The organism is Streptomyces sp. NPDC048420 (genome assembly GCF_040651535.1).
In the GTDB taxonomy this organism is placed as follows: Bacteria; Actinomycetota; Actinomycetes; order Streptomycetales; family Streptomycetaceae; genus Streptomyces.
The window spans coordinates 113,484-226,442 of record NZ_JBEZKG010000010.1 but is presented as its reverse complement, the minus strand read 5'-3'; the positions used below and the strand labels follow the sequence as shown (position 1 = coordinate 226,442).

At 70.3% G+C, this 112,959-nt stretch carries 105 protein-coding genes, 4 pseudogenes and 1 riboswitch (2 of these 110 running past the window's edge); of the genes and pseudogenes, 76 read left to right on the top strand and 33 right to left on the bottom strand.

Going from position 1 to position 112,959, the window contains the following annotated elements; all coding sequences use genetic code 11:
* The 11 genes from lepB (AB0D34_RS20300) to AB0D34_RS20250 all read left to right on the top strand — a co-directional run.
* A protein-coding gene (gene lepB / locus AB0D34_RS20300; protein ID WP_362663244.1) for a signal peptidase I crosses the window boundary here: on the top strand, positions 1–66 show its 3' portion. It extends 630 nt beyond the left edge of the window; 66 of the gene's 696 nt are visible here — the last part of the coding sequence; its start codon lies beyond the left edge, outside the window; it ends in the stop codon at positions 64–66.
* Positions 59–1,153, top strand: a complete 1,095-nt coding sequence (gene lepB, locus AB0D34_RS20295; RefSeq protein ID WP_362663242.1) for a signal peptidase I — start codon at positions 59–61, stop codon at positions 1,151–1,153. Before lepB (AB0D34_RS20300) ends, lepB (AB0D34_RS20295) begins: the two co-directional genes overlap by 8 nt.
* Entirely contained in the window at positions 1,041–2,009 is a 969-nt protein-coding gene (lepB, locus tag AB0D34_RS20290) for a signal peptidase I (protein WP_362663240.1), read from the top strand. Before lepB (AB0D34_RS20295) ends, lepB (AB0D34_RS20290) begins: the two co-directional genes overlap by 113 nt.
* 114 nt (positions 2,010–2,123) lie before the next feature.
* Positions 2,124–2,897, top strand: coding sequence for a signal peptidase I (lepB, locus tag AB0D34_RS20285; RefSeq protein ID WP_362663238.1), 774 nt, complete (start codon positions 2,124–2,126; stop codon positions 2,895–2,897).
* A gap of 127 nt (positions 2,898–3,024) precedes the next feature.
* Positions 3,025–3,528: an NUDIX hydrolase gene (locus tag AB0D34_RS20280; protein ID WP_362663512.1), complete on the top strand. Its 504-nt coding sequence runs from the start codon at positions 3,025–3,027 to the stop codon at positions 3,526–3,528.
* A 56-nt stretch (positions 3,529–3,584) separates the two neighbouring features.
* Positions 3,585–3,893 (top strand): DUF2469 domain-containing protein, encoded by a 309-nt coding sequence (locus AB0D34_RS20275; RefSeq protein WP_003965949.1) that lies wholly within the window; start codon positions 3,585–3,587, stop codon positions 3,891–3,893.
* 101 nt (positions 3,894–3,994) lie between these two features.
* Entirely contained in the window at positions 3,995–4,357 is a 363-nt protein-coding gene (locus AB0D34_RS20270) for a YraN family protein (RefSeq protein WP_362663236.1), read from the top strand.
* 1 nt (position 4,358) lies between these two features.
* Positions 4,359–5,984, top strand: coding sequence for a YifB family Mg chelatase-like AAA ATPase (locus AB0D34_RS20265; RefSeq protein ID WP_362663234.1), 1,626 nt, complete (start codon positions 4,359–4,361; stop codon positions 5,982–5,984).
* Positions 5,981–7,138: a DNA-processing protein DprA gene (gene dprA / locus AB0D34_RS20260; RefSeq protein WP_362663232.1), complete on the top strand. Its 1,158-nt coding sequence runs from the start codon at positions 5,981–5,983 to the stop codon at positions 7,136–7,138. Before AB0D34_RS20265 ends, dprA begins: the two co-directional genes overlap by 4 nt.
* A 243-nt stretch (positions 7,139–7,381) precedes the next feature.
* Positions 7,382–8,227, top strand: coding sequence for an RNA polymerase sigma factor WhiG (gene whiG / locus AB0D34_RS20255; protein WP_362663230.1), 846 nt, complete (start codon positions 7,382–7,384; stop codon positions 8,225–8,227).
* Between the two features lie 105 nt (positions 8,228–8,332).
* A complete protein-coding gene (locus AB0D34_RS20250) occupies positions 8,333–8,890 on the top strand; it encodes a helix-turn-helix domain-containing protein (RefSeq protein ID WP_362663510.1) in 558 nt (185 codons plus the stop codon).
* 86 nt (positions 8,891–8,976) lie between these two features.
* Here AB0D34_RS20250 and AB0D34_RS20245 read toward each other — a convergent pair whose 3' ends face one another.
* A complete protein-coding gene (locus tag AB0D34_RS20245; RefSeq protein ID WP_362663228.1) occupies positions 8,977–9,540 on the bottom strand; it encodes a M23 family metallopeptidase in 564 nt (187 codons plus the stop codon).
* Positions 9,541–9,812: 272 nt separating this feature from the next.
* Here AB0D34_RS20245 and rpsB point away from each other — a divergent pair, with 272 nt between their 5' ends.
* From rpsB to AB0D34_RS20220, 5 genes are all read left to right on the top strand, one after another.
* Positions 9,813–10,727, top strand: coding sequence for a 30S ribosomal protein S2 (gene rpsB / locus AB0D34_RS20240; protein WP_362663227.1), 915 nt, complete (start codon positions 9,813–9,815; stop codon positions 10,725–10,727).
* 158 nt (positions 10,728–10,885) lie between these two features.
* Positions 10,886–11,722: a translation elongation factor Ts gene (gene tsf, locus AB0D34_RS20235; protein WP_362663225.1), complete on the top strand. Its 837-nt coding sequence runs from the start codon at positions 10,886–10,888 to the stop codon at positions 11,720–11,722.
* Positions 11,723–11,907: 185 nt separating this feature from the next.
* Complete coding sequence (gene pyrH, locus AB0D34_RS20230; protein WP_362663223.1) at positions 11,908–12,666, top strand: UMP kinase; 759 nt, start codon at positions 11,908–11,910, stop codon at positions 12,664–12,666.
* Between the two features lie 146 nt (positions 12,667–12,812).
* On the top strand, positions 12,813–13,370 hold the full coding sequence (gene frr, locus AB0D34_RS20225; protein ID WP_057616820.1) for a ribosome recycling factor: 558 nt from the start codon (positions 12,813–12,815) through the stop codon (positions 13,368–13,370).
* Positions 13,370–14,524 carry a phosphatidate cytidylyltransferase gene (locus AB0D34_RS20220; protein WP_362663221.1) on the top strand — a complete coding sequence of 385 codons (1,155 nt, stop codon included), beginning with the start codon at positions 13,370–13,372 and terminating at the stop codon, positions 14,522–14,524. Before frr ends, AB0D34_RS20220 begins: the two co-directional genes overlap by 1 nt.
* A 144-nt stretch (positions 14,525–14,668) precedes the next feature.
* Here the strand turns inward: AB0D34_RS20220 and AB0D34_RS20215 are convergent, their stop codons facing one another.
* Positions 14,669–15,877: a glycosyltransferase family A protein gene (locus AB0D34_RS20215; protein ID WP_362663219.1), complete on the bottom strand. Its 1,209-nt coding sequence runs from the start codon at positions 15,875–15,877 to the stop codon at positions 14,669–14,671.
* A 197-nt stretch (positions 15,878–16,074) separates the two neighbouring features.
* Here AB0D34_RS20215 and rlmN point away from each other — a divergent pair, with 197 nt between their 5' ends.
* The 5 genes from rlmN (at position 16,075) to AB0D34_RS20190 (ending at position 21,858) form a co-directional block, all read left to right on the top strand.
* On the top strand, positions 16,075–17,181 hold the full coding sequence (rlmN, locus tag AB0D34_RS20210; protein WP_362663217.1) for a 23S rRNA (adenine(2503)-C(2))-methyltransferase RlmN: 1,107 nt from the start codon (positions 16,075–16,077) through the stop codon (positions 17,179–17,181).
* Between the two features lie 19 nt (positions 17,182–17,200).
* A riboswitch (TPP riboswitch) is annotated at positions 17,201–17,308 on the top strand.
* Complete coding sequence (locus AB0D34_RS20205; protein ID WP_362663215.1) at positions 17,305–18,381, top strand: thiamine ABC transporter substrate-binding protein; 1,077 nt, start codon at positions 17,305–17,307, stop codon at positions 18,379–18,381. (Overlaps the previous riboswitch by 4 nt.)
* Before the next feature lie 38 nt (positions 18,382–18,419).
* Positions 18,420–20,021, top strand: coding sequence for an iron ABC transporter permease (locus AB0D34_RS20200; protein WP_362663213.1), 1,602 nt, complete (start codon positions 18,420–18,422; stop codon positions 20,019–20,021).
* Positions 20,022–21,044 carry an ABC transporter ATP-binding protein gene (locus tag AB0D34_RS20195; protein ID WP_362663211.1) on the top strand — a complete coding sequence of 341 codons (1,023 nt, stop codon included), beginning with the start codon at positions 20,022–20,024 and terminating at the stop codon, positions 21,042–21,044. It begins immediately after the preceding gene.
* Positions 21,045–21,069: 25 nt separating this feature from the next.
* The gene (locus AB0D34_RS20190; RefSeq protein WP_362663209.1) at positions 21,070–21,858 is read left to right on the top strand and encodes a maleylpyruvate isomerase family mycothiol-dependent enzyme; all 789 of its coding nucleotides are present in this window, start codon (positions 21,070–21,072) and stop codon (positions 21,856–21,858) included.
* Between the two features lie 46 nt (positions 21,859–21,904).
* On the opposite strand, the gene AB0D34_RS20185 is transcribed toward AB0D34_RS20190, so the two are convergent.
* The 7 genes from AB0D34_RS20185 to AB0D34_RS20155 all read right to left on the bottom strand — a co-directional run bounded on the left by AB0D34_RS20185 (position 21,905) and on the right by AB0D34_RS20155 (position 28,580).
* The gene (locus AB0D34_RS20185) at positions 21,905–22,597 is read right to left on the bottom strand and encodes an LAETG motif-containing sortase-dependent surface protein (RefSeq protein ID WP_362663207.1); all 693 of its coding nucleotides are present in this window, start codon (positions 22,595–22,597) and stop codon (positions 21,905–21,907) included.
* Positions 22,598–22,744: 147 nt separating this feature from the next.
* The gene (locus tag AB0D34_RS20180; RefSeq protein WP_362663205.1) at positions 22,745–23,866 is read right to left on the bottom strand and encodes an LOG family protein; all 1,122 of its coding nucleotides are present in this window, start codon (positions 23,864–23,866) and stop codon (positions 22,745–22,747) included.
* 36 nt (positions 23,867–23,902) lie between these two features.
* The gene (locus AB0D34_RS20175; protein WP_362663203.1) at positions 23,903–24,322 is read right to left on the bottom strand and encodes a VOC family protein; all 420 of its coding nucleotides are present in this window, start codon (positions 24,320–24,322) and stop codon (positions 23,903–23,905) included.
* A gap of 86 nt (positions 24,323–24,408) precedes the next feature.
* Positions 24,409–25,740 carry a hypothetical protein gene (locus tag AB0D34_RS20170; RefSeq protein ID WP_362663201.1) on the bottom strand — a complete coding sequence of 444 codons (1,332 nt, stop codon included), beginning with the start codon at positions 25,738–25,740 and terminating at the stop codon, positions 24,409–24,411.
* Positions 25,722–26,462 carry an ATP-binding cassette domain-containing protein gene (locus AB0D34_RS20165; protein WP_362663200.1) on the bottom strand — a complete coding sequence of 247 codons (741 nt, stop codon included), beginning with the start codon at positions 26,460–26,462 and terminating at the stop codon, positions 25,722–25,724. Before AB0D34_RS20165 ends, AB0D34_RS20170 begins: the two co-directional genes overlap by 19 nt.
* 191 nt (positions 26,463–26,653) lie before the next feature.
* Positions 26,654–28,018 (bottom strand): aspartate aminotransferase family protein, encoded by a 1,365-nt coding sequence (locus AB0D34_RS20160; protein WP_362663198.1) that lies wholly within the window; start codon positions 28,016–28,018, stop codon positions 26,654–26,656.
* Between the two features lie 19 nt (positions 28,019–28,037).
* Positions 28,038–28,580: an Lrp/AsnC family transcriptional regulator gene (locus AB0D34_RS20155; RefSeq protein WP_362663196.1), complete on the bottom strand. Its 543-nt coding sequence runs from the start codon at positions 28,578–28,580 to the stop codon at positions 28,038–28,040.
* A gap of 169 nt (positions 28,581–28,749) precedes the next feature.
* Between AB0D34_RS20155 and AB0D34_RS20150 the strand changes: the two genes are divergently transcribed.
* Positions 28,750–30,189, top strand: a complete 1,440-nt coding sequence (locus AB0D34_RS20150; RefSeq protein WP_362663194.1) for a gamma-aminobutyraldehyde dehydrogenase — start codon at positions 28,750–28,752, stop codon at positions 30,187–30,189.
* 160 nt (positions 30,190–30,349) lie between these two features.
* A pseudogene (locus AB0D34_RS20145) lies at positions 30,350–31,258 on the top strand (spermidine/putrescine ABC transporter substrate-binding protein); the annotation flags it as partial.
* Positions 31,259–31,440: 182 nt separating this feature from the next.
* On the opposite strand, the gene AB0D34_RS20140 reads toward AB0D34_RS20145, so the two are convergent.
* The 4 genes from AB0D34_RS20140 to AB0D34_RS20125 all read right to left on the bottom strand — a co-directional run bounded on the left by AB0D34_RS20140 (position 31,441) and on the right by AB0D34_RS20125 (position 35,268).
* Positions 31,441–32,595: an acyl-CoA dehydrogenase family protein gene (locus AB0D34_RS20140; protein WP_362663192.1), complete on the bottom strand. Its 1,155-nt coding sequence runs from the start codon at positions 32,593–32,595 to the stop codon at positions 31,441–31,443.
* 4 nt (positions 32,596–32,599) lie between these two features.
* Positions 32,600–33,754 carry an acetyl-CoA C-acetyltransferase gene (locus AB0D34_RS20135; protein WP_362663190.1) on the bottom strand — a complete coding sequence of 385 codons (1,155 nt, stop codon included), beginning with the start codon at positions 33,752–33,754 and terminating at the stop codon, positions 32,600–32,602.
* 62 nt (positions 33,755–33,816) lie between these two features.
* Complete coding sequence (locus AB0D34_RS20130; RefSeq protein ID WP_362663188.1) at positions 33,817–34,455, bottom strand: TetR/AcrR family transcriptional regulator; 639 nt, start codon at positions 34,453–34,455, stop codon at positions 33,817–33,819.
* A gap of 12 nt (positions 34,456–34,467) precedes the next feature.
* On the bottom strand, positions 34,468–35,268 hold the full coding sequence (locus tag AB0D34_RS20125; protein WP_362663186.1) for an SDR family oxidoreductase: 801 nt from the start codon (positions 35,266–35,268) through the stop codon (positions 34,468–34,470).
* A 122-nt stretch (positions 35,269–35,390) separates the two neighbouring features.
* Between AB0D34_RS20125 and AB0D34_RS20120 the strand changes: the two genes are divergently transcribed.
* From AB0D34_RS20120 to AB0D34_RS20020, 21 genes are all read left to right on the top strand, one after another.
* Positions 35,391–35,843 (top strand): MaoC family dehydratase, encoded by a 453-nt coding sequence (locus AB0D34_RS20120; RefSeq protein WP_362663185.1) that lies wholly within the window; start codon positions 35,391–35,393, stop codon positions 35,841–35,843.
* Complete coding sequence (fabG, locus tag AB0D34_RS20115; protein WP_362663183.1) at positions 35,843–36,592, top strand: 3-oxoacyl-ACP reductase FabG; 750 nt, start codon at positions 35,843–35,845, stop codon at positions 36,590–36,592. Before AB0D34_RS20120 ends, fabG begins: the two co-directional genes overlap by 1 nt.
* Positions 36,589–37,362, top strand: a complete 774-nt coding sequence (locus AB0D34_RS20110; protein ID WP_362663181.1) for an enoyl-CoA hydratase/isomerase family protein — start codon at positions 36,589–36,591, stop codon at positions 37,360–37,362. The genes fabG and AB0D34_RS20110 overlap by 4 nt, the downstream gene beginning before the upstream one ends.
* A 1-nt stretch (position 37,363) precedes the next feature.
* Entirely contained in the window at positions 37,364–38,173 is an 810-nt protein-coding gene (locus tag AB0D34_RS20105) for an enoyl-CoA hydratase-related protein (protein ID WP_362663179.1), read from the top strand.
* Positions 38,174–38,189: 16 nt separating this feature from the next.
* Positions 38,190–38,984 (top strand): enoyl-CoA hydratase-related protein, encoded by a 795-nt coding sequence (locus AB0D34_RS20100; RefSeq protein WP_362663177.1) that lies wholly within the window; start codon positions 38,190–38,192, stop codon positions 38,982–38,984.
* A 2-nt stretch (positions 38,985–38,986) separates the two neighbouring features.
* A complete protein-coding gene (locus tag AB0D34_RS20095) occupies positions 38,987–40,603 on the top strand; it encodes an AMP-binding protein (protein ID WP_362663175.1) in 1,617 nt (538 codons plus the stop codon).
* Between the two features lie 75 nt (positions 40,604–40,678).
* A complete protein-coding gene (locus AB0D34_RS20090; protein WP_362663173.1) occupies positions 40,679–42,382 on the top strand; it encodes an AMP-binding protein in 1,704 nt (567 codons plus the stop codon).
* A complete protein-coding gene (locus AB0D34_RS20085; protein WP_362663171.1) occupies positions 42,379–43,686 on the top strand; it encodes an aromatic ring-hydroxylating dioxygenase subunit alpha in 1,308 nt (435 codons plus the stop codon). Before AB0D34_RS20090 ends, AB0D34_RS20085 begins: the two co-directional genes overlap by 4 nt.
* On the top strand, positions 43,683–44,210 hold the full coding sequence (locus AB0D34_RS20080; protein WP_362663169.1) for an aromatic-ring-hydroxylating dioxygenase subunit beta: 528 nt from the start codon (positions 43,683–43,685) through the stop codon (positions 44,208–44,210). Before AB0D34_RS20085 ends, AB0D34_RS20080 begins: the two co-directional genes overlap by 4 nt.
* 11 nt (positions 44,211–44,221) lie before the next feature.
* Positions 44,222–44,443 carry a hypothetical protein gene (locus AB0D34_RS20075; protein WP_362663167.1) on the top strand — a complete coding sequence of 74 codons (222 nt, stop codon included), beginning with the start codon at positions 44,222–44,224 and terminating at the stop codon, positions 44,441–44,443.
* Positions 44,444–44,454: 11 nt separating this feature from the next.
* Positions 44,455–45,717, top strand: a complete 1,263-nt coding sequence (locus AB0D34_RS20070) for an acetyl-CoA hydrolase/transferase C-terminal domain-containing protein (protein WP_362663165.1) — start codon at positions 44,455–44,457, stop codon at positions 45,715–45,717.
* Positions 45,714–46,931, top strand: coding sequence for an acetyl-CoA C-acetyltransferase (locus AB0D34_RS20065; protein ID WP_362663163.1), 1,218 nt, complete (start codon positions 45,714–45,716; stop codon positions 46,929–46,931). The genes AB0D34_RS20070 and AB0D34_RS20065 overlap by 4 nt, the downstream gene beginning before the upstream one ends.
* Positions 46,932–46,936: 5 nt before the next feature.
* Entirely contained in the window at positions 46,937–48,391 is a 1,455-nt protein-coding gene (locus AB0D34_RS20060; RefSeq protein ID WP_362663161.1) for an OB-fold domain-containing protein, read from the top strand.
* On the top strand, positions 48,388–49,581 hold the full coding sequence (locus tag AB0D34_RS20055; protein ID WP_362663160.1) for an acetyl-CoA acetyltransferase: 1,194 nt from the start codon (positions 48,388–48,390) through the stop codon (positions 49,579–49,581). The genes AB0D34_RS20060 and AB0D34_RS20055 overlap by 4 nt, the downstream gene beginning before the upstream one ends.
* Before the next feature lie 73 nt (positions 49,582–49,654).
* Entirely contained in the window at positions 49,655–50,857 is a 1,203-nt protein-coding gene (locus tag AB0D34_RS20050; RefSeq protein ID WP_362663158.1) for an enoyl-CoA hydratase-related protein, read from the top strand.
* Positions 50,858–50,859: 2 nt separating this feature from the next.
* Positions 50,860–52,026, top strand: a complete 1,167-nt coding sequence (locus tag AB0D34_RS20045) for an acyl-CoA dehydrogenase (protein ID WP_362663156.1) — start codon at positions 50,860–50,862, stop codon at positions 52,024–52,026.
* 31 nt (positions 52,027–52,057) lie between these two features.
* The gene (locus AB0D34_RS20040; protein ID WP_362663154.1) at positions 52,058–52,921 is read left to right on the top strand and encodes an SDR family NAD(P)-dependent oxidoreductase; all 864 of its coding nucleotides are present in this window, start codon (positions 52,058–52,060) and stop codon (positions 52,919–52,921) included.
* Positions 52,922–52,943: 22 nt separating this feature from the next.
* Positions 52,944–54,275: an NAD(P)/FAD-dependent oxidoreductase gene (locus AB0D34_RS20035; protein WP_362663152.1), complete on the top strand. Its 1,332-nt coding sequence runs from the start codon at positions 52,944–52,946 to the stop codon at positions 54,273–54,275.
* Positions 54,275–54,466 (top strand): ferredoxin, encoded by a 192-nt coding sequence (locus AB0D34_RS20030; protein ID WP_359035494.1) that lies wholly within the window; start codon positions 54,275–54,277, stop codon positions 54,464–54,466. Before AB0D34_RS20035 ends, AB0D34_RS20030 begins: the two co-directional genes overlap by 1 nt.
* Positions 54,466–55,701 carry an FAD-dependent oxidoreductase gene (locus AB0D34_RS20025; RefSeq protein WP_362663150.1) on the top strand — a complete coding sequence of 412 codons (1,236 nt, stop codon included), beginning with the start codon at positions 54,466–54,468 and terminating at the stop codon, positions 55,699–55,701. Before AB0D34_RS20030 ends, AB0D34_RS20025 begins: the two co-directional genes overlap by 1 nt.
* A gap of 11 nt (positions 55,702–55,712) precedes the next feature.
* A complete protein-coding gene (locus AB0D34_RS20020) occupies positions 55,713–56,855 on the top strand; it encodes a CaiB/BaiF CoA-transferase family protein (protein WP_362663148.1) in 1,143 nt (380 codons plus the stop codon).
* 81 nt (positions 56,856–56,936) lie between these two features.
* Here AB0D34_RS20020 and AB0D34_RS20015 read toward each other — a convergent pair whose 3' ends face one another.
* Genes AB0D34_RS20015 through AB0D34_RS20005 form a run of 3 tightly spaced genes read right to left on the bottom strand, consistent with a single transcriptional unit; the run spans position 56,937 to position 59,899 of the window.
* Positions 56,937–57,647, bottom strand: coding sequence for a TetR/AcrR family transcriptional regulator (locus tag AB0D34_RS20015; protein WP_362663146.1), 711 nt, complete (start codon positions 57,645–57,647; stop codon positions 56,937–56,939).
* A 7-nt stretch (positions 57,648–57,654) separates the two neighbouring features.
* Positions 57,655–58,704 (bottom strand): LLM class F420-dependent oxidoreductase, encoded by a 1,050-nt coding sequence (locus AB0D34_RS20010; protein WP_362663144.1) that lies wholly within the window; start codon positions 58,702–58,704, stop codon positions 57,655–57,657.
* A 37-nt stretch (positions 58,705–58,741) separates the two neighbouring features.
* Positions 58,742–59,899 carry an acyl-CoA dehydrogenase family protein gene (locus AB0D34_RS20005; protein ID WP_362663142.1) on the bottom strand — a complete coding sequence of 386 codons (1,158 nt, stop codon included), beginning with the start codon at positions 59,897–59,899 and terminating at the stop codon, positions 58,742–58,744.
* A gap of 83 nt (positions 59,900–59,982) precedes the next feature.
* Between AB0D34_RS20005 and AB0D34_RS20000 the strand changes: the two genes are divergently transcribed.
* Together AB0D34_RS20000 and AB0D34_RS19995 are read left to right on the top strand one after the other, a co-directional pair.
* Positions 59,983–60,870 carry a CoA ester lyase gene (locus tag AB0D34_RS20000; protein WP_362663140.1) on the top strand — a complete coding sequence of 296 codons (888 nt, stop codon included), beginning with the start codon at positions 59,983–59,985 and terminating at the stop codon, positions 60,868–60,870.
* A gap of 53 nt (positions 60,871–60,923) precedes the next feature.
* Positions 60,924–61,946: a MaoC family dehydratase gene (locus AB0D34_RS19995; RefSeq protein ID WP_362663138.1), complete on the top strand. Its 1,023-nt coding sequence runs from the start codon at positions 60,924–60,926 to the stop codon at positions 61,944–61,946.
* A gap of 234 nt (positions 61,947–62,180) precedes the next feature.
* Here AB0D34_RS19995 and AB0D34_RS19990 read toward each other — a convergent pair whose 3' ends face one another.
* Positions 62,181–63,218 carry an MBL fold metallo-hydrolase gene (locus tag AB0D34_RS19990; protein ID WP_362663136.1) on the bottom strand — a complete coding sequence of 346 codons (1,038 nt, stop codon included), beginning with the start codon at positions 63,216–63,218 and terminating at the stop codon, positions 62,181–62,183.
* A 127-nt stretch (positions 63,219–63,345) separates the two neighbouring features.
* Positions 63,346–63,906, bottom strand: coding sequence for a TetR/AcrR family transcriptional regulator (locus AB0D34_RS19985; RefSeq protein ID WP_362663134.1), 561 nt, complete (start codon positions 63,904–63,906; stop codon positions 63,346–63,348).
* Positions 63,907–64,149: 243 nt separating this feature from the next.
* Between AB0D34_RS19985 and AB0D34_RS19980 the strand changes: the two genes are divergently transcribed.
* The 8 genes and pseudogenes from AB0D34_RS19980 to AB0D34_RS19945 all read left to right on the top strand — a co-directional run.
* Positions 64,150–64,551 carry an SCP2 sterol-binding domain-containing protein gene (locus AB0D34_RS19980; protein ID WP_362663132.1) on the top strand — a complete coding sequence of 134 codons (402 nt, stop codon included), beginning with the start codon at positions 64,150–64,152 and terminating at the stop codon, positions 64,549–64,551.
* Positions 64,552–64,588: 37 nt separating this feature from the next.
* A complete protein-coding gene (locus AB0D34_RS19975; RefSeq protein ID WP_362663130.1) occupies positions 64,589–65,848 on the top strand; it encodes a cytochrome P450 in 1,260 nt (419 codons plus the stop codon).
* Between the two features lie 20 nt (positions 65,849–65,868).
* Positions 65,869–66,660: a coniferyl-alcohol dehydrogenase gene (locus AB0D34_RS19970; protein WP_362663128.1), complete on the top strand. Its 792-nt coding sequence runs from the start codon at positions 65,869–65,871 to the stop codon at positions 66,658–66,660.
* A 13-nt stretch (positions 66,661–66,673) separates the two neighbouring features.
* On the top strand, positions 66,674–68,074 hold the full coding sequence (locus tag AB0D34_RS19965; protein ID WP_362663126.1) for an aldehyde dehydrogenase family protein: 1,401 nt from the start codon (positions 66,674–66,676) through the stop codon (positions 68,072–68,074).
* A 61-nt stretch (positions 68,075–68,135) separates the two neighbouring features.
* A complete protein-coding gene (locus AB0D34_RS19960) occupies positions 68,136–69,683 on the top strand; it encodes an acyl-CoA synthetase (RefSeq protein ID WP_362663124.1) in 1,548 nt (515 codons plus the stop codon).
* A gap of 102 nt (positions 69,684–69,785) precedes the next feature.
* Positions 69,786–71,000, top strand: coding sequence for an acetyl-CoA C-acetyltransferase (locus tag AB0D34_RS19955; RefSeq protein WP_362663122.1), 1,215 nt, complete (start codon positions 69,786–69,788; stop codon positions 70,998–71,000).
* A gap of 38 nt (positions 71,001–71,038) precedes the next feature.
* Complete coding sequence (locus tag AB0D34_RS19950) at positions 71,039–73,204, top strand: 3-hydroxyacyl-CoA dehydrogenase NAD-binding domain-containing protein (RefSeq protein ID WP_362663120.1); 2,166 nt, start codon at positions 71,039–71,041, stop codon at positions 73,202–73,204.
* Between the two features lie 822 nt (positions 73,205–74,026).
* Positions 74,027–74,249, top strand: a pseudogene (locus AB0D34_RS19945) (IS5/IS1182 family transposase); the annotation flags it as partial.
* Between the two features lie 68 nt (positions 74,250–74,317).
* Here AB0D34_RS19945 and AB0D34_RS19940 read toward each other — a convergent pair.
* The 3 genes and pseudogenes from AB0D34_RS19940 to AB0D34_RS19930 form a co-directional block, all read right to left on the bottom strand.
* Complete coding sequence (locus tag AB0D34_RS19940; RefSeq protein WP_362663508.1) at positions 74,318–75,040, bottom strand: methyltransferase domain-containing protein; 723 nt, start codon at positions 75,038–75,040, stop codon at positions 74,318–74,320.
* Positions 75,041–76,250: 1,210 nt separating this feature from the next.
* Positions 76,251–76,715, bottom strand: a complete 465-nt coding sequence (locus AB0D34_RS19935) for a TetR/AcrR family transcriptional regulator (protein WP_362663119.1) — start codon at positions 76,713–76,715, stop codon at positions 76,251–76,253.
* A gap of 6 nt (positions 76,716–76,721) precedes the next feature.
* A pseudogene (locus AB0D34_RS19930) lies at positions 76,722–76,838 on the bottom strand (helix-turn-helix domain-containing protein); the annotation flags it as partial.
* A 23-nt stretch (positions 76,839–76,861) separates the two neighbouring features.
* Here AB0D34_RS19930 and AB0D34_RS19925 point away from each other — a divergent pair.
* On the top strand, positions 76,862–77,806 hold the full coding sequence (locus AB0D34_RS19925) for an FAD-dependent monooxygenase (RefSeq protein ID WP_362663117.1): 945 nt from the start codon (positions 76,862–76,864) through the stop codon (positions 77,804–77,806).
* 410 nt (positions 77,807–78,216) lie between these two features.
* On the opposite strand, the gene AB0D34_RS19920 is transcribed toward AB0D34_RS19925, so the two are convergent.
* The 4 genes from AB0D34_RS19920 to AB0D34_RS19905 all read right to left on the bottom strand — a co-directional run bounded on the left by AB0D34_RS19920 (position 78,217) and on the right by AB0D34_RS19905 (position 80,020).
* The gene (locus AB0D34_RS19920; RefSeq protein WP_362663116.1) at positions 78,217–79,011 is read right to left on the bottom strand and encodes a maleylpyruvate isomerase family mycothiol-dependent enzyme; all 795 of its coding nucleotides are present in this window, start codon (positions 79,009–79,011) and stop codon (positions 78,217–78,219) included.
* Positions 79,012–79,086: 75 nt separating this feature from the next.
* The gene (locus AB0D34_RS19915) at positions 79,087–79,275 is read right to left on the bottom strand and encodes a hypothetical protein (protein ID WP_362663114.1); all 189 of its coding nucleotides are present in this window, start codon (positions 79,273–79,275) and stop codon (positions 79,087–79,089) included.
* 238 nt (positions 79,276–79,513) lie between these two features.
* Complete coding sequence (locus AB0D34_RS19910) at positions 79,514–79,720, bottom strand: hypothetical protein (RefSeq protein WP_362663112.1); 207 nt, start codon at positions 79,718–79,720, stop codon at positions 79,514–79,516.
* A 90-nt stretch (positions 79,721–79,810) separates the two neighbouring features.
* Positions 79,811–80,020, bottom strand: coding sequence for a hypothetical protein (locus tag AB0D34_RS19905; RefSeq protein WP_362663110.1), 210 nt, complete (start codon positions 80,018–80,020; stop codon positions 79,811–79,813).
* A gap of 125 nt (positions 80,021–80,145) precedes the next feature.
* On the opposite strand from AB0D34_RS19905, the gene AB0D34_RS19900 reads away from it, so the two are divergent.
* The 4 genes from AB0D34_RS19900 to AB0D34_RS19885 all read left to right on the top strand — a co-directional run bounded on the left by AB0D34_RS19900 (position 80,146) and on the right by AB0D34_RS19885 (position 84,140).
* The gene (locus AB0D34_RS19900) at positions 80,146–81,042 is read left to right on the top strand and encodes an alpha/beta hydrolase (protein ID WP_362663108.1); all 897 of its coding nucleotides are present in this window, start codon (positions 80,146–80,148) and stop codon (positions 81,040–81,042) included.
* 73 nt (positions 81,043–81,115) lie between these two features.
* Positions 81,116–82,132, top strand: a complete 1,017-nt coding sequence (locus AB0D34_RS19895; protein ID WP_362663506.1) for an NAD(P)/FAD-dependent oxidoreductase — start codon at positions 81,116–81,118, stop codon at positions 82,130–82,132.
* Between the two features lie 188 nt (positions 82,133–82,320).
* A complete protein-coding gene (locus AB0D34_RS19890; RefSeq protein ID WP_362663106.1) occupies positions 82,321–83,325 on the top strand; it encodes an NAD(P)H-binding protein in 1,005 nt (334 codons plus the stop codon).
* 164 nt (positions 83,326–83,489) lie between these two features.
* The gene (locus tag AB0D34_RS19885; RefSeq protein WP_362663104.1) at positions 83,490–84,140 is read left to right on the top strand and encodes a TetR/AcrR family transcriptional regulator; all 651 of its coding nucleotides are present in this window, start codon (positions 83,490–83,492) and stop codon (positions 84,138–84,140) included.
* Between the two features lie 649 nt (positions 84,141–84,789).
* On the opposite strand, the gene AB0D34_RS19880 is transcribed toward AB0D34_RS19885, so the two are convergent.
* Positions 84,790–85,497: a helix-turn-helix domain-containing protein gene (locus AB0D34_RS19880; RefSeq protein ID WP_362663102.1), complete on the bottom strand. Its 708-nt coding sequence runs from the start codon at positions 85,495–85,497 to the stop codon at positions 84,790–84,792.
* Between the two features lie 134 nt (positions 85,498–85,631).
* On the opposite strand from AB0D34_RS19880, the gene AB0D34_RS19875 reads away from it, so the two are divergent.
* The 4 genes from AB0D34_RS19875 (at position 85,632) to AB0D34_RS19860 (ending at position 89,853) form a co-directional block, all read left to right on the top strand.
* Positions 85,632–87,263, top strand: a complete 1,632-nt coding sequence (locus AB0D34_RS19875) for an MFS transporter (RefSeq protein ID WP_362663100.1) — start codon at positions 85,632–85,634, stop codon at positions 87,261–87,263.
* Positions 87,264–87,973: 710 nt separating this feature from the next.
* Positions 87,974–88,771, top strand: a complete 798-nt coding sequence (locus tag AB0D34_RS19870; RefSeq protein WP_362663099.1) for a maleylpyruvate isomerase family mycothiol-dependent enzyme — start codon at positions 87,974–87,976, stop codon at positions 88,769–88,771.
* Between the two features lie 89 nt (positions 88,772–88,860).
* Positions 88,861–89,283 (top strand): SRPBCC family protein, encoded by a 423-nt coding sequence (locus AB0D34_RS19865; protein ID WP_362663097.1) that lies wholly within the window; start codon positions 88,861–88,863, stop codon positions 89,281–89,283.
* Positions 89,284–89,337: 54 nt separating this feature from the next.
* The gene (locus tag AB0D34_RS19860; RefSeq protein ID WP_362663095.1) at positions 89,338–89,853 is read left to right on the top strand and encodes a hypothetical protein; all 516 of its coding nucleotides are present in this window, start codon (positions 89,338–89,340) and stop codon (positions 89,851–89,853) included.
* On the opposite strand, the gene AB0D34_RS19855 is transcribed toward AB0D34_RS19860, so the two are convergent.
* Positions 89,846–90,979: a serine hydrolase domain-containing protein gene (locus AB0D34_RS19855; protein ID WP_362663093.1), complete on the bottom strand. Its 1,134-nt coding sequence runs from the start codon at positions 90,977–90,979 to the stop codon at positions 89,846–89,848. The genes AB0D34_RS19860 and AB0D34_RS19855 overlap by 8 nt on opposite strands.
* Before the next feature lie 245 nt (positions 90,980–91,224).
* Between AB0D34_RS19855 and AB0D34_RS19850 the strand changes: the two genes are divergently transcribed.
* A complete protein-coding gene (locus AB0D34_RS19850; RefSeq protein WP_362663091.1) occupies positions 91,225–92,895 on the top strand; it encodes a sigma-70 family RNA polymerase sigma factor in 1,671 nt (556 codons plus the stop codon).
* A gap of 43 nt (positions 92,896–92,938) precedes the next feature.
* A complete protein-coding gene (locus tag AB0D34_RS19845) occupies positions 92,939–93,073 on the top strand; it encodes a hypothetical protein (RefSeq protein ID WP_362663090.1) in 135 nt (44 codons plus the stop codon).
* 3 nt (positions 93,074–93,076) lie between these two features.
* Here the strand turns inward: AB0D34_RS19845 and AB0D34_RS19840 are convergent, their stop codons facing one another.
* Together AB0D34_RS19840 and AB0D34_RS19835 are read right to left on the bottom strand one after the other, a co-directional pair.
* Positions 93,077–93,772 (bottom strand): glycerophosphodiester phosphodiesterase, encoded by a 696-nt coding sequence (locus AB0D34_RS19840; RefSeq protein ID WP_362663089.1) that lies wholly within the window; start codon positions 93,770–93,772, stop codon positions 93,077–93,079.
* 49 nt (positions 93,773–93,821) lie between these two features.
* Positions 93,822–94,948: pseudogene (locus AB0D34_RS19835) on the bottom strand (adenosine deaminase).
* 415 nt (positions 94,949–95,363) lie between these two features.
* On the opposite strand from AB0D34_RS19835, the gene AB0D34_RS19830 reads away from it, so the two are divergent.
* Positions 95,364–95,891 carry a DUF4190 domain-containing protein gene (locus tag AB0D34_RS19830; RefSeq protein WP_362663088.1) on the top strand — a complete coding sequence of 176 codons (528 nt, stop codon included), beginning with the start codon at positions 95,364–95,366 and terminating at the stop codon, positions 95,889–95,891.
* Here the strand turns inward: AB0D34_RS19830 and AB0D34_RS19825 are convergent, their stop codons facing one another.
* On the bottom strand, positions 95,892–96,461 hold the full coding sequence (locus AB0D34_RS19825; RefSeq protein ID WP_362663087.1) for an NADAR family protein: 570 nt from the start codon (positions 96,459–96,461) through the stop codon (positions 95,892–95,894). It abuts the gene before it with no gap.
* Positions 96,462–96,672: 211 nt separating this feature from the next.
* Between AB0D34_RS19825 and AB0D34_RS19820 the strand changes: the two genes are divergently transcribed.
* The 7 genes from AB0D34_RS19820 (at position 96,673) to AB0D34_RS19790 (ending at position 104,391) form a co-directional block, all read left to right on the top strand.
* Positions 96,673–98,208 (top strand): gamma-aminobutyraldehyde dehydrogenase, encoded by a 1,536-nt coding sequence (locus tag AB0D34_RS19820; protein WP_362663086.1) that lies wholly within the window; start codon positions 96,673–96,675, stop codon positions 98,206–98,208.
* A 57-nt stretch (positions 98,209–98,265) separates the two neighbouring features.
* Positions 98,266–99,513, top strand: coding sequence for a spermidine/putrescine ABC transporter substrate-binding protein (locus tag AB0D34_RS19815; protein ID WP_362663085.1), 1,248 nt, complete (start codon positions 98,266–98,268; stop codon positions 99,511–99,513).
* A complete protein-coding gene (locus AB0D34_RS19810) occupies positions 99,510–100,676 on the top strand; it encodes an ABC transporter ATP-binding protein (protein WP_362663084.1) in 1,167 nt (388 codons plus the stop codon). The genes AB0D34_RS19815 and AB0D34_RS19810 overlap by 4 nt, the downstream gene beginning before the upstream one ends.
* The gene (locus AB0D34_RS19805; protein WP_362663083.1) at positions 100,676–101,605 is read left to right on the top strand and encodes an ABC transporter permease; all 930 of its coding nucleotides are present in this window, start codon (positions 100,676–100,678) and stop codon (positions 101,603–101,605) included. Before AB0D34_RS19810 ends, AB0D34_RS19805 begins: the two co-directional genes overlap by 1 nt.
* A complete protein-coding gene (locus AB0D34_RS19800) occupies positions 101,606–102,406 on the top strand; it encodes an ABC transporter permease (RefSeq protein ID WP_362663082.1) in 801 nt (266 codons plus the stop codon).
* A 5-nt stretch (positions 102,407–102,411) separates the two neighbouring features.
* On the top strand, positions 102,412–103,815 hold the full coding sequence (locus tag AB0D34_RS19795; protein WP_362663081.1) for an FAD-dependent oxidoreductase: 1,404 nt from the start codon (positions 102,412–102,414) through the stop codon (positions 103,813–103,815).
* 120 nt (positions 103,816–103,935) lie between these two features.
* Entirely contained in the window at positions 103,936–104,391 is a 456-nt protein-coding gene (locus tag AB0D34_RS19790; RefSeq protein WP_362663080.1) for a hypothetical protein, read from the top strand.
* Positions 104,392–104,514: 123 nt separating this feature from the next.
* Here AB0D34_RS19790 and AB0D34_RS19785 read toward each other — a convergent pair whose 3' ends face one another.
* Both AB0D34_RS19785 and gabT read right to left on the bottom strand, forming a co-directional pair.
* Positions 104,515–105,339 (bottom strand): phosphatase PAP2 family protein, encoded by an 825-nt coding sequence (locus tag AB0D34_RS19785; RefSeq protein WP_362663079.1) that lies wholly within the window; start codon positions 105,337–105,339, stop codon positions 104,515–104,517.
* 138 nt (positions 105,340–105,477) lie between these two features.
* The gene (gabT, locus tag AB0D34_RS19780) at positions 105,478–106,812 is read right to left on the bottom strand and encodes a 4-aminobutyrate--2-oxoglutarate transaminase (protein WP_362663078.1); all 1,335 of its coding nucleotides are present in this window, start codon (positions 106,810–106,812) and stop codon (positions 105,478–105,480) included.
* A 253-nt stretch (positions 106,813–107,065) separates the two neighbouring features.
* Here gabT and AB0D34_RS19775 point away from each other — a divergent pair, with 253 nt between their 5' ends.
* The 3 genes from AB0D34_RS19775 (at position 107,066) to AB0D34_RS19765 (ending at position 112,714) form a co-directional block, all read left to right on the top strand.
* Positions 107,066–109,177, top strand: coding sequence for an ATP-binding protein (locus tag AB0D34_RS19775; protein ID WP_362663077.1), 2,112 nt, complete (start codon positions 107,066–107,068; stop codon positions 109,175–109,177).
* A gap of 103 nt (positions 109,178–109,280) precedes the next feature.
* A complete protein-coding gene (locus AB0D34_RS19770) occupies positions 109,281–111,179 on the top strand; it encodes a PucR family transcriptional regulator (protein WP_362663076.1) in 1,899 nt (632 codons plus the stop codon).
* A gap of 89 nt (positions 111,180–111,268) precedes the next feature.
* On the top strand, positions 111,269–112,714 hold the full coding sequence (locus AB0D34_RS19765; RefSeq protein WP_362663075.1) for an aldehyde dehydrogenase family protein: 1,446 nt from the start codon (positions 111,269–111,271) through the stop codon (positions 112,712–112,714).
* Between the two features lie 97 nt (positions 112,715–112,811).
* On the opposite strand, the gene AB0D34_RS19760 is transcribed toward AB0D34_RS19765, so the two are convergent.
* Positions 112,812–112,959, bottom strand: partial view of a glycoside hydrolase family 3 C-terminal domain-containing protein gene (locus AB0D34_RS19760; RefSeq protein WP_362663074.1) — the final stretch only. Its footprint extends 2,717 nt past the window's final position; only the last 148 of its 2,865 coding nucleotides appear in the window; its start codon lies beyond the right edge, outside the window — the gene reads right to left on this strand; the stop codon is at positions 112,812–112,814.

Below are 112,959 nucleotides of genomic sequence, written 5' to 3'. Positions count from 1 at the left end.
ACCACCCGCCTGCAGCGTTCCACCGCCTACGCGCGCGTGCCCGCCGGGGAGGGTGCGCATGGGTAACCGCGGCAAACCACGCGGTGTGCCGAGCGAGGCCGCCGACCAGCTGCTCCCCACCGGTGTCCGCCGCGCCGCCAGTCCCGCCGGCGGCCGTTCGCGCGCGGAGCGGCGCAAGCTGCAGCGCAAGGTCAAGCGGCGCCGGAGGCGCGGCGCGGTCAAGGAGATACCGCTTCTCGTCGGCGTGGCCGTCCTCATAGCCCTCGTCCTGAAGACCTTCCTCGTCCAGGCGTTCGTGATCCCGTCCGGCTCGATGGAGCAGACGATCCGGATCGGCGACCGCGTCCTGGTCGACAAGTTCACCCCGTGGTTCGGCTCCGAGCCGCAGCGCGGGGACGTCGTCGTCTTCAAGGACCCCGGGGGCTGGCTCCAGGACGAGCAGACCACCACGAAGAAGGACGACCCCGTCGTCGTCAAGCAGATCAAGGAAGGGCTCACCTTCATCGGCCTGCTGCCTTCGGACAACGAGAAGGACCTCATCAAGCGGGTCGTCGGAGTCGGCGGCGACCGCGTCAAGTGCTGTGACACGGAGGGACGGGTCACCGTCAACGGCGTCCCCCTGAGCGAGACGGACTACCTGTATCCCGGAAACGCCCCCTCCACCCAGCAGTTCGACATCACCGTCCCCCAGGGGCGGCTGTGGGTGATGGGCGACCACCGCGCCAACTCCGCGGACTCCCGCTCGCACCAGGACACCGACTACGGCGGGACCGTCTCCCTGGACTCGGTGGTGGGCCGGGCCAGGGTCATCGCATGGCCTTTCGGCCACTGGACCATGCTGGACGAACCGAAAACTTACTCTTCCGTTGCCGACTCGGTGTCCGGGGCGACCGCAGCTTCCCAGGCGTCGCTTAGGGTTGCTCAGGACGATCCGAACGAAGCGATCCAACTCCCGAGCCCTGCGGAACTCCCGCTCGTTATGGGAGTGGTGGGCCTGCGCCGTACTTGGGGCAGGCGGCGGCACAGAGTAAGGAGTTGGCGTGGGGGATGTGGCGGTTGGCGCACGATCCGGGCACGACGGCGAGGAGCACCGCGGACGCCCCGTGGAAGCAGCCGACCCGGCCGCGGACAGCGCCGTGACCTCCGGGAGTGACTCCGGGGCGACCGAGGACGGCAGGACGACGGAGGCCAAGGGAGGGGGGTCCGGCGACTCGGCCCCCAGGGTGAAGAAGCAGCGCTCCTTCTGGAAGGAGCTGCCCATCCTGATCGGTATCGCGCTGGTGCTGGCGCTGCTGATCAAGACGTTCCTGGTGCAGGCCTTCTCGATCCCGTCGGACTCGATGCAGAACACCCTCCAGGAGGGCGACCGCGTCCTGGTCGACAAGCTCACCCCGTGGTTCGGCTCCGAGCCCGAGCGCGGCGAGGTCGTCGTCTTCCACGACCCGGACAACTGGCTGGCGGGCGAGCCGACGGCGGACCCGAACGCCGTACAGACGTTCCTCTCCTGGATCGGTCTGATGCCCTCCGCCGAGGAGAAGGACCTCATCAAGCGCGTCATCGGCGTCGGCGGCGACACGGTCTCCTGCGAGGGCACCGGCCCGCTGAAGGTCAACGGCAAGGCGCTGAGCGAGTCGTCGTACGTCTACCCGGGCAACACCCCGTGCAGCCAGGACGACCAGGGTGGCCAGTTCACCGTGAAGGTCCCCAAGGGCTACATCTGGGTGATGGGCGACCACCGGCAGAACTCGCGCGACTCCCGCTACAACCAGTCCGACAAGCACCACGGCATGGTCCCGGTCGACGACGTCGTCGGGCGCGCCATCGTGAAGGCCTGGCCGATCAACCGCTGGGGCACGCTGCCGGAGCCGGACACCTTCAGCCAGGCCGGCATCAACCAGTCGTCGGCGTCCGCGGCCCTCTCCGTCGCGCCGCAGGGGATCGCCCTCGTGGGTGTGGTGCCGGTGGCGCTATGGCGTCGTAGGAAGATCGCCGCCGAGCGGACCCGCTGAGCCTCTCTGGCGGATCGGGCGCCCCGGGCCTGGTGAAAGCTTTGCGGAGCTTGGCCCTCCGGCCGGGCAGGAGGGGCTGACCCGCTCAGGTACCGCCGGGTAGGGTGCGGATCCATGGGTGGCGAGAGCACTACACGTACGGCCCCGCACAGCGGTGGCACCAGCACGGGCCCGGTGGGCAGCCGGACCGGACAGCGACTGTCCGGGCTGGCCGTCGCACTGGGCCTGGTGCTGTTTCTCGGGGGATTCGCCTGGGGAGCGGTGCTGTACCGGCCGTACACCGTGCCCACCGGCTCGATGACGCCCACCATCGACGCGGGTGACCGGGTGCTGGCGGAGCGCGTCGACGGCGACGAGATACGCCGGGGTGATGTCGTCGTGTTCACAGACGAGAGCTGGGTGACCGGCGCCTCGGTGGTCAAGCGGGTCGTCGCGGTCGGCGGGGACACCGTCTCCTGCTGCACGGACGGGAAGCTGACCGTCAACGGCAAGCAGATCGACGAGGGCTATCTCAAGGGCAGCGTGGTCGAGGACAAGTCCATCCCAACCGTGAAGGTGCCCCAAGGGCGCCTGTTCCTGCTCGGCGACGAGCGTCAGGGCTCGCTGGACTCCTCCGTCCACCTCACCGACGCCGCCCAGGGCACCGTCGCGCGCTCGGCCGTGACTGCTCGGGTGGACGCCGTCGTCTGGCCCATGAGGGGCATGCTGGAGCGTCCCACCGGCTTCGAACCGCTCGGCGCGCTCTCCTCGCCGGGCCCGCTGCGCACGATCTTCGTCCTGATCGTCGCCGGCGGGGTGCTAGTCCTGGGCGGTGGCGCGTACGGGCCCGTCGCCAAGCTGTTCAGCAGGCGCTCCCGGGTCCGGACGGAGCCGGTCGGTGCCCGCTGAGGGGCCGACGGGGCACGGGGGCTCGCCCGAGGGCGCCGGGGAGGGGCCGCGCGGGGTGGCCGGGGGTGTGTCCGAGGACGGGTCGCCTGAGGTGACCCGGGATCTGTCCGAGGGCGGGTCCGGAGAGGTGGCCCGGGATTCGTCCGAGGGTGGGCTGCGCAAGGTGGCGCGGGTGGTTCTGCTCGATCCCGAGGACCGCATCCTGCTGCTGCACGGGCATGAGCCGGACGATCCGGCCGACGACTGGTGGTTCACGCCGGGCGGCGGACTGGAGGGCGACGAGACCCGTGAAGAGGCCGCGCTCAGGGAACTCGCCGAGGAGACCGGCATCACCGAGGTGCAGCTCGGGCCGGTGCTGTGGCGGCGGATGTGCTCCTTCCCGTTCGCGGGCCGTCGCTGGGACCAGGACGAGTGGTACTACCTGGCCCGTACGACGCAGACGGCCACCGAGGCGAGAGGCCTCACCGAGCTGGAGCGGCGCAGTGTCGCCGGAGCGCGCTGGTGGACGTGTCAGGAACTGAGCCGGGCACATGAGACGGTGTATCCGACCAGACTCGCCGAGCTGCTGCGCAGGCTGCTCGACGATGGTCCCCCGGCCGGGCCCGTGACCCTGGACACCGAAATCGTCTAGGGGCTGACGGGACTGGCGCACAATGGTGGGATCGCACGGCTGAAGGGGAACATGCCATGAGCGCCGAGGACCTCGAGAAGTACGAGACCGAGATGGAGCTGAAGCTCTACCGGGAGTACCGCGATGTCGTCGGTCTGTTCAAATACGTGATCGAGACCGAGCGGCGCTTCTACCTGACCAACGACTACGAGATGCAGGTGCACTCGGTCCAGGGTGAGGTGTTCTTCGAGGTGTCCATGGCGGATGCGTGGGTGTGGGACATGTATCGGCCGGCTCGCTTCGTGAAGCAGGTCCGGGTGTTGACGTTCAAGGACGTGAACATCGAGGAGTTGAACAAGAGCGATCTGGAGCTGCCGGGTGGGTGACTCCTGCGGGTGACCCGGTTTTCCACAACCGGTGAGTAGTCCACCAAGATCAACTTGGTGGACCGGTGGGCGTGATCGTTGGTGCCGGAGGTGGTGCCGACATGAACGCACGCAGTGCACTCGGCAAGTACGGCGAGAGTCTGGCCGCGAGGCGGCTGACCGAGGCCGGGATGACGGTCCTGGAGCGCAACTGGCGCTGTGGCAGGACCGGCGAGATCGACATCGTGGCGCAGGACGGGGAGGTCCTGGTCGTCTGCGAGGTCAAGACACGGCGGGCGGGTGCCTTCGAGCACCCCATGGCCGCGGTGACCCCCGAGAAGGCGGAGCGGCTGCGGGGCCTCGCCGAACGCTGGATCCACGCTCATGGAGGGGCGCCACCGGGAGGCGTCCGCATCGACCTGGTGGGAGTGGTCCTGCCACAGCGCGGCGCGCCCGTGGTCGAGCATGCGCGGGGGGTGGCCTGAGATGGGGTTCGCTCGTACGTGCTCGGTGGCGCTGGTGGGCGTCGAGGGAGTCGTGGTCGAGGTCCAGGCGGATCTGGAGCCGGGGGTCGCGGCGTTCACGTTGGTGGGGCTGCCCGACAAGAGCCTGACGGAGAGCCGGGACCGGGTTCGGGCGGCCGTCGTGAACTCGGGCGGTGAATGGCCGCAGAAGAAACTCACGGTGGGGCTGAGTCCGGCGTCGGTGCCGAAGGCGGGTTCGGGGTTCGACCTCGCCGTCGCGTGCGCGGTGCTGGGCGCCTCCGAGCGGATCGATCCGCGGGTGCTCGCCGACATCGTGATGATCGGAGAGCTGGGCCTGGACGGACGGGTCCGGCCGGTGCGGGGCATCCTGCCGGCCGTGCTGGCCGCCGCGGACTCGGGCTACGAGCAGGTCGTGGTGCCGGAGTGCGCCGCTGCCGAGGCCTCGCTGGTGCCCGGGGTGTCCGTGCTGGGCGTGCGCAGTCTGCGGCAGCTGATCGCGATCCTCGCGGACGAGCCGGTGCCCCACGAGGAACCGGACGAGCCGGGGCGCCCCGACCCACTGCTGGCCGGGCTGCGGGTGCCGGGCACGGGGGCCGCCACCGGCATGCACAGCGCGGGAGCCGCGCAGCAGGATCACGGACACGATCTGGCCGACGTCGTCGGCCAGATGTCGGCGCGGACGGCTGTCGAGGTCGCGGCGGCCGGTGGTCACCATCTGTTCCTGGAGGGGCCGCCTGGTGCGGGCAAGACGATGCTCGCGGAGCGGCTGCCCGCGGTCCTGCCCCGGCTGGCCCGGGAGGAGTCGCTGGAGGTGACGGCGGTGCACTCGGTGGCGGGCCTGCTGCCGCCCGGCAAGCCCCTGATCGACGTCGCCCCCTACTGCGCCCCGCACCACTCGGCGACCATGCAGGCGCTCGTCGGCGGCGGACCCGGGATCGCCCGCCCCGGGGCCGTCTCGCTCTCACACAGAGGCGTACTTTTTCTGGACGAAACACCCGAATTCAACACCCAGGCTCTCGACGCGCTGCGCCAGCCGCTGGAGGCGGGGCACGTGGTGATCGCGCGCAGTGCGGGCGTCGTACGGTTCCCGGCGAAGTTCCTGATGGTGCTCGCCGCCAATCCCTGCCCCTGCGGCCGCTTCTCGCAGACCGACGACTTCTGCGAGTGTCCGCCCTCGGCGATCCGGCGCTACCAGGCCCGGCTCTCCGGTCCGTTGCTCGACCGGGTCGACCTGCGGGTCCAGGTGGACCGGGTCACACGTGACCAGCTCGCCCAGCGGGATGCCCGGGGCGAGTCGACCCAGGTGGTCGCGGACCGGGTGCGGGCCGCCAGGGAACGGGCGGCGACGCGCTTCGCCGGCACCCCGTGGCGGACCAACAGCGATGTGCCCGGTCGCGAGCTGCGAAGCCGCTGGCATGCCGTGTCCGGGGCGATGGACGGCGCCGAGCGCAATCTGGAGCGGGGCGTGCTGACGGCCCGGGGACTCGACCGTGTCCTGCGTGTCGCCTGGACGGTCGCGGACCTCGTCGGCCATGACCGCCCGGACGCGACGGACGTCGCCCTGGCGCTGCAACTGCGCACCGGGGTGCCACGGGGCGTGCCCATGGCCATCGGGGCGCTGACGTGACCGGCGACGAACCCGACGCCGAACTGCTCGACCGGGTCTTTCTCTCCCGTGTCGTCGAGCCCGGGGACGAGGTTCTGGGGCGGTGGGTTCGGGAGTGGGGTGTGAGGGAGGTGGCCTCGCGGTTGCGGAGCTGTGCGGAGCCGTTGCCCGGAGTGAGTGAGAAGCGGTGGGACGGGCTGCGGGGGCGGGCTCGGGTGGCCGAGCCGGACAGGGATCTCGGTGATGCCCATGAGGCCGGTGCGCGGTTTGTCGGACCCGGGGGTGCCGAGTGGCCGGGGCAGCTCGATGACCTCGGGGACACGCGGCCCCTCGGGCTGTGGGTGCGGGGGCGGGCCAGTCTGCGGATGTGGGCGCTCAGGTCGGTCGCTCTCGTGGGGGCCCGTGCCTGCACCGAGTACGGGGCCCACATGGCCGCCACGCTCGGCACCGGACTTGCCGAGCGAGGGTGGGTCGTCGTGTCCGGTGGGGCGTACGGGGTCGACGGCGCCGCCCATCGCGGTGCCCTCGGCGCCGGCGGCGCCACCGTCGCCGTGCTGGCCTGCGGGGTCGACCGGCCCTACCCGCGCGGCCACACCCAGTTGATCACCAGGATCGCGGAGCAGGGGCTGGTGGTCGGGGAGTTGCCGCCCGGAGATCATCCGACGCCCAGCAGGTTCGTGCTGCGGAACCGGGTGATCGCCGCCCTCACCCGGGGCACCGTGGTCGTAGAGGCCGCCCACCGCAGCGGCTCGCTCGTCACCGCGCGGGCGGCGCAGCGGCTCGGGCGGTACACGATGGGCGTGCCCGGCCCGGCCACCAGCAGTCTGTCCGCCGGAGTGCACGAGCTGCTGCGCGGGGACGCCACGCTGGTCACGGACGCTGCGGAAGTCGTCGAGCTGGTCGGCGACATGGGGGAACTGGCCCCGGACCGGCGCGGACCGGTGCTCCCGCGCGATCTGCTGGAGCCCGCGGCGAGGAGGGTGCTGGCCGCGTTGCCGGGGCGAGGGGAGGCGGGAGTGGGCGAGATCGCCCGGGGTGCGCAGACGACGCCCGACGACGCGATCGCGAGGCTGTACGAACTCCGTTCACTTGGTTACGTCGAACGACACGGCGACGGCTGGAAGTTGACACGCCAGGCGATGATCTCTGTCCGGGGCGGTCGCAGCCCGTGCTGACCCAGCGTGTTCGGCCGTCCGGGGGAACCCCGAAGCCCTTGGGAATTCCCGCAGTTGGCGCATTCTGATGATCACGCGCAGTCGCCGGCGCGGACTGCCCGGAGTGTCAGCGGAACGCATCTGCGCATGAGCCCCGCCATCCTCTTTGCGCACTGCGACTCTTCAGTCACGCTACGCTCACGGGGATTCCGACGCACTTCATGTTCAACGCGTACTTCACGGCAGAACGGCACAAGGCGACGAATGCCCCAGCACACCTCCGGGTCCGACCGGGCGGCGGCGATCCCCTCAGCCGCCCGTGACGGTGGCAGCGTGCGGCCGCCCGCTCCCTCGACGCTCGACGAGCTGTGGCGGTCGTACAAGGCGACGGCAGACGAGCGGCTGCGCGAGCAGCTGATCCTGCACTACTCACCGCTCGTGAAGTACGTCGCCGGGCGGGTGAGCGTCGGCCTGCCGCCCAACGTCGAGCAGGCGGACTTCGTGTCCTCGGGGGTCTTCGGGCTCATCGACGCGATCGAGAAGTTCGACATCGACCGGGAGATCAAGTTCGAGACGTACGCGATCACCCGGATCCGGGGCGCGATGATCGACGAACTGCGGGCGCTGGACTGGATCCCGCGGTCCGTGCGGCAGAAGGCCCGCAACGTGGAAAGGGCGTACGCGACGCTGGAGGCGCGGCTGCGGCGGACGCCCTCGGAGGGTGAGGTGGCCGGCGAGCTGGGGATCGCCGTGGACGAACTCCACGCCGTGTTCAGCCAGTTGTCGCTGGCCAACGTGGTGGCCCTGGAGGAGCTGCTGCATGTCGGCGGTGAGGGCGGGGACCGGCTCAGCCTCATGGACACGCTGGAGGACACCGCCGCGGACAACCCCGTGGAGGTCGCCGAGGACCGGGAGCTCCGGCGGTTCCTGGCGCGGGCCATCAACACGTTGCCCGAGCGGGAGAAGACCGTCGTCACGCTGTACTACTACGAGGGGCTCACGCTCGCCGAGATCGGGCACGTGCTGGGGGTCACCGAGAGCCGGGTCAGCCAGATCCACACCAAGTCCGTGCTGCAGTTGCGGGCGAAGCTGGCCAGTTTCGGTCGCTGACCCGGCCGGACGGCCCCTCGGGCAGAGCCGGTCGGGTGGAGTGACTCCCGTCGCGAGTGGTGCGTCCGTAGAGTGGTTGACGTGCCAAGGATTCGAGCGGCCTCTGTGGCCGAGCACCGGTCGATGCAGCGAGCCGCCCTGCTGGACGCGGCTCGGTCGTTGCTGTCCGAGGGCGGGACGGAGGCGCTGACCTTCCCGGCTCTCGCCGAGCGGACAGGGCTCGCGCGGTCGTCTGTGTACGAGTACTTCCGGTCGCGGGCCGCCGTGGTCGAGGAGCTGTGCGAGGTCGACTTCCCGGTGTGGGCCGCGGAGGTCTCGGCGGCGATGGAGCGGGCGTCGACGGCTGAGGGCAAGGTCGAGGCGTATGTGCGGCAGCAGTTGGCGCTGGTCGGGGATCGGCGGCATCGGGCTGTGGTCGCCATCTCCGCGAGTGAGCTGGATGCGGCGGCTCGGGAGAAGATCCGGGCCGCGCACGGGGGGCTGGTCACGATGATCGTCGAGGCGCTCGGGGAGATGGGGCATGAGCAGCCCCGGCTGGCGGCGATGCTGGTGCAGGGGGTCGTGGATGCGGCTGTGCGGCGGATTGAGCTGGAGGCGGCGGAGGAGCCTTCGGTGATCACCGAGGCTGCCGTGAGTATGGCTTTGCGGGGTGTGCGGGGCTGAGCGTGGGGCGGGGTCGCTCGCCGGCGCTTGCCGGGTGCCGCCTTTCTGTGGGTCGGGAGCCGCCCCAGCGGCACGGCTGCCCGCAGCTACGGCAAAGGGACGTCCAGTACCGGGAGCAGTCTCGATGGGCCCCTGCGCAGTAGCCACGGCGGGAGCAGGGACAGTGGGTCCAGGTAGGTGTCGGCTCTCAGCAAGCCCCAGTGCACGCACGTAGTCGTGCAGTGGGAGCCCGTCGGCTCCACCGTGCCCACCACCTCGCCCGCTTCCACCTCGTCGCCCTTCTTCACCGACGCCGTCACCGGTTCGTAGGTCGTTCGAAGGTCTGTGCCCGTCAGTTCCACGGCCACCACTCCCTTGCCCGCCACCCTGCCCGCGAAGGAGACCCGACCGGCTGCCACCGCCCGTACCGGGGTTCCGGCCGGCGCCGCCAGGTCCACGCCCCGGTGGCCGCGGCCGTACACCGTCGCCGGGGGTTCCCAGCCGCGCAGGACCGCCGGGCGGGTGCCCACCGGCCAGGTGCGGGCCAGGGCCGGTACCGAGGTGTCCGTGGCCGTCGGGGTGAACAGGGACGGCCGGGGTGTGGGCGTCGGTGCCGTCAGGAACAACAGGAACCCCAGCACCAGCCACACACCGCATCGCTTCGCTCGCATGCGGAAACCGTCCCGCACCCGCACCGATCATGGCCGGGACCTGTGGACTACTTCCGGGTTGTGGACAGCGGCGTCACCCGGTGCCTCCCGGGTCCCGTACACTTCTTCTGGCGATCCGGGTCACCGGGTCGACTTCGCACGCCCCGACACCACGCCGCCAAGCGGTCGGTGTCAGCGCCTCTCGGTCCTTTGTGGCAAGGCGCGTCGCGGGCGTCAGGCGCGAGTGCCCACCGGCACCCGCGGTACAACCGAGAACACCAAGGAGAACGGCCATGGCCGTCGTCACGATGCGGGAGCTGCTGGAAAGCGGCGTCCACTTCGGTCACCAGACCCGTCGTTGGAACCCGAAGATGAAGCGCTTCATCTTCACGGAGCGCAACGGCATCTACATCATCGACCTGCTCCAGTCGCTGTCGTACATCGACCGCGCCTACGAGTTCGTCAAGGAGACCGTCGCCCACGGCGGCACGGTCATGTTCGTCGGCACGAAGAAGCAGGCGCAGGAGGCCATCGCCGAGCAGGCCACCCGCGTCGGCATGCCCTACGTCAACCAGCGCTGGCTGGGCGGCATGCTCACCAACTTCTCGACCGTCTACAAGCGTCTGCAGCGCCTCAAGGAGCTCGAGCAGATCGACTTCGAGGACGTCGCCGCGTCGGGTCTGACCAAGAAGGAGCTTCTCGTGCTCTCGCGCGAGAAGGCCAAGCTGGAGAAGACCCTCGGTGGTATCCGCGAGATGTCCAAGGTGCCCAGCGCCGTCTGGATCGTGGACACCAAGAAGGAGCACATCGCGGTCGGCGAGGCCCGGAAGCTCAACATCCCGGTCGTCGCCATCCTCGACACCAACTGCGACCCCGACGAGGTCGACTACAAGATCCCGGGCAACGACGACGCGATCCGCTCCGTCACCCTGCTCACCCGTGTGATCGCCGACGCCGTCGCCGAGGGCCTCATCAGCCGCTCGCGCGTCGCCACCGGTGACAAGGGCGAGAAGGCCGCGGGCGAGCCGCTCGCCGAGTGGGAGCGCGACCTGCTCGAGGGCGGCGAGAAGAAGGCTGAGGAGGCTCCCGCCGAGGCTGCTCCGGCCGCGGAGGCCGCCGAGGCTCCCGCCGCTGAGGCCCCGGCTGCCGAGGCTCCGGCCGCTGAGGCCACCGAGGCCGCTCCGGCCGCGGACGCCGAGCAGGCCTGACCCGTCAGCGTCAGGGGTGACGGCGGGAGCGGGGGCATCAACTCCGCTCCCGCCGTTCACCCGTAGGTCAGCGGAGAGTCGGCGGCCCCGGGCTAGATGGGGGCCGTAGACCCCGTAGATCTTCGATCTTCCAGACTTCGAGAAAGATTCACAGACTCATGGCGAACTACACCGCCGCCGACGTCAAGAAGCTCCGTGAGCTCACGGGCGCCGGCATGATGGACTGCAAGAAGGCGCTGGACGAGGCCGAGGGCGACGTCGAGAAGGCTGTCGAGGCGCTCCGTATCCGAGGCCAGAAGGGCGTCGCCAAGCGTGAGGGCCGCTCCGCCGAGAACGGCGCCGTGGTCTCGATCATCGCCGACGACAACTCCTCCGGTGTCCTGGTCGAGCTGAAGTGCGAGACGGACTTCGTCGCCAAGGGCGAGAAGTTCCAGTCCGTCGCCAACCAGATCGCCGAGCACGTCGCCGCGACCTCCCCGGCCGACCTGGAGGCCCTGCTCGCCTCCGAGATCGAGGCCGGCAAGACCGTCCAGGCGTTCGTGGACGAGGCCAACGCCAACCTCGGCGAGAAGATCGTCCTGGACCGCTTCGCGCAGTTCGCCGACGGCTTCGTGACCGCGTACATGCACCGCACGATGCCCGACCTGCCCCCGCAGATCGGTGTCCTCGTCGAGCTGGACAAGCCGAACGCCGAGGTCGCCCGCGGTGTCGCGCAGCACATCGCCGCCTTCGCGCCGAAGTACCTCTCCAAGGAGGACGTGCCGGCCGAGGTCGTCGAGTCCGAGCGTCGCGTCGCCGAGGAGACCACCCGCGCCGAGGGCAAGCCCGAGGCCGCCCTGCCGAAGATCGTCGAGGGTCGCCTCAACGGCTTCTTCAAGGACGCCACGCTGCTCGGTCAGCCGTACGCGCTCGACAACAAGAAGTCGGTCCAGAAGGTTCTGGACGAGGCCGGTGTCACCCTGAAGCGCTTCACGCGCATCAAGGTCGGCATCTGAGTCCGTACCGCGACACGGTCCCGACCCCGATAGGGTCGGGGGCAGTCCGCGTACGCCGTCACGCACGCGTGCGTGACGGGCAGCAGATCTGACGAGGAGGCCATTGCCGCGCATGGGATGCGAACCAGTTCCCACCGGCAATGGCCTTCTTCGTATGTGTGACACGTGAAAGAAGCGAGAACGCCATGACCACGAAGCCCCAGAAGAGCGACGACGGCAAAGTACGCGGCCGGTTTCTGCTGAAGCTGTCCGGAGAGGCGTTCGCCGGTGGCGGGGGCCTGGGGGTGGACCCCGACGTGGTGCACAAGATCGCCCGTGAGATCGCCGCCGTCGTCCGGGACGGCGCCGAGATCGCCGTCGTCATCGGCGGCGGCAACTTCTTCCGAGGTGCCGAACTCCAGCAGCGCGGCATGGACCGGGCCCGCTCGGACTACATGGGCATGCTCGGCACCGTGATGAACTGCCTCGCCCTCCAGGACTTCCTGGAGAAGGAGGGCATCGACAGCCGGGTGCAGACCGCCATCACCATGGGCCAGGTCGCCGAGCCCTACATCCCGCTGCGCGCCGTGCGCCACCTGGAGAAGGGCCGTGTGGTCATCTTCGGCGCCGGTATGGGCATGCCGTACTTCTCCACCGACACCACCGCCGCGCAGCGCGCCCTGGAGATCGACGCCGAGGCGCTTCTCATGGGGAAGAACGGTGTGGACGGGGTCTACGACTCCGACCCGAAGACCAACCCCGACGCGGTCAAGTTCGACGCCCTCGGATACGGCGAGGTCATCACCCGCGACCTGAAGGTCGCCGACGCCACGGCGGTGACGCTGTGCCGTGACAACAAGCTCCCGATCCTGGTGTTCGAGCTCCTGGCGGAGGGCAATATCGCGCGCGCCGTCAAGGGTGAGAAGATCGGCACGCTTGTGGGTGACCAGGACAGCCGGGACTGAACGCAGATGTCCCCGGTCCCTGACCGGGGGATGGACAATGTCCTGCCGGTCGGGAACCGTGCAGGAAGAAGACGCGACGCAGCCGGCCGCCGCCCCACGCATACGGAACAGCAGCCGGGCCTACTCAAGACACGCAGGAGCAAGTGGTGATCGAAGAGACCCTCCTCGAGGCCGAGGAGAAGATGGAGAAGGCCGTCGTGGTCGCCAAGGAGGACTTCGCCGCGATCCGCACCGGGCGTGCGCACCCGGCGATGTTCAACAAGATCGTGGCCGACTACTACGGCGCGCCGACGCCGATCAACCAGCTGGCTTCGTTCTCCGTGCCGGAGCCGCGCATGGCCGTGGTGACCCCGTTCGACAAGACCGCGCTGCGCAACATCGAACAGGCGATCCGCGACTCCGACCTGGGAGTCAACCCGAGCAACGACGGCAACATCATCCGCGTGGTGTTCCCCGAGCTCACCGAGGAGCGCCGCCGCGACTACATCAAGGTCGCCAAGGCCAAGGCCGAGGACTCGCGCGTGTCCATCCGCTCGGTCCGCCGCAAGGCCAAGGACGCGATCGACAAGCTCGTCAAGGACGGCGAGGTCGGCGAGGACGAGGGCCGCCGTGCGGAGAAGGAGCTCGACGACGCGACGCACAAGTACGTCGCCCAGGTGGACGAGCTCCTGAAGCACAAGGAAGCGGAGCTGCTCGAGGTCTGATGAACGACTCTTCCTGGGCGACTCCGCCACACGCCGGGTACTGGGGGCCGTCCGACCAGGGGCCTGTCCAGGGGGCTGCCCCGGCGGGCCCCGCGTACGATGCGCATGACGCGCAGCACACTCGCCCCATGCCCATCGTGCCCGACGGACCCGCCGTACCCCGATACGGCGACGACCAGGATGACGAACGGGGGGCCGCTCGGCTGAGCGGTCCCTTGCTCCGGGACGATACGTTCCGAGACCAGACCAGCTCGGCGCAGCCCCAGGTGGCGGCGCCGCAGACGCAGAATCCGGAGCCCATGCCCGACGCCTCGCAGCCGGCACCCGCGCCGCAGAAGAAGAGCGCGGGGCGGGACCTGGGTGCGGCCATAGGGGTCGGGGTCGGGCTCGGCGCGGTGATCGTGGCCTCGCTGTTTTTCGTCAAGGCCGTGTTCGTCGGCGTGATAGTGGTCGCCGTCGTCGTGGGTCTGTGGGAGCTGACCGGCAGGCTTCAGGAGCGCAAGGGCATCAAGGCGCCGCTCGTGCCGCTGGCGCTCGGCGGGGCCGCGATGGTCGTCGCCGGGTACGTCCGGGGCGCCGAGGGGGCCTGGGCCGCCATGGCGCTCACGGCGCTCGCGGTCCTCGTCTGGCGGATGACGGAACCGCCGGAGGGCTACCTCAAGGACGTCACGGCAGGTGTCTTCGCCGCGTTCTACGTCCCGTTCCTGGCCACGTTCGTCGCGATGATGCTGACGGCCGAGGACGGGGCGGCCCGGGTCCTCATGTTCCTTCTGCTGACCGTGGTGAGCGACACCGGCGCGTACGCCGTCGGCTGGCGCTTCGGCACCCACAAGCTCGCGCCGCGCATCAGCCCCGGCAAGACCCGTGAGGGCCTGGTCGGAGCGGTGGCGTTCGCGATGGTGGCGGGCGCGCTGTGCATGGAGTTCCTGATCGACGACGGCGAGTGGTGGCAGGGTCTGCTCCTGGGCATCGCGGTCGCGGCCAGTGCGACGCTGGGTGACCTCGGCGAGTCGATGATCAAGCGGGACCTCGGCATCAAGGACATGGGCACACTGCTGCCGGGTCACGGCGGCATCATGGACCGCCTGGACTCGTTGCTGCCGACGGCTCCGGTGGTGTGGCTGCTGCTGGTGCTGTTCGTGGGGTCCGGCTGACGTCGCAAGTGCGGTTTTCCGGCCCCCGTCCTGTTCAGGGCGGGGGCCGCGTCGGTTGCGGACGGGGAGCGGGCTGAACCGGCGGTTCGGTGTGGACCCGCGACGTCCGCCGACGCGGGCGTCTTCGGACATGCCCTGGAGGGATCACCTGCGGGCGCGGATCCGCCGGAGGCGTCTGCGGACCTTCCGCGCCGTCCGCCGGGCGGCCGACGGGCGCGGCTTCGACGAGGGCATGACACGCCGAGTGCCAGACCAGTCCGGTACGGTCACCGCGTACGCGTGATCTGGGATTCTCACCAGCCGGTCACGGAAATGCGGATAGACGAGGTGCAGCCGACCGGTTCGGCCGTGCCGGGCCACTCCCGGCACCGTCTTGGCCCGGACGAATTCCAGGATGTTCTTCAACGGATCCAGCTTGCCCGTGGCGACACAGGTGAGAATCAGCCGCTCGCCGACCTTTATTCGGTCAGAGACGCCTCGGGTCCAGTACGCCGCCATCGGAGCGGCCAGTTCCATTCTGTGCAGCTGCTCGCTTTCCGGCTGTTTCAGCAGAGCCGGGCCGAATTGCTGTAAGAGCCCGACGGTGAAGGGCCTGACCATCAGCTGATCGCGCTTTGCGCCGGGCGGCACGAGTCTCGCGATCAGTTCCATCAGCGCGTGGATCGCGGCGAAGCGGGCCATGTAGTCGCCCCTGCGGGTCGCATGGTTGCCGTCGTCGCGGTTGACCAGGTAGTAGCAGACGTAGTCGGCGACGACGGACACGCCGTTGCCGCGCAGATACGCCTCCATGGTGAAGAGCGCGTCCTCGCCGGTGGTGAGGGTTTCGTCGAACCTGAGTCCCAGCCGCTGGATCAGTTCCCGCCGGAACAGCTTCTGGGCGCTCAGCGTGAAGATGACCATCGACGTGGCGACGTCGGCGTGCTCCAGGGTGCGGCCGAACATCGACCTCGGGACACCGCGGTTGACGCCCTCCATCTTGCCGAGCACCACATCCGTGCCGGCCCGGTCGGCCATCGCGACCAGCCGCTCCAGGGCTTCGTCCCCGAGGTGGTCATCGGCGTCCAGAAAGAACACATAGCGGCCGCGGGCCAGCTCCAGGCCGACATTGCGCGGGCCGCTGGGGCCGCCGGAGTTGGCCTGCCGCACCACCCTGGTGGGCACCTTCGACGCGGCGGCGAATTCCTCCAGGTATTCCCCCGTGCCGTCGCTCGACCCGTCGTCGACGGCGACGATCTCCATTCGGTCGGCGCCCAGTGACTGAGACTCGACCGATTCCAGACAGCGAACGAGATAGGGCATGGCTTGATATGCGCCGACGATTACCGTGACATCGGGCTCAGGTTGGCTATTCATCAAAGACCGAGACAACCGGGTCTGAACATTGGTTGTCTGGAACTTAAGAATCCGGTTATTGTTACCGGTAGGAAACCTTCCGATTGGTTACAGGAGAGGGCCGCGATGAGCTCGCACCCGCTGAGGCGGGCCGTCGCAGCGACCGCCCGTCGCCGCTGTGAGGGTCACTCATTCGGATCTGCGACACTGGTACAGCCATGCCTAAGCCCGGAGAACTCACTTTCGTCGCCCCCCGCGGAGCCAAGAAGCCGCCGCGGCACCTTGCCGATCTCACGCCCGCCGAGCGTAAGGAGGCTGTCGCTGAGATCGGGGAGAAGCCGTTTCGTGCCAAGCAGCTCTCGCAGCACTACTTCGCGCGGTACGCGCACGATCCGGCGGAGTGGACGGACATCCCGGCCGGGGCGCGCGGCAAGCTGCAGGAGGCGCTGCTTCCCGAGCTGATGACCGTCGTACGGCATCTGTCGACCGACCAGGGGACCACGCGCAAGACGCTGTGGCGGCTGTTCGACGGGACGCTCGTCGAGTCGGTGCTCATGCGGTACCCGGACCGGGTGACCATGTGCATCAGCTCGCAGGCGGGCTGTGGCATGAACTGTCCCTTCTGTGCCACCGGCCAGGCGGGGCTGGACAGGAATCTGTCCACCGCCGAGATCGTCCATCAGATCGTCGACGGGATGCGGGCGCTGCGGGACGGGGAGGTGCCGGGCGGGCCCGCGCGGCTCTCCAACATCGTCTTCATGGGGATGGGTGAGCCGCTCGCCAACTACAAGCGGGTCGTCGGCTCCATCCGTGCGCTCACCGATCCCGCTCCTGACGGGCTCGGGCTCTCGCAGCGGGGCATCACCGTGTCGACCGTCGGGCTCGTCCCCGCCATTCACCGGTTCGCCGACGAGGGCTTCAAGTGCCGGCTCGCGATCTCCCTGCACGCCCCCGACGACGAACTGCGCGACACCCTCGTCCCCGTGAACACGCGGTGGAAGGTGCGCGAGGTCCTCGACGCCGGGTTCGACTACGTCGAGAAGAGCGGGCGTCGGCTGTCCATCGAGTACGCCCTCATCCGGGACATCAATGACCAGGCCTGGCGTGGTGACCGACTCGGGCGGCTGCTCCGGGGCAAGCCCGTCCACGTCAACCTCATCCCGCTGAACCCGACCCCCGGCTCCAAGTGGACCGCCTCCCGGCCCGAGGACGAGAAGGCCTTCGTCGAGGCGATCGCCGCCCATGGTGTGCCGGTGACGGTTCGGGACACCCGTGGTCAGGAGATCGACGGGGCCTGCGGCCAGCTCGCGGCCACCGAACGGTAGTCTGAGGGACGTACATCTTCATATCCGACAGGGGAGCGCCACAGCGCTGAGAGTGCGGCCATCGGGCCGCAGACCCTCTGAACCTCGCCCAGGTCATTCTGGGTAGGAAGTTCGGTCATCACCGTGAACAACAAGAAGTTCCTTGCTGCCGTCGTCGGCCTCGGCCTGGTCACGCTGTCCGCGTGCGGGTCGTCGTCCTCCGGCTCGGAAGGTTCCGAAAGCGCCGACAAGACCGTCACGCTCGTCAGCCACGACTCGTGGGCCGTCTCCAAGAGCGTCCTCGCCGACTTCGAGAAGAAGTCCGGTTACAAGGTCAGGGTCCTGGAGGACGGCGACGCCGGGCAGGCTGTCAACAAGGCCATCCTCACCAAGGACAACCCCCAGGGCGACGTCTTCTTCGGCGTCGACAACACCCTGCTGTCCCGCGCGCTCGACAACGGCCTCTTCCAGTCGTACGAGGCGAAGGGCGCCGACCGGATCAGGGCGGGGTACCGGGTCGACGGGGACAAGGTCACGCCCATCGACACCGGTGACATCTGCGTCAACTACGACAAGGCCTGGTTCACGGAGCACAAGGTCCAGCCGCCGACGTCGTACGACGATCTGATCAAGCCCGCGTACAAGAACCTCCTCGTCACCGAGAACGCCTCCACCTCCTCGCCGGGGCTCGGGTTCTTGCTCGGGAGCGCCGCGAAGTACGGCGACGACGGGTGGCAGGGCTACTGGAAGAAGCTCAAGGGCAACGGCGTCAAGGTCGTCGACGGCTGGGAGCAGGCCTACAACGAGGAGTTCTCCGGCTCGGCCGGCGGCAAGAAGGCCAAGGCGGACCGGCCGCTCGTCGTGTCGTACGCCTCCTCGCCGCCCGCCGAGGTGATCTACGCCGATCCGAAGCCGACGACCGCGCCCACCGGGGTCGCCGACGGCACCTGCTTCCGGCAGATCGAGTACGCCGGGCTGCTCAGCAACGCCAAGAACAGCAAGGGCGGCAAGGCGTTCCTGGACTTCCTGCTCACCAAGGAGTTCCAGCAGGACATGCCGCTCAACATGTTCGTCTATCCGGTGGTGCAGGGGGCTTCGGTGCCCGCCGAGTTCACCGAGTACGGCCCGCAGGCCAAGGATCCCGAGACCATGGATCCCGCGAAGATCGCCGAACACCGAGACGACTGGGTCAAGTCGTGGACCTCGCTCGTACTGAAGTAGCCACCCGGCGCAAGGGGAGCGCGGCGCGGCTCGGGCTCATGGCCGTGCCCGTCGCGTTCTTCGCCGTCTTCTTCGCCTATCCCGTCGCCGCGATCGTCAAGCGCGGCCTCGACACCGACGGGACCTGGCAGTTCGGCCGGATCCTCGATGTCCTGACCCAGCCGGACATCCGGCACGTCCTGTGGTTCACCACCTGGCAGGCGCTCGCCTCCACCGCGCTCACGCTGCTGGTCGCGCTCCCCGGTGCGTACGTCTTCGCGCGCTTCGACTTCCCGGGCAAGCAGGTCCTGCGGGCCGTGGTGACCGTTCCCTTCGTGCTGCCGACGGTCGTCGTCGGTACGGCCTTCCTGGCGCTCGTCGGGCGCGGTGGGCTGCTGGACGAGCTGTGGGGCGTACGGCTCGACACCACCGTGTGGGCGATCCTGCTCGCGCACGTCTTCTTCAACTACGCGGTCGTCGTACGCACGGTGGGCGGGCTGTGGGCGCAGCTGGACCCCCGGCAGTCGCAGGCCGCGCGGATGCTGGGCGCGTCCCCGTGGAAGGCCTGGCGCACGGTCACCCTGCCCGCGCTCGCGCCCGCAGTGGCCGCCGCCGCACTGATGGTCTTCCTGTTCACCTTCACCTCCTTCGGTGTCGTCCAGATCCTCGGCGGGCCGACCTTCTCCACCCTCGAAGTGGAGATCTACCGGCAGACCTCCGAGATCTTCGACCTCTCCACGGCCGCCGTGCTGACGCTGATCCAGTTCGTCGCGGTGGGCGCGGTCCTCGCCCTGCACGCGTGGACCGTACGGCGCCGGGAGACCGCGCTGCGGCTCGTGGACGCGTCCGGCACCGCCCGGCGGCCGCGCGGGGCGGGGGAGTGGGGGCTGCTGGCCGGGGTGGTGGCGAGCATCGCCGTACTCCTGCTGCTGCCGCTCGCCGTGCTGGTCCAGCGGTCGCTCGACGCCCCGGACTTCGGCTACTACCGGGCGCTGACCCACAGCGACGGCGGGGTGTTCCTCGTCGCGCCCATCGAGGCGATCGGCAACTCGCTGGAGTACGCCCTCGCCGCGACCGCCCTCGCCGTGGTGATCGGAGGTCTCGCGGCCGCTGCGCTCACACGACGGGACGCGGGGCGGTTCGTACGGGGCTTCGACGCACTGCTGATGCTGCCGCTCGGGGTGTCCGCGGTGACCGTCGGCTTCGGGTTCCTGATCTCCCTCGACGAGCCGCCGCTGGACCTCAGACAGTCCTGGCTGCTGGTGCCGCTCGCGCAGGCGCTGGTCGGGGTGCCGTTCGTCGTGCGGACGATGCTGCCCGTGCTGCGGGCCGTGGACCACCGGCTGCGGGAGGCCGCGGCCGTGCTCGGGGCCTCGCCCTGGCGGGTGTGGCGGGAGGTCGACCTGCCGATGGTGCGGCGGGCGCTGCTGATCGCGGCGGGCTTCGCCTTCGCCGTGTCGCTGGGGGAGTTCGGGGCGACCGTGTTCATCGCACGGCCCGACAACCCGACGCTTCCGGTCGCCGTGGCGCGGCTGCTCGGCCGCGCCGGTGACCTCAACTACGGCCAGGCGATGGCCCTTTCGACCGTCCTGATGGTGGTGTGCGCGGTGGCGCTGCTGGTGCTGGAGCGGCTGCGGACGGATCGGACCGGGGAGTTCTAGATGCTGCTGAGCCTTCAGGACGCGACCGTACGGTTCGGTGGGCGGGCCGTCCTCGACGGGGTCGGGCTCGATGTCGCCGAGCACGAGATCGTGTGCGTGCTCGGGCCGAGCGGGAGCGGCAAGTCGACGCTGCTGCGGGCGGTGGCCGGGCTCCAACCGCTCGATGCCGGGCGGGTGTTGCTGGACGGACGGGACCAGGCCGGGGTGCCCGCGCACAAGCGCGGGGTCGGGCTGATGTTCCAGGACCATCAGCTGTTCCCGCAGCGGGACGTGGGTGCCAACGTGGCCTTCGGGCTGCGGATGCACGGCACCGCGCGGCCCCGACAGGACGCGCGGGTCAGGGAGTTGCTCGACCTCGTCGGGCTTCCGGGTGCCGGGCGGCGGGCCGTCGCCGCGCTCTCCGGGGGTGAGCAGCAGCGGGTCGCCCTGGCGCGGGCCCTCGCGCCACGGCCCCGGCTGCTGATGCTCGACGAGCCGCTCGGGCAGCTGGACCGTTCGCTGCGGGAGCGGTTGGTCGTCGAACTGCGGGAGCTGTTCGGGCGGTTGGGCACCACCGTGCTCGCGGTCACCCACGACCAGGGCGAGGCCTTCGCGCTCGCCGACCGGGTCGTGGTGATGCGGGACGGGCGGATCGCCCAGTCCGGAACACCCCTCGAGGTGTGGCAGCGGCCGGCCGACGAGTTCGTGGCCCGCTTCCTCGGCTTCGAGAACGTCGTCGAGGGGACGGTGACGGGCGCGGCCGCGGAGACGGCGTGGGGGAAGGTCCCGGTGCCCGAGGACGCGCCTCAGGGCCCCCGGACCCTCCTGGTACGCCCTGGCGGAGTACGGCTCGTCGCCGCCGACGAGGGGCTGCGCTGCACGGTCGCCGCGCGGACCTTCAAGGGCACCCATGTCGCCGTACACCTGCAACCCGCCGACGACGGGCCGCGGCTGGAGGCGGCGTGCGCGCTGCGGGACGCGCCGGGGGTGGGGGACGTGGTCGGGGTGGCGTTCGACGCGGACGAAATCGTGGTGCTGGACTGACGGGGTCACACCTACAGTGCGGGGCATGACCCTGCTCTCACATGATCGTTACTGCGACGAGATCGCCCACCAGGTCGGCCTTCTGAGGGCCGTGGTGACCTCCGCGGCCGACCTGTCCGCAACCGTGCCGACCTGCCCCGACTGGTCGCTGGAACAGCTGGTGCGGCACACCGGGGGCGCCCTGCGCTGGGTCGAGCTGATGGTGCGGACCCGGGCCGAGGAGGAGTTCCCCGAGGACCAGGTGCCGTTGGGGGAGGGGCCCGAGGACGTCGGTGAGCTCGACGCGTGGCTCGCGGAGACCGGCGACACGCTCGTCGCCGCGCTGCGGGAGGCCGGGCCGGACGCCAAGGTGTGGTCCTGGTCCGGGATTCCCACCTCGGGCTTCTGGGCCCGCAGGATGGCGCACGAGCTGACGATCCACCGTGCCGACGCCACGCACGCGGCCGGGCAGCCGTACGAGGTGGATCCGGAGATCGCCGCCGACGCGATCGACGAGTGGCTGCAGCTCGTGGAGTTCGCGCAGCGGACCATGCCGGACGACGAGTCGAGGGAACTGCGTGGTCCAGGGCGCAGTATCCATCTGCATGCCACCGACGGGACGCCCGAGTTGAATGCGGAGTGGGTCGTCGAGCTGACCGACGACGTCATCGTCTGGCGGCGTGGGCACGAGAAGGCGACCGTCGCGCTGCGGGGGCCGCTGACCGCAGTGCTGCTCGCCTTCTACCGTCGACTGCCGTTGGACAGCCCGGAGTTGGAAGTCCTCGGCGAGCGGGAGCTGCTGGAGTTCTGGCTGAAGCGGGCGAGCTTCGGGTGACATGAGTGTGGCCCGCCCCCCGAACCGGGGACGGGCCACGACTTGGTCAGCGGGTGCCGGCCCCGCGACGACGCAGGCCGAAGAACACGGCGCCGCCGCCGATGGCGACCAGGGCGATCGCGATCCCGGCGATCAGGCCGGTGTTGGAGTTCGCACCGGTCTCGGCGAGGTTGGAGTCGCCGGCCGCGGGCGACGGGGCGTTGCTCTCGACGGTCGCCGGAGCGGTGGTGCCCTCCGAGGCCGACGGGGTCGGGGCCGGGGACTCCTCAGCAGGGGTGCTGGCGGAGTCCGACGGGGTGGGCGTGGGCGTCGGGGTCGGCGTCTCCTCGGTCTTGCAGGCGGTCGCCGGGGTGGTCAGGTTCGGGGTGATGTCCTTGCCGTGGATGTAGGGCTCGGCGACCACGTGGATGCGGTACTCCGCGTTGGGCTTCCAGTCCTCCTTGAAGGTGATGGTCGTACCCTTCTCGGAACCCTTCACCTTCTGCTCACCGACCGTCTTGGCGTCGGCGCCGTTCTCCTCCAAGTACACGGTGACGGTGGCCTCGACGCCGTAGCTGTCGACATCGGTCACCGTGATGACGCCCTGCGTGCCGTCGCACTTGGCTTCGGCGGAGAAGTCGTTGATGTTGCAGGCAAGCGCGTTGCCGGAGGTGCCGAGCACGATCGCGGTCGATGCGGCGGCGACGCCGAGGAAGCGCGAGACGCGGGCGGTGCGACGGGATATGGGCGTGAATGCCACGTTCGTCCTTCACGTGATGCGCAAATGCGGGGGGTTGAAGAGATGGTGATGTGACATCACCACCCCCAGGAGTCTCACAGGTCTATAAGCGCTGCATAAGCAGTGTCAACGTGTAAGCGCCCTACAAGTGTTGACTTTGCCTGCTTATTAAGGTGTGAGACGTTTCAGCGCCGCAGGAGCCTCCTCGATCCGGTCAACAAGGGCGATTCGGGCCTCCATTGACCGCTCCCGCGCGAGCGCTTGGAGCAGCGGCCAGGCGGGCAACTTCTCCGTCCAGTGGGCACGGTTCACGAGCACCATCGGCGTCGGCTCGCCGCGCGACTCGTAGTAGTTGGGCGTCGCGTTGTCGAAGATCTCCTGTACGGTGCCGGCGGCCCCCGGCAGGAACACCACGCCCGCGTTGGAGCGGGCCAACAGGCCGTCCTCGCGGGTGGCGTTGGCGAAGTACTTGGCGATGTGCGAGGCGAAGGCGTTCGGCGGTTCGTGGCCGTAGAACCAGGTGGGGATGCCGACGGAGGAACCGCCCCGGGGCCAGTGCGTGCGGACCTCGAAGGCGGCGCGCGCCCATTCGGTGACCGAGGGAGTGAACGAGGGTGCCGCGGCGAGGAGTTCGCACGCTTCGTCGAGCATCGCGTCCTCGAAGGGGGCCGCGTAGGCGCCGAGGTTGGCCGCCTCCATGGCGCCCGGGCCGCCGCCGGTGGCCACGGTGAGCCCGGCGCGGGCCAGTTCGCGGCCGAGGCGCGCGGCGCCGGCGTACTCCTCCGTGCCGCGGGCCATCGCGTGGCCGCCCATCACGCCCACGACCCGTGCGCCGCGCAGGAGTTCGTCGAGGGCGTCGGAGACCGCGTCGTCGTGGACGGCGCGCAGCGTCGACGCGTATATGTCGCGGTCGGCCTTGGTGCGCTGGAACCAGGCGTAGGCGAGGGCGTCGGGAGTCTGCTCGTACCCCTTCTCCAGCCCGTCGAGGAGTTCGTCGGGGGAGTAGAGAAGGCCGCGGTACGGGTCGAAGGGGAGGCCGGGCACGGGCGGGAAGACCAGGGCGCCGTCCGTGCGGATCTTCGCCGCCGCGTTCTCCCTCATGGGACAGCCGAGGAAGACTGCGCCCGCGGTGTCGGTGGCGAGCAACTCCCTTGTCCGGTCGGTCAGATCGACGGACTGGACGCGGAATCCGGCGAGGGTGCCACGGGCCGAGACGACCGCGTCGAACTCCTCGACCGTCTCGATCTCACGGTCGTCGTGGTGTGCCGCATGGGCGGGGCTCGTCTGCACCCGCCCATGCTTGCACGCCGGGTTCGGGCCCGTGGGTCAGCCCTGGATCGCTGCCGGGTCCATCCACACGACCTCCCAGCCGTGGCCGTCGAGGTCGTTGAAGGAACGGCCGTACATGAAGCCCTGGTCCTGCACGTCGTCGTTGGCCGTACCGCCCGCGGCGACGGCCTTCTCGACCAGCTCGTCCACCTTCGCGCGGCTCTCGGCGCTCAGACAGAGCAGCACCTGGCTGGTCTTCGTCGCGTCCGCGATCTCCTTCTTGGTGAAGGTCGCGTAGAACGGCTTCGTGAGCAGCATCGCGACGATCGTCTCGCTGATCACGACGGAGGCCGCTTTGTCGTCGCTGAACTGTTCGTTGAGCGTGTAGCCGAGCTCGGTGTAGAACTTCTTCGAGGCGTCGAGGTCGTTCACCGGCAGGTTCACGAAGATCATCTGCTGGTAGGTCGGCGAGGTCATCGGAGTTTCTCCCATCGGGGTGCGTGCTGTTCGGGGGGTAGACCGAGGGCCGGGGCGGAACTCATCGGTGCGGGGAGATTTTTTCTTCAGCCGGTCAGCGGGAGCGCCGCGAGTTCGGCCACCACCAGGGTGAGCGGGCCGAAGAGGGCCATGAGGGCGCCGGCGCGGAGGGCCGCAGCGCTGCGGAGCATGGTCGACGGGGCGCCCAGGCGCAGCAGCGCGGCCGTGGTGTCCGACCTCGCGTGCTTCGCCTCCACGGCCGCCGTCAGCAGCGTGGCGAGGGCGCAGCTCGTCACGAGGAGCAGGCCGAGGGTGGTGAGCGGGCCCACTTCGGGGCCGGTGGGGTCGTACAGGGTGGTCATGGTGTAGGCGCCGGAGGCCACCGCGCACACGATGCCGAGGGGGCGGCCGATCCGGGCGGCTTCCGTCATGAGGACCCGTCCGGCGAGGAGGCGCAGGGCGCCGGGCTGGGCGGACTGGAGGAGACGGCCGCACAGGTGGGTGAGGCCGGGTCCGGCGACGGCCAGTCCCACGGCGGTGAGGAGCCAGCCGACCAGGACGGAGGGGGTGCCCGCGAGGCCACCGGGGAGCGGGGTGGCGGGGGCGGTGCCGTGGCGGTTGGCGTAGGACTCGACCGCCAGGCCCGCCGCGAGCACCGCGATGCCCCACGGAAGGCCCTTGGGGGCTTCCTGGGGTGCAGGGGGGAGAGCGCTGTCCTGACCGAGGTCCGCGGGCTGGTTCTCGTCGGCGGGGGCCGGGGTCTCGTCCTCCGGGGCTGCGGGCTCGCTCGTGCTCCGACGTGCGCGGAAACGGCCGTACGCGCCGAAGGGCTCACTCGCCGTCGTCCTGCCGTACGCCCCGAAGCGGCCGTACGACCGTGCATCCCTCCTCGCCGACGCGGGTCTGTCGTCCCGTGGCCGCAGGACGAGTCCCACCGTGACCGACGCGATCGCCGGGACCAGGCCCAGCAGGGTCAGGGCGGCCGGCAGGGGGAGGGGGGCGTCCGCTGCCAGGAAGTCCGACGCCGCCCCGTCGAAGGGCGTGCCCGTCAGGTCGCCCCGCAGATGGAGGAAGAAGAGCAGCGCCAGCATCGAGCCGAGGGTGCAGGACAGGGCCGTGGTCGTGGCCGTGATTGCCATCAGCCGGGCCGGTCCGAGACCGATCGCGGCGAGCCCCGGCCGGGGACGGGTGCCGGGGTCGCTGCGGGCGACCGCCAGGGCGAAGTGGACCGTCGCCGCCAGGGGGGTCAGGCACCACGCCAGGCGGAGCACGGCGCCCGACGGATCCTCGGGGTGATGGATCGCGTGGCCGAGGGTGCACAGCAGGAGGAAGCCCGTGCCCGCCGAGGCCAGGGCCACCAGGAGGCGACGGAGTTGTACGGCGGGCCGGGCGGCCCAGGTCAGACGGAGAGCGAGCACGCGGGGCGGCCTTCCGGGTCGGCCATCGGGGGCAGGTGCACGGTGTTCACCCGGCGTCCGTCCAGGAGGGTGACCGTGCGGTCCGCCAGGGCTGCGGTGTCGGTGTCGTGTGTCGCCAGGACCACGGTGAAGCCGTGCGAGCGGGCGGCCGTGGTGAGCGTGCGGAGGACGTGGGCGCGGTCCGCACGGTGCAGGGGGGCCGTCGGTTCGTCGGCGAACAGGACGGCCGGGGCCGGGGCCAGAGCGCGGGCGACGCAGACGCGCTGGCGTTCGGACTGGGTCAGCTCGTGCGGGCGTCTGCGGGTCCGGTCGCCGATGTCGAGGCGCTCCAGCCACTCCAGGGCGGCGACCTTGGCGCGGCGCCTGCTGGTGCCGCGCAGCATGAGGGGGAGGGCCGCGTTCTCCCAGGCGTTGAGCTCCGGGACGAGCGCCGGGGCCGGATCGATCCAGCCGAAGCGGTCCCGGCGCAGCCGCTCGCGGGTCATCGGGCCCATGGTGTGCACGGGCACGCTGTTGAACCAGACCTCGCCGCGCTGGGCCGGGGTGAGTCCCGAAAGACATCTGAGCAGTGCGGTCTTGCCGCTGCCGCGCGGGCCGCTCACGGCGAGGATCTCGCCCTCGCGCACGCCCAGGGAGACGCCCTGCAGCGCGGGTGAGCCGTCGCGGTGCGTGAAGTGCAGGGAGCGTGCCCAGAGCACGTCGTTGTCCGGCGGAGCCGCCATGGGCGTACACCTCGTTCTGGTCCGTTGTGCCTTGCCATCCCCCGTGCGGGGGAACGAAAGCAGGGCCGATCGGTTACCAGGCACGCTAAGGAGGCGGGGGCGGGACGCCGTACAGCACACGGCCCGGGGCGCACGCCTGTCACTCGGACGGGTGCGCTCCGGGCCGGATGAACCCGCTGAATCTCAGGAGGCTAGAGCTTGGTCCAGGCCTCGGTGAGGGTCGCGCGCAGGATCTGCTCGATCTCGTCGAAGGTCTCCTGGTTGGAGATCAGCGGCGGGGCGAGCTGGACGACCGGGTCGCCGCGGTCGTCGGCACGGCAGTACAGGCCGTTGTCGAAGAGGGCCTTCGAGAGGAAGCCGTACAGGACGCGCTCGGTCTCCTCGTCGTTGAAGGACTCCTTGGTCGCCTTGTCCTTGACCAGCTCGATGCCGTAGAAGAAGCCGTTGCCGCGGACGTCGCCGACGATCGGCAGGTCGTGGAGCTTCTCCAGGGTGGCGCGGAAGGCGTGCTCGTTTTCGAGGACGTGCTGGTTGAGGTTCTCGCGCTCGAACAGGTCGAGGTTGGCGAGGCCCACCGCGGCCGACACGGGGTGGCCGCCGAAGGTGTAGCCGTGCAGGAAGACGTTGTCCTCCTTGTAGAACGGCTCGGCCAGGCGGTCGGAGATGATGCAGGCGCCGATCGGGGAGTAGCCCGAGGTCATGCCCTTGGCGCAGGTGATCATGTCCGGGACGTAGTCGAACTTGTCGCAGGCGAACATGGTGCCCAGGCGGCCGAAGGCGCAGATGACCTCGTCCGAGACCAGCAGGACGTCGTACTGGTCGCAGATCTCGCGCACGCGCTGGAAGTAGCCGGGCGGGGGCGGGAAGCAGCCGCCCGCGTTCTGCACCGGCTCCAGGAACACGGCCGCCACCGTGTCCGGGCCCTCGAAGAGGATCTGCTGCTCGATCTGGTCGGCGGCCCAGCGGCCGAAGGCCTCGGGGTCGTCGCCGAAGAGCGGGGCGCGGTAGATGTTGGTGTTCGGGACCTTGTGAGCGCCCGGGACCAGCGGCTCGAAGGGGGCCTTGAGACCCGGCAGGCCGGTGATGGACAGGGCGCCCTGCGGGGTGCCGTGGTAGGCGACCGCGCGGGAGATGACCTTGTACTTGGTGGGCTTGCCGACCAGCTTGAAGTACTGCTTGGCGAGCTTCCAGGCGGTCTCGACCGCCTCGCCGCCACCGGTGGTGAAGAAGACCTTGTTCAGATCGCCGGGCGCGTGGTGCGCGAGGCGCTCCGCGAGTTCGACGGCCTTGGGGTGGGCGTAGGACCACACCGGGAAGAACGCCAGCTCCTGCGCCTGCTTGAAGGCGGTCTCGGCGAGTTCCGTGCGGCCGTGGCCGGCCTGGACCACGAACAGGCCCGCGAGACCGTCGAGGTAGCGCCTGCCCTTGTCGTCGTAGATGTAGGTGCCCTCGCCCCGGACGATGGTCGGGACCGGGGAGTTCTCGTACGAGGACATGCGGGTGAAGTGCATCCACAGGTGGTCGTACGCGGTGCGGCTGAGGTCCTTGGAGCTCACGGTTATCGGGTCCTCACGGTTATCGGGTTCCCCACATGTAGGTCTGCTTCTTGAGCTTCAGGTAGACGAAGCTCTCGGTGGAGCGCACTCCGGGGATGGCCCGGATACGGCGGTTGATGACCTCCAACAGGTGGTCGTCGTCCTCGCAGACGATCTCCACCATCAGGTCGAAGGAGCCGGCGGTCATCACCACGTACTCGCACTCGGACATGGCGCTCAGCGCGTCCGCCACGGACTCCACGTCGCCCTCCACGTGAATGCCGACCATCGCCTGGCGCCGGAAGCCCACGGTGAGCGGGTCCGTGACGGCGACGATCTGCATGACGCCCTGGTCGAGCAGCTTCTGGACACGCTGGCGTACGGCCGCCTCGGACAGGCCAACGGCCTTGCCGATCGCGGCGTACGGACGGCGGCCGTCCTCCTGGAGCTGCTCGATGATGGCAAGGGAGACGGCGTCCAGATTCGGGCTGCTGCCGTTCCTGGACTCGCTCCTGGACTCGCTCCTGGACTCGCGGGAGTCCCTGGGGTCTGCGCTTCGACTGGCCACGACGTCACTGTGCACGACGTCTCGACACTTCCGCAAGGCCGAGGCGATGAAATCCGTTGTTCACGCTACCGAGACCTGCGGATTTCGCAGTCTTGGCGTGATCAGGGGTGTTGAAAACGTGGGCTGCCCGATTAGGGTGGGTGTCTCAGTCAGTGGACAGTTCCAACCCCACAGGAGGCCGGCAGTGAGCACCGAGCTGCGTCGTCTGCGTAATTACATCGACGGTGAGTTCCGGGACGCCGCCGATGGACGGACCACGGACGTGGTCAACCCCGCGACCGGTGAGGCGTACGCGACCGCGCCGCTGTCCGGGCAGGCGGACGTGGACGCGGCGATGGCCGCCGCGGCCGCCGCGTTCCCCGGCTGGCGTGACGCCACCCCCGCCGAGCGGCAGAAGCGCCTCCTGAAGATCGCCGACGCGTTCGAGGAGCGGGCCGAGGAGCTCATCGCGGCCGAGGTGGAGAACACCGGAAAGCCGATCGGGCTCACACGGGACGAGGAGATCCCGCCGATGGTCGACCAGATCCGCTTCTTCGCCGGTGCGGCGCGGATGCTGGAGGGGCGCTCGGCCGGTGAGTACATGGAGGGCCTGACCTCGATCGTGCGCCGTGAGCCGGTCGGCGTCTGCGCGCAGGTCGCGCCGTGGAACTACCCGATGATGATGGCCGTGTGGAAGTTCGCGCCGGCGATCGCCGCGGGCAACACCGTGGTGCTGAAGCCGTCGGACACGACCCCGGCGTCGACCGTGCTGATCGCGGAGATCATCGGCGGGATCCTGCCGAAGGGCGTCTTCAACGTCATCACCGGGGACCGGGACACCGGGCGGCTGATGGTCGAGCACCCGACGCCGGCGATGGCGTCGATCACCGGTTCGGTGCGGGCCGGTATGTCGGTCGCCGAGTCCGCGTCCAGGGACCTGAAGCGGGTGCACCTGGAGCTGGGCGGCAAGGCACCGGTCGTCGTCTTCGAGGACACGGACATCGCCAAGGCCGTCGAGGACATCTCCGTCGCCGGCTTCTTCAACGCCGGGCAGGACTGTACGGCCGCCACGCGCGTGCTCGTGCAGTCGTCGATCCACGACGAGTTCGTGGCGGCGCTGGCGAAGGCCGCCGCCGAGACGAAGACCGGCCAGCCGGACGACGAGGACGTGCTGTTCGGTCCGCTCAACAACCCGAACCAGCTGAAGCAGGTGAGCGGGTTCATCGAGCGGCTGCCCGCGCACGCCAAGGTCGAGGCCGGCGGTCATCAGGTCGGTGAGAAGGGGTACTTCTACGCGCCGACCGTGGTGTCCGGGCTGAAGCAGGACGACGAGATCATCCAGAACGAGGTCTTCGGGCCCGTCATCACCGTGCAGTCCTTCTCCGACGAGGAGCAGGCCGTGTCCTGGGCCAACGGCGTCGAGTACGCGCTCGCGTCCTCGGTGTGGACCAAGGACCACGGGCGGGCCATGCGGATGTCGAAGCGGCTGGACTTCGGGTGTGTGTGGATCAACACGCACATTCCGCTGGTCGCGGAGATGCCGCACGGCGGGTTCAAGAAGTCGGGGTACGGCAAGGATCTGTCGGGGTACGGGTTCGAGGACTACACGCGGATCAAGCATGTGATGACTTCGCTGGACGCGTAGGTTCCGCTGCGGGTGCGGATGGTTTTCGGCCGCGGGTGCGTGGGGGCTGGTCGCGCAGTTCCCCGCGCCCCTGGGGGGAGTTGGAGTGCCGGTGTCGAGAGGCGTGTCCGTATCCCGTGCGTCCCTCACAGCGAAGCAGTCCCGGCTGGACCGTAGGACCCTGCTGCGAGCCCTCGGAGGCGGGGCAGTGCTGGGCGGTCTCGCCGGATGCGGTGTGCCCGCCGCGTACGTGGCCGCGAGCGATCGGGCCGTCCCCGATCGCTCCGCCACCGACAAGCGGCTGACCTGGGCGAACTGGCCGCTCTACATCGACACGGACGACGACTCGACGAAGCGGCCGACGCTGGACGCCTTCGAGAAGCGGACCGGGATCTCCGTCGACTACGTCGAGGAGATCAACGACAACGACGAGTTCTTCGGCAAGGTCAGTCCCGCCCTGATGAACCACCAGCAGACCGGCCGCGACCTCATCGTCATCAGCGACTGGATGTGCGCGCGGTTCGAGCGGCTCGGCTGGGTCCAGGAGATGGACCGGGCGAACCAGCCCAACGTCACGAAGTACCTGGACCCGCTGCTGCGTTCGCCCGTCTTCGACCCGGGGCGCGCGTACACCGTGCCGTGGCAGTCGGGGATCACGGGGATCGCGTACAACCACAGGAAGCTGGGCCGCGAGATACGGCACGTGAAGGACCTCTGGGCGAGCGACCTCAAGGGCCGGGTCACCCTGCTCTCCGGCCTCGACGAGGCCTTCGCGCTGCTCATGCAGGGCAACGGCGTCGACATCACGCAGTGGACCGCCGACGACTTCCACGATGTGTGCGACGAGGTCGAGAGGTACGTGAGGAACGGCCAGATCCGTCGCTTCACCGGCAACGACTACACCAAGGACCTCGTCACCGGCGACGTCCTGGCCTGCCAGGCCTACTCCGGAGACGTCATCCAGCTCCAGGCCGACAACCCCGACATCCGCTTCGTCGTCCCCGAGGAGGGCGCGGAACTCTGGTCGGACTCCCTGATGATCCCCGACCGCGCTCTGCACAAGGCCAACGCCGAACGCCTCGTCGACTACCAGGGGCCGTGATCACCTTCCCGTCGGACTACGCCTGAGATGTCCGCGCCGTCCTGGCGGACGCCGACCGACTGGGCCGGCTCCTCCGGGCAGATGCCGACGAGCCGGCCCAACCCCGTCACCGTGAAGAGCCAGCCGTTCGCCGCCGCAGAGGATGCCTGTTGCTCCCCGGCCCCTCCGCGTCACCCGTTGGATGCCAGATCGCGTCCGATGAGCTCCTTCATGATCTCGGTGGTGCCGCCGTAGATCGTCTGGACTCTTGTGTCGACGAATGCGCGGGCGACCGGATACTCCGTCATGTAGCCGTAACCGCCGTGCAGTTGCAGGCAACGGTCGATGACCCGCTTCTGCAGTTCGCTCACGTACCACTTGCCTTTCGCCGCGTCCACGGCGGTCAGTTCACCGGCGTTGTAGGCGTGTACCGAGCGGTCGACGTAGGCCTCGGCGACGTCGATCTCGGTGGCCATCTCGGCGAGTTCGAAGCGGATGTGCTGGAGGTCGCCGATGGGGTGGCCGAAAGCCCGGCGCTCGAAGCAGTAGGCACGGGTCAGATCGAAGACCGCTCGGCTGGTCGCGATGGCCGTGGCCGTCACGCCGAGACGTTCCCGGGGAAGGTGGCTCATGAGCTGCTGGAGGCCGGATCCCACCGGGCCGAGGACGTTGGCGGCCGGTACCCGCACGTCCTCGAAGAACAGTTCGGCCGTGTCCTGGCCGGGCAGTCCGATCTTGTCCAGTTTGCGGCCGCGGGTGAAGCCGGGCATGTCCCGCTCGACCACCAGGAGAGTGAAGCCCCGCGAGCCGCCTTCGGGATCCGTACGCGCCGCGACGATCACCAGATCGGCCATGATGCCACTGGTGATGAAGGTCTTCTGTCCGTTCAGGACCCAGTCGTCGCCGTCGCGGCGGGCCGAGGTGCGGATGCCCCGCAGGTCGCTGCCGGTCCCGGGTTCGGTCATCGCCAGCGCTCCGATGATCTCGCCGGAGGCGAAGCCCGGCAGCCAGCGCCGCCTCTGTTCGTCCGTGGTCAGGTCCAGCAGATAGTGCAGCACCAGGTCGTCCTGGAGGGAGACGGTGAGACCGAAGGAGAGCGTGTGGACGCGGGCGATCTCCTCGCAGACGACCATGCGATAGCGGTAGTCCCCCTCGCCGGCGCCGCCGTGCTCCTCGCCGATCTGCAGGCCGTAGACACCCTGTTGGGCAGCCGCGGCGAACACCTTGCGGTCGATCCACCGGTCGGCCTCCCACCGCTGGTGGTGGGGGACGACCTCACGCGCGAGGAACTCGCGGACGGTCTCCCGGTACTGCTCGTGATCGTCTGTGTACAGGCCCCGTCGCATCAGGTCAGCCGAGCCTCTCGATGATGGTGACGTTGGCCTGACCGCCGCCCTCGCACATGGTCTGCAGACCGTAGCGGCCGCCGGTGTGCTCCAGTTCGTGGAGCAGGGTGGTCATCAGCCGTGTCCCGGTGGCCCCGAGCGGGTGACCGAGGGCGATGGCACCGCCGTTGACGTTGACCCGGGCCGGATCGGCGCCGATGTCGGCCTGCCAGGCGAGCACCACGGAGGCGAACGCCTCGTTGATCTCGACGAGATCGATGTCGTCGATGGTGAGTCCGGACTTCTTGAGGGCGTGCTCCGTGGCAGGGATGGGAGCGGTGAGCATCATCACCGGGTCGGAGCCGCGCACCGACATGTGGTGGATGCGGGCCCGGGGCGTGAGGGAGTGAGTGCGTACGGCGGCCTCCGAGGCGATCAGCATCGCGGAGGAGGCGTCGGAGATCTGGCTGGCCACCGCGGCGGTCAGCCGCCCGCCTGGCGTCAGTGTCGCGAGTCCGGCCATCTTCTCCAGTGTGGTGTCCGGCCGCGGACCCTCGTCCGACACGACCCCTTCGAACGGAATGATCTCCGCGTCGAACCGGCCCTCCCGCTGGGCTGTCAGGGCCCGGTGGTGACTCTCCAGCGCGAACTCCTCCATGACCGCGCGTTCCACGCCCCACTTCTCCGCGATCATCTCCGCGCCGCGGAACTGGGAGATCTCCTGGTCGCCGTAGCGGGCGTGCCAGCCCTTGCAGTCGGTCCACGGATCGGTCGACCCATAGGGCTCGCCGGCGGTGAACCCGGACAGGATGGGGAACTGGCTCATCTTCTGCACACCGCCGGCCACGATGAGGTCGGCCGTGCCGGACATGACGGCCTGCGCGGCGAAGTGGACCGCCTGCTGGGACGAGCCGCACTGCCGGTCGATGGTCGTACCGGGCACCGACTCGGGCAGCCCGGCGGCCAGGGCGCTGGTGCGCGCGATGTCGCCGGCCTGCGAGCCGATCTGGTCGAGGCAGCCGAGAATGACGTCGTCGACGGCGGCAGGGTCGAAGTCGTGGCGTGCGACCAGTGAGCGGATGACGTGGGCGGCGAGATCGGCCGGGTGCGTTCCGGCGAAGCCGCCGCCGCGTTTGCCGACCGGGGTGCGTGCCGCGTCGACGATGTAGGCCTCGGGCATGACGGTCCTCCAGTGTGCTGTGCGAAGGGGTGATGGAAGGGGTGATGAGGGCGGGCCCGGGGTCAGGGCACACCCAGGCCGTGCCGCACCAGGCTCTGCGCGGTGCGGATGACACCGGTCAGCGAACCCTGCCGCGGGTTCCACCACTCCGGCGTCCAGTTGAGGGCTCCCATGACGAGCATGCGCGCCGCTCGCAGGTCGATGTCGTTCCTGATGGCGCCCGCGGCCCTGGCTCTCGCCAGGAGGTCCCGCCACAGGTCGAGGTAGGCGCCGCTGTCCGCCCGCAGGCGGGCGCGGATGTCCTCGGGCAGCTGTCCGCTGTTGCGGCTGACCGCGGTCGCGAAGTCGGACAGGTGCAGCTCGACCTGCAGATGTGCCTCGACGGCGGCACAGATCCGGTCCATCGGGGGAGTGCCGTCGGGCAGCGCGGCCAGCGCGGTCTCGACGTGCTCCCGAAGCCGCAGCTGGCCGACAGCCATCACCTCGGCGATCAGCTCCTCGCGGGACGGGAAGTAGTAGTACACGGCGGGCGGACGCACACCGGCCCGTTCGGCGATGTCGGACAGCCTGGTCGCGGAGTAGCCCTTGAGGCTCAGCGTCCGAGCGGCCGCGGCGAGAATGCGGTCTCGGGTCGCCGCCGCCTTGACGGCCGGGGTTCTCGTGCCGTTTGCGCTGGTGCCGTTTCTGCTGGTGGTGTTCACTGAGCGCGCCTCCTACGGCATCGAGTAGCCGCCGCTGACTGAGAAGACCTGGCCCGTCACCTGCCGGGCTCGGCGTGCCGAGGAGACCCAGACCACGGCGTTCGCGACGTCTTCCGGCGTGGTGAGGCGGCGCAGCGGGATGTTCTTGCGGACTGCCTCGATCTGCCGGTCGTCGAAGACGGCGGACTGGTCGCCCCGGGTCCACAGGCTGCCCGCCCCGATCGCGTCCGGGCTCTGGGGGATGACGAGTCCCGGGCAGACGACGTTCGACCGGATGCCGTCCCGGCCGTGCTCCCGGGCGACCGTGCGGGCGAAGGCGATCACCGCGGCCTTGGTCGCCCCGTACACCCCCTGCCGTATCTCCCCGAAGGCGGCGTCGCTGGAGATGAACACGATGGATCCGTGGCCCTCGGGCCGCATCGCGTCGAGGGCCGCACGGGTGCACTCGACGGAACCGAACAGATTGAGGTCCACCATCCGCCGCCAGCCGTCACGGTCCGCGTCCTGGGCGACGAACCCCGGCAGGCTCAGCCCCGCGTTGTTCACGAGCACGTCGATTCCGCCCCAAGCGGCGACGATGTGTTCGACGGCCGTGGCGCCGGCACCCCCGGCCGTCAGATCGACGACGGCGACCTCCGCCCCGGCCGCTCCCCGCTCCAGCGCTTCGGCACGTGTCTTGGCGGCCTGCTCCGCGTCGATGTCGCAGATCAGTACACGGGCGCCTTCCGCGGCGAAGCCGTGCACGATGCCCCGGCCGATGTTCGAGGCACCACCGGTGACCAACACCCGTGCCCCGCCGAGTTCCAGATCCATCCGCTCGCTCCCTCGTGGTGCGCGGCCCGCTGCCAACAGGTGACCCGCTGCACAACCGTTGACCCGTTGCAATTTATGAATCTAGATTAGATTCAAAATTCTGACCAGCCCCGGAGAGCGACATGAAGATCTTCAACGGACTAGCCGGACTCGCAGCCGCGGCAGGCGTGTCGCTCGGCACCACCGACTGGGTCGAGGTGGACCAGGAGCGCATCGACCAATTCGCCGACGCCACAGGGGACCACCAGTGGATCCATGTGGACGCCGGGCGCGCTGCCCAGGGACCCTTCGGTTCCACCATCGCGCACGGCCTGCTCACGCTGTCCCTGCTGCCGGTGTTCCTGCAGCGGCTCTACCAGGTCGAGGGGGTGAGCATGGCCGTGAACTACGGGCTCGACAAGGTGCGCTTCCCCGCCCCGGTGCCCGTCGGTGCCAAGCTGCGGGCCACCTCGACGATCACCGAGGTCACGCCGCTCGACGGCGCGGTCCAGCTGAAGCTGTCGACGGTCATCGAGATCGAGGGCGGCGCGAAGCCGGCTTGCGTCGTGGACTCCGTCGTACGGTATCTCGGCTGATGGGCGGGCTGGTGGCGGGCCGGTCCGCGATCGTCACGGGCGCCGGCCAGGGGATCGGCCTGGCGATCGCCCGGCTGCTGCACGAGCACGGCGCACGGGTGACCGTGGCCGACGTGGACGCCGGGCGCGCGGAGCGGGCCGCAGCCGACATCGGCGGTGACGACCCGGCTTCCGTACTGGCTCTCGGCTGTGACGTCACGGACGAGACGGCGGTCGCGAACATGGTGGGGCGGGCCGTCGAGCGGTTCGGCGCGTTGGACGTACTGGTGAACAACGCGGGGATCACCCGTGACGCCTCGCTGAGGAAGATGACCGCGGAGGACTTCGACGCCGTGATCGGCGTGCACCTACGGGGGACCTGGCTCGGCGTCCGGGCGGCCGCGGCGGTGATGCGCGAGGCCAGAAGCGGCTCGATCGTGAACATCTCCTCGCTGTCGGGGAAGTCCGGCAACCCCGGCCAGACCAACTACAGCGCGGCCAAGGCGGGGATCGTCGGCATGACGAAGGCGGCGGCCAAGGAACTCGCCCATCACGGGGTGCGGGTCAACGCGGTGCAGCCCGGTCTGATCCGCACCGCCATAACCGAGGCGATGCCGCCGGACGTCTTCGCGGCCCGCGAGGCCGACGTGCCCATGAGGCGGGCGGGACGGCCCGAGGAGGTCGCCGGGGCCGTCCTCTTTCTCGCGAGCGAGCTGTCCAGCTACACGACCGGCGCGGTTGTCGAGGTGGGGGGCGGGCGGTCGATGTGAGTACCCAGGTCGCCCAGGTGGTGCGCACGCGCGTGGAGGGTGCGGTCGGCCACGTCCTGCTGAACCGCCCCGAGGCGATGAACGCGATCACGGTCGAACTCGGCGAACAGTTGGAGCGCGCCCTGACGGAGGTGGCGTCAGCGGCACGGGTCGTCCTGATCCGGGGCGCGGGAGGCAACTTCTGCGCCGGCGGCGACTTCAAGGAGCTGCAGCGGCTGCGGGCCGGCGGACCGGGGGCGATGGCGCCGCTGTTCGACAACTTCGGCCGGGCCTGCGCCCTCATCGCGACCCTGCCGGTCCCCGTGGTGGCCGTCGTCGAGGGGTACGCCATGGCCGGCGGCTTCGAACTGATGCAGTCCTGCGACATCGCTCTGGTGCGCGAGGACGCCCGGATCTCCGACACGCATGCCAACTTCGGCCAGGTACCGGGCGGCGGCAGCACCCAGCGGCTGCCCCGCCTCGTGGGCCGTCAGCGGGCCCTGGCCCACATCCTCACCGGGGACCGCCTGTCCGGCGCGGAGGCCGTGGCCTGGGGGCTGGCGTACCGGTGCCTGCCGGACAACGGGTTCGAGGAGGCGGTCGCCGCGTTCGCCGAACGGCTCGGCGGCATGGACCCCCGGGCACTCGGCACCGCGAAACGCCTGGTGTACGAGGGGCTGCGGCTGCCGCTGGCGGACGGCCTCGCCCTGGAGCGGGCCGCGGTGCTCGACCACCTGGGCGGGGCGGCGGCCGGTGCCGGAATCGAGACCTTCACGGCGAGAGGTGAGTGAGATGACGGACAAACTGATCGACTCCGGGTCGGTGCTCCTGGACCTGGACACGGACGGAGTCGCGCGGCTGCGGCTCAACCGTCCGGAGGCGTCCAACGGCATGGACGTGCCCTTCCTGCGCGCACTGCACGCGGCCGTCATGCGCTGCCACGCCGAGGACAGGGCGCGCGTGGTGCTGATCACCGGAGAGGGCCGCCACTTCTGCGCGGGCGGCGATGTCCACACCTTCGCCGGCCAGGGGGAGAAACTCCCGGAGTACCTGCGGGAGGCCACCTCCTGGCTGCAGATCACCACCTCCGCGCTGCTCCAGCTGCGTGCCCCGGTCGTCGCCGCGGTGCACGGTTTCGCGGCCGGCGGCGGTGGCTTCGGGCTGGTGTGCGCGGCGGACTTCGTCATCGCCGCGGAGTCGGCGCGGTTCATGTCGGGCGCGGTCCGGGTCGGAATGGCCCCGGACGCCGGAGTCTCGGTGACCTTGACCCGGCTCGTGGGTCTGCGCAAGGCCATGGAGATCCTGCTGACCAACCCCACCCTGACCGCCGCCGAGGCGCTGAACGCGGGGCTGCTCACCCGGGTGGTGCCGGACGACCGGCTGCTCGACGAGGCCCTCGCGTTCGCCGGCGGCCTCGCCGAGGGCGCGCCCCTGGCGCTGGCGGCGACCAAGCGGCTGGTGTGGGGCGGGGTGGGCGCCGGCGTCGAGGAGCGACTGGCCGAGGAGGCCCGTACGGTCGCCGAACTGTCGGGCACGACGGATTCCAGGGAGGGGCTGGCGGCGGTCATCGAGCGCAGGCCCCCGGCCTTCACGGGACGGTGACAGGGGATGAGACGCCATGACTGAGCAACGCAGCGGCGAGGACATCGTGCTGGCCGAGGACCACGGCGCCGTCCGGGTACTGACCCTGAACAGGCCCGAGAAGCGCAATGCGATCGACCTCGCGCTGCGGGTGGTGCTCGCGGAGATGCTGGAGTCCGCGATGGCCGACGACACCGTACGGGCGATCGTGCTGACCGGCAGTGGCGGCACCTTCTGTTCGGGCGGGGACATCTCCACGATGCGTCGGCAGAGTCCCGAGGAGACCCGTCCCAGGGCCGAGGCGGCCCAGCGGGTGATCCGGGCCATCTGGGAAGGGCCCACACCGGTGGTGGCGGCCGTCGAGGGTTTCGCGTACGGCGCGGGGGCGGCGCTCGCGCTGGCCTGCGACCGGGTGGTCGCCGCGACCGACGCGTCGTTCAGCACGGCGTTCACCGGCGTCGGCCTCGCCGGTGACATGGGGATCACCGTGTCCCTGCCGGCCAGGACCGGTCCGGCCGCCGCCCGGCAGCTGCTCCTGCTGCCCCGCCCGGTCCAGGGCCCGGAAGCGCTCACCCTCGGCCTCGCCGACGTACTGACCGAGCCCGGGGCCGCGTTGGACCGGGCGCTCGCCGACGCCGAACGCATCGCCGAGGGCCCGCCCCTCGCGCTCTCCGCTCTGCGGGCGATGCTCGGCGTCGGCGCCGGGGGCGATCCGCGCGCGGCACTCGACCACGAGGTCGAGCACCAGGTCCGGCTCTTCGACTCGGCGGACTTCGCCGAAGGCGTCGCCGCTTTCCGCGAACGGCGCCGCCCCGAGTTCAAGGGATGCTGAACATGACAGAACCACTGGTGTCCTCACTGTGGCCGAGGGACGAGAGTGTGCCCCTGGTCGACCACACCGTCGGTTCCCTGCTGGCGGAACGGGCCGTGACCCACGCCGACGCCACGGCCCTGGCAGGTGTCGCGCACGGCGGTGGTGCGGAACGGCGGCTGACCTACGGGCAGCTGTACACCGAGGCCCGGCGGGTGGCCGCTGCCCTGCTGAGGCTGGCCGAGCCGGGGGAGTTCGTCGCCCTGTGGGCGCCGAACGTCGTCGAGTGGCCGATCGTCCAGTACGGCGCGGCGCTGGCGGGAGTGACCCTGGTCGCCCTCAACCCCGTACTGCGGCCCGAGGAACTCGTCCATGCCCTCAACCACTCCGGAGCCGTCGCGCTGCTGCATGCGGACGTGAGCCGCGACTACGACCTCGCGGCCGTCGCCGCGGCCGTCCGGCCCCGGTGCGCCGGGCTGCGGCAGGTGGTCTCGCTCGCCGAACACGACCGGTGGAACGCCGAGCCGCGGGATCTGCCGGACGCGCCTGTCCAGGACCCCGGTGCACCGGTGATGCTCCAGTACACCTCGGGCACCACTGGCCTGCCCAAGGGCGTGCTGCTGAGCCATCGGTCTCTGGTCAACGTCGCGCGACTGAACCTGGAGACGGTTCAGGCCGAGCCGGGCGCGGTGCACGTCAGCCCGCTGCCGATGTTCCACACGGCCGGGTGCGTGGTCGCCACCCTCGGCACCCTGTGGCTGGGAGGCTGCCTCGTACTGGTCGAGCAGTTCCGGCCCGGCCCGGTACTGGAGTCGATGCGCGAGGAACGGGCCTCCCTCCTGTTCTGCGTGCCCGCCATGCTGTCCGCCCTGAACGAGACCGCTCGGGAGACGGGTGGTCCGGCCCCCGCCCTGCGCAAGGTCCTCGTGGGCGGCGCCAATGTGCCCGCACCCCTGATCGAGGCGACTCGGGAACGGTTCGGCGCCCGCGTGCACAACCTGTACGGCCAGACGGAACTGGGCCCCACCCTGACCGCCACCCGGGTCACGGACGACGACAGGGACGTCAGGGACACCGTGGGGCGGCCGCTGCCACAGGTGGAGTGCAAGATCGTCCACCCGGTGACCGGCCAGGTGCAGCCGCTCGGTACGCCGGGTGAGATCTGCGCCCGCGGCTACCAGCAGATGATCGGGTACCTGCACGATCCGGAGGCGACCGCGCGCACGGTCGACGTTGAGGGCTGGGTGCACACCGGTGATCTCGGCGCCATGGACGCGCGCGGGGTGATCACCATCACCGGACGGCTGAAGGACCTGATCATCCGCGGTGGCGAGAACATCGCGCCGGCCGAGATAGAGACCTGCCTGCTGGGGCACGAGGCCGTGCTGGAGGCCGCCGTGGTGGCCCTGCCGGACGAGAGGTGGGGCGAGGCCGTGGCAGCGGTCGTACGTCTTCGAGGACAGGTGTACGACGGCCTGCACGATGCCCTGGTCGAGCACTGCCGCGGCCGCCTGGCCAAGTACAAGGTCCCGCAGTACTGGTACGTCGCCGACGAGATGCCGGTCACTCCGGCCGGCAAGGTGCGCAAGTTCAAGCTCCGTGAGGCCGCCGCCGCGGGGATCCTGCGCCGACTGGGGTGAGCCCCGTGAACCGGTGGTTGCCTATCTCCGCCCTCGTCATTTAATCTAACGTCAATTAGAAAAAGGAGGTGTTTCGTGACCTCGGAAATCGAGCGGCGCCGCGAGCACCTGAGTGCCCGGTTCCCGCGCTGGACCCCACGCACCCTCGACGACTGGCTCGACCACTGCGCCGCGCGGTACGGAGACCGCCCCTTCGTCATCACGGACGAGCGGACCATCGGCTATGCCGAGACGGCCGAGTGGGCCGCCCGCCTCGCGGACGGTCTTGCCGCGCTCGGTGTGCGCCCCGGCGACCGGGTGGGGCTGCTGATGGCGAACTTCCTGGAGTTCGCCCCGCTGAAGTTCGCCGTCGCCCGTACCGGTGCCGTGGCGATCCCGTTCAACTACCTCTACCGCCAGGAGGAACTGGCCTACGTCCTGGCCCAGTCCGAGTGCTCCGTCCTGATCTCCATGACCGCGTTCGGTGACCTCGACTACCAGAGCATGCTTGACGCCGTCGCACCCGGCTGGGACACCGGCGCGGCGACCGCGCTGCCTCACCTGCGGCAGGTCGTCCTGCTGCCCACCGAGGGCACCGAGCCGCGCGACGGCGTGCCGACCGTGGCCTCGCTCGCGGACTTCGGCGACCGCCACCGAGGGGAGTGCCCCGCAGGAGCGGCCCGGCCGGACGAGATCGGGGACCTGCTCTACACCTCCGGCACCACCGGCTCGCCCAAGGGTGTCCTCGTCACCCATGACTCCGTGCTGCGGACCGCCTACGCCTCGGCCTTGACCAGGGCGTTCCAGGACGGCCGAAGGATCCTGTTCTCGCTGCCCTGCTACCACATGTTCGGCTACGTCGAGGGGATGCTCGCCGCGATGACGGTCGGCGGCGCGATCGTCCCGCAGACCGCCTTCGACCCGGTCGCATACCTCGCCGGGATCCAGCGGCACCGCGCCACCGACATCCTCTGCGTGCCCACGATGACCGTGGCCCTGCTGGAACACCCCGCACGCGAGGACCACGACCTCTCCTCGCTCACCGCGCTGCTGTCCGGCGCGGCCCCGGCCCCGGTCTGGCTCTGGAAACGGGTGCGTGCGGAACTCGGCGTGGAGGAGATCACCACGGGATACGGCATGACCGAGTGCGGCGGAGCGATGACGTTCACCCTTCCCGAAGATCCGCTGGCGCGGCACGCCGGCACCGTCGGCAGACCCAAGATGGCCGGCCCGGCCGGACTGTCCGACGGCACGCTCGCCACGTACAAGGTGATCGACCCGCTCACCGGAGAGGATCTTCCTCCCGGAGCCGAGGGCGAACTGGTCTCCCGAGGCCCGACGCACATGCGGGGCTTCTGGAAGAAACCCGAGGAGACCGCGAAGGCCCTGCGGGACGGCTGGGTGCACTCCGGCGACCTGGGCCGGGTGCGGGACGACGGATACCTCGAAGTCACCGGCCGCACAAAGGAGTTGTACAAGAGCGGCGGCGAACTGGTCATGCCCAAGGAGATTGAGGACCTGCTCACCGCCCACCCCGCGATCAGCCAGGTCTACCTGGTGGGCGTGCCCGACGAACGATGGGGCGACGCCGGCTGCGCCTGTGTGGTCCGTGCTCCCGGCGCGGACCTCTCCGCCGCGGATGTCGTCGCGCTGTGCAAGCAGCGGCTCGCACGGTTCAAGGTCCCCAAGCACGTGCTGTTCCTGGACGCCGCCGAACTGCCCACCACCCCCACCGGCAAGGTGCAGAAGTTCCGGCTGGCGCAGTACGCCCAGAAGCGAATCGAGGATGGCGAAGCATGACGGCCACGCTGCCGGAGACGGCACACGAGCAGACGGACAAGCCGGAGACGGCACACCAGCAGACGGACAAGTACGCACGGCTGATCCAGCCGACCAGGGTGCACGGATCGCTCTACACCGATCCGGAGATCTTCGCCGAAGAACTGGAGCGCATCTGGTACCGCACCTGGGTCTACGTCGGGCACGAGAGCGAGGTACGTCGACCGGGCGACTACGTACGCAAGAACATCGGGCCGCAGGACGTCGTCATGACCCGGGACCGCGACGGCGAGGTGCACCTGCTGCTCAACCGCTGCGCCCACCGCGGCAACTTGGTGTGCGACGCGCCGAGCGGCAACTCCAACTCCTTCCGCTGCCCCTACCACGGCTGGACGTACCGCAACAACGGCGACCTGCTGGGCTATCCCTACAACAAGGGCTACGGCGGCAAGGGCAAGCTCGCCCTCGGCCTCGGCCGGCTCCCCAGGGTCGCCTCTTACCAGGGCTTCGTCTTCGGCAGCTTCGCATCCGACGGTCCGACGCTCACCGAACACCTCGGCGCCGCCGCCGGAGAACTGGACCGTCTCGCACGGCTCTCCCCGGAGGGCGAGGTCGAACTCACCGCCGGCTGGCTCAAGCACCGCACGCGCGCCAACTGGAAGCTCCTCGCGGAGAACGAGACGGACGGCTACCACCCGCAGTTCGTGCACGGCTCCATCTTCAGCGTCACCGGCAGCCCGATCGGCGCCCTGTACAGCGACAACTCCACGGCCGTGACCCGCGACCTGGGCGGCGGCCACAGCGAGAACGACCTGCGCCCGGAGTTCCGCCGTTTCGGCGAGCCGATGCGCTGGTTCGGCACCACCGAGGACCGGGTGCCCCAGTACGTGGCGCGCATGAGGGAACTCCACGGCCCCGCCGCCGAGGAGATCCTCGTCGAGGGCTCCCCGCACGTGATGATCTTCCCCAACCTCTTCATCGCCGAGATCCAGCTCTTCGTCATCCAGCCGCTGGCGGCCGGCGAGTGCGTCCAGCACGCCACCGCCATCCAGCTCAGGGGCGCCCCCGAACTCAACCGGCGCATGGTGTCGCAATGCGTCGGCTCGGCCGGGCCGGCCGGGATGCTGCTCGCCGACGACACCGAGATGTACGAGCGCAACCAGCGCGGCGTCGCCCTGCGCGAGCCGGAATGGGTCGACATCCGGCGCGGAGTGGAGCGGGAACGCACCGACGACAACGGATTCCGTATCGGCACCGCGACCGACGAGACGGGCATGCGGGGCTTCTGGTCGCACTACCGGAACCTGATGGAGGCTAAGAAGTGACCGCACCGGCCACCACCGACGACACCGCACTCGACCTGCGCCAGGTGGAGCAGTTCCTGTACCGCGAGGCCCGTTACGCGGACGAGCACGAGTACGACGCGTGGGAGGCGCTGTGGACCGACGACGCCCTTTACTGGGTGCCCGCGGGCGCCCCGGACGGTGACCCCGTACAGCAGATGTCGGTGATCAGCGACAACCGCAGTCGTATCGCCACCCGGCTGGGGCAGCTCAGGACCGGCAAGCGGTACGCCCAGTCACCCCCCTCCCACCTGCGCCGGATCGTCTCCAACGTGGAGATCCTCGACGACGACGAGGACGCCGCCGGTCCGGGCCGGGAGCCCGGAGACCTGACCGTCGGCGCCAACTTCGTGCTGGTCGAGTCCCGCGAGCGCGGCAAGGAGATCTGGGCCGGGCGCACCACGTACCGGCTGCGTCTCGTCGACGGACGGCTGCGGCTGGCGTACAAGAAGGTCGTCCTGGTCGACCACGACCGTGCGCTGCCCACCCTGTCCTTCCTGATCTGAGGGCGGCACCGATGAACGGGAACGAGATCGTGGGCAGCGAGTTCGCCGAGGTCGCGGTGAGCGTGGACACCACCGCCAACGGTCCCCGGCTCCGGCTGGAGGACCGGCGCACCGGGCGGGTCAGACACCTGGACGCGCTCGAACTGGAAGCCCTGGTGTGGCTCCCCGACGGACACCTGTCCAGGCTGCTCGACCCCTCGTCGGACCGCTGGCGCGAAGACGCCGGCAGCTGACGGGCCGGCACATGGATGTCATCGCACCCGACGAACTCGACCTGTCCCGCTACGTCCGGGCGGGCGACACCGTTGCCTGGGGCCAGGCGTGCGCCGAGCCGCTGACCCTGACCGAGCGGCTGATGCGTCAGCGCGCCGGGATCGGGCCCTTCAGATGCTTCCTCGGGATCCCGGCCACCGACACCGTGCGGCCGGACCACGCGGACATGGTCTCCTTCGTCTCCTACACCGGCAGCGGCGGCAACCGGGCCCTGCACCGGGCGGGGAAGCTGGACGTGCTCCCCGTCCCCTATTCCAGCCTCCCCGGTCTGCTCACCACGGGCTCCGTCCGCGCCGACGTGGTGCTTCTCCAGCTCCCTCCGGCGGACGAGCACGGCCGCCACAGCCTGGGGCTGGCCGACGACTACCTGAGCGCGGCCCTGCACACCGCGCGGGTGGTGATCGCGGAGGTCAACGACCAGGTCCCGCAGACCTGTGGCTCCCGCACGCTGGGCGCCGCCGACCTCGACGTCGTGATCCACACGTCCCGCCCGCCCGCCGAGGTCCGGCCCGCCGTATCCGACGGCGTCACCGCACAGGTGGCGGCCCGCGTGGCCGGCCTGGTGGAGGACGGGGCCACGCTCCAGTTCGGCGTCGGCGGGCTTCCGGAGGCCGTGCTCGGGCTGCTGACGGACCGCCGTGACCTGGGCATCCACTCCGGCCTGATCAACGACGCGGCCATGGACCTGATCGAGACGGGAGTGGTGACGGGCGCCCGCAAGACACTCGACCGTGGCCGCTCGGTCGGCGGCCTGCTGATGGGTACCCGGCGGCTGTTCCGCTACGCCCACCGCAACCCCGCGATCCAGCTGCGCGACACCGCCTACACCCACGACCCGCGGACGCTGGCCGCCCAGCACCGGCTGGTCGCCATCAACTCGGCCATCGAGGTGGACCTCAGCGGTCAGGTCAACTCCGAGCTGGTCAGGGGGAGTTACGTCGGTGCGGTCGGCGGTGCCGGCGACTTCCTGCGCGGAGCCGCCCAGTCACCGGGCGGTCTGCCCGTCGTCGCCCTGCCCTCCACCGCCGGTACCGCCAGCCGCATCGTGGCCCGGCTGTCCGGCCCGGTCAGCACCTCCCGCAGCGACGCGGGACTCTTCGTCACCGAGTACGGCGTCGCCGACCTGCGCGGACAGCCGCTGAGCGTACGCCGTGAACGCATGCTCGCCATCGCCCACCCCGACCACCGAGCGGCGCTGGAAGCCGCGCTCGAAGAGCAAGGAGCCCCGGCATGACAGCCCTGCGCCGCGCCGCGATCGTCACACCGCTGCGCACCCCCGTCGGCACCTTCGGCGGCACCCTGCGCCCCGTACCCGCGCACGACCTGGCCGCCACCGTCATCAAGGCCGTGGTCGAGCGCTCCGGTGTCGACCCGCACCGTATCGACGATGTCGTCTTCGCCCAGTCGTACGCCAACTCCGAGGCCCCGTGCATCGGCCGCTGGGCCGCCCTCCGGGCCGGTCTGCCGGTCGAGGTGCCCGGCTTCCAGCTCGACCGGCGCTGCGGCGGCGGACTCCAGGCCGTGGTCACCGCCGCGATGACGGTCCAGACCGGAGCCGCCGACGTGGTCCTGGCGGGCGGCGTGGAGAGCATGAGCAACATCGAGCACTACTCCCCGGACGTCCGCTGGGGCAGCCGCTCCGGCACCGTACAGCTCTACGACCGCCTCGACCGGGGCCGGGAACGCTCGCAGCCGCAGGAGCGGTTCGGCCCGATCAGCGGAATGATCGAGACGGCCGAGAACCTCGCCGAGCGCTACGCCATCACCCGCGAGGAGGCCGACGCGTACGCGGCTCGCAGTCACCGTCGGGCCGCCGAAGCCCAGGACGCCGGACGCTTCGCCGACGAGATCGTGCCGGTCGACCTCCCTCGCCGACGGCCCGGGGACCCCCTGTCGTGCCACCGGGACGAGGGCATTCGCCCCGGCACCACCGAAGAGATCCTCGCCGGACTGCGTCCGTTGACGCCCGGCGGAACCGTCACCGCGGGCAACTCCAGCCAGCAGAACGACGCCGCCGCGGCCTGTCTCGTGGTCGCCGAGGACAAGCTCGGCGAACTCGGCCTGGAACCCATGGGTTTCCTGCGCGGCTGGGCGGCTGCCGGCTGCGAGCCCTCGGTCATGGGCATCGGCCCGGTGCCGGCGGTCGCCAAACTGTTCGCCCGGACCGGGCTGGGCTTCGACGACCTCGACCTCGTCGAGCTGAACGAGGCGTTCGCCTGCCAGGTGCTCGCCGTCGTGAAGGAGTGGGGATTCAAGTACGACGAGGACGACGACCGGCTCAACGTCAACGGCTCCGGCATCTCGCTCGGCCACCCCATCGCCGCCACAGGGGTACGCGTCCTCGCCACCATGCTGCACGAACTGCGGCGCCGCGGCGGCCGGTACGCCCTCGAGACCATGTGCATCGGCGGCGGCCAGGGCATGGCCGCGATCTTCGAGGCGGCGTGACCACCATGACGACCACCATGCCCCGCAGCCCCTACGGCATCGTCTCCTACGCCACCTACCTTCCCCGGCACCGCGTCATGCGCGACGAACTGGGCACCGCCCTCGGCGTCCGGGCGGGCCGCGGTGCACGTGTCGCCGCCTCCTTCGACGAGGACAGCACCACCATGGGCGTCGAGGCCGCCCGCCGTCTGCGGCCCGCCCCGCCCGCACCGGCGTCGCTGTACTTCGCGACCACCTCTCCCGCCTACCTCGACAAGACCAACGCCTGCGCCCTGCACGCCGCACTCGGCCTGCCGGGCGACACCTTCGCGGCGGACCTGGCTGGCTCCGCGCGCTCCGGGATCGCCGCGCTGCGCGCCGCCGGGCTCGACGGCGGTCTCGCCGTACTGTCCGACGTCCGCACCGGGCGCCCCGGCTCGGCCGACGAGCGGGACGGGGGAGACGGCGCGGCGGCCTTCCTCTTCGGCGCGGCGGACGCGGCGGTCGCCGAGATCCTCGCCCACACCTCGGCCACCGCCGAGTTCCTCGACCGCTGGCGCACCCCGGGGAGCCCGTCCGGCGAGCAGTGGGAGGAACGGTTCGGCCTGGGACGCTACCTGCCGCTGATAGAGGACACCGGACAGCGTGCTCTGAAAGCCGCCGGCACCGGACAGCCCGACCACGTGCTGCTCGTCTCGCCGAACGCGGCCGTCCGCAAGCGCGCCCCCAAGGTCTTCCCCGCACGCCTGTCGGCGAGCGGCTCACCCCTCGGGCATTCCGGAGCGGCCGACGCCGGGCTCGCCCTGGCCGACGTCCTCGACCGCGCCGGCGCCGACGAGACCATCCTGCTGCTCTCCGCCGCCGACGGCTGCGACGCCCTCCTGCTGCGGACCACCGACCGCCTCCCTTCGGCCAGGCAGCACGATCCCCTCGCCCGGCAACTCGCCGAGGGCCGGCCCGTCCCGTACCCGACGTATCTGACCTGGCGCGGATGGCTGGAGCGGGAGCCGCCGCGCAGGCCCGAACCGGATCGGCCGGCAGGACCGCCGTCGGCACGCGGGGAGGGGTGGAAGTTCGGGTTCACCGGCAGCCGCTGCGAGAGCTGCGGCTTCGTCCACCTGCCGCCCGCCCGGGTGTGCAAGGACTGCGGCGCGGTGGACGCGATGGCGGCCCTGCCGCTGGCCGGGACGACCGGCACGGTGGCGACGTACACCGTCGACCGGCTCGCCCACACGCCCTCGCCCCCGCTGATCGACGCGGTGGTCGACTTCGACGGCGGCGGGCGCTGCACGCTGGAGATCGCCGACACGGTGGCCGACGAACTCGACGTGGGTGTACGGGTCGAGCCGGTCTTCCGGCGGCTGCACACCGCGGGCGGCGTGCACAACTACTTCTGGAAGGCCCGTACGACGGCCGGTACGACGGCCGGTACGACGGCCTCCGCTGCGGCGGACACGAGTGAGCGGGAGGGCACGGTATGAGCAGCAACGGGATCCGCGACAGGGTCGCGGTGGTCGGCATGGGGTGCACCTCCTTCGGCGAGCACTGGGAGCGTTCGGCGGACGACCTCCTCATCGACGCGACCCAGGAGTGCTTCGCGGGGACACCGGCCCTGGCGGCCGAGGACGTGGACGCCTACTGGCTGGGCACCCTCGGCTCCGGACAGTCCGGCCTCACGCTCAGCCGCCCGCTGGCCCTGGACCACAAGCCCGTCACCCGGGTCGAGAACTACTGCGCCACCGGATCGGAGGCCTTCCGCAACGCCTGCTACGCGGTCGCCTCCGGGGCGTACGACCGGGTGATGGCCGTCGGTGTGGAGAAGCTGAAGGACTCCGGCTTCTCCGGGCTGCTGCGTTCCGACCCGCCGGGCGACGGCACGGCGCCCGAGCTGTCACTGACCGCGCCGGCCGCCTTCTCCCTGCTCGATCCGGCGTACTGCGCACGGTACGGGGTGGATCCGGCCGCGATGCGGGAGGCGATGACGCACGTCGCGTGGAAGAACCACGCCAACGGCGCCCGCAACCCCAAGGCCCAGTTCCGCTCCGTGGTCGCCAAGGAGACGATCGAGCGGGCGCCGCTGGTGGCCGGACGGCTCGGGGTCTTCGACTGCTCCGGGGTCTCCGACGGCGCCGCCTGCGCCCTGATCGTCCGGGCCGAGGACGCCCTGCGCTACACGGACCGGCCTATGTACGTGAAGGGTCTGTCCCTGGTCGCGGGGGCCGTCAGGGGAGCGATGGACCCCGGCTACGACTACACCACCTTCCCGGAGGTGGTCCACGCCGCCGCCGACGCCTACCGGCAGGCGGGCGTCACCGACCCGGGCACGCAGATATCGCTCGCCGAGGTGCACGACTGCTTCACCCCGACCGAGGTGGTGCTGATGGAGGACCTGGGGTTCGCCGAGCGCGGCCAGGCGTGGAAGGACGTCCTGGACGGGGCCTTCGAACTGGACGGCCGGCTGCCCGTGAACCCCGACGGCGGGCTGAAGTCCTTCGGTCATCCCGTCGGGGCCAGCGGCCTGCGGATGCTGTACGAGTGCTGGCTGCAGTTCCGCGGTGAAGCGGGCGAGCGCCAGCTGACGGATCCGCGTCTCGGCCTCACCCACAACCTGGGCGGGCGGCCGGGCGGATGTGTCTCGTTCGTCTCGGTCGTGGGTCCCGACCCGGGGTGACCGGTCCCGCCCGGCGAAGGGGCGTTGACCCGGAGTCGGAATTTTATTTATATTAGATTCGAAACTGGAGGCTGTGAGCGTGCGACACGATGGGAAAGAGGCGGTGGCGGCCGAGCTCTACCGGGCATTGGCCCACGGAGACCGCGAGCGGCTCGACCGGATCCTGCATCCCGGGTTCGAGGGCCGGACCACCGAAGGACTCCCGCTGGGACTGGGCGGGACGTACACCGGAAGCGACGCCATGCGCCGCGGGTTCTGGGGCCGGATCGCCAGGAGCTACGACGCCCGGGCGGAACCCGCCGGTTTCCGCCACCTCGAAGACGGCGACCTCCTGGTCACCGGCCGGTACGTGGGCGAGGCGCGACAAGGCGGCGGCAAGCTCGACGCGGAGTTCTCCCACCTCCTGAGCTTCGAGGGTGAGCGGATCACCGGCCTCGTCCAACTGACGGACAGCGCACGCTGGTCCGAGGCCCTGGGGGCCGGCCGGGCCCTGTCGACCGTGGATTTCCGCGTCACCGACGGACTCGCCGAGCTCCGGCTCGACCGCCCGCACGCCCGCAACGCCCTCGACCAGGCCATGGCCGACGACCTGTACGAGGTCGCCCAGCAACTGGCCGCCGATCCGGACGTGCGGGCGGTACTGATCACGGGCGACGGTCCCGCCTTCACCGTGGGCGGCGACATCACCTACTTCGCGGACAACGCCGACGCCGGGCTGCCGGGCACGTTGCGCAGGATGATCTCGCCGTACCACGAGGCGCTTCGTCTGCTCAGCACGCTCGACGCGCCGATCGTGTGCGCCGCGCACGGCGCGGTCGCGGGCGGCGGGCTGGGGCTGCTGTACTGCGCCGACATCGTGCTGGCCGCCGAGGGCACCAAGTTCGCCTCCGGGTTCACGGCGCTCGGGCTGTCCGGTGACGGTGGCAACTCCTGGTTCCTGCCGAGGCTCGTGGGACCCCGCCGGGCAGCCGAGTTCTACTTCGAACAACGGGTGCTCGACGCTCATGAAGCCGTCGAATGGGGCCTGGCGACACGCGTGCTGCCGGCCGGTGAACTGGCCGAAGAGGCCCTCGCGGTCGCCCGGCGACTGGCCGGCGGTCCCACCCGCGCCCATGGCGAGATCCGCCGGCTGCTGCGCGAAACCTGGTCGGCCACGCTGGCCGAGCAGTTGGCGGCCGAGGGGGACGCGGTCGCCCGCACCGCCCGGACATCGGACGTCTCGGCGGCCGTCGCCGCCTTCATCGACAAGCGCAAGCCCACGTTCCAGGGACGGTAGCGATGACAGCACTGATCACGGACAGCGACGAACATCGGCTGATCCGGGAGAGCACCGCCAAGATCGCCGCCCGCTACGGGCACGCGTACTACAGCGAACGTGCCCGGACGGGCGCGGGCGTGGAGGAGCTGTGGAGCGAACTGGGGGAGGCCGGGCTACTGGGCGTCCACCTTCCCGAGGAGTACGGGGGCGGGGGCGCGGGTCTCGCCGAACTCGTCGTGGTCCTCGAGGAGTTGTCGGCCCATGGCATGCCGCTCCTCAGCAGCGTCATCTCACCCGCCATCTGCGGCTCGATCCTCGCTGCCCACGCCTCGCCGGAGATGAAACGGGCCTGGCTGCCGGACATCGCCACAGGCCGCCGGAGGATGGCGTTCGCCATCACCGAGCCGGACGCCGGATCCAACAGCCATGCCATCACCACCACCGCGCGCTCCGACGGCGAGGGGTGGCGTATCTCGGGCTCCAAGTACTTCATTTCCGCCCTGAACGAGGCGGACGCTGTGCTCGTCGTCACCCGGGACGGCGATCTCGCCCCCTCGGCGTCCGGACGCAGCCCGCTGTCCCTGTTCGTGGTTCCCCTCGACTCGCCCGGCCTGCAGTTCCAGCCCATCGAGACCGAACTGGTCTGCCCGGACAAACAGTTCACCCTGTTCTTCGACGACGTCCGGGTGGCCGGCGACGCCCTCATCGGGGAGCGCGGCAAGGGCCTGCGGCAGGTCTTCGCCGGCCTCAACCCCGAGCGCATCACCGCCTCGGCGCTCAGCAACGGCATCGGCCGCTACGCGGTGGGCAAGGCCCGCGACTACGCCCGCGAACGCACGGTGTGGTCCGCTCCGATCGGAGCTCACCAGGGCATCTCCCACCCCCTCGCCGAAGCGCACATCGGGGTCGAGCTCGCCCGGCTCGCCACCGCCCGCAGCGCGGAGCTGTTCGACGCCGGACAGGACGCCGCGGCAGCGGCCAACATCGCGAAATTCACCGCCGCCGAAGCCTCTCTCAAGGCCCTCGACCAAGCGATCCAGACCCATGGCGGCAACGGCCTGTCCCGCGAGTACGGCCTGGCCGACCTGTGGTTCGTCGCCCGCATGCTGCGCACCGCCCCGGTCAGCCGGGAGATGGTGCTCAACTTCGTGGCCCAGCACAGCCTCGGCCTGCCGAACTCGTACTGATCCCCCCATCCGAGCAACGAGGAGTACCCACATGGCAGGAGTACAGGACCGGGTCGTCGTGGTGACCGGCGCGGGCGGCGGGCTGGGGCGCGAGTACGCGCTGCTGTTGGCCCGGCACGGCGCCCGAGTCGTCGTCAACGACCTCGGTGGCGCGCGGGACGGCACCGGATCGGGCAACGCGATGGCCGACGCAGTCGTCGCCGAGATCCGGGCCGCGGGCGGCCAGGCGGTCGCCAGCTACGACAGCGTGGCCACCGAGGAGGGCGCAACCGGCGTGATCGGCACCGCCCTGCGGGAGTACGGGGCCGTGCACGGCGTGGTCAACAACGCGGGCATCCTGCGGGACGCCTCCTTCGCGAAGATGACGGTGGACCAGTGGGAGGCCGTGCAGCGCGTACACCTCTTCGGCGGGTACCACGTCACCCGCGCCGCCTGGCCGCACTTCCGCGAGCAGGGACACGGCCGGGTGGTCATGGCCACCTCCACCTCCGGGCTGTACGGCAACTTCGGACAGGCCAACTACGGCGCCGCCAAGCTCGGCCTGGTCGGCCTGGTCAACACGCTCGCGGTCGAGGGGCGCAAGTACAACATCCTCGCCAACGCGGTCGCACCGCTGGCCAGGACCCGGATGAGTGAGGACGCCGCCCCCGCCGAGCTCCTGGAGCGGCTGCCGGCCGAGTTCGTGGCACCCGTCGTCGCCCATCTGCTGACCGACGAATGCACCGACACCGGCACGGTGCTGATCGCCGGAGGCGACCGCGTCCAGCGGGTCGCGTACTTCGCCTCCAAGGGGGTGACCTTCGCCGGCACCCCGAGCCTGCAGGACGTCGCCGACCGCTGGTCCGACATCACCGACATGGACGGCTCCGCCGTCGGCACCAATCCGCTGGCCTGAGCCCGCAAAGGAGACAGCCTTCGTGAAATCCTTCGACGCCCTCGTCATCGGCGCCGGCGCGGGCGGCCTGTTCACCGCCGCCCGCCTGACCCACCACGGTTACCGCACCCTCGTGGTGGAACGCCTCGACCGTGTGGGCGGGCGCGCCTCCACCCACGACATCGACGGCTTCAAGGTCAACAACGGGGCCATCGTCATCGAGGTGGGCGGCATCACCGAGCAGACCTTCCAGGAGGTCGGCGCCAAGTTCGACGTCCGCCGGGCCAACCCGCCCATCCTGTACCGCATCGGCGGCAAGGACATCGACGTGACCGGCGGCGGCTGGGGCATGCTGCTGTCCAAGCTCACCCGCCAGGGCGCCAAGCTCCTCGGCGGCCTCGGTGCCGCGCGCGAGGACAGCGGCCTGCCCGACGCCGAACTGTCCACCGCCGACTGGATCCGCCGGTACACCAAGAACGAATCCGTGCACGGTGTCTTCCGCAACATGTGCGGATCGGTCTTCGCGGTGAGTTCCGAGGAACTGCCCGCCCGCGTCTTCCTCACCTACTTCACCCGCAAGAGCGCCTTCAAGAAGTTCGGGTTCTGCCCCGACGGCACCATCGGGATCTGGCGCGCGCTCGCCGACGTGGTCACCGCCGGCGGCGGTGAGGTCTGGCTGGACAGCGAGGTGCGCAGGCTGACGGTGGACGCCGGCCGGGTCACCGGCGCCCTCGTCGCCCGCGACGGCCAGGACACCGAGGTCGCCTGCCGGTTCGCGGTCAGCGACGTCGGGCCGTCCGCCACCGTGGCACTCGCCGGCGAGGAGCACTTCTCCGAGGAGTACCTGACCTCGGTACGGCGCGGCGACCGGCCCTGCGCGATGATCTCGGTCAACTTCGCCAGCCGGGAGCGCCTGGTCGAGGCCCCGGGTCTCCTCAGTTTCGCCAGGACCCGCCGCATGTGCTATGTCGCCAACTTCACCGCGACCTGCCCGGAGATGGCGCCGGAGGGCTGGCACCTCTACGTGGGTACGGCCGTCCCGCAGCCGGCTGTCGGTGACTTCGACGAGGCGGCCGAGACCGAGCTGCTCATGGCCGATCTCCGCGACCAGATCCCAGGTTTCGATCGCGCCCGGATCCTGTCCACCGTCGTCACCCGCGACGGCTGGCCCCCGCAACGTGCCGTGGCGGGCTTCGACCTCCCGAACACCACTCCCGTCCCCAATCTCTGGAACGTCGGCGACGCGGTCAAGGAGTACGCCAACGGCGGCACCACGGCCTGCGCGGAGACCGCGAAGCTCGTCGTCGAACAGATCCTGCGACACCACCCGGTCGGCGTCGCGGCCGAGCCGACCGGAGCCCCGAGGGAGCACTGATGAAGATCATCGTTGACCGTTCCAAGTGCACGGGTCTGGGCATCTGCGAGTCCCTGGCACCCGACGTGTTCGAAGTGAACGACGAGGGCGAACTCGTGCTGAAGACGCAGACCGTCCCTCCGGGGACCCTTTCCGACGTCGAGGAAGCCATCGCGGGCTGCCCGACCGAGGCACTCCGGCTGGAGCCCTGATGGGGACCCGCCGACTGGTCGTCGTCGGCGCGTCCCTGGCCGGGCTCCGGGCTGTCGAGGCCGCACGCAAAGGCGGCTTCGAGGGGCGCATCACCCTCGTCGGGGCCGAGCCGCACCTCCCGTACGACCGGCCCCCGCTCTCCAAGCAGTTCCTCGACGCGAACGGTGCGGACGTGCCACCGCCGACCTTCCGCACCGAGGAGGTGCTCCGCACCGACCTCGGCGCGGAACTCCTGCTCGGCGCCCCCGCCACGTGCCTGGACACCGCGGCCCGCACGGTCGTCGTCGGCGAGCGGCCCATCGGCTACGACGCCCTGGTCATCGCCACCGGCGCGATCGCCCGCCGGCTGCCCGGCACCGAGGGCCTGGCAGGCGTTCACACGCTGCGCACCCTGGACGACGCGACCGCCGTCCGACGTGCCCTCGACGCCGGGGCGCGGACCGTGGTGATCGGCGCCGGTTTCATCGGCGCCGAGACCGCGGCCGCCGCCAGGAAACGCGGGCTGGACGTCGTCGTGGTCGAGGCACAGGCGACGCCGCTGGTACGTGCTGTCGGCCAGGCCATGGGAGGCGCTCTCGCCTCCCTGCACCGGCGCCACGGCACCGATCTGCGGTGCGGGCTGAGCGTCACCGCGCTGGAGGGGGACGGCCGGGTCGAAAGGGTCCGGCTCTCCGACGGGAGCATGCTCGACGCCGACCTGGTCGTCGTCGGCGCCGGCGCGGTACCCGCCACCGACTGGCTGGTGGGTTCCGGCCTGACCCTGGACAACGGCGTGGTCTGCGACGAGACGCTCTTCACCGGAGCCGAAAGCGTGTATGCGGCGGGCGATGTCGCCCGCTGGCACAACCCTGTCTTCGACCGGCCCATGCGCCTGGAGCACTGGACCAGCGCGGCCGAACAGGGGGCCCTCGCCGCCCGCAACGCCCTGAACCCCGGGGCGGCGAAAGGCTACGCGACAGTGCCGTACTTCTGGTCCGACCAGTACGACACCCGTATCCAGTTCGTCGGCGTCCCCGACGCGGAGGAGATCGTCGTGACCGACGGCGACATCGAGCGCGACCACCAGGGCGTCGCCCTGTACCGCGCGGGGGACCGGCTGGTGGGGGCCCTGGCCGTCAACAGGCCCACCGAGATCATGAAATACCGGCGACTCGTCGCCCGGGGCGCCTCGTGGGAGGAAGGGCTCGCGTTCGCCCGGTCGCGGAGCAACTCCCGGCAGACCGCCGACGTATGAGAGGGAAGAAGATGGCAGACGGCCCGCTCGCGGGATGCAGGGTGCTGGAACTCGCGGGCATCGGCCCGGGCCCGTTCGCGGGCATGACCCTGGCGGACCTGGGCGCCGAGGTGGTCCGGGTCGACCGCCCAGGCGGCAGCGGGCTGTTCCCGGGCTTCGAGCACGTGGACGTCCTCAACCGGGGGAAGAAGTCGGTCCTGCTCGACCTGAAGCGACCGGACGCCGTGCGGGCCGTACTGGACATGGCGGCCCGGGCCGACGTCCTCATCGAGGGTTACCGTCCGGGAGTCGCCGAGCGGCTCGGTCTCGGCCCCGACGACTGCCTCGCCAGGAACCCGCGCCTGGTCTACGGCCGTATGACCGGCTGGGGCCAGGACGGGCCGCTGGCCCGACTGGCCGGGCACGACATCGGATACATCGCCCTGACGGGCGCCCTGCACGCCGTCGGCAGCGCCGGCGGCCCGCCGCAGATCCCGCTCAATCTCGTCGGCGACTTCGGTGGCGGCGGGACGTACCTCGTCATCGGAGTCCTGGCCGCCCTGCGTGAGGCCGAGCGCACCGGCCGGGGGCAGGTCGTGGACGCCGCCATCGTGGACGGCACGGCCCATCTGCTCGCCGGCACCCACATGATGCTGGCGACCGGAACGTGGCAGGACGAGCGCGGCGTGAACCTCCTGGACGGCGGAGCGCCGTTCTACGCGGTGTACGAGACCTCCGACGGCCGTCACATGGCGGTCGGCGCCCTGGAACCGAAGTTCTACGCGGAACTGCTCGCCGTTCTCGGACTCGACGAGGACCCCGCAGCCCAGCACGACCGCAGCGGTTGGCCGCGGCTGCGCGAGCGCCTCGCGGCGGCGTTCGCGAGCCGTACCCAGGACGAATGGGCCAAGGCGTTCTCCACGTCGGACGCGTGCGTGGCGCCGGTACTGAGCCTGCGCGAGGCGGCGGACCACCCGCACATCAGGGCCCGCGGCACACTCGTGGAACGCGACGGCGTCCTCCAGCCGGCGCCCGCACCCCGCTTCTCGGCGACGCCCACCGCTCTCGGCCCGCCCCCGCCGGTGCCGGGCCGGCACACCGCCGACGTCCTCGAGTCGTGGGAGGTCGAGGACGCCGAGGGCTTGCTGTCGTCGGGCGCCGCCGTGCAGGCCTGACCATTCGGCACGGTAATTCTCTAATTTACATTAGATTACGTTTTGGGGCGGGGAAGTCCCTGAGGCCCCTGCATGCGCCTCTCAGGCCGTTCGGCCCGCCGACGTGGCCGTCCGCCGGCCCCGGGAACCCCCTGACGGCCGCGTGCCGCCCTGTCCCTGCGTGTTGGGCACTTCCAGGCCGTGCCGCACCAGGGATTTCGCGGTGCGTACCACGACGTCCAGCGAGCCCTGGCGGGGATTCCACCACTCGTTCGCCCAGTTCAGGGCGCCCAGGACCAGCATGCGGGCGGCCCGGGGTTCGAGGTCGGCGCGGAGTTCACCCGCCTTCTGGGCGTCGTGAAGGAGCGTGCGCCAGATGTCTCCGTACTTGCGCTCCTCGGCGAGCTGCCGGGTCCGGATGTCCTCGGGGACCTGGCCCGCGTTGCGGATCGCGGCGGTGGCGAAGTCGGAGATGGCCAGCTGATAGCGCAGGTGTTCCTCCACGGCAGTGTCGATGCGGTCCATGGGGGTGGTGTCCGGCGGGAGCGCTTCGAGCGCCTCCGCCACATGCTCCCGCAGGCGGGCCACGCCGACCCACATGACCTCTTCGATTAGTACTTCCCGGGAGGAGAAGTAGTAGTAGATGGCGGGAGCCTGGATCTCCGCCTGTTCCGCCACGTCGCTCAGCCGTGTTCCGGCGTAACCCTTGCGGCTGAGGACGTGGGCCGCCGCGTCCAGGATGCGTTCGCGTGTGCGCGCCGACTTGGAGTCGGACGGATCGGCCGGCGGCTTACCCGCGGATTTTCTAGGCACGGGTCAACTATAGGTCGTCGACCAGTCGCCGGACGGCCTCCACCGTGCCGGCCGGGTCCGGCCCCACCGGGTCCAGGTTCAGGGTCGTCACGCCGGCCTCCCGGTACGCGTGGATCCGTTCCGCCACCAGACCCGGCGGACCGATCAGCGTGGTCCGGGCCAGCCATTCCCGGGGGACGGCGGCCTCGGCCTCCTTCTTCTTGCCGTCCAGATAGAGGTCCTGGATGAGCTCGGCCTCGGCCTCGAAGCCGTAGCGGCGGGCCAGGTCGTTGTAGAAGTTCTTGTCGCGGGATCCCATACCGCCGATGTACCGGGCGGCCGTCGGCCGTTCCAGGTCGAGCAGGTCGTCGACCGGGAGGTTCTCCCCGACGGCGACCGGGCCGCCGGCGACGATGTCGAGCGGCGGCAGTTCGGGGGAGCGGCGTGCGGTCCCCGCGGCGAGCGCGGGCCCGAAGACCTCCGCCGCCTTGTCCGGCATGAAGAACAACGGAAGCCAGCCGTCCGCCACTTCGGCCGTCGCGGTCACCGAACGCTCCATCAGGGAGGCCCAGTAGACGGGGATGTCGGCGCGGTACGGATGGTTGATCAGCCGCAGCGGCTTGCCGAGCCCGGTCCCGCGGTCGGCGGGCAGGGGCAGTTGGTAGACCCTGCCGTCATGGGTGAGGGGTTCCTGGCGCCGCCACGTCTTCCGGCAGATCTCGATCGTCTCGGTGATCCGCCGCATCGGCCGGTCGAACGGCACTCCGTGGAAGCCTTCGACGACCTGTGGCCCGGAAGCGCCGAGACCGAGGGCGAAACGGCCTCGGGAGAGGCTGTCCGCGGCGGCGGCGCTCATGGCCAGGAGGGCGGGGGTGCGACTGAAGACGTTGACGATGCCGGTGCCGATCCGGATCCGTTCGGTCGTCGCGGCGAGATAGCCGACGAGCGTCATGGCGTCGAAACCGTAGGCCTCGGGGACCCAAACGAGGTCCAGGCCCGCGGACTCCAGGTCGCGCACCAGGCCGGCGGTGGCCACCGGGTCGCCGGTGTATCGGGACAGCAGCATCGAGAGTTTCACGTGGTCCTCCGGTCGGTCGTGGACTGCGGTGGCCGGTTCACGTCAGACCGCCCCTGTCGACCAGCTGGGCGGCGATGACGTTGCGCTGGATCTCGTTGGTGCCCTCGCCGACGATCATCAGGGGGGCGTCTCGGAAGTAGCGCTCGACGTCGTACTCGGTGGAGTAGCCGTACCCCCCGTGGATCCGGACCGCGTCGAGCGCGATCTCCATAGCGGTCTCGGAGGCGAACAGCTTGGCCATGCCCGCCTCCATGTCGCACCGGTCCCCGGAGTCGTGGCGTTCCGCGGCGTACAGCACCAGCTGCCGTGCCGCGACGAGCTTCGTGGCCATGTCGGCGAGACGGTGGCCGACCGCCTGGTGCCGCCAGATCTGCTTGCCGAAGCTCTCGCGCTCTTGGGCGTAACGCAGGGCGTCGTCCAGGGCCGCCTGGCCGACGCCGAGTGCCCGCGCGGCGACCTGGATACGGCCCGTCTCCAGGCCCTTCATCATCTGTGCGAACCCGTGTCCTTCGACGCCGCCCAGGAGCGCGTCACCCGGCGCCCGGTAGCCGTCGAAGGAGAGTTCGCAGCTCTCGACGCCCTTGTAGCCCAGCTTGGGCAGGTCGCGGGAGACGGTGAGACCGGGGCCGTGCTCGACGAGCAGGATGCTGATGCCCTTGTGGCGGGGCGAGGCGTCCGGGTCCGTCTTGCACAGCAGCGCGATGAGTCCGGATCGGCGGGCGTTGCTGATCCACGTCTTGGCGCCGGAGACGACGTAGTCGCCGTCCGGCCGCCGACGGGCGACGGTGCCCATCGCCTGGAGATCGGAGCCGCCGCCCGGCTCGGTGAGCGCCATCGTGGCCCGTACTTCCCCCGTCGCCATCTTCGGCAGGTATCGGTTCTTCTGTTCCTCGGTGCCGAAGGCGAGGAGGAGCTTGGCGACGACCGTGTGGCCGCCCATCGCCCCGGCCAGGCTCATCCAGCCGCGGGCCAGCTGTTCGGTCACGCCGACATAGCAGGACGTGGACACCGGCGCCCCGCCGTAGGACTCCGGGACGGCCAGGCCGTAGATCCCGAGCGACTTCATCTGCTCGATCAGTTTCTCGGGATACTCGTTGGCGTGCTCCAGCTCCCGCACCACGGGCCGCACATCCCGGTCGACGAACTCCCTGACGACATCGACGACGTCCTGTTCCTCCTCGGACAGGGTGGGCATAGAGGTCTCCTCACTCGGCTACCGGACTCGCGTCGCTCGATTATAGTCTAATTTAGATTAGATAATGAGGGAGAGGGGACGAGGTGACCGCGAACATTTCGGCGGGTGCGCTCAGGGCACGTCTGTCGGTACCCGGCTCGGACGAGCACAAGATGGCGAAGGCCCTCGCGTCAGAAGCGGACGAGATCGTGCTCGACCTCGAGGACGCGGTCGCGGCCACGGCCAAGGCGGACGCACGGGAACGCGTCACGGCCTGGCTGGCCCGTGCGCCGGAGGCCGGTCCGCGGATCGCGGTCCGGGTGAACGCGCCCCGGACGCCGTGGTGTCACGAGGACGTCGTCGCGTGTGTGCAGCAGGGCGCGCGGGTGTCCGTGGTGCTGCCCAAGGTCGAGTCGGCCGGTGACCTCGCCTTCGTGGACCGGCTGCTGGCGGGCGCGGAGGCAGCCGCCGGGCGCGTCGATCCGGTCCCGGTACAGGCGCTGATCGAGACGGCGGCGGGACTGGCCAACCTGCGCGAGATCGTGACGGCGACGCCCCGTCTGACCACCCTGATCATCGGCTACGCCGACCTGGCCGCGTCGCTCGGGCGGGCCGCCGACGCGCCGGCGGAGACCTGGCTGCGCACGCAGGACAAGATCCTGACGGCGGCTCGCAGCGCGGGCCTCGCCGCCGTGGACGGTCCGTATCTCGGGGTGGCCGCCGACGAGGAGTTCGCCGGGCAGGTGCGCCGTGCCGCGCGTCTCGGCTTCGACGGCAAATGGGTCATCCATCCCCGTCAGATCGCGCAGGTCAACGAGGCGTTCACACCGTCGTCCGAGGAGGTGGCGAGGGCCCGAACGGTGCTGACCGCCCTGGAGCGGGGGCACGCGCGCGCCGAGGGCGCCGTCGTCCTGGACGGACGGATGGTCGACGAGGCCGTGGCGGTCGCGGCACGCCGGGTGCTCGCCCGGGCGGGAGGGCCGACAGCGTGAGCGCCGTTCCTGAAGGCCGGTCATCGACGGCCGACGAAGAGAGGGGCACGGGAGTGAGTGCGGCGATCCCGAAGGAGACGGCACGTACGGCAGAGGGGCCGTACTTCGACGAACTGGCCGTGGGGCAGGTGTTCGGCGGGGCGCCCGGGGTGACCCTGACCTCCGGTCACGCCGCCACCCACCAGTCGATCGTGGGGGACCGGCTCGCGCTCCCGCTGGACGAGGAGCTGAGCCGCGCCGTGACGGGCCAGGCCCCCCTCGCCCACCCCGCCCTGGTCTGGGACATGGCGATCGGCCAGTCCACGCTGGCCACCCATCATGTGAAGGCCAACCTCTTCTACCGCGGCCTGGTCCTGCGCCGCACCCCGCTCATCGGCGACACGCTGCGCACCTCCACGGAGGTCGTCGCCCTGCGTCGCAACAAGGACCGTCCCGGGCGCCGTCCCACTGGTCTGGCCGCCCTGCGGATCACCACCACCGACCAGCACGATCGCCCGGTACTGGATTTCTGGCGGTGCGCCATGCTGCCCCTGCGGGACCCGGACGCCGGTACCCGCCACGCGGCCGACCTCGACGCCGTGGGTGCCGAACCTGACCACGCGGCGCTCGCCGCGGTGGTGCGGGGATGGCGACTGGACCGGTTCGCTCGGCGCGTGGCCGGGCCCCGGTTCGCCGATCTGGCCGAGGGCATGGTCTGGGAGGTCGGCGGCGGGGACGTCGTGTCGGGCGCTCCCGAGTTGGCCCGGCTCACGCTCAACGTGGCCATGGTGCACCACGACCGGCATGCCGCGGGCGGGCGGCGGCTCGTCTACGGCGGCCACACGATCGGCGTGGCCCTCGCGCAGGCCGCCCGGGCCCTGCCGTCCATCGTCACCGTGGCGGGTTGGCACGGCTGTGACCACCTGGCTCCCGTCCATGAGGGCGACACCCTGTACAGCACCGTGGCCGTGGAGCGCCTGCGGTCGCTGGGCGAACACGGCGGGCTGGCGCACCTGCGCTCGCGGGTCCGCGCGGTCGGCGGCGACGAGCCCGCCCGCTCCGTCCTGGACTGGCGCTGTGCGGTCGTGCTCGCATGAGGGGTGGCGTCCCGCCAGGTGTCCGCCAGGTGGTGTAGCGGATCAAGGTGCCGGAATCCGCAGGTCATCTCCGCATCGGCGCGGCTCGAGACCGCCACACGGCGCTGACGGCAGGTCAGCCGCTGTGTGACCCGGAAGCCGTGTCCCTGCGGTGGCCGAACGCTGGCTTACCGGAACCCGCCGAGCATGGTCGCTCACGCCACGATGCAGGACGCGACCGCATGAGGAGCACCGTCACGCGGCCGACGTGAACCGCCGGACCCCGTCGACGCGTTGCGGGCTGACCGCTCCCAGCTGGGCCAGGACGTCCAGGTGGGCGTCGATCTCCAGCACCGCGGTCATCCGGTGCACCGGCGGGAGTTCGTCGAGCCCGCTCCGGCGACGGGTCCACGGCAGGGCGCGGGCCACCTCGTGGGCCGTGTCCGCGCCGGCCGCGACCTGCCGGAGGACCTCGTCCAGCCGCTCCTCGTGATGCGCGATCAGCTGGTCCACTCGGGTGTGGACGCTCCTGGTCACGGGGCCGTGGGCGGGCAGGAGCAGCGCGTCCGGCAGCTGTCGGGTCAAGCGCAGGGAGGCGAGATAGGACCGCAGCGGGTAGCGCTCGGGCGAGCGTTCGAAGCCCAGCGACGGAGTGATGTGCGGCAGCACGTGGTCACCGGAGAACAGCAGGCCGTCGGTCGGGTCCCCGACCACGACATGCCCCCGCGTGTGGCCGGGCGTGGCCCGTATGTCCAGGCGGCGGTGTGCGAGATCGATCCGCTCGCCGTCCCTCAGCCACTCGTCCGGAGGCCCGAACGGCATGTCCCGGTCGCTCTGTTCGACCGGTACGGCGGCGATCAGGGCCGCCAGTTCGGGGGCGCCGCACTCGCGCAGCAGCTTTACCTGGCGGGGCCATACCCCGTCCTCCAGATCGAAGCCCTCGATCGTGTGGCGCTCTTCCCAGCCGACCCGGACCCGGCTGCCGATCGACTCACGCAACGCCAGGGCCTGGGTGTAGTGGTCCCAGTGGGCGTGGGTCACGATGATCTGCCCGATGTCGTCCAGGCGGTGTCCGAGGCTCTGCACCGCCTCGACCAGTGCCTTCTCGGTGTCGGGCCCGGCCCAGCCCGAGTCGATCAGCACCAGGCCGTCGTCGTCCTCGATCAGATAGACGTTGACCGCCGCCAGCCCGTCCACCGGCAGGGCCAGAGGGATGCGGTGCACGTGGTCCACCACGGGGTGGGCACCGGGTTCGGTCCAGTCGTCGGGTTGTTCGAGCAGTGGGGGCGCCAAGGTGTGCTCCTGCAAGCTGACGGCGGAAGGTTTTTATCTATCGTATATTAAAATTCGCAGGTGGGTCAGGGCGCTCCAGCCGGCCGGGTGGGCAGCGGCGCGCCGGATGCGGGCGGGGCGGGACCAGTCATCGTGGCGCGGTGCGCCGTGCCGCTCCCTTGGTTGCCGTCCTCTTGAGCTCGTGCATCGCCCACGAGAGCGCCTTCGGGTCGCGGAGCGACTCGGCCTGCTCGAAGCCGATCAGAAGGTACATGCCGAGCGAGGCGAGTCGGTCGGCCTCTTCTGTGTCGACCAGAGCGGCGAACGCCTTCCGGACGAAGCTGTGCCGCTCCAGGTCGACGCTCTCCTGGATCCGGTGGACCGCCGGGTCGATCGTGCTCCACGCCCGGATCGCGGCTTCCGCGCCGTGCGGGAGTTCCATGGCCGCGTCGATGAGGACCTGGAGCTGGTCCAGCGGGTCCGGTTCGAGGCGGGCCAGCTCGACGAGCCGGTGGGTGCGCTCCCGGTGCCAGTGGTCCAGCAGCGCCTCCGTGAAGGCACCCCAGTTCGCGAAATGGTGATAGAAGGCGCCTGTCGTCACGCCCATCCGTTCGCACAGGGGGGCGAGCTTGAGTCCGCCGTAGCCCTGTGTGGCGAGGATGGCGAACGCGCAGTCGAAGTAGCGGGCGGCATCCTTGCGTGCGGGCATGCGCGGACTCCTGGTCGGGGGTGTGGGAAGTCATGGTAGGCGCCCCGCGGGCATGAGTTCGGTGCCGGGCTCTAGTCGCCATAAGAAGACTTATGTTACGTTCCCGAAACGCACCCCCTTCGAGACCGCGGCACGTGAGGTGCTGCCCGTCGGGGGCCCGTTTGGGTGTGAAATCTAATCAAACTTATATTTGAATCGCTCATCGGATTCGGGCGATCTTCCTCGCGGACGTCAGGAGGAACCGTGGGATTCAGGGACGCGGACGAGGTCAGGAAGTACATCGGCGGCATCTTCGAGGCGGCGTTCGCCGACGCGGAGATCGGGCCCAGGCTCCGGGACACCGCAATGGTGCTGCAGTTCGCCTTCACCGAGCCGGACACCGTCGTGGAAGTGGACACGACGGCGGGCACCGTCGGGGACGGCACCGGCGGTGCGCCCCCGCAGGCCGTGATGAGAATGGCGGCCGACGTCGGCAACGCCTACTGGCAGGGAAAGGTCAACCTCCCGCTGGCGATGGCCAAGAGCAGGATCAAGGTCGAGGGCAACGTGGCGAGCCTGCTCAAGCTGGCGCCGCTCGGCAAGAAGCTCTTCCCCCTCTATGTCGACAGCCTGCGCGGCGACGGCCGGGACGACCTCGTCCTCTGAGACCGCCCGGGCCAGCCACCCCACCCACGGAGGAAAGATGGCCATCCAGTCCACCGAAACCGCGTCACGGGCGTACGACCCCGTCAGCATCTCCCCGTTGTCCTTCTGGGCCGGCACCTGGGAGGAACGGGAGAAGGCGTTCCGCACGCTCCGCGACGAGCGCCCGGTCAGCTGGCACCCGCCCCTCGAAGGCGCCCTGATGCCCCCGGAGAACGACGGCGTGTGGGCCGTCACCCGGCACGAGCACATCGCCGAGGTCAGCAAGAACCCGGAGATCTACTCCTCGGCCCGCGGAGTGATGGTCGAGGAGATCCCCGAGGACATCCTTGAGGCGGCGTCCTCGTTCCTCGCCATGGACGCTCCACGCCACTTCCAGCTCAGGCGCCTGGTGAGCTCGGCGTTCACGCCCAAGCAGGTCGCGAGGATCCACGACCAGATCAGGCGCCAGGCCACGACGATCGTCGACGACCTCCTGACCACGCGGGAGGGCGACTTCGTCAGCCAGGTATCCAAGCGGCTGCCCATGTGGACCATCTACGAGATGATGGGCCTCCCCGAGGACCAGCGCGAACTGGCCGCCCACCACGCCGACGGCGTGGTCGCCTGGGCGGACGAGGACGTCGCCGCGGGGCGCGAACCGGGCGAGGTGCTCAACGAGGCCCTGGTCACCCTGTTGCAGATCGGCCTGGAACACGCCGAACGCCGCCGGGCGGAGCCGAAGGACGACCTGTGGACCAGCCTGGTCCAGGCCGAGGTGGACGGCCGGCGGCTGACCGACGACGAGATCGCCGCCTTTTTCGTGCTGCTGTCCGTCGCCGGCAACGACACCACCCGCAACACGATCAGTGTGACCGCCCGCGCCCTTCAGGACTTCCCCGACCAGAGGGCACTGCTGCTGGAGGACTTCGGGGGCCGGATCGCCCCGGCCGTCGAGGAGTTCGTCCGGTACGTCACCCCCGTCCAGACCTTCCGCCGTACCGCCACCCGCGACACCGTGCTGGGCGGGCAGGAGATCAGGGAGGGCGACTGGGTCCTGATGATGTACGCGTCCGGGAACCGGGACGAGCGCGTCTTCAAGGACCCGCACCTCCTCGACATACAGAGGCCGGCCAACAACCACTTGGCCTTCGGCGGCGGCGGTCCGCACTACTGCATGGGCAACTTCCTGGCGAAGATGCAGCTCACTGAGATCCTCGACCAGCTGCTGCACCGTGCGCCGACCCTTCGGGTGGGCGAGCCCGTGTACCTCGCCGGCAACTTCGTGCGTGCCGTCAAGAGCATGCCGTACACCCTCTGAGCGCGTTGAGAGGCAGTCAGATGTCGCAGTTCGCGGGAAAGCGTTACCTCGTCACCGGAGCCGCCTCCGGCATCGGTCACGAGGTCGCGGAGAAGCTGGTCGCCGCCGGCGCGGAGGTGTACAGCCTCGACCGTAACCAGCCCACGGCGAAGGTCCATGCCCACATCAAGGTCGATCTCTCCGGCCCCGCCTCCATCGACGAGGCGGTCGGCCGGCTCGACGGCACCTTCGACGGGCTGCTCAACATCGCCGGCATCCCCGGCACGGCTCCGGGCGACACCGTGTTCGCCGTGAACTTCCTGGCCGTACGGCACCTGACGGAGTCGCTGCTGGAGCGGCTGAAGCCGGGCGGCTGTGTCGTGATCGTGTCGTCGACCGCCGGCTTCGGCTGGCAGGAGCGACTCGGGGCCATCAGGGAACTGCTGGCCACCGACACCTTCGAAGAAGGCGCGCGATGGTTCGCCGACCATCCCCAGCAGGGCAACGCCTACAACTTCTCCAAGGAGGCGACGACCGTCTACACGATGGCGATGGCGCTCGCCCTGGGAGAGATGGGCCTGCGTATCAACGCCGTACTGCCGGGACCGGTCGAGACACCCATCCTGGCCGACTTCGAGCAGTCGATGGGCAAGGACCAGCTCGACGGTGTGAAGGCGCTGCTCGGCCGGCACGCCACACCGGACGACATCGCCGACGCCGTGCTGTTCCTGCTGACGGACCAGGCCCGCTGGATCAACGGTCACCCGCTGACCGTCGACGGCGGCATCACCGCCTCGGTCCTCTCCGGCAACGTCCCGGCGCCCCAGGTCTGAGGGGCGGACGGACATGGCCACCTCACCGAGCACCCGGGCCGCCCAGGAGGCGGCCGGACTCGACGCACTGATGGCGACCCTGCGGTCGGTCCACGCCGACGGCCGCACCCGGAGCCTGGAATGGCGCAAGCGGCAACTCGACGGCATCGCACGGCTCGTGGAGGAACGTGAGACGGAGATCGCCGAAGCCCTGGCCATGGACCTCGGGCGCGGCGCCGCCGAGTCCTGGCTGGGCGACATCACCTCCACCCGGGGAGAGGCGCTCTACGCACGCAGGCATCTGCGCTCGTGGATGAAGCGGAAGCGACAGCGCATGCCGCTGAGCCAGCAGCCGGCGTCGGGCTGGGTGCAGTACGAGCCGCTCGGGGTCGTGCTGGTCATCGGGCCCTGGAACTACCCGGTGTACCTGAGCCTGGGCCCGCTGGTCGCTGCGGTCGCCGCGGGCAACTGCGCCGTGCTCAAGCCGTCCGAGCTGGCCCCTGCCACCTCCGCGCTGCTGGCGCGGCTGGTTCCGCGGTACCTGGACCCCGAGGCGGTCAAGGTGGTCGAGGGGGACGCCATGGTGACCCAGGACCTGCTCGCCCTGGGCTTCGACCACGTACTGTTCACCGGCGGAACCGAGATCGGCAAGAAGATCATGGCCGGAGCGGCTCCGACGCTGACCCCGGTGACCCTCGAACTCGGCGGGAAAAGCCCGGCGATCGTCCTGGCCGACGCCGACCTCGACGTCGCCGCGCGCCGTATCGCGTGGGTCAAGCTGATGAACTCGGGACAGACCTGCATCGCACCGGACTACGTGCTCGTGGAGCGTACGGTCCGGGATGCTCTGGTCGACCGCGTCGTCGCGTCCATGAAGGCCTTCCGCGCCGACCAGGATGGCGGGATGCGCATCGTCAACGTGCGCCAGTTCGACCGGATCGCCGGTTACCTCGGCGCCACCGAAGGCTCGGTCGTGACCGGCGGTGGCACCGACCGCGCCGCGCTGACCGTCGAGCCCACGGTCGTCGTGGACCCGGCCCCCGACGAACCCCTCATGACCGAGGAGATCTTCGGACCCGTCCTGCCCGTGCTGACCGTCGACTCGGCCGACGAGGCCATTCGCTTCGTCACCCGTCGCCCGAAGCCGCTGGCCCTGTACGTCTTCACCAGAGGCAGGGCGGCACGCACCCGGCTCGTCGACGAGATCCCCGCCGGCGGCGCCGTCGTCAACCACGTCGCGATGCACTGCCTCGTCCCCTCCCTCCCGTTCGGCGGGGTCGGCGCCAGCGGTATCGGCGCGTACCACGGGGAGTGGGGCTTCCAGCGGCTCAGCCACCGCAAGGCCGTACTGGCCAAGACCTTCAGACCCGACCCCAGCGTGATGTACCCGCCGTACACCGAGAAGGCGCTGAGCATGATGCGCCGGATCCTCTGACCCGCAGCCGGACCGACACCCCAGTGAGGACGCCATGCCCAACCCAGCGCCAGACTCACCCATGTGGTACCCCGGAGCGCACCGTGGGGACAAGGAGACCAAGCCGGCGGTCGTCATGGCGGACACCGGCGAGGTCCTCACCTACGGCGAGCTCGACGACGCCGCCAACAGGATCGCGCGCGTGTTCGGGAGCCTCGGGCTCGCCCCGGGCGACCACGTGGCGATCTGCGCGGAGAACCGTGTCGACTATCTCGAGGTGGTGTGGGGCGCGCACTACGCAGGCCTCTACTACACGCTGATCAGCACCCACCTCACCCCGGACGAGGTGGCTCACATCGTCCGGGACTGCGAGGCCGGCGCCGTGGTCCTCTCCGCGACGACCGCGGCAGTCCACCTCGATGCGGTGCGGGCGGCCGTCCCCGGCGTCGCCGTTCTGACCCTCGACGCAACGCCTTACGACGGAGCCGAGGAACTGTCCGTCCTCATGAGCGGTCGGCCCGCCGAACCGCTCCCCGGCGCGGTCGAGGGCTCCGAAATGCTGTACTCCTCCGGTACGACGGGCAGGCCCAAGGGCATCAGGCCGACCTCGGTCGGCGCCCCGCTCGGCAGCACGCCCCCGATCCCCGCACCTGCCCTGGCCATGTTCCAGGTCGACGAGGACACCGTGTACCTCTCCCCGGCCCCGCTCTACCACGCGGCGCCGGCCAAATGGACCCGCAGCGTCACGGCCGTCGGCGGGACCGTGGTCCTCCTGCGGAAGTTCGACGCCGCCCTGGCCCTGGAGTCGATCGCGAAGCACCACGTCACGCACAGCCAGTGGGTGCCCACCATGTTCACCCGCCTGCTCCGGCTGCCCGAGGAGGTACGGCGCGGGTACGACCCGTCCTCCCACCGCTTCGCCATTCACGCGGCGGCGCCGTGCCCGCCGCAGGTGAAACGGGCCATGGTCGACTGGTGGGGGCCGATCCTCGTCGAGTACTACGGGGGCTCCGAAGGGCATGGCATGACCGTGTGCACCACCCCGGAGTGGCTGGAGCACCCGGGCACCGTCGGCCGGGCGGTGGTCGGCCGGGTGCACATCGTCGGCGCGGATGGAGAGGAGCTCGGCCCCGGCCAGGAGGGTGTCGTCTACTTCTCCGGCGGGCCGCCGTTCGAGTACTACAAGGACCCGGACAAGACCAGGTCGGCACAGCTGCCCGGCGGTCTGGCCACCATGGGCGACATCGGCAGGCTGGATGAGGACGGCTACCTCCATCTCACCGACCGGCTCAGCAACATGATCATCAGCGGCGGGGTGAACATCTACCCGCAGGAGATCGAGAGCCTGCTGGCGAGCCACCCCGACGTCGAGGACGTCGCGGTGATCGGCGTGCCGGACGAGGAGTTCGGCGAACAGGTCAAGGCCGTCGTCACACGGGTGCCGGGCCCCGACTCCGACGAGGTCGTGGCCGCACGGCTCATCGCTCACTGCCGAGACCACGCGGCGCACGTGAAGTGCCCACGCTCGGTGGACTTCCGGGCGGAACTGCCCCGGCACCCCAACGGCAAGCTCCTGAAGCGCCTGCTGAAGGACGAGTACTGGGCGGACCAGGCATCCCGACTGGTCTGAACCGCGCACTTCGTACGGGCCGGAAGCCTCCTGCGGCCACCTGTACCCATGTCTTCTAATCTATCCAAGATTCAAATCTACTGCCGGGAAGGGCCGCCGCCTGTGACCACCGAAGCCATTGTCTACGATGCGATCCGCACGCCGCGAGGCCGCGGCAAGAACACCGGCGCCCTGCACGGCACCAAACCGGTCTCCCTGGTCGTCGGGCTGATCGACGCCCTGCGCAAGCGCAACCCGACCCTGGACCTCGACCGTCTCAGCGACCTCGTCCTCGGCGTCGTCACGCCGGTCGGGGACCAGGGCGCGGACATCGCGCGCACCGCCGCCCTCGTGGCCGGACTGCCGGACACCGTGACCGGCGTCCAGCTGAACCGCTTCTGCGGCTCGGGCCTGGAGGCGGTCAACACGGCGGCGCAGAAGATCCGCTCCGGATGGGACGACCTGTTCCTCGCGGGCGGCGTGGAGTCCATGTCGCGGGTGGTGATGGGCTCGGACGGCGGAGCCCTCGCGGCCGACCCGGCCACCGCCTACGACCTGGGATTCGTGCCGCAGGGCGTCGCCGCCGACCTCCTCGCCACCATGGAGGGCTTCACTCGCGCGGATCTCGACCGGTACGCGGCGGGCTCGCACGAGCGAGCGGCACGCGCCTGGCAGGAGGGTCGGTTCACGGGCTCCGTGATCCCGGTGACCGACCAGAACGGCCTGGTCGTCCTCGACCGCGACGAACACCTGCGGCCCGAGACCACCACGGAGAGCCTGGGCCTGCTGCCGCCCGCCTTCGCCAAGGTGGGCGAGGCGGGCGGGTTCGACGAGGTCGCCCTGCAGAAGTACCACCACGTCGAGTCCGTCGACCACCGGCACACGGCCGGCAACTCCTCCGGCGTCGTGGACGGAGCTGCCCTGCTGCTCCTCGGCTCGGCGCAGGCTGGACATGACCTCGGGCTCACGCCCCGGGCCCGGATCACCGGTGCCGCGACCTCCGGGGCGGATCCCACGATCATGCTGACCGGCCCGATCCCGGCCACCCGCAGGCTGCTCGCCCGCGCCGGGCTGACGGTTGACGACATCGACCTGTTCGAGATGAACGAGGCCTTCGCCTCCGCGGTCCTGAAGTACGCGGGGGACCTGGGCGTGCCCATGGAGAAGCTCAACGTCAACGGCGGCGCCATCGCCCTGGGACACCCCCTCGGCGCTACCGGCGCCATGCTCGTGGGCACCGCCCTCGACGAGCTGGAACGCCGTGGCGCCCGGCGGGCTGTGATCACCCTGTGCGTCGCCGGCGGCATGGGCGTGGCGACCCTCGTCGAACGCGTCTGACGCGGTCCAACACGTCGTAGGGAAGAGGAAGACAAGAGATGAGCGAGCAGGACACCATTCACTGGTCCCGTGACGAGGACGGCGTCGTCGTACTGACCCTGGACGCCCCGGGCCAGTCGGCCAACACCATGAACGCCGCCTACGTCGCGTCCATGGGCCGGGCCGTCGACCGGCTGGAAACGGAGCGCGACACCATCACCGGAGTCGTGATCACCTCCGCCAAGAAGACCTTCTTCGCCGGCGGCGATCTGCACGACATCATGGCGGCGCGCCCCGAGGACGCGCAGTCGGTCCTCGACACCGCCACCCGGGTCAAGGACCAGCTGCGCAGGCTGGAACGGCTGGGCAGGCCCGTGGTCGCCGCCATCAACGGCAGCGCCCTCGGCGGCGGCCTGGAGATCGCCCTGGCCTGTCACCACCGTATTGCCGCGGACACCCCAGGCTGCCGGATCGGCCTGCCCGAAGTCACTCTCGGCCTGCTGCCCGGCGGTGGTGGCATCGTCCGTACGGTCCGCATGCTCGGCGTCCAGGAGGCGCTGCTCAAGGTGCTGCTCCAGGGGCAGAAGCACCGGCCGCAGGCGGCGGTGGCCATCGGCCTGGTGGACGAGGTCGTCGACACGGCCGCGGAACTCCTGCCCCGGGCCAAGGCGTGGCTCCGGGCGAACCCGGAGCCGGTGCAGCCCTGGGACACCAAGGGGCACCGCATCCCGGGCGGCACCCCGTCCACCCCCTCCTTCGCGGCTGTCCTGCCCGCCCTGCCCGCGAATCTGCGCAAGCAGCTCAAGGGCGCGCCCGTCCCCGCACCGCGGGCCATCCTGGCGGCGGCCGTCGAGGGCGCACAGGTGGACTTCGACACCGCACTGCGTATCGAGTCGCGCTACTTCATCGAGCTGGCGACCGGACAGACCGCCAAGAACATGATCCAGGCCTTCTTCTACGACCTTCAGCACATCCAGTCCGGCGGCTCCCGTCCCGAAGGCCACAAGAAGTCGGTCGCACACAAGGTCGGTGTCCTCGGCGCGGGCATGATGGGGGCGGGCATTGCCCACGTCTGCGCCCTGGCCGGACTGGAGGTCGTCCTCAAAGACGTGTCGGCCGAGGCCGCGGAGAAGGGCAGGGACCATTCGGCCGGGCTCCTCGCCAAGGCGGTACAGCGGGGCCGGATGACCCGGGCCGACGCCGACAGCGTCCTGGCAAGGATCACGGCCACCGCACTCCCCTCGGACCTGACCGGCTGCGACGTCGTCATCGAGGCGGTGTTCGAGAGTCAGGAGCTCAAGCACAAGGTGTTCGCCGAGATCGAGGAGATCGTGGCCCCCGACGCGCTGCTCGGCTCCAACACCTCCACCCTGCCGATCACCGGGCTGGCCGAAGGCGTCGAACGCCAGGCCGACTTCATCGGGCTGCACTTCTTCTCGCCGGTCGAGCGGATGCCGTTGCTGGAGATCATCCGGGGCGAGCGGACCAGCGACGCCACGCTGGCCCGTGCGATCGACCTCGCGGGCCAGATCGGCAAGACCCCGATCGTGGTCAACGACAGCCGGGGATTCTTCACCAGCCGGGTGATCGGGGCGTTCGTCAACGAGGCCGTGAGCATGGTGGGGGAGGGGCTGCCGCCCGCCTCCATCGAGCAGGCGGGCGCCCAGGCCGGGTATCCCGCGCCGCCTCTGCAACTGGTGGACGAACTCTCGTTGACCCTCTGGCTCAAGGTCCGGGAGGAGACGATCGAGGCCCTGGAGAAGGAGGGGCGGGACGCGCCCGTCTTCGGCGCGGACGAAGTCGTGCGCCGCATGGTGAGGGACTTCCACCGCGGAGGCAGGACAGCGGGGGCCGGCTTCTACGAATACGCCGAGGGCAGGCGCCTTCGGCTGTGGCCCGGCCTGGCGGAGCACTTCGGCTCCGGCCGGCACCGGATCCCCTTCGAGGACATGCGGGAACGGATGCTGTTCGCCGAGGCGTTGGAGGCTGCGCGGTGCTTCGACGAAGGAGTGATCCTCTCTGAAGCGGACGCCAACATCGGGTCTCTTCTGGGGATCGGTTTCCCGGCCTGGACCGGGGGCGTCGCGCAGTACGTCAAGGGCTACCCGGGAGGCGTGGCGGGCTTCGTGACGCGTGCCAGGGAACTGGCCGACCGCTACGGTGAGCGCTTCCTCCCGACGCCGTCCCTGGTGGCAAGGGCCGACGCGTCCGGCGACCGTGCGTGAAACGACAGCGGAACGGCTTGACTTGAGGCTGCCTGACCCGGCCGCCGTCCTTCGGTCGGCCGGACCGGCCGGAGCGAGGTCGTGAGCCGCGGCTACGTGCTCAGCGGGCGGAGGAGGACGGCGATCACCCGCGGGCGTCGGCGTCGAAGACCGATGCCCGCGGGGCGTCGATCACGTGGTGGAGGACCGCCGGATACGCGTGTGCCGCGTGCCGCCGGAGACGGTGCCGAGGGGCAGCCGACGGGTTCGGTGGTCTGCGGCCCGCCGTGAGGCCGTAGTCGAGGGCGTGACGGACGAGTGTGAGGTGTCGATCTCAGAGAACCCGCCGACCTCGCGGCTCAGCGCCTCCACCTCTGCCAGGGTGGTTGTCGACATGACGGCGCGAGCCAACTCCTTGCGTCCCAACGCCTCCAAGGCATGCTCGGCCCACTTGGCCACGCCTTCACTGCCGAGGACGCGGAACCGATCAGCTCAGTCCTGGAATGGCACCCCTCAGAGGCAACAGGCATGCTCGCGGCAGCCGCCCGAGGATCTTCGTGTGACAGTTCGTCATCGAGTCCGGGTCCTGCGGCCAACAGGCTTACCGTGGCGTTCACTTGGCCGCACGCTGCGAGTGTCAGCGAGTCGACGATCCTGAGCGAGCGGGGCGACCGTGACCAGTCGGCCGGGGTGACCAGGCGGTAATCGTCGTCGGCGATCCGCGCGGACGCCAGGTCGCGTCACTGCTCGTGCGGGTCGGGATCGTCGCCGTCGTACTCGACGACCAGGCGGGGCCCGCCGTGAACTCGCCGAGCTGACCGGCCGTTCGACGGGGCCGGTGACAACCTGACCGTCAAGCCGGTCAGCCGCCCCGAGGACGCCTCTGGCTTCGTCGTGCTGCCCCGCCGCTGGGTCGTCGAGGCCGCTCGCGTGGATGATGCACGCACACCGCCATGCCCGGGACTACGAACGGCTCGTCTGGGTCGTCATCACCCTCATGACCAGGCGTCTCGCACGGAAGAGGGCCACCCCCCCAGCTGGCCAAGGAAACCCACATCGGCCATGAGCGCCTGACAGGCGTGGTCACCGTTCTACGGTCAAGCGGACCCCCGCAGCCCGTGCTCCATCTGCTCTCTAGGCGGAGGCGGCAGCCACGAAGAACGGAATGGCGATGAGGAAGCGGTCGGCCTCGGCGCGTCGGTGCTGTTCGGCGAGCCACGCATCGGCCTGGTCACGGCCGACGGCACCGATCGTGCAGGCCGACTCGGCGAGCCCGGTGAGCAGCGGCAGCATCGCGGGATCGGTGAACACGTTGGTGTGCACCTCGACGGTGACGTCGTTGAAACCGCCGTCCAGGAGCAGGTTGCGGTACTGGCGGGCGGCGCGGGGCGTGCCCAGGAGGTCGGCGCGGGCGTGCACGATCGTGCGGGTGAGTGCCGCATCATCAGAGTCGACCATGATGGCGTCCCAGTCCTGCCCGACCAGGACGATCCTGCCGCCCGGGCAGAGGACGCGCCGCGCTTCCGCCACCGCGCGCCACGGCTCCTGAAGTGCGTGGAAGACCTTGTCGGCACGGTAGCCGCGCACACTCCCGTCGGCGAACGGCAGATCCTCCGCCCCCGCTTCCCGGAACTCGGCCGCCGGCCACCGTTTCCGGGCCTCGGCCAGCATCCACGGATCGGGATCCACGCCCGCCGCGTGGACGCCACGCTCGGCCAGTTCGGCGACGGCCCGCCCGGCACCGCAGCCGACGTCCACCACGGACGAGCCCGGGGCAAGAGACAGCAGTTCGTAGGAGCGGGCCCGCAGCAGTATGGCGCTCGGCATCTGGTCCATCGCGTCGAGGAGGGCCAGCATGGCCTCGGTGCGGCGGTGCTTTTCCACGAAAGGAGTCGTCACAGCCGTGGCCTCCTGCCTTTCCTTGTCCGTCATGGTTCGGTCAGCCCTTTGAGTTCTGGGTGGTCGGAAGGGGGGTAGGTCAGCTGTTCAGGAAGTCCAGGATGTGGTCGGCGACCGCCTTGGGCTGTTCGACATGCGGGAAGTGCCCCGCGCCGGGTATGACGATGCGTTCGAAGCCGTTCGTGAACAGGTCGGCCCATGCCGTCGCTCACCTCCACGGAAAAGCAGTTGTCGTCGGCCCCGTGGAGGTGCAGCGACGGGACGGTGATGGCGCCAGGCGTGCACTCAGTCTGTCCGGTGAGCCCAGGACAGTTGTGTACTGAACAGTCAGAAATCTAGGCGGTTCTGTACTGAGTTGTCAAGTGCGTCGGACGGTGGTGCCAGCGACCACGGCGACTACGGCGGGCGCGTTCGCGTGCCGGGGTCGGCCTTGACCGTGTCCTGCGCCGAGACCCCTCGCGAACAGGCAGGGAAGCCCATTGCCGTCAGCTCGGGCGGACCGTGTGGTCCTGCCCGGTCATGCAGCCCATCGCCTCAATCTCGACGTCGAACACGGGTGTGATGTCCAGCAGCAGGTCGGGGGTGAACCTCGCAGACCTGTGGCTGGCGCGGCTCGAACTGGAACTCCTGGGCGGTGACGAGCGGCCGGTGGCGCGGTGGTGGATGTGGGTCGGGGTGATCCTGCGCGTCAGTGGGGTGGTCGCCTGTGCCTGGTTGTGGTCCCGGGTACGGGGGCGTTCGCCACGTGGGGAGCAGGGTGTCGAGCTGACGCTCGCGCAGGATGGCGACGATCGGGCCGGTCGCCGACTCGTCGGCGCCCAGCGGGAGTACGTACTGCCGCCCGCATCCGTGGGGACGGCGCCCAGCTCTACGAGGGCACCGAGGCGGAGCCCTGGCACGACGTCCTGCAAACGCGGTCCGAGTTGGCGGAGCGGCGGCCGAAGTGCCAGTGTCTGCTTGCGGCGAGGCGTTCGGCGACTGACCGTGCAGTTCAGGCCCGCGACAGCGCGTATGCGGTGGAGCAACTCCACTGGATGCTGGCGCAGTTCTTCGGCCGGCCACCCGGACGACCGCCCGGCGGCGGGTAAGCCTGCGGGCTGTGTCTCCGTGGCGATCGGAGTGGGCCGGCCGCGTCAGATGTCTGTGCAACGAGGCGGCCGTGCCCTTGTCAGTGGTGGCGTGGGCGGGGCAGCAAGGCGAACGCGCTCTCCGCGATCGAGGTGAGGCGGTCGGGGCTGTGGCCGTATGCGCCTACGACGTCGCTGCCGCGGATGACGGTGAGCAGGAGGTAGGCGAGGTCGTCGGGGTCCGCGTCGGGGTCGATGTCGCCGTTGCGCTGCGCCGCTCGCACGCAGTCGGCCACGGCCGTCCGGACCACGGAGAAGCAGTCGTTGGCCAGGCGTCTGACCTCGGGGTCGGAGGTGCCGAGCTCCAGGGCCATTTTGGCGGCGAAGCAGGCTGCTGCCGCCCGGTCATCGGTGGGGGGTACGTCGGGGGTGAGTGGCACTCCGTGGACGGCGCGGAGCAGGTAGGCGTGCAGTCGTTCCAGGGCGCCCTCGTCCGGTCCGGCGAGGGCCTTCGGCGGACCCTGCTCCAGCCGGGTGAAGTAGCCGGTCATGGCCTGCATCAGCACGCCGTGTTTGTCGTCGAACGCGGCGTAGAGGCTGCCGCGGCCCAGGCCGGTGGCGGTGCTGATGTCGTCGACGCTGGTGCTGTTGTAGCCCGAGGTGCGGAACTGCCGCTCGGCGGCATGCAGGACGTGGTCGGGGTCGAAGCTTCGTGGCCGATGTGTTCGGCGGGTCTCGAATGGTGGTGCGGGGCGACATCGAAGAGGCGGCCTTCACCGCCCTGCCCGACGAGGTCGAGATACGGTACTCGACCGTGCCGATCGCGCTGGACCAGGACCTTGACGGGGTGGACGTCGAGATCCGCGACCTGACGACGGAGACGACGACCGTCGAACGGTTCGACCTGGTGGTCGGGGCGGACGGACTGCGCTCGACGGTGCGCCGGCTTGCGTTCGAGCCCGAGCAGAGCCCGATCCGTCGGCTGAACTACATGATCGCCGTGTACAGACTGCCCGAGCCGGTACCCGGCTACCGCCCACAGGACGGGCTGAGCATGACCGAGGCAGGCCGATCGGTGTGGGTGTTCCCGTTCGCCGACATTACGCCGTCGGTGCTGTTCTCGTACCGCACCGACGACGTGGACGCCGAGTTCACCCGGCCGGCCATCGACTCGCTGCGCGCCGCCTACGGCCCCGAGCCCACCGGCTCCACGCTCGGTTGGCTGCTCGACCAGTTCGAGAAGGCCCCGGACCACCTGTTCGACTCCGCCGAGCAGGTCCACCTCGACCACTGGCACCGCGGCCGAGTCGTGCTCGTCGGCGACGCCGCGTGGTCCCTGACCGTTTACTCCGCCATGGGGGCATCCACCGGCCTGGCCGGGGCGGACCTGCTCGGCACCATGCTGGAACGCCACCCGCACGACGTGCCACGAGCGCTGCAGGACTGGGAGGACCACCTGCGCCCGTTCATCGACCACCACCTCGGCAGCGCTGTGAGCCAGCGCAGTTTCTTCACCCCGGGCAACCGCGCCGAGTTGCTGCTTCGGTCCGTGATGATCCGCCTCGGCCGGCTGCCGATCGCCGGCCGGCTGCTCGCCAAGATGATGGCCAACAGGGCGCGGATGAAGAGTCTGGACATCGCCGCCGCTGCAGCGTGAGTGCCGTACGGTACGTCGGGCCCGCCGCGGACGCCGTGATCGCCCGCGAGTTCGTCGAATACGAGCGGGAGTCGCCTTTCGCAGACCGGCCCGCTCCCCCGGCGTCAGGTCCTGCTGGGTCGCACGATGCAGCAGGTGCCGCACTGGCTGCACGCGATCCCGGTCCTGCGGCGGGATCCGGCATGGCTGACCACCCCGCGACCGTCGGCCGAGACGACAAGTCGGGGTCGTGACCCGGTGGTGTGCACGCAGGAAGTGCCTTCCCCCCGCGAGACGACAGAAGCCTTGGACAAGCCCTGTCGTCCCAGGTCAGAAGGCACTTTCGCGGTGCCGCTCATGATCCGGACACGACCCCGGGTGAAACGCGCATGCCACGGCGTGTGCCCGTGGCCGTTGCCTCGCCGCCGGGCTCAGAACCCGGGGAAGACCCTGCGCAGGTCGTCGAGGGTGACGGTGTCGCCGGTGAGGGTCACGGAGGGCGGGGTGTGGGCGGGGGCGTGCCGGCCGGTGACGAGTCGCAGCCACCACTCGGCGGGGGCCGTCAGCACGGCGTCGGCGTTCTCGGGTTCGCCGGTGAGTGCGACCGTCTCGCCGACCGAGAGCCCGAAGGTGCGCTCGGGTGCGGTGGTGTGCACCGCGACGGCGACGGGGCGTTTCTCCAGGGCGTCCGCCTTGCCGAGGAAGCCCAGCATCATGCCGGCCTGGTCGAGGAGTGGCCCGGTCGCGGCGGACGCCAGGGTCGTCGACGGGTCGAAGGCTGCCTCGACGTCCCACGTGTGGTGGGTGAACTCACTGAGCCGGAGCCCCGCCGCGGTCGCGACGTCCACCGGCGCGGGCAGGAAGCCGAGGTCGATCCGGAGGTCGCGGCGGGCCCCCGCGTCGAGGCCCTCGTAGCGTTCGACCAGCGTCTGGTTGGCGGTGACGAAGCCTTCGGCGTGCTCGGCCGGGGTCATCGCGTCCCAGCGGGCCCACACCGACTTGTTGAAGTCGCCGTCGGGGGCACCCGTACCGTCCGTCGCGCCCTCCAGTGTGGCCAGGCCTATTTCGGCGCCGCTGCCCAGATGGCTGAGCACCTGGGAGACGTCCCACTCCGACGCGCCGGACGGGCGGGTGAGATCGGCCGCGGTGAGTCTGTGCACCACGGCGGCGAGGTGGTCGTGCCCGCTGCGCAGGGCGTCGATGATCCGGTCTGTGGCTTCGGTCATGTTCGTTTCCTCAATGAAGGCGATCTGATTCGGTGTTGTCGTCACATGGCTGCCGGTGTTACACGGCGGTCGGTGTCACAGGGCGGTCTGGAACGAGTGCTTGGAGAAGCCGACCGTGTGCCCCTCGACGGTGGTCCGCACCGGCCGGTCGGGGTGCGCGCCGGCGCCCAGGGTGATGAACAGCGGGATGTAGTGGTCGACGGTCGGATGGGCGTACGGCGCACCGGGCGCCCTCGTCCGGAACGCGGCGAGTTCGTCCACCACGCCGCGCGAGGGCGTCGGCGGCCCAGGCGTCGAAGTCGGCGGACCAGCCCGGGACTTGGCCTTCGAGCATCGTACGGGTGATGAGCGGCAGCCTGTGCGTCATAAGGCCGGAGCCGATCACCAGCACGCCCTCCTCGTCAACGGCCTCAGCCGCGCGCCGATGTCGAGGAGCCGGTCGGGATCCTGGGTGGGCATGCTGAGCTGTAGTACGGGATGTCGGCCAGCGGGTTCATGGACATCAGCGGCACCCAGGCCCCGTGGTCGAGTCCTCGGCCGGCGTGCTGGTGGACCGGTTCGCCGTCCGGCATGGTTCCGGCGAGAGGCTGCCGCGGTCCAGGTCGGTGGCGGCGCTGATGTCGTCGACGCTTGTGCCGTTGCAGTCCGGGAACTGCCGCTCGGCGGCATGGAGGACGTGGTCGCGGTCGAAGCTTCGAGGTCTCGCCATACAGCGAAGGTAAAGCCGCCTTGCCGTATTTGACAACTCAGTACAGAACCATCTAGGTTTCTGACTGTCCAGTCCACAACGGTCCTGGGCTCACCGGACAGGCTGCGTGCATGCCTGGCGCGATGGAGAGCAACCCATGCCTTTGAACTCATCCACGCCGCCCGGCGTGGCGACGCCTTCCAGGCCGGCAAGGCCCGGTCCGGTCCGGTCCTCGCCATCCTGGCGACGGCGAGTTTCATCGCCGTACTGGATCTGTACATCACGAACGTAGGGCTGTCCTACATCGGCCGTGGTGTCCACGAGTCCTCGCTGTCGAACCTGAGCTGGGTGCTCAGCGCGTACGCGATCACCTACGCCGCTTACTTGCTACTTGGTCCGGGCTTGCCGGACCAAGATGCCGCGAAGGCGGCTTGGAGGTTGAACTCATGACACGGATGACTCAGGCGGCCGACCGCGTCCGTCATCGGACGGTTCAGGCAGGCGGAGTGGAGGTTCCGATCCTTGAGGCCGGCAGCGGGCCGCTCGTCGTGTGCCTCCACGGGTTTCCCGACCATGCCGCCAGCTGGACAGGGATCCTTGAGCGCCTCGCGCAGGAAGGGTACTGGGCGGTCGCGCCCGCCCAGCGCGGATACTGGCCCGGCGGCGCGGCCCCCGACGGCTCCTACCGCATTACCTCGACCGGCCAGGACGTCCTGACCCTGATCGAAGCGCTCGGGCGTGAGCAGGCGGATCTCGTCGGCCACGACTTCGGAGCCGCGGCGGCGTACGCGGCAGCGACCCTCGACCCGAGGCGTGTCCGCAAGCTGGTCACCATGGCGGCCCCCCATGGCCGTCAAACGATGAACGCCTTGCTCACCGACGGTGACCAGCAGCGACGCAGCTGGTACATGTTCTTCTTCCAGACAGCCCTGGCGGAGGCGGCCATCGAGCTCGACAACTTCGCCTTCATCGACCGGCTCTGGCGGGAATGGTCGCCCGGCTATGAGCTGCCGGACGCGGAGCGCGCCGCGCTCAAGGAAACCCTGGGTGCTCCCGGAGTCCTGACCGAAATCCTGGGCTATTACCGCCAGTTGTTCACGCCGCCGCCCGCGGACCAGGCGGCCCAAGCCCTGGAAGCCCGGGCCTTCGGCGCCATCACCGTCCCGTCGCTCTACCTCCACGGGGCCGACGACAACTGCTTTTCCGTGGAGGTGAGCGACGGCATGGACGACCTGTTCACGAACGGCTTCGAACGCATCGTCATACCCGGCGCGGGGCACTTCCCGCATGTCGAACAGCCCGAGACGGTCGCCGACCACATCCTGGACTTTCTGAACAGCTGACCTATCCCCCTTCCGACCACCCAGAACTTGAAGGGTTGACCGAACCATGACGGACAAGGAAAGGCAGGAAGCCATGGTTGTGGCGACTGCTCCGTACGTGAGCGACGCACTGGCCGAGGGGACCGTCGACGCGGTGGTGATCGGCGGGGGTGCCGCGGGGCTGAACGGTGCACTGATCCTCGCCCGCTCCCGCCGCTCGGTCGTCGTGATCGACGGCGGTTCCCCGCGCAACGCGCCCGCGGAGGCCGTGCACGGCCTCCTCGCCCTGGACGGCACCCCGCCGTCCGAGATCCTTCGATTGGGCCGGGAGCAGGTGCGCCAGTACGGCGGACGCGTCGTGTTCGGCGAGGTGGTTTCGGCCGAGCCTGCCGCCCCGTCGGCGGACGGGGACCTGCGGTTTATCGTCACCCTGGCCGACGGCCGCAGCATCGCCGCTCGCCGCATCCTGGTGGCGACCGGTCTCACGGATGTGCTGCCGGAGGTGCCCGGGCTCGCCGAGCACTGGGGGGACAGTGTGGTGCACTGCCCGTACTGCCACGGCTGGGAGGTGCGCGATGAGCCCATCGGCGTCCTCGCCACCGGACCGGTCTCCATCGAGCACGCGTATCTGTTCCGTCAGCTGACCGAGGACCTGACCTACTTCACCCACGGCACCGACCTGGATGGGGACAGCCGCGCCCGCTTCGCCGCCCGTGGCATCCGCGTCGTCGACACCCCGGTCGCCGAGGTCGTCAACGGCGAGGACGGTGCCCTGGCCGGGGTGCGCCTGGCCGACGGCCAGGTCGTGGCCCGCCGCGTCGTCGCGGTCGCCGCGCAGTTGCAGGCCCGCACTCAGGGCCTGGAAGGTCTGGGCCTGCCGGTGCAGGACCTGCCGAAGGGCCGCGGTTTCGCCTCCGGCCCGGCCGGCGCCACCGAGGTGCCGGGTGTGTGGGTGGCCGGCAACGCCACCGATCTGGTCGCCCAGGTCGGGGCCTCCGCAGCGGCCGGCGTACTGGCCGGCGCCGACATCAACAGGATGCTGGCCATCGCGGACACCGACGCCGCCCTCCAGGAGATCGCCGAGGCAAGCCCCACAGCGGCCACTCGATGATCTCGAAGCCCTGAGATCTTAGGGCTTCACCCGCTCGCCTCACCTTCACCGGTGAGGAAACCGATCCGTTTTCCCGTCTGGAAACTGATCAGTTTCTAGACGGTTCTCAATCGTGCCCACATCCTCGGCTTCCTGAACGGCCGACCCACCCACCCCCCCACCCCCCCCACCAGATGGAGGACACAACAATGACGGACCGCAATCCCATTCTGATCACCGGCGCCGGCGGCCAAATCGGTGGCGTGAGCAGGCTGATGGTCGACATGCTGCTCGAACAGGGCCACCCGGTGCGCGCGTTCGTGCGACGGGACGACGAACGCGCGCAGTCGCTGCGCGAGGCCGGGGCCGAGGTCTTCGTCGGCGACCTGCTCAAATTCGCGGACGTGGCCGCCGCGCTGAAGGGTGTCAAGCGCATCTACTTCAGCATGAGCCTGTCGCCGTACTACGCCGATGCCCTCACCCTGATGGCCGCGGCGGCGCGAGACCAGGGCGACATCGAGGCCTTCGTGCACATGTCCGACTACGAGCAGGTGTACATGACGCTCGAGAAGATGACCACACCGGATGAGGAGCGGCGTTCCTGGCTCGGCGGACTGGCCACGGACTGGTCACCGCAGCAGCGGGCGCACTGGGTCTGCGAGCAGGTGCTGGACTGGTCCGGCCTCCCGACCGTCAACGTACGGGCGACCCTGTTCGTCGAGAACGCCATGATCACCTGGATGCAACAGGGCCCGCTGAGCAACGGTGAACTGCGCCTGCCCTTCGGCAACCAGCGGCTCGCGCCCATCGCCGCTCACGACGTGGCAGAGGTGTGCGTGAAGGTGCTGGTCGACCCCGCGCCGCACATCTCGAAGTCCTACGAGCTCACCGGTCCGGAGCTGAAGGACATGCATGGGTTCGCTGAGGACTACGCAGCCGCGCTGGGACGCCAGGTCACCTACATCCCCGAGGAATTGGAGGCCTGGCACGAGGCCTTCGTGGACGAGACCTTCCTGCGGGAAACCCTGGGCGACTCTGCGGCCCAGCACGTGGCGGAGCACATGAAGACCCTGACCAGGCTGGTCGCCGGCGGGCGGTACGACGTCGTCACCGACCAACTGGAAACCCTGCTCGGGCGCCCGCCGCGGACCATGCGGTGGGCGCTGCAGAACAATGCTCACATGCGCGAGCTGGCGGTTGCCCCGAACCACTGAGCGCTCAGCGGTTGCCCCGAACCACTGAGTGCTCCGGAGCAGGACACGAGGTGGGGCGGGGCCCGCGTGAGGCAGCGGCCGCCGGGGCGTGATACGGGGGCTTCGGCTCGGCGTGACAAAATGGGAGGCCGTTCGTCCGTCCCTTCGATGCTGCGAGGTTCTCCGTGAGCAAGCCCGTGGGCCGCGAGCCGCTGCGCCGCAATTCGCGGTCCAACCGGGCGCGCATCCTGGCCACGGCCCGTGAGGAGCTGGGGCGGAACCCCGATGTCACGCTGGAGGAGCTGGCGCGGGCCGCCGGGGTCGTCCGGCGCACCCTCTACGGGCACTTCCCGGGGCGGGCGGCGCTGCTGGAGGCGCTCGCCGAGGAAGCCGCCGAGACGTTTCGGAACGCGGTGGAGGCCGGGCCGGAGCCGGGGGAGTCGGCCGAGCGGGCGTTGGCGTGGTTCGTACTCCGGATGTGGCGCGTGGGCGACCGCTACCGCATGCTGGTGGCGCTCACCCGGCGCGACCTCGGCGCCGAGCGCTTCGCCGAGGTGCTCGCGCCCGCCCGGGAGGCCGTCACCGGGATCCTGGAGCGCGGGCAGCGGGACGGCGTCTTCCACTCCCATCTGCCGCCGCCCGTGCAGAGCGCAGGCCTGATGGCGTTGATCGTGGCTCTGGTGGAGTCCGTCAACACCGGCGCGCTGGAGGACGACGGGCACCGGATCGCCACGGCCACCCTCATCGCGGCCGGCGTACCGGAGGATCGGGCGAGCGCGGTGGTCGATGAGGTTGCGTCGGCGATGCCTACGGCTCTTCCGGCCCACGGCACCTGATTTCTCTCCGGCCGCCCCGTTCGCCGAGGTGTCCCGGGCGTCGTCGCGGCGGAAGGTGCCCGACTTGCCGGAGAAGTGGGCGGTGAGGCCCTGCTCCGTGGTGTGACCGAGCGCAGTCGGAGGCCGTCGTAGATGTTCCGCGGCGCGATCGGCTCGGCGAAGACCTGACCGAGCAACGTCTCACCGGCCTCGGGCCGGGCGACGCGGCCCGCGACCTTGAAGTCCTTGAAGATGACGCGGTGGCCGGAGGCCGCCGAGACGGTCTCGTCGCGGTGACCTCGAAGCCGAGGGTGGTCAGGACGAGGGCGCGGATCCGGTCGGAACCGTAGCCCCGGGTCAGTTCCAGGCCCAGAGCGTCGGACAGGTCCGCGTACGACAGGAAGACGGTCGCCTACGCCGAGCGTGCCCCGGCCTCGCTGTCGTCGTCCGATTTCGTCAACCCGTCCATCCGCAGGGCGAGTTCGCTCACCGGCAGCCGGCGGTCGGAGTCGTCGGCGGGTTCGTGCGAGTACGAGTACGGAAACTCGCACTCCTGGTCATAGGCGCGCTCTGGGCGGGGGCGGTAGCTCGGCCCTCCTCCAAAGGGTTTCAGGGGAAAGGGAGTTGGGGGCGGACATGTGTGACTGGGAGTGGAGTACGGCCACGGGTTTCAGACGGGACTCGGGGGCGACCCGGACTTCCGTACCTGATCGACCTTCGCGGCGGCGGTGTCCGGGGCGACTCCGGCGGCGATGAGGGTGGCGGTGGCGGCGCCGGTGCCGGTGCCGTCGTCGGACCACAGGCCGCAGTCGGCGCAGTCGAGCAGGGCCAGCAGTTGGGCCTCGATGGCTCGGCCGAGCGGGTTGGGCGGGACGGTGGTCTGGAAGACGCCCTGTCGGCGGCCGTGGGCTAAGACCCTGGCGGCCATGGAGCGGGCGGGGGTCAGCAGTTCGTCGACGCGTGCGCGTGCGAGGTCATGGCCGCGGGCCAGCCGGATGAGGGCGCGGTAGCGGTCGCCGACGGGCCACACCATGAGGACGAATCGCGCCAGGTCCGCGACGGCGTCGGGGGTCGGGGCCGGGGCGCCCGCGACGGCGCGCCGGATCGCCTCCGCGGCCTCGGCGGCCAGGCCCTCGACGAGCGCGGCCCGGCAGGCGAAGTGGACGTACACAGTGCGCCGGGCCACACCGGCGGCACCGGCGATGTCCTCCAGGCTGCTGTCGGGGTCGCGGGTCAGTTCCCGCCGAGCCGCGTCGAGGATCCGGGCACGGGTGGCCCGCGCGTCCCGACGCTGTGCCGGAGGGGGCGTTGTCTCGTGGGGCCGGGCCGGAGACCGTCTCGGCCTCGTCGTCGGTGTTCGTGCTGGTCGGCTGGTCACGTCGGTACCTCGAGGGCGGGTGGGAGGAGAGAGCCATCGCGATAGTTGCACATCAAGGGGCAATAAACTAGTGTGCACATCGATGGGCAATTAAGTGCTTCCGCTCATCCGCCCGTCCCTCTCAGGAGCTACCGATGCCCTTCCTTGCAAACACCCCCGTGGAGAAAATGACCGGGCCGTACGCGCGGCGCTGGTGGGCGCTGCTCGTGCTGTGCCTGAGCCTGCTGATCACGGTGATGGCGAACACGTCGCTGATCGTCGCCGCCCCCGACATGACCACCGACCTGGGCCTGAGCAGCAGTGATCTGCAGTGGGTCGTCGACAGCTACACCGTTCCGTACGCGGCGCTGATGCTGGTGCTGGGCGCGATCGGCGACAAGTACAGCCGGCGCGGCGCGCTGGTGCTGGGTCTGCTGCTCTTCGCCGCCGGTTCGGTGATGGGGAGCATGGTCGACGAGACCTCGCTGGTCATCGTGGCCCGCGCGATCATGGGTGTCGGTGCCGCGGTCGTGATGCCGGCCACCCTGTCCCTGGTGGTCGCGACCTTCCCCCGCAGCGAGCGGACCAAGGCCATCACCGCCTGGGCCGCGACCTCCGGCCTTGCGGTCGCCGTCGGCCCGCTGGTCTCCGGCTGGCTGCTCGAGGACCACGCCTGGGGCTCGACTTTCCTGATCAACGTGCCGATCGCCCTCCTCGGCGTGTTCGGCGCGCTCGCCCTGGTACCGCCGTCCAAGGCGCAGGGCATGGGCCGGATCGACTACGTCGGTGGTCTGCTGTCGATCGTCACGGTCGGCTCCCTGATCTACGCCGCCATCGAGGGCCCGCACTCCGGCTGGGGCGTCGGCCCCGTCACCGCCGCCGTGGTCGCCGGTGCCGGTCTGGCCGTCTTCGTCGCCTGGGAGCTGCGGCACCCGCAGCCGATGCTGAACGTCCGAAAGTTCGCGCTGCGTCCCTTCAGCGGCTCGATGCTCGCGGTGATGTTCTTCTTCTTCGGCATGTTCGCCGTGATCTACTACGTGACGCAGTTCCTGCAGTTCGTTCTCGGCTACGGCTCCCTGGACACGGGCGTACGGCTGCTGCCGCTGGCCGGTGCGGTCTTCCTCGGGTCCGCGCTGACCGGGGTGCTCACCCCGAAGCTGGGCGTGAAGCCGATGGTGGTGACCGGCCTGGCCATCGGCACGGCGGGCATGTTCCTGCTCACCCAGATCGACAAGGGCTCGACGTACGGGGACCTCCTGGCACCGATGATGATGCTGGGCCTCGCGCTCGGACTGGCCATCTCCCCGGCGACCGACACGATCATGGGCTCCTTCCCCGAGTCCGAGCTGGGCGTCGCCGGCGGTGTCAACGACACCGCGCTGGAGCTGGGCGGGGCGCTGGGCATCGCGGTGCTGGGCTCGCTGCTGGGCACGGCCTACCGCGACGAGCTGACCGACCTGGTGGGCAACCGGCTCCCGGCGGAGGCGATGGAGACCGCCAAGGACTCCGTCGGCGCCGGCCTGGCCGTCGCACAGCGGGTCGGGCAGGATCCCTCCGCCGGACCCCAGCAGGCCCAGGCCGCCGTGGACGCCGTCCACGAGGCCTTCGCCCACGGAGTCGCCCAGACCAGCCTCATCGGCGGGATCATCATGGCCGCCGGAACACTGATCGTCCTCGCCATCATGCCGGGCCGGCGCGGCTTCGCGAAGCACAACGCCGAGCCGGGAGCCGGGACGACGGCGAACGAGACGGCGACTGTGCGGGAGCACACCGGGTCCACCCGCTAGACCGCCGGCGGGACGTCCACTGGATCACCGGGGACGCGCCCGCCGGCTCGCCTGGCACCGCCTCCGCCGGATCGCCCGCCGGGTGCGTCGGGCAGGAGCCCGGCGGCGCAAGACGCGCAGGGCGTGGTCCACGGTCCACAGCCACGCGGATCCTCTGCCGGAACACCTCACCGTCCTTGGCCTCCGGGCCGCCCCGGGGCTCTCCTCCGGGGCGGCCCGGAGGCCAAGGGTCGTGAGGTGACAGCGGCGGTCGCCGCAGACGCCGCCCTGCGACGACGGTCATGCTCGATGCGACCGTCGTGAACATCGCGCTGCCCGAGGCGCCAGCGTATGCACCTCACGACTCGCTCACGTCCAGGCACGGCAGGAGACACGGTGCGGGATGCCGTGCGTGGTCCTCTGGTCGCCGATCGTCCCAAAGACGGACGCCGGCTCCGCTACGGCTACTTCACCCACGGGACCATGCATTGTTTGAGGTCTGCGATGTGGTGCTCTGGATGCACCATCGCACCGATCATCAACAGAGAAGCTGCACTTGGACCCTGAAGTCCGTCGGTTGCACACGCGGAAGCTCGCTGCCTGAAGACAGATGACCCCCTGCTCCCAGCGAAAACACCCCGTGACCTGCGGTGTACCAAGGTGCCAACTACCGATGCTGGTCACATGAAAATCACTGTCCGATTGTCGTAACGCAGTGATAGAGATCCAGGGTGACAACGACACTCGAGTTCCCCGCTCTGCTGCGCCTGATCGACGAACGGTCGACTGCCTTCCGTGCCGCGGTCGCCTCCGCGCCCAGCCTTGATGTACAAGTGCCGACCTGTCCCGAGTGGACGCTGTTCGATCTGGCGCAGCACATCGGTGAGGGGCGCCGCGACTGGGCCGTCACCGTGGCCGCAGGCCCTGCTCCGGCCAAGTCCGCAGCGGAGGGCGCCCCGGCTGCGCCTCGGGAACGCGAGGCCCTGCTGGCCTGGTTGGCGGAGTCCACGGAGCAACTGCTGGACGCGTTGCGCGAGGCCGGCCCGGATCGCGGTTGCTGGACGTGGTGGGGGGAGTCGCAGTCGCCGCCGACCTCCGGTGCCGTGGCTCGGCACCAGCTCCAGCAGATGGCGGTGCACACGTACGACGCCCAGATCACCGTAGGTGCCCCGCAGCCGCTGCCGGACGAGGTGGCGCTCGACGGTGTCGACGAGTTCCTGTCCACCTGCGTCGCAACGACAAGTGCCTGGCCGCACAAGCCCGCTGCGATCGACTTCCACGCCTCCGAGGGCCGCTCCTGGCGCCTCTCGCTCTCCGCCGACGGCGCACGGACCGTCCGCCTCCCCGGGCCCGGCACCATGCCGGCCACAACTGCCGGCCAGGACACGGACGCGGCCACCCTCTCCATTTGGGGCACGGCCGGCGAGCTGGTCTTCATCCTGTATGACCGTATCCCGTTCACCTCCTTGCGGCTCGACGGCGACCCACGTCCCTTCGAGCAGCTCAGCGCCTGGGACCCGGATGAGTAGGACGTGAGCGTGTGTCGGTTCGGCGGGGGTATTCGCTTCGCACTGCACCCGTCGGGCCGGCTCCCGGCCAATCGGAGGAGAGGTAGCGCATGTCCGCGTCCCTCGTGGAAACGGTCGATATCGAGGCTCCCGTCACTGTCGCCTGGGCCCTGTGGAGCGATGTGACCCGGTGGCCGTCCTTCCTGAGCCATGTGCGTCTGGTGGAGCAGCTGGACGAGCGCCGCTTCGCCTGGCAGCTTCAACTGCCCGGCGCCGACAAGAACTTCGTCGCCGAGCTCACCGAGGTCATCCCGGAGGACCGCATCGCGTGGCACACCGTGGAGGGGGTGCATCACGCAGGGGTGGTCACCTTCCACCGGCTCGGCGACACCACGAGCCGGGTGACCCTGCAGATCGAGTACGACCCGAAGGGGTTCGTCGAGCACCTCGGCGCGCTGACCAACCTGGACTCGACCCTGGCCAACTACGACCTCGGCGAGTTCCAGAAGCTGGCCGAGGCGGCGGCGTCCTGAGCCGGCACCGACCTGGTTTTTGAACGCGTTCAGTTTCGGACGTACGCTGCTGCCGTGAGCGACAGAGCCGCCCAACTAAGGGGCATCCGCGCATGGCTGGTCTTCTTCGTCGTCTGCCTGGTGCTCAGCGGTGCCACGGCCTTCCCCCTGGTCCACGAACTGCGCTGGACCGAGGACCTGTTGCGGCACCTGCCCACGCCGGACGCCCTCATGGACTGGATCGTGCGCGTCCGGCGCGGGCTCGACACCGCCGACTCCGACTACCCCTTCCTCCTCTACGGCACGGACTGGCTGGCGTTCGCGCACCTGGTCATCGCGGTCGCCTTCTACGGCCCCTACCGCGACCCGGTCCGCAACATCTGGGTCGTCGAGTTCGGGATGATCGCCTGCGCCGGGATCATTCCGCTCGCGCTGATCTGCGGCCCGATCCGGGGCATCCCCTTCTGGTGGAGCGTGATCGACATGGCGTTCGGGGTGCTCGGGGTCGTCCCGCTGTACGTCGTACGGAAGAAGATCAAGCGGCTGGAGGCGCTCACCCCGCCGAACCCCCGAGCGCTGCCCGCTACTTGAGCGCGGCCGTGATGACACGGACCACGACCGGGTTCGCGTCCGCGCTCTTCGCGTCCGTGGAGTTGACCGAGTAGACGAGGGTGCGGCTCAGGTCGCGGGTGGCGGCGATCGCCGAGTTGTAGCCGTACCGGCCACCGGACTTGACCCAGTAGACCTTCCCGTCGGACTCGAAGCGCTGGAGGCCGCCCGCGCTGTAGCTCGCGCCGGTGATGCCGGACGGGACCGAGAACACCTCCCTCATCAGCGACCGCGGGACGATCCGGCCCCGGAACAGGGCGGTGAGCAGGCGCTCCAGGTCCGCGGTGGTGGAGATCATGTCCCCGGCCGCGAACCGGTCCGCCTGGTTCCACTCCGTGACGTCCAGGAACTCCGTCGTCCCGTCGGCCCGCCGCACCGCCTGGTAGCCCCGGTTGTGCGGGCCGCGGATGCGCGGGTCCGTGCCCGGGAAGTACGTGTCCCGCATCCCGGCCGGCGCGAGCACCAGCCGGGCGGCCTCGGAGGCGTACGGCCGCCCGGTCACCTTCTCGATCAGCAGGCCGAGGAACGTGTAGCTGATGTTGGCGTAGTCCTGCTGCCTGCCCGGACAGAACTTCGGCTCCTTCGCGCCCGCCGACGCGGCGACCCTCTGCGGGGTGAGCGTGTCGAAGCGGTGGGCGTACACCTCCTCGAAGGTGGTACCGAGGCCGTCGCCCGCCGGGATGCCGCTGGTGTGGTTCAGCAGCTGCCGGATGCTGATCGGCCGGAACTGCCTGCCGAGGAGGCCGGGCAGGTGGTGCTGGACGGGCGTGTCCAGGTCGAGGCGCCCCGCCGCGGCCAGCCGCAGTACGGTCGCCGCCGTCACCACCTTCGTCGTCGAACCGGCCCGGAAGCGCGCGTGCGGGTCGGCGGGCCGGCCGCTCTCCAGGTCGTGCACGCCCGAACTGCCCCGCCACCTGCCGTCGGAGCCGCCGACGCGGACCAGGGCCGCGGTGGCGTCCGCGTCGGGGAGCCCCGCGAGCGCCGCGCGCAGCGCCTCGGCGTCCGGCCCGCAGGTGCCGCTCGCGGTCGCCGACGAGGTCGGCAGTCCGGCGGTCAGGGGCACGGCGAGGGCGCCGGCGAGGATGCTTCTGCGACGTAGGTCACGCATGGGTCGGCTCCTGGGGATGTGGGATCTGTGTGATCATCCTGCGGGGCCGTCGAGGTGGCGGGATCGTCGCCGAGAAGGGTCCGGACCCTGGTGGAACCCTGATCAACTCTCGCCTGCGATAAGGGAGTTGTCGGGGAAAACCCCCTAGGGGAGAAAAAGTGTTATCGCGGAGCCCTTCACTCCGTCTCCACGTACGAACAGGCACGAAGGGGCAGCGGCAAGGGACACCGGCCGGAAAGGACGACGTGGACACGCGGCAGTGGCGCGACACCATCGCGGCGGCGCAGGACGGCGACCGCCGGGCGCTGGACGAACTCGTCGAGGGCTGGCTGCCGCTGGTGTACAACATCGTCGGCCGGGCCCTGAACGGCCACGCCGACGTCGACGACGTCGTCCAGGAGACCATGCTGCGGGCCGTCGGCAACCTCGGCAGCCTGCGTGACCCGGACAGCTTCCGGTCCTGGCTGGTCGCCATCGCCATGCGCCAGATCCGCGACCGGGCCCGCCGCCGGACCTCCGCGCCGTTGGACGAGTCGGCCGCGCGCGAGGCCTCCGACTTCGCCGAACTCACCGTATTGCGGCTCCAGTTGGAGGGGCAGCGGCGCGAGGTCGCGGAGGCGGTGCGCTGGCTCGACGACGAGGACCGGCAACTGCTCTCCCTGTGGTGGCTGGAGGTCGCGGGTGAGCTCACCCGGCGGGAACTGGCCGCCGCCGTGGGCATCAGCCGGCAACATGCCGCCGTACGTGTGCAGCGGATGAAGGAGCGCCTGGAGACCTCCCGGGGCATCGTCCGCGCCCTCGACGGCGCCTGCCCCGACCTGCGTGAACTCACCGGACGCTGGGACGGCCGTCCCGACTCGGTCTGGCGCAAGCGGCTCGCCCGGCACATCCGCGGCTGCGGCTACTGCGGCGACACCCGCGAGTCCGTCGTACCGGCGGAGCGGCTCCTCGTCGGGATCGCGCTGGTGCCCGTCCCGGTGGGCTTCACCTTGTCGCTGGCCCTGGGGAGCAAGACGGCCGCGGCGGCCACGGTCGCCTCCGTGAGCTGGTCCGCCAAGCTGATGGGCGCCCTCACCCAGCCCGTCGTCGCGGCCACCGCGGGTGCGACGATCGTCGCGGGCGGGGCGTACGTCGTCACCCAGGCCCCGGACGCCCCGGCGCCGCGCGTGACGGTCTCGCCCACGGCGGCGAGCACCCATCGCGCGCCGTCCGTCGCGGCCACCCCGCCGGCCTCGCCGTCGCCGTCCCCTTCGCCCTCGGTCACACCCACGAAGAGCGCCCTCTACGGCAGTGTCGTCGACGCCGTCGACCGGGCACCGGACCCCGACACCCCGCCCGGCGCCCTGCCCCACCGGCCCGAGACCGGCATCACCAGCACCGGGGGCGCGCACGCCGTCCTGAACCATCGCGGGGACGCCGTCACGCTCACCGGCAAGGGCTATGTCCTCGTCCGCTGGCAGATCTCGCCGCAGTACCGGGCCGGCAGCCTGGTCCCGCCGTCCTGGACCGGCCTCAAGGGCAGGCTCTTCCACGTGGCCTCGGGCGGCGGCCGCCGCATGGACGACCCCGTCAGCGCCACGGACAGCACCGCGACCGGCATGGGCGACTCCACCGTCGGCTACGCGGTCCTGCCCGCCGGCACCCAGCAGATGTGGCAGAACGAGTACTTCTACGTCGACGGCAGCGTCACCCTCACCGTCAACGAACGCGGCGCCGACTACGGCCTCGGCGTCTTCCCCTCCACCTGGGACGCGGCCGAGAAGGACATCACCACCGGCCCCGACCAGGGCGCGAAGCGCTACGGCCTGGTCCGCGACACCGGTGGGGACGACACCCCCGTACCGCAGTACGCCACGCGCTCGACGCCCGCCGACCCGGCGACCGTCCCTCAGGAGTCCCGGGTGGCGGCGCCGTAGCGCTTCGTCCCGTCGACGGGCTCGGGGAGGCGCTCCGGGGGAGGTGCCGATCGACTCGGTGGCCGCCCCGTCGCGGTGCCGCTGCGACGAGCATGCCCTGACCGTCGTACGACGGCTCGTCCGTTATCTGGGCCGTGAGCCGCTGAGCGCGGGCGGCCTCGGGGCTCCGACCTCCTGAGGGCTAACTCCCGTTCGCGCGTGCCCGCAGCGCGCAGAGCACGTCCACCCGGTTCGTCGTGATCGAGTCGACGCCCATGGCGGCCAGGCGGCGCATGGAGCGGCGGGTGTCGGGGGTCCAGACGGAGACCAGGTAGCCGTCGGTGTGGATGCGGTCGGCGAGGTCCCGGTCGACCAGGCCGAAACGGTAGTTGAGCCAGCGGGGCTTCACCGCGTCCAGGAGAGCGGGGCGCGGGGGTGCGAGGGACGTCCAGGTGAGGGCGATCTCCGCGGCGGGGTCGGCCGCGCGTACGGCGAGCATGGCGGTGGCGTCGGCGCAGTAGTACACGCGGTCCTGCGCGCCGTGCTCGCGGACGACGTCGACCACGCGGCGGGCGACCCGTACCTCTCTCGTGCCGGGCAGGTCGAGCATCAGGCGGCTGCCGTCGGTGGCCTGGAGGGCCTCCGCCAGGGTCGGCACCTGGCCGTCCGTCAGCCCCCGCACCTCGTCCGACGACAGGGACAGCAACGGCCGGTCGTGCTCCCACAGGCGCTTCAGCGTGTCGTCGTGGAGCAGGACCGGCACGCCGTCCCTGGTGAGCCGTACGTCGACCTCCACCGCGTCCGCGCCCCGGTCGAGCGCGGCACGCAGGGAGCCGATCGTGTTCTCACGGACGCGGTAGGGGTCGCCGCGGTGTGCCACGGCCGTCAGCTTCTGCATGCGCCCATTGTGGTGGGGCGGCGGGGGCGCGGGCAGGTGCGGGGTTCGCTCAGGGGGCGAGCCAGGTGGTCGTGCAGGCGTCGATCTCGTCCTTGATCCTCGCCTTGCCGGGTTCGTCCAGGAAGGACGCGTCCACCGCGTTCTTCGCGAGGTCCGCCAGACCCCGCTCGTCGAGGTTCAGGAGCCTCGCCGCCACCGCGTACTCGGTGTTGAGGTCCGTGCCGAACATCGGGGGGTCGTCGGAGTTGACCGTGACGATGACGCCCGCCTGCACGAACTCCTTGATCGGGTGCTCGTCGAGGAGGCGGACGGCCCGGGTGGCGATGTTGGAGGTGGGGCACACCTCCAGCGGAATGCGGTGCTCCGCGAGGTGGGCGAGGAGCTTGGGGTCCTGGGCGGAGCTGGTGCCGTGGCCGATGCGTTCGGCGCGGAGGTGGGTGAGGGCGTCCCACACCGTCTCCGGGCCGGTCGTCTCGCCGGCGTGCGGGACCGAGTGGAGGCCGGCGGCGATCGCCCTGTCGAAGTACGGCTTGAACTGGGGGCGGGGGACGCCGATCTCGGGGCCGCCGAGGCCGAAGCTCACAAGGCCCGCCGGGCGGAGGCGGTCGTCGGTGGCGAGCCTCGTCGTCTCCTCCGCGGCCTCCAGGCCGGCCTCGCCGGGGATGTCGAAGCACCAGCGCAGCACGGTTCCGAACTCGGACTCGGCCGCCTTGCGGGCGTCCTCGATCGCGTCCATGAACGCGCGCTCGTCGATACCGCGGCGGGTCGAGGAGAACGGGGTGATGGTGAGCTCCGCGTAGCGGACCTGCTGGCGGGCGAGGTCCCTGGCGACCTCGTAGGTCAGCAGGCGTACGTCCTCGGGGGTGCGGATCAGGTCCACGACACTGAGGTACACGTCGATGAAGTGGGCGAAGTCCGTGAACGTGAAGTAGTCGACGAGCGCTTCGGGGTCGGTGGGGACCTTGGAGTCGGGGTGGCGGGCGGCCAGTTCGGAGACGATCCGGGGGGAGGCGGAGCCGACGTGGTGGACGTGGAGTTCGGCCTTGGGCAGCTCGGCGATGAAGGCGTGCAGATGGTGCTGGTGGTCGGGTGTCGTCGTCATGGGGGTCTCCCCTTGCTGGGCGCCTGGCACGGTGGTGGTTTCGGCGCGGTGATCGGCTGATCGATGCGGAACATGGTAGGTGGGGATGCCTGCGGCGCAGCTGCGGGTTCGGTGGGGGCGGGCGTTGTGCGCAGTTCCCCGCGCCCCTGGATGCCCGCGGGTGCGTTGGGGGTCGGCGACTGAAGCTCCCCAGGGGCGCGGGGAACTGCGCGGCCAGCCCCCGCTCACCCGCACCCGCCCGACCACCCGACCCGGGACCCCCTTGGGCGGCCGACGTCCCCGCGAGCGCAGGCCTTAGCATTGCGGAGTCGAACGACCTAGGGGGACGTGAGCATGACGGATGACGCAGTACAGCGAAGTGGGGATGCCGGGGCCGGCCGGGGCCCGTGGGCGCCGCCGGAGAGCGGGCCTTCGCTGGAGAAGAGCGCGTCGCCTGGTTCCGGTCAGCCGCAGACACCGCCGCCGCCCGGCGTGCACGACCAGGTCACCATGACATCCGCACCCAGCGACGGTTACGGCTTCCCGCCCCCGGCCACCCCGAGCCCCGCCCCCGGTTACGGCTACCCCGCACCGCAGCAGGGCACCTCCGTGCCGCCCCCGCCGATGGCACCCGAGGGCCCCGGCGCCCCCGCCGGATACGGCTACCCCGGCTACCCGCAGGGGTACGGCGGCTGGCCCGCCCCGCCGATGGCCCCGCAGAACGGCATGGGCACCGCGGCAATGGTCCTGGGCATCATCTCCTGCGTCATGTTCTGCCTGTACGGCGTGCTCTCGCTGGTGCTCGGCATCATCGCCATCGTCCTCGGCGTCAAGGGACGCAAGAAGGCCGAGCGGGGCGAGGCCACCAACCACGGTCAGGCGCAGGCCGGTTTCATCATGGGCATCATCGGGACGATCCTCGGCCTCGCCGTCATCGTCTTCATGGCCTTCGTCATCGTGGCCGCCATCAACTCCGACGACGAGTCCGACTACTACGACGGCTCCCTGCCCGCCGTCCAGGTGGCTCAGCAGTACTGATCAGGCGTCTCTGAGCCGCTCGCGCGCCTCCATCAGCGCGAACCCCAGCAGGTTCGGGCCCCGCCACCGCGCGGGATCACCCGCCGCCTCGTCGTACGCGGCGAGGCCGATGCCCCACACCCGGTCGACCGGGCTGGCCTCCACCAGCACCCGGTCGCCGGTGTTCAGCAGGAAATGCCGCAGGTCGTCGTGGGCCGCGAACTTGTGGACGCTGCCCTCGACGACGATCCCGAAGCGCTCGCGCTGCCAGATCTGCTCGTCGAAGCCGCGGACCAGGCGGCCCACCTTCTTGGCCTGAGCCGGAGATCCGGCCGCCAGGATCCGGCGTTCGGCCTCCGGATCTTCGAAAAGCCGCGCCTTGCCCGCCATCATCCAGTGCTCCGCGGTCGCATAGGTCACCCCGTCCACCACGAACGGTGACGGCCACCACTGGCTCAGACAGCTCGCGCCGACTCGGCCGTCCGGACGCGGCCGGTGCCCCCAGAAGTGCAGATACTTGATCTTCGCGCCTGCCCGGGCCTGCCTGACCAGGGCGTCCTGTGAATCGATCTTCCCCGTGATCTTCCCCATGCACGCGAGTCTGGCAGGTACCACTGACACTCCGTCCTTCCTTTTCGGGGGCGACTCGACACCTGGTCGACAGATTCCGTCGCGTAACCGAAAGGCAACAACGGAATCACTTGTAGGAGTGCCTTTGCTCTGCCAGGATCGGCACTCAAATCGAGCTGGAGCTACGCCACCCGCACTCGGTCACCGAGCGGCGACGGCGGAGGAGAGCGACATGCACAAGCCGGGCAGTGCCACGTCGGACCGGTTCGCGGCCCAGGAGCGGTTCGCCGAGGGCGCGCAGTTCATCGGAGGGCGCCTCACCAGGGGAACCTCCGGTCGCACGCATGCGGTCGTGGATCCCGCGCGTGGTGAGGAGGTCCTCAGCTATGAGCTGGCGGGCACCGAGGACGTGGACGCGGCCGTCGCCGCCGCGCGTGCCGCATTTCCCGGCTGGGCGGGCAGCACTCCCGGTGAGCGTTCCGACGCCCTGCACCGGTTCGCCGCCGTGCTCGCCGACCGCGCCGAGGACTTCGCCCGCGCGGAGTCGCTCCAGTGCGGGAAGCCGCTCAAGCTGACCCGGGAGTTCGACGTCCCGGGGACCATCGACAACACGTCCTTCTTCGCCGGGGCCGCCCGTCACCTGCAGGGGCAGTCCGCCGGTGAGTACTCCGGCGACCACACCTCGTACGTACGCCGCGAACCCATCGGTGTCGTCGGGTCCATCGCGCCCTGGAACTACCCCCTCCAGATGGCCGCCTGGAAGATCCTCCCGGCGATCGCCGCGGGCAACACGATCGTTCTGAAGCCCGCCGAGATCACTCCGCTCACCTCGCTCCTCTTCGCCCAGGCCGCGACCCGGGCCGGCATCCCGGACGGCGTCATCAACATCGTCACCGGGACCGGCAAGGAGGCGGGTGAGCACCTCGTCGGGCACCCCGACGTGGCCATGACCTCCTTCACGGGGTCGACGGCCGTCGGCAAGCGGGTCGCCGAGATCGCCACCGCGACCGTGAAGCGGCTGCACCTGGAGCTCGGCGGCAAGGCTCCTTTCCTCGTCTTCGACGACGCCGACCTGGAGGCCGCCGTCCACGGGGCAGTCGCGGGCGCGCTCATCAACACCGGGCAGGACTGCACGGCCGCCACGCGCGCGTATGTGCAGCGGCCGCTGTACGACGCCTTCGTCGAACGGACCGCGGCCCTGATGGAGACCGTCCGGCTGGGAGACCCCTTCGCCGCCGGTACCGATCTCGGGCCGCTGATCTCGCATGTCCAGCGGGACCGGGTCGCCGGGTTCGTCGACCGTGCGCGTGCCTACGCGCGCGTGGTGACCGGCGGTGAGGCGCCCGAGGGAGAGCTCGCCAAGGGGGCGTACTACCGCCCCACGCTCGTCGCCGACGCCGCCCAGGACAGCGAGATCGTCCAGTCCGAGATCTTCGGGCCGGTCCTCGTCGTGCTGCCCTTCGACAGCGACGACGGCGGCATCCGGCTCGCCAACGACACCCCGTACGGACTTGCCGCCTCCGCCTGGAGCCGGGACGTCTACCGGGCGAACCGGGCCACCCGGGAGATCAAAGCCGGGTGCGTGTGGGTCAACGACCACATCCCGATCATCAGCGAGATGCCTCACGGCGGGTACCGGGCGTCCGGCTTCGGCAAGGACATGTCCTCGTACTCGTTCGAGGAGTACACCCAGATCAAGCATGTCATGTTCGACAACACCGCGGTCGCCGCGAAGGACTGGCACCGCACGATCTTCGGGGACCGATAGCCGTTGTTCAGGCCGTCTGACCCGCGGCCGCCCACCTTCCCGAAAGGGCACCAGCGCATGGAGCAGTACGAGCCCGACCGCCTGTCCCCGGCCCAAGTGGCCGCCATGCGGCGCAGCTTCAAGAACGGCCGGGCCGCCATGACACGGCGGTCCCTGTTGCGTGCCTCCGCGGGCGGCGCGCTCGCGGTCGGCGGCCTCGGCACGCTGAGCGCCTGCGGCATCCCCGCGGCCGGCAACACCCGGGGCGGTGTGTCCGCGGAGGACCACTCGGCCAAGGAGAAGACCGTCAACTTCTCCAACTGGACCGAGTACATCGACGTGGACGAGAGCGAGAAGCACCACCCCACGCTCGACCAGTTCAAGAAGCGGACCGGCATCACGGTCAAGTACACCGAGGACATCAACGACAACGTCGAGTTCTTCGGGAAGATCAAGCCGCAGCTCGCGGCGGGGCAGGACACCGGGCGGGACATCATCGTCCTCACCGACTGGCTCGCCGCCCGGCTGATCCGCCTCGGGTGGGTCCAGAAACTGGACGCCTCCAACCTGCCGCACGCGTACGCCAACCTGTCCGCGCAGTTCCGTGACCCGGACTGGGACCCCGGGCGTGCCTACAGCTACGTCTGGCAGGGCATCTCGACCGTCATCGCCTACAACAAGAAGGCCCTGGACGGCGTGGAGGTGAAGTCGGTCTCCGACATGCTCGACAACCCCAAGCTCAAGGGGCGGGTCGGCTTCCTCTCGGAGATGCGCGACAGCATCGGCATGACCCTGCTCGACATGGGCAAGGACCCGGCGAACTTCACCGCCGACGACTACGACGCGGCGATCGCCCGCCTCCAGAAGGCCGTCGACAAGGGCCAGATCCGCCGCTTCACCGGCAACGACTACACCTCCGACCTGACCAGCGGCGACTTCGCGGCCTGTATCGCCTGGGCCGGTGACGTCGTACAGCTGAAGGCGGACAGCCCCGACATCGACTTCCTGATCCCCGACAGCGGATACATGACGTCGACCGACAACATGCTGATCCCCAACAAGGCCCGTCACAAGACGAACGCCGAGCGGCTCATCGACTTCTACTACGAGCCGAAGCCGGCCGCCGAGCTCGCCGCGTACATCAACTACGTGTCGCCGGTCGACGGTGTGAAGCCCGAGCTGGAGAAGATCGACCCGGATGCGGCGAACAACCCGCTGATCATCCCCGACAAGGCCATGGCCGCGAAGTCCCACCCCTTCCGCTCGCTGAGCTCGAAGGAAGAGACGGCCTTTGAAGAGAAGTTCGCGAAGCTGACTGGGGCGTGACCACCGTGACGAACAAGAACACCGACACCAGCGGAGACGTCCGCCTCTCCGGCATCAGCAAGACGTACGACAACGGCTTCACCGCCGTGCATCCGCTGGACCTGACCGTGCCCCAGGGCTCCTTCTTCGCCCTGCTCGGCGCCTCCGGCTGCGGCAAGACCACCACCCTGCGCATGATCGCCGGCCTGGAGGAGCCCACAACGGGCACCGTGCACCTCGGCGACCAGGAGGTCACCCGGCTGCCTCCCTACAAGCGGCCGGTGAACACCGTCTTCCAGTCGTACGCCCTCTTCCCGCACCTCGACATCTTCGAGAACGTCGCCTTCGGTCTGCGCCGGCGTGGCATCAAGTCGGTGAAGAAGCAGGTCGAGGACATGCTGGAACTCGTACAGCTGGGCGAGCAGGCCCGCAAGAAGCCGCACCAGCTCTCCGGCGGCCAGCAGCAGCGCGTCGCCGTGGCCCGGGCGCTGATCAACACGCCCAAGGTGCTGCTCCTCGACGAGCCGCTCGGCGCCCTCGACCTCAAGCTGCGCCGCCAGATGCAGCTGGAGCTCAAGCGCATCCAGACCGAGGTCGGCATCACCTTCGTCCACGTCACGCACGACCAGGAGGAGGCCATGACCATGGCCGACACGGTCGCCGTGATGAACGCGGGCCGCGTCGAGCAGCTCGGCTCGCCCACCGACCTGTACGAGAACCCGAACACCACCTTCGTCGCCAACTTCCTCGGCACCTCCAACCTCATCGAGGCCGAGGTCGATGCCAAGAGCGGCGGCGAGATCGTCCTGAAGGCGGGCGTCGGCAAGCTGGTACTGCCCGAGGCGCGCTATGCCGGGCCGACGACGACCGGCGGCAAGGTGCTGGTCGGCGTCCGGCCCGAGAAGATCTCCCTCACCCACGCCGACCAGGCCGGGGAGATCCCCGAGGGCCGCAACCGGATCACCGGGAAGATCGCCGACTCCTCCTTCATCGGCGTCTCCACCCAGTACGTCATAGACAGCCCGGTCTGTCCGGAGTTCGAGGTCTACGCCCAGAACATCGACCGCGACGACCGGCTGGTACCCGGTGCCGAGGTCGTCCTGCACTGGAACCCGGCGCACACCTTCGGTCTGGACGCGGCTCAGGACATCGACGCCGGCATACAGGAAGAGGCGACGGTCTGATGGCGACGCTCACCGAGGCGCCCCCGCCCCTCTCCCCGACCGCGCCCGAGAAGAAGCCCCCGCGCAAGAGGGGCCGCTTCACGCCGTACTGGCTGCTGCTGCCCGGCATCCTCTGGCTGGTCGTCTTCTTCGCGCTGCCGATGATCTACCAGGCCTCCACGTCCGTGCAGACGGGCTCCCTGGAGACGGGATACAAGGTCACCTGGCACTTCGCGACCTACTGGGACGCGCTGTCCGACTACTGGCCGCAGTTCCTGCGTTCGATCCTCTACGCCGGTGCCGCGACGATCCTCTGTCTGGTGCTCGGGTATCCGCTGGCGTATCTCATCGCCTTCCGCGCGGGACGCTGGCGGAACCTGATCATGATCCTGGTGATAGCGCCGTTCTTCACCAGCTTCCTGATCCGCACCCTCGCCTGGAAGACGATCCTGGCGGACGGCGGCCCGGTCGTCGGCGCCCTCAACACGCTGCACGTCCTGGACGTCACCAACTGGCTCGGCTGGACCTCGGGCGACCGGGTGCTGGCCACGCCGCTCGCGGTGGTCTGCGGTCTGACGTACAACTTCCTGCCGTTCATGATCCTGCCGCTCTACACCTCGCTGGAGCGCATCGACGGACGGCTGCACGAGGCGGCCGGCGATCTGTACGCCAAGCCCGTCACCACCTTCCGCAAGGTCACCTTCCCGCTGTCCATGCCGGGTGTCGTCTCAGGGACCCTGCTGACCTTCATTCCGGCGGCCGGTGACTACGTCAACGCGGACCTCCTCGGCTCCACGGACACCCGCATGGTCGGAAACGTCATCCAGACGCAGTTCCTGCGGATTCTGGACTATCCGACCGCGGCGGCCCTGTCGTTCATCCTCATGGCCGCGATTCTCGTCATGGTCACCTTCTACATCCGCAGGTCGGGGACGGAGGATCTGGTTTAAATGGCCCTCGTCAACTGGCTCAAGCGCCATCTCGTCGTCATCGCGGGACTGATCACGCTCGGATATCTGCTGCTGCCGAACGTCGTCGTCACGGTGTTCTCCTTCAACAAACCGAAGGGGCGTTTCAACTACGAGTGGCAGCACTTCTCCACGGACGCCTGGAAGGACCCCTGCGGGGTCGCCGACATGTGCGGCTCGCTGTCGATCAGCCTCCAGATCGCGTTCTGGGCGACGATCGGCGCGACCGTCCTCGGCACGATGATCGCCTTCGCGCTGGTCCGCTACCGCTTCCGCGCCCGCGGCGCCGTGAACTCGCTGATCTTCCTGCCGATGGCGATGCCCGAGGTCGTCATGGCCGCCTCGCTGCTCACCCTGTTCCTCAACATGGGCGCCCAGTTGGGCTTCTGGACGATCCTCATCGCCCACATCATGTTCTGCCTGAGCTTCGTCGTGACGGCGGTCAAGGCACGCGTGATGTCGATGGACCCGAGGCTGGAGCAGGCCGCCCAGGATCTCTACGCAGGCCCGTTCCAGACCTTCCTCCGGGTCACCCTGCCGATCGCCGCCCCCGGAATCGCGGCGGGCGCGCTGCTCGCCTTCGCGCTCTCCTTCGACGATTTCATCATCACCAATTTCAACGCGGGCTCGACCGTCACCTTCCCCATGTTCGTCTGGGGTTCGGCACAGCGCGGAACGCCCGTTCAGATCAATGTCATCGGTACGGCCATGTTCCTGGTCGCCGTTCTGCTGGTGCTGGCCTCCATGGTCGTCAGCAACCGCCGTAACAAGCAAAAGGCGTAAGCGCCATGAGCCGTTGGACAAAGGCACTTTCCGAGGCCCGGCCGGTCCCGTACTGGCTGGACGACCCCGGCAGGCCGCACCCCGAGCCCGCCCTCACCGGCGCCGAGACCTGTGACCTGCTGGTCGTCGGCGGTGGCTACAGCGGGCTGTGGACCGCGCTCAACGCGAAGGAGCGGGACCCGCAGCGGGACGTGGTCCTGCTGGAAGGCCGTGAGGTGGGCTGGGCCGCCTCCGGTCGCAACGGCGGCTTCTGCGCCGCCTCCCTCACCCACGGTCTGCCCAACGGGCTGACCCGCTGGCCGGACGAGATCCACAAGCTCCAGGAGCTGGGCGCCCGCAACCTCGACGAGATCGAGAAGGCGGTCGCCCGGCACGACCTGGACTGCGAGTTCGAGCGCACCGGCGAGATCGACGTGGCGACGGAGACGTACCAGGCCTGGGAGCTCCGCGACTGGTACGAGGAGCTCCAGGACAAGGGCCTCGCCGACGGCGTCGACTTCCTGGATGCCGACGCGGTGCGGGAACAGGTCGACTCACCGACCTTCGAGGCGGGGCTGTGGGACCGCAGGGGCGTGGCCATGCTCAACCCGGCCAAGCTCGTCTGGGGCCTGAAGCGGGCGTGCCTGCGGCTCGGCGTCCGCGTCTACGAGAACACACTGGCTCTGGAGCTGAAGTCGTACGGCGCGGGCATGGCCGTACGCACCCCGTACGGCTCCGTGAAAGCCCGCAAGGTCGCGCTCGGCACCAACATCTTCCCGAACCTGGTCAAGCGGGTGCGGGCGTACACCGTCCCGGTCTACGACTACGCGCTGATGACCGAGCCGCTGAGCGAGGAGCAACTCAAGTCGATCGGCTGGAAGAACCGGCAGGGCTTCGGGGACTCGGCGAACCAGTTCCACTACTTCCGGCTCTCCGCCGACAACCGGATCCTGTGGGGCGGTTACGACGCCGTCTACCCGTACGGCGGTCGCGTCCGCGCCGAGTACGACGACCGGCCGGAGACCTACGCCAAGCTCGCCGGGCACTTCTTCACCTGCTTCCCGCAGCTGGAGGGGGTGCGCTTCACCCACGCGTGGGGCGGCGCCATCGACACCTGCTCGCGGTTCTCCGCGTTCTACGGCACCGCCCACCAGGGCAGGGTGGCGTACGCGGCCGGTTACACAGGACTCGGGGTCGGCGCGACCCGGTTCGGCGCGGACGTGATGCTCGATCTGCTGGCCGGGGAGAGCACCGAGCGGACCTCGCTGGAGATGGTCCGCAGGAAGCCGCTGCCCTTCCCGCCTGAGCCCTTCGCGTGGACCGGCATCGCCTTGACCAAGTGGTCGCTGGCGCGCGCCGACTCGCACGGCGGGCGGCGCAACCTGTGGCTGCGGACCATGGACAAGCTCGGTCTGGGATTCGACAGCTGAACGGTCGTATGTGATCTGATTCACTCCAACGGGTGGTCAGAACCCGCGTAATGCTCGGCAGGAGCCGTTCCCCTCTCTCGTGACGTGATCAACGTCGATGAGAGAAAGGGAGGTCCTGTCATGACTGGGGCGAAGACGGCGGTCGAGTGGCTGGCATCCGTCGCACCGGATCCCGAGGCCTGCCGCTGGGAGTGGGAACGCAACCCCCTCGGGGTCGCGCTGCTTCCGGCTGGCAAGGCCTGGGACGTACTGATCCTGCCGGGCGAGCTCGGCTATCCGACCCTCGACGTCCTCACCCGCATCCTCGACCAGCTCGGACCGGTGCTCGTCGACTTCGGCGACGCGCGCATGGGGTTCTTCGTACCGCCGGGCACCGCGGCCCGCTGGCTCGGTACCGGCATCCGTACGGCGGGCGCGGGCACCTGGATCGTGGTGCCGTACCCGGGCCGGGTGGCCGGGGGAGGGGTGCGCTGGCTGGTGCCGCCGGACGGCTCCGGAATCCTCGTCGATCCGGCCCTGCTCGAACTGGCGATGCACGAGGCGGCGGCGGGTCTGGCCACGGAGGGCGACGGCTGAGCTGACGTTGCCGTCGTCGGCCGCCCGTGCGGCCGACGCGGATCGGAGAGTCCTGCGCACAGGGGGAGCGCGGCGCTGCGGGCGTCCCCCGCCGGCAGCGACGACGCCCAGTGGGCCCAGGGTTCAGCGGCGGCTGTGCCGCGCCAGAAAGAGCCACAGAACGAGCAGCAGGTCCAGGCTGAGGAACCAGCTGGCCACCACGTCCAGCGGCCAGTGCCAGCCGTGGCGGACCAGGCCGAAGGAGACGCCGAGGACGAGAAGGCCGTAGCCGATGACGAGCGTGCGGCGGGTCCGGCTGGAGCGGAGCCACGGGAGGACGAGCAGGGTGGCGGCGCCGTAGGCGACGGCGGCCGTGGCGGTGTGGCCCGAGGGGAAGTAGCCGGTCGCGGGTGGTACGACCGGGGTGCCCGGGCGGTCGGTGAGTTCTTTCAGGGGCACGATCAGGGCCGGTACCAGGGCCATCGGGACGGCCGCGGCGGTGGGCGGCAGCCACCATCGGTCTGTACCAGTACGGCGGGCCCGCCAGGCGGAGTAGAGGATCGCCGCGAGCAGGACCGGGACCGCGACCGTGATGTTGCCCAGGTCGGAGAGGCCGGCCGAGGGGCGGTCCGGGTGGATCAGGGCGTGGCTGACCCGTTCGTCGACACGCAGAAGTGGCCCGTCCTCGACGACCTGCCAGGTGATCAGGGCGAAGAGGAGGGCCGGAATTCCGAGAAGGAAGATGAGGAAGGCCGGCCGCCCCGGAACAGGGGGGGTGGTTCCGAGGCGGCCGATCAGATCGGATCGTCGGCCGCCCCGGGGGGTTTGGGGCGGGCGACTGTCCGATCGGTGAGGAGATCCGGAGCCGGAGGCTCCAGTTGTGTGCGCGAGGGCACGACCAGGTCGAAGCTGGGGAGGCCCCGGCCTGGCGTCGCCCACAGTCCCCTGTGGGCGGGGTGTATCTCTCATCTGGGTAGAACCTACGGCAGGGCGACGGCGTACGACAGGCAGAATCCCATCCTCACAGCCACCTCGCACACCTTCTTCACACCCTCTGCCGCTCGCCACCGCAGCCCCGGAATCCCAAGGGGTGTCAGGCCTGTGACGTCAGATGCGGGTGAAGGCCTGCTCGATGATGTCGAGGCCCTCGTTCAGCAGGTCCTCGCCGATGACGAGCGGGGGCAGGAAGCGCAGCACGTTGCCGTAGGTGCCACAGGTCAGGACCAGCAGGCCCTCCTGGTGGCAGGCCTTGGCGAGGGCGGCGGTGGCCTCCGGGTCCGGCTCCTTGGTCGTACGGTCCTTGACCAGCTCGATGGCGATCATGGCGCCGCGGCCCCGGATGTCGCCGATCACGTCGAACTTGTCCTGCATCGCGCTCAGGCGGGCCTTCATCGTGGCCTCGATCGCCTTCGCCCGTGCGTTGAGGTCGAGCTGCTTCATGGTCTCGATCGACCCGAGCGCACCGGCGCAGGCGACCGGGTTGCCGCCGTAGGTGCCGCCCAGGCCACCCGCGTGCGCGGCGTCCATGATCTCGGCGCGGCCGGTGACGGCGGCGAGCGGGAGACCGCCGGCGATGCCCTTGGCGGTGGTGATCAGGTCCGGGACGATGCCCTCGTCCTCGCAGGCGAACCACTGGCCGGTCCGGCAGAAGCCGGACTGGATCTCGTCGGCGACGAAGACGATGCCGTTGTCCTGGGCGAACTGGCTGATCGCCGGCAGGAAACCCTTGGCCGGCTCGATGAAGCCGCCCTCGCCGAGCACCGGCTCGATGATGATCGCGGCCACGTTCTCCGGGCCGACCTGCTTGGTGATCTGGTCGATGGCCTGGGCGGCGGCCTCGGGGCCGGCGTTCTCGGGGCCGGTGGGCCAGCGGTAGCCGTACGCGACGGGGACGCGGTAGACCTCGGGGGCGAAGGGTCCGAAGCCGTGCTTGTACGGCATGTTCTTCGCGGTCAGCGCCATGGTGAGGTTGGTGCGGCCGTGGTAGCCGTGGTCGAAGACGACGACGGCCTGGCGCTTGGTGTACGCGCGGGCGATCTTGACCGCGTTCTCGACGGCCTCGGCGCCGGAGTTGAACAGGGCGCTCTTCTTCGCGTGGTCACCCGGGGTGAGCTCGGCGAGGGCCTCGGCGACCTCCACGTAGCCCTCGTACGGGGTGACCATGAAACAGGTGTGGGTGAAGTCGGCGAGCTGGGCGGAGGCCCGGCGTACGACGGCCTCGGCGGAGGCGCCGACGGACGTCACGGCGATGCCCGAACCGAAGTCGATCAGCCGGTTCCCGTCGACGTCCTCGATGATCCCGCCGCCCGCGCGCGCCGTGAAGACGGGCAGCACGGACCCCACCCCCTGCGCGACCGCGGCGACCCGGCGGGCCTGCAGCTCCTGCGACTTGGGTCCGGGGATGGCGGTGACGAGGCGGCGCTCCTGCGGAAGTGCGGTCATGAGGGGCTCCTGGGGTGTTGCGGGCGGAGATGTCGCGGACTCTGTCCAGTTCTTTTCTCGCAGGCTAGGGCGGGGGAGGAGGGGTGGGCATGCTCCATGTGGGCGTTGTCGGCGGGGCGGGTTGTCCGTGGTGGACATAGCCGGTTCCCGTAGCGGTGTGACGCCTCGGCGCCGCAATCGGTGAACTCCCCTTGCGAGCGCGTTAGATTGGCCGCTGACGGTGGACGGAACGGCTGGTCAGGGAGCAGTGGCGATGGACAGCGACGGGACGCAGGACGCGCGGGGTACGCATGCGAATCCTGTGCCACGGGCACGGTCCGCCGTGCCACCGAGGCCCACGGAGGCCCCCGCCGTGCCGCCGCTGCCGGACAGCTCCACGTTCCTGACGTGGCTGCGGACGCCTCGTCCCGAGACGCTGCCGGGGGTGTGGCGGTTCGGGCATCGGGCGCGGCCTGAGGAGGAACCCGAGGAGGTTCCCGCCCGCCAGCTGATCAGCGGTGCGCTGATCGCGTTCCTCGTCGGATGGCTCGTCTGGTCACTGCTCCAGAACGGCTATTTCGGAGTCTGGTGGCTCCTGCCCTTCAAACTGCTCATCCCTGATTCCTGGCGCGGTGGGGGCAGCGACGTCGGCAATTACATCCTCTACGAGGGGTACGAGCTGCTCGTCGCACTGGCCATCATGATCGTCGTCGGTCGTCTCGGCCGCTGGGGTGAGGTGTGGCGTCGCTTCGTCGCGCCGCGCCTGCGTCGGAAGCCCCCGCAACGGCAGCCCGCGCCGGCTCCTGCCGAGGACCCCGCCGAATGGCCCCAGCTCCGCGCCGCCGGAGCCGTCGACGCCGCTGAGCGGCTTGCCGCTGAGGGCAGGGCCGGGTTGATGCGGGATGTGGATCATGCGCGGATCTCGCGGGCGTGGCAGGGCGTGCGCAGTGGGCGGTTCAGCCTTGCCACGTTCACCGGTGCCGTGCTCCAGGAGGGCTCCGCCGCCTGTCTGCATCCCTCCGGGGACCGGGACCTGCCCACCCGGCTCGCTCGGCACGACCTGCTGACCGGGCAGGTGCGGCTGGGGACCACCGCCGACGACCCTCGTAATCCGTACGCCTACCGGGGGACCGGACTGGGACTCGGGCCCGAGCTGCTCGGGACCTCGCTGCTCGCCGTCGGACCGGCCGGTTCCGGCAAGACCGGGACCGTCGTGCGGCCGCTCGCCGAGTCCTTGTGTCTGCACGCCCTCGCCGGCCGCGCCGCCGTCGTGGTGGTCGGCGCGGCCGGCGCCGGGCTCGGACCGGCCGACGCCTACGACGTCGTCGTACAGATCGGGAATCCGGAATCGGTGTACGACCTCGACCTGTACGGCGGGACCACCGATCCGGACGAGGCCGCCGCCGTGCTCGCGGAAGCGCTCGTCGGGGATCTCGCCGAGCCTCATCAGGGGGGCGACACCCGGCGTTCCACCACCGTGCTCGCCCAGCTTCTCGGCCCCTTCCGGGCGGTCCACGGCCGCTTCCCCTCCGTGCCGGAGCTGCGGCAGCTGCTCGACGGCGCGGCCGGGCCGATGGCCGCGCTGCGCAAGGGGTTGGAGGACTCCCGGCAGGAGTCGCTGCTGCGGGAACTCGACGCGCGGGAACGGCAGATGGGGCAGCCGGGAGATGTGGGGGGCATCCTCGCGGACCGTGTCGCGCTGCTCGACCGGCCCGCCTTCGCGGGGTTCTTCGACACGTCGGGACAGTCGCGGCCGTTCTCACTGAAGGCCCTCGACCACCCCGTCCGGGTCCGCATCGACCTCCCCCAGCGCGGGCACGCCGACGCCTCGCGGATGCTGGCGCGGCTGGTGCTCGCGCAGTTCACGGCGAGTGTCGCGGTGCGCGAGGACCGGTCGCTGTTCGCCTGCCTGGTGCTGGACGACGGCACGGGCGTGGTGACACCCGAGGCCGTGCGGGGCATCCAGCGGCTGCGGTCCGGCAACGCCGGGGTCGTACTGACGCTGCGCTCCCTGGACGACGTACCCCGGCCGCTGCGCGGTCCCCTGCTCGGGGCCACCGGGTGCCGGATGGCGCTGGCCGGGCTCACCCCGTGGGACGGGCAGGACTTCGCCGAGGTGTGGGGCAAGGAGTGGATCGAGGCGCGGGACGTCACCGACCGGCAGATCATCGCGGAGACCCCGGCCGGGAAGGTGCTGCACGCGGTCCGCAGGATCATCACCGGCAAGGCGCCGACCGCGCGGGCGGTGACCGTACGGCAGGTGGAACGGGAGCGGTGGTCCGCGTCCGAACTGGCGCACGGGGTGCCGCCGGGGCACGCGGTGCTGTCCCTGACCAGCGTGAAGGGGGAGCACGCGCCGCCGTTGCTGGTGGATCTGCGGGGATGACGCGCGTGAGCTGACCCGGTGACCGTACAGTGAGGCAGAATCGTCACAGGTCGTTCATACACGGCGGCCAAAAGATCACACCTCTGTGAAGGTTCAGGGCCTCATGCCTCCCACCCTCGCCTCCCTCGTCCACCACTCCGCGCTCAAGCTGACCGTGCGCGCGGGGGAGGACCGGCTGGACGTGCCCGTCCGCTGGGCGCATGTCAGCGAGCTCGCCGATCCCGTCCCCTACATGGAGGGCGGGGAGCTGCTGCTGATCACCGCGCTGAAGCTGGACGCGGAGGACCCGGAGGCCATGCGCCGGTATGTGAAGCGGCTGGCCGGGGCGGGCGTGGTCGGGCTCGGGTTCGCCGTCGGGGTCAACTACGAGGAGATCCCCGAGGCCCTCGTCGACGCGGCCCGCGACGAAGGGCTGCCGCTGCTCGAAGTACCGCGCCGCACCCCCTTCCTCGCCATCAGCAAGGCCGTGTCCGCGGCGATCGCGGCCGACCAGTACCGGTCCGTCACCGCGGGCTTCGCCGCCCAGCGCGAACTGACCAAGCAGGCCCTGACCGACGGTCCGGAGGGGCTGCTCGCCGCGCTCGCCTCCCAGGTGGACGGCTGGACGGCGCTCTACGACGCCTCGGGCGCCGTCGTCGCCACCGCGCCGGAGTGGGCGGGGCGCCGGGCCGCGCGGATCGTCGCCGACGTGGAACGGCTGCGGGAGCGGTCCGCGCCCGCCTCCGCCGTGGTCGGTGGGCCGGAGAACGAGGATCGGGTGGAGCTCCACTCCCTGGGCACCGGACGACGACCCCGCGCCGCGCTGGCGGTCGGGACGGCCTCGGCGCTGGGGACGGCGGAGCGGTACGCGGTGCACTCGGCGATCGCGCTGCTCACCCTCACGACCGAGCGGTCACGCTCCCTGTACGAGGCCGAACAGCGGATCGGGGCGGCGGTGCTGCGGATGCTGCTCGCGGGGGAACCGGAGCATGCGCGCACGGTCGCGGGAGACCTGTACGGCGGCCTCCTGGACGCGCCGTTCCGGCTGATCCTGGCGGAGCGGGTCGCGGTGTCCGCCGCGAGGATCGCAACGGACACGCCGGGCAGGGGGCCGTCCGCCGAGGCGCAGGGCAGGGGACCGTCCACCGAGCCGACGGGCCGGGGCCCGTCCGCGGGCGCGCTGGGCAGGTCCGCGAGTGTGGGGGCGCCGGGTCGGAACTCCACCGCCGGTGCGCTGAGCCGGAACTCCACCGCCGATGCGGAGGGTCGGTCCGCCGCTGCCGGCGGGCCGGGCGGGAGGGGTAGCGCCGACTCGGCGGGCCGGGCCCTCACTGTGGACGCGTCGGGCCGGAATGTCACCGCTGACGCGGAGAGCAGGTCCGCCGCTGCCGACGCGCACGGTGATCCGCTCGGGGCGCTCGCCGAGATCGTGGAGTCGGCCGGGGCACGGGCCGGGGAGGTCGTGCTCGTGGTGCCCGAGGGGGAGCGGCTGGTGGTGCTGGCGGTCGATGGTGGGGCCGCCGTCGCCGCGTGTGCGGAGTACACGGCGGCCCTTGAGGCGGCGCGGCCGCGCGAGCAGCCGAGTGTCGGGGGTGAGGACGAACTGGTCGTCGGAGTCTCGGCCCCCGTGGGACCGATCGCCGCTGCCGCCGCCTACAAGCAGGCCGAACAGGCGCTGTCGGTCGCCCGGCGGCGGGGCCGGCTGTACGTCGAGCACGAGCAGCTGGCCTCCGGCTCCGTGCTGCCGCTGCTCGCGGACGACGCGGTGAAGGCCTTCGCGGACGGGCTGCTGCGGCCCCTGTACGAACATGACGCGACCGGCCGCGGAGACCTGGTCGCCTCGCTGCGGGCCTGGCTGTCGAGGCACGGCCAGTGGGATGCCGCGGCTGCCGACCTCGGCGTCCACCGGCACACCCTGCGGTACCGGATGCGCAGGGTCGAGGAGATCCTGGGCCGCTCCCTGGACGATCCGGACGTACGGATGGAGCTGTGGCTGGCCTTGAAGGCCACGTCCACGGAGTAGAGACCGTTGGCCGGGCTGGAGTGGCGATCCTTCCCACTACTACACCCCGGACAAATTCGATCCCGACCTCCCGGCCCTACCGTGGGGGCATGACTTCCACCACCGCCTTCTGGCTCGCCGGCCGCCAGGTCACCGGCGAGGACACCTTCGATGTCACCTCCCCGTGGGACGGCCGGCTGGTCGGCACGGTGAGTGTGCCGACCGACGCGCAGGTCGAGGAGGCCGTGGCTGCCGCCCACGCCGTCCGCGAGGACTTCGCCGCCGCCCCCGCCCACGTCCGCGCCGCCGCCCTCGACCACGTCAGCCGCAGGCTCGTCGAGCGCACCGAGGAGATCGCCCAGCTGATCTCCGCCGAGAACGGCAAGCCGGTCAAGTGGGCCCGAGGAGAGGTCGGCCGCGCCGTCTCCGTGTTCCGGTTCGCCGCGGAAGAGGCCCGGCGCTTCAACGGCGGCGAGGCCCAGCGCCTCGACACCGACCTCGGCGGTCAGGGGCGGCTCGCGCTGACCCGGCGCTTCCCGAAGGGTGTCGTGCTCGGTATCGCGCCCTTCAACTTCCCGCTGAACCTCTGTGCCCACAAGATCGCCCCGGCGATCGCGGCCGGCGCGCCGATCATCCTGAAGCCGGCCCCGGCCACCCCGCTCTCCGGGCTGATCATCGGCGACCTCCTCGCCGAGACCGAACTGCCCGCCGGTTCCTGGAGCATCCTGCCCGTGCCGAACGACCGGATGTCCGACCTCGTCCAGGACGAGCGGCTGCCCGTGATCTCCTTCACCGGCTCCGAGAAGGTCGGCTACGCGATCATGGACTCGGTGCCGCGCAAGCACTGCACGCTGGAGCTGGGCGGCAACGGCGCCGCGGTCGTGCTCGGCGACTACGCCTCCGATGCCGACCTCGACTGGGCCGCGACCCGTATCGCGACCTTCTCCAACTACCAGGGCGGCCAGTCCTGCATCTCCGTGCAGCGGGTGATCGCCGACGCGTCGGTGTACGACCGGCTGCTCCCGCGGATCGTCGCCGCCGTCGAGGCCCAGGTCACCGGCGATCCGAGCGACGACAAGACCGACGTCGGTCCCCTGGTCAGCGAGGGCGCGGCGGTGCGCGTAGAGGCGTGGGTGAAGGAGGCCGTCGAGGCGGGCGCCACCCTGCTCACCGGCGGCGACCGCGACGGCGCCTCCTACGCGCCGACCGTCCTCACCGACGTCCCGGCCGACACGACGATCTCCTGCGAGGAGGTCTTCGGACCGGTCCTCACCGTGCAGAAGGTCGACGGCGAGGCCGAGGCCTTCGCCGCCGTCAACGACTCCAAGTACGGCCTCCAGGCAGGCGTGTTCACCCATGACCTCCAGGCCGCCTTCCGCGCTCACCGCGCCCTCGAGGTCGGCGGTGTCGTCATCGGTGACGTGCCCTCCTACCGTGCCGACCAGATGCCGTACGGCGGTGCCAAGCAGTCCGGTGTGGGGCGCGAGGGCGTGAAGTTCGCGATGGACGACTACACGTACGAGCGGGTACTGGTGCTGACCGGGCTCGCCCTCTAGCTAATGGGAACCATTTTCATATAAGGTCCCCGAAGGGGCCCGGCACCGATGCCTTCCGGTGCCGGGCCCCTTCTTCTGTGCCGACCGCTCCGGACCCTCAACCGGAGAAGCCGACATGCGCGAGCCGCAGCGGGCCGCGCAGCCTGAGGTGTACGTCGTGCACGCCTTCGGCGACGATTCCGGCGCCGAGGGTGGTGTAGTCGTACGGCCCCGAGTCGGACTCCTCGACCTCCAGTACGGCGAGC

What these genes read in the sequence shown, in the direction of transcription:
- lepB (WP_362663242.1), top strand. Translation starts at nt 59, where the DNA reads ATGGGTAACCGCGGCAAACCACGCGGTGTGCCGAGCGAGGCCGCCGAC.
- lepB (WP_362663238.1), top strand. Translation starts at nt 2,124, where the DNA reads ATGGGTGGCGAGAGCACTACACGTACGGCCCCGCACAGCGGTGGCACC.
- AB0D34_RS20275 (WP_003965949.1), top strand. Translation starts at nt 3,585, where the DNA reads ATGAGCGCCGAGGACCTCGAGAAGTACGAGACCGAGATGGAGCTGAAG.
- AB0D34_RS20270 (WP_362663236.1), top strand. Translation starts at nt 3,995, where the DNA reads ATGAACGCACGCAGTGCACTCGGCAAGTACGGCGAGAGTCTGGCCGCG.
- AB0D34_RS20265 (WP_362663234.1), top strand. Translation starts at nt 4,359, where the DNA reads ATGGGGTTCGCTCGTACGTGCTCGGTGGCGCTGGTGGGCGTCGAGGGA.
- whiG (WP_362663230.1), top strand. Translation starts at nt 7,382, where the DNA reads ATGCCCCAGCACACCTCCGGGTCCGACCGGGCGGCGGCGATCCCCTCA.
- AB0D34_RS20245 (WP_362663228.1), bottom strand. Translation starts at nt 9,540, where the DNA reads ATGCGAGCGAAGCGATGCGGTGTGTGGCTGGTGCTGGGGTTCCTGTTG.
- rpsB (WP_362663227.1), top strand. Translation starts at nt 9,813, where the DNA reads ATGGCCGTCGTCACGATGCGGGAGCTGCTGGAAAGCGGCGTCCACTTC.
- tsf (WP_362663225.1), top strand. Translation starts at nt 10,886, where the DNA reads ATGGCGAACTACACCGCCGCCGACGTCAAGAAGCTCCGTGAGCTCACG.
- pyrH (WP_362663223.1), top strand. Translation starts at nt 11,908, where the DNA reads ATGACCACGAAGCCCCAGAAGAGCGACGACGGCAAAGTACGCGGCCGG.
- AB0D34_RS20220 (WP_362663221.1), top strand. Translation starts at nt 13,370, where the DNA reads ATGAACGACTCTTCCTGGGCGACTCCGCCACACGCCGGGTACTGGGGG.
- AB0D34_RS20215 (WP_362663219.1), bottom strand. Translation starts at nt 15,877, where the DNA reads ATGAATAGCCAACCTGAGCCCGATGTCACGGTAATCGTCGGCGCATAT.
- rlmN (WP_362663217.1), top strand. Translation starts at nt 16,075, where the DNA reads ATGCCTAAGCCCGGAGAACTCACTTTCGTCGCCCCCCGCGGAGCCAAG.
- AB0D34_RS20200 (WP_362663213.1), top strand. Translation starts at nt 18,420, where the DNA reads ATGGCCGTGCCCGTCGCGTTCTTCGCCGTCTTCTTCGCCTATCCCGTC.
- AB0D34_RS20195 (WP_362663211.1), top strand. Translation starts at nt 20,022, where the DNA reads ATGCTGCTGAGCCTTCAGGACGCGACCGTACGGTTCGGTGGGCGGGCC.
- AB0D34_RS20190 (WP_362663209.1), top strand. Translation starts at nt 21,070, where the DNA reads ATGACCCTGCTCTCACATGATCGTTACTGCGACGAGATCGCCCACCAG.
- AB0D34_RS20175 (WP_362663203.1), bottom strand. Translation starts at nt 24,322, where the DNA reads ATGACCTCGCCGACCTACCAGCAGATGATCTTCGTGAACCTGCCGGTG.
- AB0D34_RS20165 (WP_362663200.1), bottom strand. Translation starts at nt 26,462, where the DNA reads ATGGCGGCTCCGCCGGACAACGACGTGCTCTGGGCACGCTCCCTGCAC.
- AB0D34_RS20140 (WP_362663192.1), bottom strand. Translation starts at nt 32,595, where the DNA reads ATGCGACGGGGCCTGTACACAGACGATCACGAGCAGTACCGGGAGACC.
- AB0D34_RS20135 (WP_362663190.1), bottom strand. Translation starts at nt 33,754, where the DNA reads ATGCCCGAGGCCTACATCGTCGACGCGGCACGCACCCCGGTCGGCAAA.
- AB0D34_RS20125 (WP_362663186.1), bottom strand. Translation starts at nt 35,268, where the DNA reads ATGGATCTGGAACTCGGCGGGGCACGGGTGTTGGTCACCGGTGGTGCC.
- AB0D34_RS20120 (WP_362663185.1), top strand. Translation starts at nt 35,391, where the DNA reads ATGAAGATCTTCAACGGACTAGCCGGACTCGCAGCCGCGGCAGGCGTG.
- fabG (WP_362663183.1), top strand. Translation starts at nt 35,843, where the DNA reads ATGGGCGGGCTGGTGGCGGGCCGGTCCGCGATCGTCACGGGCGCCGGC.
- AB0D34_RS20105 (WP_362663179.1), top strand. Translation starts at nt 37,364, where the DNA reads ATGACGGACAAACTGATCGACTCCGGGTCGGTGCTCCTGGACCTGGAC.
- AB0D34_RS20100 (WP_362663177.1), top strand. Translation starts at nt 38,190, where the DNA reads ATGACTGAGCAACGCAGCGGCGAGGACATCGTGCTGGCCGAGGACCAC.
- AB0D34_RS20095 (WP_362663175.1), top strand. Translation starts at nt 38,987, where the DNA reads ATGACAGAACCACTGGTGTCCTCACTGTGGCCGAGGGACGAGAGTGTG.
- AB0D34_RS20085 (WP_362663171.1), top strand. Translation starts at nt 42,379, where the DNA reads ATGACGGCCACGCTGCCGGAGACGGCACACGAGCAGACGGACAAGCCG.
- AB0D34_RS20075 (WP_362663167.1), top strand. Translation starts at nt 44,222, where the DNA reads ATGAACGGGAACGAGATCGTGGGCAGCGAGTTCGCCGAGGTCGCGGTG.
- AB0D34_RS20070 (WP_362663165.1), top strand. Translation starts at nt 44,455, where the DNA reads ATGGATGTCATCGCACCCGACGAACTCGACCTGTCCCGCTACGTCCGG.
- AB0D34_RS20065 (WP_362663163.1), top strand. Translation starts at nt 45,714, where the DNA reads ATGACAGCCCTGCGCCGCGCCGCGATCGTCACACCGCTGCGCACCCCC.
- AB0D34_RS20060 (WP_362663161.1), top strand. Translation starts at nt 46,937, where the DNA reads ATGACGACCACCATGCCCCGCAGCCCCTACGGCATCGTCTCCTACGCC.
- AB0D34_RS20055 (WP_362663160.1), top strand. Translation starts at nt 48,388, where the DNA reads ATGAGCAGCAACGGGATCCGCGACAGGGTCGCGGTGGTCGGCATGGGG.
- AB0D34_RS20045 (WP_362663156.1), top strand. Translation starts at nt 50,860, where the DNA reads ATGACAGCACTGATCACGGACAGCGACGAACATCGGCTGATCCGGGAG.
- AB0D34_RS20040 (WP_362663154.1), top strand. Translation starts at nt 52,058, where the DNA reads ATGGCAGGAGTACAGGACCGGGTCGTCGTGGTGACCGGCGCGGGCGGC.
- AB0D34_RS20030 (WP_359035494.1), top strand. Translation starts at nt 54,275, where the DNA reads ATGAAGATCATCGTTGACCGTTCCAAGTGCACGGGTCTGGGCATCTGC.
- AB0D34_RS20025 (WP_362663150.1), top strand. Translation starts at nt 54,466, where the DNA reads ATGGGGACCCGCCGACTGGTCGTCGTCGGCGCGTCCCTGGCCGGGCTC.
- AB0D34_RS20020 (WP_362663148.1), top strand. Translation starts at nt 55,713, where the DNA reads ATGGCAGACGGCCCGCTCGCGGGATGCAGGGTGCTGGAACTCGCGGGC.
- AB0D34_RS20005 (WP_362663142.1), bottom strand. Translation starts at nt 59,899, where the DNA reads ATGCCCACCCTGTCCGAGGAGGAACAGGACGTCGTCGATGTCGTCAGG.
- AB0D34_RS19985 (WP_362663134.1), bottom strand. Translation starts at nt 63,906, where the DNA reads ATGCCCGCACGCAAGGATGCCGCCCGCTACTTCGACTGCGCGTTCGCC.
- AB0D34_RS19975 (WP_362663130.1), top strand. Translation starts at nt 64,589, where the DNA reads ATGGCCATCCAGTCCACCGAAACCGCGTCACGGGCGTACGACCCCGTC.
- AB0D34_RS19970 (WP_362663128.1), top strand. Translation starts at nt 65,869, where the DNA reads ATGTCGCAGTTCGCGGGAAAGCGTTACCTCGTCACCGGAGCCGCCTCC.
- AB0D34_RS19965 (WP_362663126.1), top strand. Translation starts at nt 66,674, where the DNA reads ATGGCCACCTCACCGAGCACCCGGGCCGCCCAGGAGGCGGCCGGACTC.
- AB0D34_RS19960 (WP_362663124.1), top strand. Translation starts at nt 68,136, where the DNA reads ATGTGGTACCCCGGAGCGCACCGTGGGGACAAGGAGACCAAGCCGGCG.
- AB0D34_RS19950 (WP_362663120.1), top strand. Translation starts at nt 71,039, where the DNA reads ATGAGCGAGCAGGACACCATTCACTGGTCCCGTGACGAGGACGGCGTC.
- AB0D34_RS19940 (WP_362663508.1), bottom strand. Translation starts at nt 75,040, where the DNA reads ATGCTGGCCCTCCTCGACGCGATGGACCAGATGCCGAGCGCCATACTG.
- AB0D34_RS19920 (WP_362663116.1), bottom strand. Translation starts at nt 79,011, where the DNA reads ATGACCGAAGCCACAGACCGGATCATCGACGCCCTGCGCAGCGGGCAC.
- AB0D34_RS19910 (WP_362663112.1), bottom strand. Translation starts at nt 79,720, where the DNA reads ATGGCGAGACCTCGAAGCTTCGACCGCGACCACGTCCTCCATGCCGCC.
- AB0D34_RS19900 (WP_362663108.1), top strand. Translation starts at nt 80,146, where the DNA reads ATGACACGGATGACTCAGGCGGCCGACCGCGTCCGTCATCGGACGGTT.
- AB0D34_RS19895 (WP_362663506.1), top strand. Translation starts at nt 81,116, where the DNA reads ATGGTTGTGGCGACTGCTCCGTACGTGAGCGACGCACTGGCCGAGGGG.
- AB0D34_RS19890 (WP_362663106.1), top strand. Translation starts at nt 82,321, where the DNA reads ATGACGGACCGCAATCCCATTCTGATCACCGGCGCCGGCGGCCAAATC.
- AB0D34_RS19875 (WP_362663100.1), top strand. Translation starts at nt 85,632, where the DNA reads ATGCCCTTCCTTGCAAACACCCCCGTGGAGAAAATGACCGGGCCGTAC.
- AB0D34_RS19865 (WP_362663097.1), top strand. Translation starts at nt 88,861, where the DNA reads ATGTCCGCGTCCCTCGTGGAAACGGTCGATATCGAGGCTCCCGTCACT.
- AB0D34_RS19855 (WP_362663093.1), bottom strand. Translation starts at nt 90,979, where the DNA reads ATGCGTGACCTACGTCGCAGAAGCATCCTCGCCGGCGCCCTCGCCGTG.
- AB0D34_RS19840 (WP_362663089.1), bottom strand. Translation starts at nt 93,772, where the DNA reads ATGCAGAAGCTGACGGCCGTGGCACACCGCGGCGACCCCTACCGCGTC.
- AB0D34_RS19830 (WP_362663088.1), top strand. Translation starts at nt 95,364, where the DNA reads ATGACATCCGCACCCAGCGACGGTTACGGCTTCCCGCCCCCGGCCACC.
- AB0D34_RS19825 (WP_362663087.1), bottom strand. Translation starts at nt 96,461, where the DNA reads ATGGGGAAGATCACGGGGAAGATCGATTCACAGGACGCCCTGGTCAGG.
- AB0D34_RS19820 (WP_362663086.1), top strand. Translation starts at nt 96,673, where the DNA reads ATGCACAAGCCGGGCAGTGCCACGTCGGACCGGTTCGCGGCCCAGGAG.
- AB0D34_RS19815 (WP_362663085.1), top strand. Translation starts at nt 98,266, where the DNA reads ATGGAGCAGTACGAGCCCGACCGCCTGTCCCCGGCCCAAGTGGCCGCC.
- AB0D34_RS19805 (WP_362663083.1), top strand. Translation starts at nt 100,676, where the DNA reads ATGGCGACGCTCACCGAGGCGCCCCCGCCCCTCTCCCCGACCGCGCCC.
- AB0D34_RS19800 (WP_362663082.1), top strand. Translation starts at nt 101,606, where the DNA reads ATGGCCCTCGTCAACTGGCTCAAGCGCCATCTCGTCGTCATCGCGGGA.
- AB0D34_RS19795 (WP_362663081.1), top strand. Translation starts at nt 102,412, where the DNA reads ATGAGCCGTTGGACAAAGGCACTTTCCGAGGCCCGGCCGGTCCCGTAC.
- AB0D34_RS19790 (WP_362663080.1), top strand. Translation starts at nt 103,936, where the DNA reads ATGACTGGGGCGAAGACGGCGGTCGAGTGGCTGGCATCCGTCGCACCG.
- AB0D34_RS19785 (WP_362663079.1), bottom strand. Translation starts at nt 105,339, where the DNA reads ATGAGAGATACACCCCGCCCACAGGGGACTGTGGGCGACGCCAGGCCG.
- gabT (WP_362663078.1), bottom strand. Translation starts at nt 106,812, where the DNA reads ATGACCGCACTTCCGCAGGAGCGCCGCCTCGTCACCGCCATCCCCGGA.
- AB0D34_RS19775 (WP_362663077.1), top strand. Translation starts at nt 107,066, where the DNA reads ATGGACAGCGACGGGACGCAGGACGCGCGGGGTACGCATGCGAATCCT.
- AB0D34_RS19770 (WP_362663076.1), top strand. Translation starts at nt 109,281, where the DNA reads ATGCCTCCCACCCTCGCCTCCCTCGTCCACCACTCCGCGCTCAAGCTG.
- AB0D34_RS19765 (WP_362663075.1), top strand. Translation starts at nt 111,269, where the DNA reads ATGACTTCCACCACCGCCTTCTGGCTCGCCGGCCGCCAGGTCACCGGC.